Here is a 115,343-nt window from a genome sequence, read left to right as displayed (position 1 = left end):
CAGGCCAGGTAGTCGGCTGCGCGGGGAGCTGCGACAATAGTGGCGCGTGGCGAAATCTACGAAAACAAAATCGGTGCCGAAGCCGCAGCGCGCGGTCCGCGTCGCCTTCGACCAGCTCGGGACGCAGAAGGCCAAGCGTCGCCTGCTGCGCGATGCATCGCGTCCGGAAGAGCTGCGCGACCACGCGTTTCGCCGCATGATCTTCGCGATCCCTGCCGGCAAGGTGAGTACTTACGGCAAGGTTGCCGCTGCCGCCGGCTATCCGCAGTATCATCGCGCCGTAGCGCGCCTGCTTCGCACCGAACTCCCCGATCAGCTTCCCTGGCATCGCGTGCTCGGGGCGGGAGGCGAGATTAAACTCGACGGAGCCGCTGCGCTCGAGCAGCGAGCCCGCCTCCGCGCTGAAGGCGTTCGCTTCCATGGGGAACGCGTCGACATGGAGAAGCACGAACACCTTTTCCGCACCTGGGAGATTTACCCGTAGCCCCGCTCGAGCGAGCTCCATGAGAGATGCGGACCGTGCAGAAATCGCGCCTGCCAGGGCATGCGTAGATTCCCAGAGAACACGTTCCGCCAGATCCGCCATTTGCAACCAACAACGTTACAAAGAGCGCGAGAAATCAGGCGGTCTTCCCGCTCCTTAACGCGGGAAGGCGCAGCAGCCGCACAAGAATTGCGATCCCTCCGGCAAGCGCAGCCAGCCATACGGCAAGTGCCACGTGATCGACCCAGGCCGGAGCTACGCCGACGCGATGCAGCAGGAAAGGAAAGAAATTCCACGTGGTGATGTGTACGTAGTCCCATGCGTCTTCGGTCATGGCCTGCGTGTTGAGTCCCCAGGCCTGCATTCTGCCAAGCGCGAAGGCGGCGATATTCTTCATGCGCAGCGCGATGACGAAGGTGGGATGGCCGAGGGTCTCCATCTGATATATCTCGAGCGGGAGCCAGAAGGCGAGCGAGACCAGCTGCACGACGAGAGCTGCACCGACGATGAACTGCCCGGCGCGATAGATCCATGCGGCAAACGCGGTGCGATGACGCAGCAGCAACGGCACAGCGAGCAGCGAAGCGAGCTCGACAGCCGTTGAGACATAGCGATCTCCCCAGGCAAAGTCGCCGCTCCACACGGTGTAGCGTGCGTAGAAGCAGAGATAGCCGAGCAGCAGCGCGAAACCGGCAAGGAGATAAGCGCGCACGGTGCGATCGAAGCGGCGCCAGCCGATAACGATGAGCAGGAGCATCAGCACCAGCAGCGGATCGAAGAGAAAGATCGACTTCTCGGGCGCGAAGAGCGGGCCGAAGAAGCCTTCGTGAAATGGCTTCTCGAAGGGGTAGGTTACAGGGAGGCTCGGATCGCGCAGGCGCGCTTCGCGGGCAACGATGCCAACATAGGTCCCGGCGAAAGAACCGAAGCGGTAGAACTGGTAGAGGCGATCGAGCAGGCCGAAGAAAAGATAGACAGGGACAGCCATGCGGAGATAACCGAGCAGGCGCACAAAGAGCTTTCGGCCTGCGCCTTCTTTCGCAAACAGCACCAGCAGCACAAACAATCCGCAGGCCAGCAGATCGAGGCCGGTGGTGAGACGCGTGAGGAGATTGAGTCCTAACGCGGCCGCACCCAGAAGAAGATCGCGACGGCGCCCATCTTCTACCCACGCAAGCTGCCACGAGAAGCCGGCGAGCGTGAGCAGGAAGATGTAGTTGTTCTCCATCAGGTTCTGCGTGTAGTGCAGGTGCGTGGTGCAGAGCATCAGGGCCAGCGTGCCGAGCACAGCCTGTCGCGGCGTAAAACGCAACTGGCCCAGAAAGCGCAGGCAGAGCAGCGCCGTGAGCACGGCGAGCAACATGCTGGTGGAATAACTGACGACGATGTTGCGGATACTTGGATCGTCCGTGTAATTACGGAAGACGGGCAGGTGCGCGATGCCGGTGCCGACGATATCGGCAGGCAGCATGAGCAGAGACTGGCCGATGCCGTACCAGCTTTGCAGCGTGCCGTTGTGGCCATGGATGCCGAACTCGGGATACTCATTCGGAAAGACGGGCGGCTCGGAGGTCCAGAAGGCATGCGTGGACTGCAGGCGATGCATGGTGTCCGCGGTGCCGATCTCACCCGATTGCACGACGAAGGCGAGCAACGCGGCAAAGAGCGCGAGAAGAAAGGCCGGGCTGCTCCAGCACGAAGAAGAAGAGGGGATGGGGGAGGGCTGCGGCATGCGTCTCTTTCAGCATATCTGCCTATGGCTTCCTGCCTTCCCACCCAAGCCAGCTGCTGGCCTGCATAGGACATCCGGGTTTATCGCCTCCCGCCCAAGCAGAGCTTGGACGGGGCACCCGGACTCTCTCTTGATCCGTGAGAACAACGAGCCGGCTCGCGGATGCCGGCTCGCGACCAGCGGGTGCGGGAGCTGAAGGCGAAAGGCCTGGACGGCCAGTCCCGCCCTGCGCGCAGCCGTTAGTATGGAGGCGTGGCTTCCCTGCTTGAGATCGATCGTCTCTCTGTGCGTTTTGGCGCAGCCGAGGCCGTACGCAGCCTCTCTCTGCATCTCGACGAAGGCGAGGTGCTGGGGCTGGTCGGCGAATCCGGCTCGGGCAAATCAGTGACGGCACTGGCGGTCATGCAGTTGCTCGGCCCCGCCGCGCAGACCGAAGGCTCGATTCGATTCACAAGCCAGAATGCAGGCCCGGTAGACCTTCTGCAACTGCGTGCCGAACCAATGCGCCGCCTGCGCGGGCGCGAGATGGCCATGATCTTCCAGGAGCCGATGACCGCGCTGAACCCGGTGATGCCGGTGGGCGAGCAGATTGCCGAGGCGATCCGCACGCATCAGCCGGAAAAACCGCGGAGCCAGGTGCGTGAAGCGGTGCTGGAAGCGATGAGCGCTGTCGCGCTGCCCGATCCGGCGCGGCGGGCGCAGGATTATCCGCACCAGTTCTCGGGCGGACAGAGGCAGCGCATCATGATCGCCATGGCCATCGCCAACCGGCCAAGACTGCTGATCGCCGACGAACCGACGACGGCGTTGGACGTGACGGTGCAGAAGCAGATTCTCGAACTGCTGGCCAGCCTGCGCGAGCGCTTCGGGCTGGCCATGCTCTTTATTTCGCATGACCTGGCCGTGGTCTCGCAGGTTTCCGACCGCGTCGCAGTGATGCGCCATGGCCTGCTGCTCGAAGAGGCTTCGCGCGCGACGCTCTTTTCACGGCCGGCGCATCCTTACACCCGCGCGCTGCTGGGAGCGATTCCGACCATGGAGACCGATATTCATCAGCCACTGGCAACGCTTGAGCGCAGCCACGAGAGCGAAGCCCTTCCTCTGCGCGAGGTCGAAACCGGCCATATCGCCCGGATCAGCTAGAAGGTGACACCGGGAAAGATGCTTTCCATCCGCAGCGGATGGGAATAGATTGGGAGAGGTCGTCTTATCCCTATTTTTGGGCCTCGTTGCATTCATGCGCGTTCTCATCCTCTCCGATATTCACGCCAATCTCGATGCCCTGGACGCAGTCCTGGCTCTGGCACCGGCGCATGATGCGGTGTGGAACCTGGGCGATGTGGTGGGCTATGGAGCCAACCCGAACGAAGTCATCGATCGCGTGCGCGGACTGGGCAACGTCTTCGTGCGCGGCAATCATGATCGCGCCTGCAGCGGGCTCGACGGCATCGAGGATTTCAATCCTATCGCCGGACGAGCAGCCCGCTGGACCCGCATCGTTCTCTCCGCCGAGCACACGCAGTGGCTGCGCGAGATTCCCTGCGGCCCCCTTCATCCGGATGGTCCGAATGTGAGCTGCGCGCACGGTTCCCTGCTCGACGAGGACCAATACGTCACCACGGTGCGCGACGCGTGGGCTCCGCTGCATGACGCGAAGACGCGGATCAACTTCTTCGGCCACACACACCTGCAGGGCGGCTTCGCCACCAATGGGCAGGAGTGGTTCCGGCTGGCGCCGCAGTACGGCTCACGGGATAAGGCGGAAGAGTTCGAAATGCCGCTGCGCGAGAATGGCCGTTACCTCATCAATCCGGGATCGGTAGGCCAGCCGCGAGACGGCGACTGGCGCGCGGCCTTTGCTATCTACGACGATGCGCAGATGACGGTGACATACTGCCGCGTACCGTACAACGTAAAGCAGGCACAGGCTCGCATCGTCGCCGCGGGACTGCCTGACAGATTGGCCATCCGCCTGCGCGAAGGCCGCTGAACTGCTGCGCGCAGGGCGAATCTGCCTTCGGCCCCCGCTCCCTCTGGTCGCGAGCTGGAGTGTTGCGGGCTAAACAGAACCGCAGGTCCCTCCACTTCGCTGCGCTTCGGTCGGGATGACAAAGTAAGAAGGAGGCTCCGGCCGGGATGACCATGCAGTAGCAAGTTTTAATTTCTTCTGCCTCTCTATGTGGATACGGCCTAACGCGGCAGGTTTTCGACGGCCTGGCCGACACGGAAGAGCGTGCTCTCATCGAAGTGCTTGCCGAGGATCTGCAGACCGACCGGCAGACCATCGCTGGTCGTACCGCACGGAACCGACAGGCCGCAGATGCCGGCAAGGCTCGCCGTCACCGTGTAGATATCGGCAAGGTACATGGCCATCGGATCGTCGGTCTTCTCCCCCAGCTTGAAGGCAGCGGTCGGCGCGGTGGGAGTCAGGATCGCGTCCACCTGGCCGAAGGCGGTAAGGAAGTCGTCGGTGAGCAGACGGCGGACCTGCTGAGCCTTCTTGTAATAGGCGTCGTAGTATCCGGCACTGAGCACATAGGTGCCGAGCAGGATACGACGCTTGACCTCAGGACCAAAGCCGCCTTCGCGCGAGAGGCGGTACATGTCCGAGAGCGTCTTTGCATCCGCGGCACGATAGCCGTAGCGGACACCATCGAAGCGGGCGAGGTTGGAGCTGGCCTCGGCAGTCGCGATGACGTAATACGTCGGCACCGCATAGCGGGTGTGCGGCAGCGAGACCGGCACAATTTCGGCTCCGGCCGCACGCAGCTTTTCGATTGTCTCCTCGACGGGACGGCGCACCTCCGGATCCAGGCCTTCGGCGAAGTACTCGGCCGGCACACCGAGGCGCAGACCGGCAACGCCACGATCGATCGATGCGGTGTAATCCGGCACCGGCGCAGTGGACGAGGTGGCATCCATCGGATCGTGTCCGGCGATGGCGCCCAGCACCAGCGCGGCATCGCGCGTCGAAGAGGTAAAGGGGCCGATGCGATCCAGCGATGAGGCAAAGGCGATCAGTCCATAACGCGAGACGCGGCCATAGGTCGGCAGCAGCCCCACCACGCCGCAGAACGATGCCGGCTGGCGGATGGAGCCGCCGGTATCGGTGCCGAGCGTAGCCAGGGCCATGCCCGCGGCCACTGCTGCAGCCGAACCGCCGCTCGAACCGCCAGGAACGCGGTCGGTATCGTGCGGATTGCGGACCGGACCATAGGCCGAGTTCTCGTTCGACGAGCCCATGGCAAATTCGTCGCAGTTGATCTTGCCGAGCAGCACGGCGCCAGCCTCCTGGAGGCGGCGGACGGCAGTGGCCGTATAGGGCGGATGGTAGCCCTCGAGAATCTTCGAGCCGGCCGTGGCCGGCTGGCCTTCGACGGCGAGGACATCCTTGATTCCGATGGGAATGCCGGCCAGCGGTCCGGTGACTTCACCGGCATCCACACGGCGGGCCTGGGCCAGCGCGCCATCACGATCCCTGGAAAGGTAGGCATTCACCACGCCGTCCTTGGCCTCGATGGCGGACAAGCAGCGCTCGGTCAGCGCAACCGCGGTCTCGCTCCGGCCAGAGAGGCTCGCCAGGGCCTCGGAGATCTTCGGCAATCCAGCTTCAACAAGATTCTTCGACATATGCTTTCTTCGTCCTCGCGTAACGCGGGTGAGGGCACCGCATGCCCGGTGCGAGCGCGTTAGCGCTCAATAACCTTGGGGACCTTGAAGAAGACGCCATCGGAATCCGGCGCACTTTTCATGACACGATCCCGCTCAAGAGAGGGGCGGGGCTGATCGGCACGCAGGGCATCCTGCGCGGCCGACGCCTGCAGCACCTCGGCCACCTGGGCCATCGGTGGGATGTTGGCGGTATCCAGCTCATTGAGCTGCCCGACGTAATCGAGGATGGAGCTCAGATCACGCTGCATGGCCTGTTCTTCCTGCGGGGTCAGCTGCAGGTGGGCCAGGTCGGCGACCCGGCGGACTTCTTCGCCTGCTACTCGTTCCTTCACGGTCATCTCACTCCCTGTATACGAACTGCGACAGCAAAATTATAAATTGGCGCATCCCCGGCCCCGGAAGCACGCATCCCTCTTTACAAGCCGGAGAAATCAGGGAGAAAAGCAGAAGAATTTTCCCCTGATCACCATGCTCTGGTGACCGGAGAACATAATCTGTTCTCTCGCAGTTACAAAACGGTCATCTCTCGACCATACAGTTGCTTACCATGTTCCAGTACGGGTCGTCGAAGGGAAGTGCACTGTTTACTTCCGCCTGATTGACAGATACGATGAAAGGGCTCGTTCCGATCTGGCCGGATATTCAAGAGTATTTCCTAGATACCGGATTGGCCAGACAGGGTTGACCTCTATTTGCGGGACACGCGCGTGCACGTTCAACGCGGTCTCCGCTTAAGCGGATAAAGATCGAAAGCGTCCCAGAAAAAGGCGCCGATAACCCGGAAGACGAAGGGTTTTGCCACGCAAACCCGGTAAGCAGAATAGAAGCCAGCGGCCAGCACCAGAGAAGCCAGCAGCCATACCAAACTAAAGCCGTATTTCTGTTTCATTTCGGAGCAGGCATTCCTGAGGCCGCTGAGGCACCGCTCTCGAATGGCACCCCACATCGCATTTTGCCTGGAACGATCCTGTAACAGAAGCGTCCTGTCTCTCAGATAAGAGATTTTCGATACGAAGAGATCTTTCTTGATTGCCACTCGGTTACCGGAATCGAAGAGCACTTAACGAGTTCACACTCTCTCACCCGTAAGACTCGATTCACTCTTACTCATCAAGCGCATGGCGACACCAGAGCTTTTTAATTCTGAAGTTGGCTACCCCGAGGATGCGCAGCGCAGCGACGTTGTTTATCCGGAGTTTGCCGCCGTACAGCCATTGGCTGTCCCGGCCAATCTCCCGATCGCCTCTTTTGCCTATCGATTCATCAAACCAGCGATTGAGCTGACGATCATCTTTCTGACGCTGCCCATTCTGCTCCCGCTGAGCCTATTGATCGCATTTGCCATCTGCGCCACTTCGCGCGGCTCTGCGCTCTATCGGCACCGCCGCCTGGGCCAGTTCCAGAAACCGATCTACGTGTGGAAGTTTCGCACCATGTACCAGGACAGCGACCGGCTGCTCGAGCAGTATCTGAGCACGGATGCCGAGGCGCGCCGCGAATGGTCCGAATGCCATAAGCTGAAGCGCGATCCGCGTATTACGCCGATCGGACATCTCCTGCGCTCTACCAGCCTGGATGAGATCCCCCAGCTGCTGAATGTCCTGGCTGGAGAGATGAGCATCGTGGGTCCTCGTCCGATTGTGGACAAGGAGAAGAGCAAGTACGGCATGTACCTGCAGATGTTCTCCTATGCGCTTCCCGGCATCACCGGCCTATGGCAGGTCTCGGGGCGCTGCGACCTCAGCTACGAGAAGCGCGTGCAGCTCGACGTGAAATACGTGACCCGCTGGAACCTGTGGATGGAAGTGAAGATCCTGCTGAAGACGGTCTTTGTGATGATCCACCGCGAAGGCGCCTACTAGCGCGTCTTTATGCTGCAAACATTTTGGGGTGGCCCGGCCTAGCCGCGTGCCACCCCAAGTGTTTTCAGGATGCCCCGCATCTCGGCGTCCCATGCGGGCAGGCTCACTCCGAAGCGGGCCGCAAGCTTTTCATTGGACAGCACCGAGTTTGCCGGCCGCCTGGCAGGCGTGGGGTACTCCGAACCGGGGATGCCGGTCACCGTGGCCCACCCTTGCTCCCGCGACGGGCCAGCTGCGGCGAAGATTGCCTGGGCGAAGCCGGACCACGAGGTCTCTCCGGCGCAGGTCATGTGATAAACGCCGCCCTCTGTATCCTCGCCTGCGCCCTCCACCCCTGCGGAAGCGAGCACTGCCTTCGTGCCCTGGGCAATGGCGCGGGTCGATGTGGGTGCGCCGTACTGGTCGTTCACAATCCTGAGCTCATCCCGCTCGGCGCCAAGCTTCAGCATGGTGCGCAGGAAGTTTTTGCCCTCCGCGCTCACCACCCAGCTGGTACGGAAAATCAGCGCCCGCCCTCCGGCGGAGAGGATATTCCGCTCCCCTTCGAGTTTGGTTGCGCCATAGACATTCAGCGGGCTGGTTGGATCGTCTTCCACCCAGGGGCCGCGCTTGCTGCCGTCAAAGACATAATCCGTGGAGTAATGGACCAGCAGTGCTCCGCGCTTCTTTGCTTCTTCGGCGAGCACTCCCGGAGCTTCGGCATTGATGCGCGCCGCCAGCTCCGGCTCGGACTCGGCCTTATCTACGGCGGTGTACGCTGCCGCGTTAAGAATGAGCTGCGGTGCGAAGGAGGCTACGGCATTGCGCACCTGATCGAGATCGGCGAGATCGCAGCGGTCGCGGCCGAGAGCCTCGACAACGCCGTCTCCGGCGAAGACGCGTTGCAGCATCTGTCCCAGCTGCCCGTTTGCTCCCAGGATGAGAATGCGAGGGCGCTGCTCCGCACTCACGCGAAGACCTCCGCCGAAGCAAAGCGCTGACCCTGCTGATCCTTATCGGAGACGACGGCCTGCGCAGTATCGATCTGCCAGTCGATAGCCAGATCGGGATCATTCCAAAGAATGGTCCGCTCGCCCTGCGGCGCGTAATAGTCCGTGACCTTATAAGCAAAACCGGCGCGCTCGGAGAGCACGGCGAAGCCATGGCCAAAGCCTGCCGGAATCCAGAGCATCGCTGCGTTCTCGTCCGAAAGCTCTACGGCAACATGCTTGCCGAAATGCGGCGAACTCCGGCGCAGGTCAACAGCGACATCGATCACCCGGCCGAAGGCAACGCGCACGAGCTTCCCCTGCGGCTGGACCACCTGATAGTGCAGGCCGCGGACGACGCCCTGCTTCGAGACCGAGAAGTTGTCCTGCACCCAGCGCGTGGGCAGGCCAGCCTCCTGCATTACGCGCTCGTTGTATGTCTCACAAAAGGCGCCGCGCGCATCGGAGAAGACGCGCGGGGTAAAGAGCAGCACGCCCGGAAGGGCGGTTTCTGTCACAGTCATGGTGCTAAAGAGCCTCGGGAATCACAGTCGTATCGGCAGCCAGGGCCAGGAGATATTGCCCATAACCGCTCTTCCGCACCGGCGCGGCAAGGGCGGCGAGCGCTTCGCGCGTGATGTAGCCGTAGCGGTAGGCGATCTCTTCGGGGCAGGCAATCTTGAGGCCCTGCCGCTTCTCGATGGTCTGGATGAACATGCCGGCCTCGAAGAGCGAATCGTGCGTGCCGGTATCGAGCCATGCCATGCCGCGGCTCATGACCTCCACATCGAGCTTGCCGGCTTCGAGATATTTCTTGTTCACATCGGTGATCTCAAGTTCGCCGCGCGGCGAGGGCTTGAGGTCCGAGGCGATCTGCACCACGTCGTTATCGTAGAAGTAGAGACCGGTAACAGCGAAATGCGATTTCGGCTTCTCGGGTTTCTCTTCGAGACTCACCGCGCGGCCCTGCGCATCGAACTCGACCACGCCGTAACGCTCGGGATCGTGCACCTGGTAGGCGAAGACGGTAGCGCCGCTGGTCCTCTCCGCAGCGCGCTTGAGCTGGCCGGAGAGCGAATGGCCATAGAAGATGTTGTCCCCGAGAACGAGCGCGCAGGCATCGTTGCCGATGAACTCCTTGCCGATCAGAAAGGCTTGCGCGAGGCCATCCGGGCTGGGCTGCACGGCGTAGCTCAGCGAGATACCCCAGCGGCTGCCATCGCCCAGCAGCTCGGCAAAACGCGAGGTGTCCTGCGGCGTGGAGATGATGAGGATCTCGCGAATACCCGCCAGCAGCAGCGTGCTGAGCGGGTAGTAGATCATCGGCTTGTCATAGACCGGCAGGAGTTGCTTGGAGACCACGTGCGTAACGGGATAGAGACGCGTGCCCGAACCACCGGCGAGAATGATTCCCTTCATAGCGAGAGCCTTTCTGCCCCAAGCCTTTCCTTATAGTTCAGTTCGATCCATTGCTGGTACGCGCCGGAGCGGATCTCATTCACCCAATCGAGATGCTCGAGGTACCAGGTGACCGTGGCGCGAATGCCGGACTCAAAATTCTCCGACGGCTTCCAGCCGAGCTCGGTCGAAATTTTGTCGGCGTTGATCGCATAACGGCGATCATGGCCTGGACGATCCTTTACATAGGTAATCAGACCGCGCCGGCTGCCGATAGCGGCGTCCGGACGAAGCTCATCGAGCAGGTCGCAGATGGTGTGCACCACGTGGATGTTATTGCGCTCGCTGTTGCCTCCCACGTTGTAGGTCTCGCCCAGGCGGCCGCGCTCCAGTACGGTGCGAATCGCCGTGCAGTGATCTTCGACGAAGAGCCAGTCGCGAATATTGAGGCCATCCCCATAAACCGGCAACGGCTTGCCCTCAAGCGCGTTGAGGATCATCAGCGGGATGAGCTTCTCCGGGAACTGGAAGGGGCCGTAGTTGTTCGAGCAGTTGGTCGTGAGCGTGGGCAGACCATAGGTGTGGTGATAGGCGCGCACGAGATGGTCGGAACCTGCCTTTGACGCGGCATAGGGACTGTTGGGCGCGTAGGGCGTGGTCTCAGAGAAAGCAGGATCGTCAGGACCAAGCGTGCCGTAGACCTCGTCGGTAGAGACGTGGAGGAAACGGAAGCGCTCTTTATCTCCGGCAGGCAGCTTCTCCCAGTACTGCTTCGCGGCCTGGAGCAGCGTGAAGGTGCCGAAGACATTGGTCTGGACGAAGGCATCAGGACCGGTGATGGAGCGGTCGACGTGGCTTTCAGCCGCAAAGTGCAAAATGGCTCGCGGCTGGAAACGCTCGAAGAGCGAGGCGACCAGGGAAGCATCACAGATATCGCCCCGGACAAAGTTGTGCCGCGGATTGCCGTCGAGCGAAGTGAGGTTGCCACGATTGCCCGCGTAGGTCAACGCATCGAGGTTGACCACTTCGGACTCCGTGTTCGCAACCCACTGCAGCACGAAGTTAGAGCCGATAAACCCGGCTCCCCCCGTGACAATGACACAGTCGTTCATACTTCTGCCCTTCCCGGAGAGCGGGCGAAGGCCGCCCTCCGACACATTACGAGACTCTTTCGACTAAATGACCGAGATGGCCGCCGCTCCCAGGGCCAGCTGCGAGAAGAGCTGCGAGAATTCAAGGAAACCGCGCAATTTCGTTGGCCCAAAGGTCTTCTCCGGAACCACTACCGTATCCCCTGGATAGACGGGCGTGGCGTCGAAGGTGTTCCCCCACACGCTGCTGGCTGCCTGGCGGCTGATGACCGAGCCATCGGCGCGGATCAGGAAGATGTGCTTGCGATCCGCCTCGCGGTTGGGGCCACCGGCCAGGCGGAGATAATCGGCGAGCTTGCTGCCGGAATGGAAGACGTAGGAGTTCTGGTCATAGACCGAGCCGACGACGTTGATACCGGCCGGGCGCGACGGCACGATGAACGCATCCCCGTCCTCAAGCGGCAGATCGGGCAACGATGCGATGCCCGCACTATCCGGCTTGACCTGCAGCACCATACGACCGGTGGCACGGATTTGCTGCAGCTTGCTGATCAGCTCGCGTCCGGCAATCAGAGCGGCGTTGGCGCTGGCAATATCCTGCGCCGAGGCAACCGCCGAGGAGGTCTCTGCCAGAGTGCCGCGGGAGATTTCCAGCTGGATCTGGGAGATGTACTGGTCGAGGTGCTCCTGCTGGATGACGCGCGTGGATTCGCGCGTGAACTGCGAGCCATAGAGGTAGGCATCGGGCGACAGGCCACCGGCCCGCTCGACGAGCTGGCGCAGCGTCTCGCCGGGCTTCACGCTGTAGACACCGGCATGGACGAACTCTCCCTCGAGGCGAACGAACTTGGTCTGCTGCGCGAGCGGCACATGGATATCAGCCTGCGAAAAGATGCTGACGACATCTCCCGGCTCAAGCGCGAGGTTCTGGCCGGGATCGTGCTCGAGGACCAGCTTGCCCAGATCGAAAGGAATGAGCGAAGTTTTGAGATTGTCCTTGTTGAGCCGCTCGATGACTGCGTAGCTCCAGTCGATCTCAGGCGCCGACAGCTGCACCGTGGTACGGTGCTCACCGGGCAGCGCGGTCTTCTGCTGCACCAGGCCGGCTTCACGCTCTGGTACCGTGCCTTCATTCGCGGCGTGGTCCTGCGGATCGATGGGCCAGCCGAGCGCATCGGTGGGCTGCGCGCCGCTGATGGCGCCGAGTGTACCTGCATCCTGGCCGCTGCCCGGTTCAGTGGCATAGTTCAGCCACGCGGAGTTCGCGGGCACATCGCTTGTGCTGGAGTTATTGGCTTTGGCTGTCTGGGCCTTGGCGGAATTGGGATCGTAGATACAGGGGCGAGTATTGGTCGCCAGGGCGCTCTCCGCGCCGCTGCCGCTGCCCGCATTGTCCACGTAGAGGCAGTCGGGCAGCTTGCGCGCCAGCGACTGTGCGCGGAAACGCAGGTCGACGGAAGTATTTGGCTGCGACTGCGCCGTGAGATACGGCACCGGTTCGAACTCGGGAGCGGGAAGACCCAGCTGCGCGCGCTTCCACCAATAGTTGCGGGTAAGCAGCGAGTCCTTGTCCGGAATCAGATCCGCAAGATGCATGCCTTCGTGCCAGGCGAAGCGGCCAGGATTGGCGGTATTGCCGCGCAGGGTCACCGTCTTCTGATAGCTGGGCACGATGGAGAGCAGCCGCACCACATCTCCACCTTCCAGCACCGTGGAAAGACCGGTCGGATCATAGGCTACTTCCATAGCCTGCCGCTGCTGGTGATCGGCAATGCGGTCGATCGAAATACGGCTACCCGCAACAACCGTCGAGGCGCCACCTGCGGCAGAGAGTATCTCCTCGATGTTGGTATCGCCGCGCAGCTCATAAATACCAGGGCGGCGCACCGCGCCGGTAAGCGCCACCTGAGGACCGGCCGGCGGAATGTAAATCACGTCGCCCGATTCGACCTTCACATCCTTCGACTTGTCCCCCTTGACCAGCAGGTCATAGAGATCGAAGTCCGCGATCGTCTGGCCGCCGCGCTTCAGGTAGACATGACGCAGTGAACCATTGACCGAAGGACCGCCGCTGGCGAAGAGCGCATCGACCAGTGTGCTGAGCGAGCTGATGGTATAGGTGCCGGGGCGATGAGCCTGTCCCACCACATAGACCTGCACGGCGCGAATCTGGCCGATGTCCGCGGTGAGATCGAAGTTGCGGTAGACGCGGGCAACGGCCTGACGAACATGCTGATCGAGAACCTGGAAAGGCAGCCCGGCCACATGCACGGGCCCAACCTGCGGCAGGTAAATCTCTCCGGAGCGATCCACACGGACGTTGGCGGTGAAGTTCACCTGCCCCCACACCCGGATACGCAGCAGATCGCCGGGGCCGATGACGTAATCCGGAGGCACCGGGGTCTGATCCACAGGAGCGAAGGTCGAAGGCCCGTTCTGAAAGAGACTGGCTCCGAAGATAGGCAGCATCTGCCCGGTGGTGCCGGCGACGAACTTCTGGAACTCCGTCAACGGCTGCGCGGGAAGGCGCTCGCCGAGCTGCTGCTGGCGTGCCACCTGCATGCCAAGAGCGGAGGTGTCGTTGTAATTCTGAGTCTGGCCCAGGCCGTTCTGCGTGCTCCCCAAACCGGATTGGGAGGCACTCGTCCCAGTCATGCCCTGGCCATACGCTCCACTGCTTCCCTGCTGCGTGGCACTCTGGCAGGCTGCCGAGCTTGAAAGCATCGGATCGGAGCATTCGCTCTGCGAGCTATCGGTGGTCGAGGAGTAAGGATCCGTAGACGTAGAAGTTTGCGCCATCCCGAGCTGCGAGAGCACGAGGAAAAACACGCCGGAGGCCAGAACCAGTTGCCTACGCATAAGTAAAAGAGCCGGCGCGTCCATACCAGAGGGGATGCCGCGATTCCAGCGAAACATACTCCTTGCCAAAAGTGAGCTGGCAACATGCTGCCGGCTCTGATTTTAGAGCGCGCTTATACCTCTGCACATTCTACCCCTCCGGCTTTACTCGACTGTAAGCGTAAGGCTGGCGGTATGAGTTACTCCCGGCGCGCTTCCGGTAACAGTCAACGTATAGGTTCCTGAGGGCGTACTGTTACCCGACGTGGTACCACCGCCTCCCGCTCCACCCGAGCCTCCGCTTGCGCTCACCCCGCAGGCGACAGGGGCAAGAAAAAGCACAAACAATGCCAAAAGGGAGAGCATCCGTCGGGCAGCCGGAGCGGTTTTGCGGCGGCGGACCGCCAGCCACGGCAGAGCCACGGCAAGCAGCAGGGGCGAGGCGCGCGGCATCAGGGCGCGGCTCCGGCCATCCATGGCCGTATCGGCCACGCCGGTTTCCACCGTCACCGTTGCCGAGGCAGTAGCATTCGCATTCAGGGCCACAGTTGCGGGATTGATGACACAGGTGGCATTCACCGGTGCGCCGGCACAGCTCAGGGAAACGGTGCCGGTCGATCCATTGACCGGAATGACCTGGACAAGATAACTGGCCGTCTGTCCGCTGGTGATCGTAGCCGTCGAGGAGCCGCTGACCTGCAGGGAGAAATCCTCCCCGCTGCCACTGAGCGCGACCTCGAGTGGAGAAGAAAGCTCCGCCGCGGTGATGGTGAGCTGACCGCTGCGGGCCCCGGCCTGGGTCGGCGAAAAGGTCAGGCTGAGCTGGCAGGCGCTCCCCGCTCCGAGGGAACTGCCGCAGCCGCCGGAAGTAGAAGCCAGGGCGAAATCGCCGGTGACCGCATATTGCAGAGCGCTGAGCCCGATGCCTCCGTTGTTGGTGACCGTCACCGTTTGCGGCGGGCTGGTCGCGCCGATGGCATAGTTGCCAAAGCTCAGCGAGACGGGTGTGGCCGAAATGCCCGCAGGCGCCACTCCGGCTCCCGTCAGGTTGATCGTCTGCACCCGCAACGCGTCACTCACGGTGAGCGTTCCCTGCGTGGAGCCCACGGCCTGAGGCACGAACTGGACGACGATGGCGCAGCTCGCATGACCGGCGAGCGAGGTCCCGCAATTATTGATGGCCTGGAAGGCTCCGGATACCTGCGTCGCAATGAGCTGCAGCGCCAGGTCTCCGCTGTTCGTGAGGGTGACGGCCTGCCCGGCGCTGGCTGTACCGATCACCTGCGCGGCAAAGGCCAGGCTCGCAGGCGAGAGCGTATCCGTCGGCACGGACTGCCCGGTGCCGGTGAGCGCGGCGGTCTGCGTCCCGGCACTATCCACCACCGTGAGCGTGCCGGTGCGCGTGCCCGAAGCCGTCGGCGCAAAGACCAGGCTTACGGTGCAGCCGGTATTCGCTGTCAGCGTGGTGCCGCAGGTATTGGCTGCGATGGAGAAATCGCCGCTCACCGTTTCGCTCGCAAGCGCCGCCGTGGAGCCGCCGGTATTCGACACCGTCACATTGCTGGCGGGAGACGTGCTGCCGATGGTCGTCGCGGGGAAATCGACCTGCACCGGATTGAGGATGATAGAAGGCGCGGCAAGGCCGGTCCCTGAGAGCGGTACGGTCACCTGCCCGGAGGAGATATTGGCATAGAGCGTCAATACGCCACTGCGCGCGCCCGTAACAGCAGGCAGGAAATACACCTCGACCACGCAGGCGTCACCGGGCGCGATCGGGCTGGAGCAGGTATCGGACTCGGAAAAATCTCCGGTCACGGTGATCTGCGAGATATTGAGCGACAGGGAGCCGGTATTGTTCACCACCAGCTGCTGCGGCGCGCTTTGCGTAGAAACAGCCTCGGATGCGAAGTTCAGCGAGGCCGGGGTGACGGACATGGTGGTTTGCACCGTGGCCGCGCTGACCAGCGGAATCTGCCAGATGCCACGCCCATAGGTGGCCGCGCGCAGCACCGAAGTTGCACCGTAGTTATAGACCGCAAGCTGCACCGCCGGAGCGTTGGGCAAGGCGGTGCCGAAGACAGACCAGCAATTGTCGGAGGCATCCAGGCAGTCGGAAACCTCCGTGGTCACATACACCCCCATATCCGTGGCCACGTACACGATATTCGCGTTATTCGGATCGACCGCGATGCTGTTGGCCGGCGCATTGGGCAGATTGCTGGTGAGGTTCTGCCAATGGGCTCCGCCATCTACGGAGCGGTACACCTTATCGACAAACACGGCGTTGTTTCCGAAGCCCTGCACCGTCACATAGACCGTATTGCCGGTGGAGTCGTGTGCGTCGACATCGATACTCGAGATATCGAAACCGCCGGGATTAAAGACCGTACTGTTCGAGGCCGGCAGGGTCACCGGCGAGAGCGCCAGATCGGTCCACGACGTCGAGGCACCGGAGGCCGAGTTGACCGAGGCGGAAAAGAGATGGCCGGGAATCGACTCGCCACCATCGAGAAGGCCGGCCAGCCCGGCATAAACCTGCTCCGAGACACCGGCGGCATCGCTGGCGCTTCCCGAGGCCGCGAGCGAGCGAATCTCGGCGTTGCCGTTGCACATCGACCCCTGATCGCCATCCAGCATCGAGCTCAACAGATTGCTGCTGCTCCAGTCTCCGATAGACGGGCCACGCCATATGCGGCAGGTGCCAAGGATGATGTTCGACGTATTCTGCGGATCGAGAATCCACGGCGCCGGGATCAGCTGCGTCCCGCCATCGCCGCTCACATCGCTGTTCCCGATGACGATCGAGCCGAATCCGGCGGTATTGCAGCCGGAACCTTCGGTACAGCGGTTGATGCCGACCCCGAATTCCGAGGTAGCGTACCAGTTCTCCGTCGACGCAGGATCGATGGCAGCGCCCGATCCATAGCCATCGAGCACCTGAAGCCAGGCCGAGGCACCCGATTGCGGCGCGGCCGTGCCGAGGTTGCCGAGCGAAGCCATCAGGTTGGCGCTGTCGGTTTCGTCCTCGGCCATGCTCTCTACCTCGGCCAGCGAGCCGAGCCCTTCGTTCAGGTTCTGAAAGTGCGTGGCATCGTCGCTCGAGCAGGCGGCCTGCTGCTGGTTCACCAGATCGGTCGTGCGCCAAAGGCCGCCGTCATTGCCGAAATAGAGAATGCCGCTTGCCGCTGCCGTGGCGTCGATCGCATGCTGTGCCGGAGCGACACCTGCGGCCATGCAGGTCTGGTCGTTCGTCGTATTGCGCCAGGCACAGGCATTGGCGAGGCTGCATCGGAAGAGATCGTAGGCCCCGGCAAAGAGCAGTGTGTCCTGCTGCGAAGGCACGGCAGCCAGCACGAGGTCGTAGGCCGCCTGCGGAATCGTCGTATCGCCATTGCCGGCTTCGAGAGCGGTGTCCGCGATCTGCGAGCCCCACTGCACGACCGGGTTCGCGCACGCATTGGAGCTGAGGCTGCACACATCGCGCCAGAGCCCCTGGTCCTGATTCTCCTGATCGACGGTGAGCGCGAAGAGATCGCCGGTCACCGGCTGCACGGCCAGCGCGCCGCGAAAGATCGGGCAGCCGATCGAGGCATAAGTGCCGGCATTGGTCGGGCAGTTCGCCGTGGTCAGCGCAGCCCCCGGCTGGTTGGCCATGCGCGTCCAGGTCACACCGTCCGGAGACTGGTAGTAGCCGTGATAGCGCACGGCGGCAAAGAACAGCTGCCGCAGCGGGTTCCACACCACCGCCGTGGCTGCGTTGCCGCCCCCGGTGATAGCCATCTGGCTGGACTGCACGACATTGCCCGACCCATCCGTGATGGTAGCCAGCTGCCAGCTCTTCCCGGCATCGAGCGAGTAATACAAACCGAGGATGCCGGTGGCATCCGAGGGAGCGTTGACGATGATGCCTTCCGCTGACGTGCTGACAGCAGCCACCACCGTGGATGGCGAAGCGGTGCTCCATGCGAAACCGGCAAAGCTGTTGCCGAGGAAGGTGTAGTTATTGTTTCCTCCCGTTTCCAGGTCGTCCGATTCGGCGATCAACGACCAGGTGAGACCGCCGTCTCCGGAGCGCAGAATACCGGCACCGTAGTAGGAGTCCGCAGCACTGTTCGGATCGCCGGTGCCGGCCAGCACGACGCCGGTGCCTCCAGGCTGCACGCTGAGAGCACCGATGCTCAACGAGACGCTGGAGTTCGCAGAGTAGGCCGCGAGCGTATCCGTAAGCGGGGCGAAGTTGGCTGCGCCCGCGGCGGCGGTCGATTTCCATACGCCGCCTCCGGTACTGCCGACATAGAGCGTGTTGCCTGTCGCGTCCGCAGGATCGGCAGCCAGCGCGGTCACGCGGCCGGTGACCAGGCCAAAGGATGCGGTAGAAACCTGCGCCGGTCCCACCGGCTGCCAGGCAGCGGAGAGAGAGGCATCGGCGGGATGAGCAGCTGCGTCAACAGCGGAGAAGCGAGGCGACAGGGCCTGCTGGCGGCGGGCGGCAGCCAGCGTCTGGTCCGGGCTTCGTCCGCCCGGCGTGAGACCGCGCTCCACCAGAAAACGCATCGCCTGCAGCCGGGCCAGCGCGGCATTCCCGAGCACCGGCGGAAGAAGATACGGCAGAGCAGCAGGCGGTGTCGGAGCCTGCTGTGCCATCAGCATCGGCACGCCGCATAGGACAACCCATGCCAGTATCGCCAGCATGCATTGCCGCAGCACCTGCTTCTTTTTCCAGGCTTCCCAGCCGAGCGTTCCCAAGGCGCACCCGTAGCCGGAGCTCCCGGCCAGCAGCACTCAGACGAGCGATGCCGACCGGGCCGAAAACGCGCATACTGCACGAGAGAACGGGTCCGGAGATCAGTGGGCCCATTATGGGCACGCTGCATGGCAGCGCTCCAGATTACTTCCGTTTGAAATCGCGATGAGAAGAGGCAGCGCAGGCCCCTGGGGCATCCGGTCAAACCTCGAGAGCACTCACCTGCGCGATATAACGCTTCGAGTCGAACTTCTTCCCGGTGGAAGCTCCGGACATAAAACGGATGGTCCCGAAGATCGGCCGGTCAAACCAGGGACGATCATGCACCCCGCCGATAGCCCATGCGATGCCGCTGTAGCCGTTCGGATCGCGGCCGTCGAGCTCGTACTTGTCATTCAGAATGACGGCCCACTCCCAGGCGATAGCCGGATTCGGCGCCCATTCGAGAATCTTTTTCGCCCAGTACATGCGCAGATAGTTGTGCATCCAGCCTGTCTTCACCATCTGCACCTGCCCGGCGTTCCAGAGCTCATCGCAGGTCTCACCGCGCTCGAGCTCCTCAAGCGCATACCCGGGATCGCGCCGGTCCCGGCTGTGCTCCTCGAGCGTCTTTTTCGCCCATTCCGGCGCGCACTCGATCGAGTCGTAGCCGGGCACATGCTTCACAAAGTTCACCGAGAGCTCACGCCAGCCGATCAGCTCGTCCAGGTAGGAGTCCCGCGCAGCCTGCGTTGCGTGGCCCGCCGTCACCGCATCCTCGACGGCGAGTGCGATGGTCAGCGGCGAAATGTGGCCGAAGTGCAGATAGGGCGACAACTGGCTGGTGCCATCGACCTCGGGATGATTACGCTGCGTATCGTAGTGTGCGAGCTGATGCTGCACGAAATGCCTCAGGCGCTTGAGCGCTGCGTGCGTGCCACCGGTGAAGTGATCCACGGGCTTTACGGAGCGATCGAAGTCACGCCAGCCATGCGTGACGTCTTCCCGCACAGCGAAGTGCTCGAAGCCACGCGGCTTCGCCCAGCGATGCTGCGCTTTCGCGTTCTCGAGCGGATGCAGATATCTCGGCAGCTCGGCATGCAGCTTTGGCCGCATGTTGTGCAGCATGTAGAAGTGCCTGGAGAAGATCGACGAAGGCACGACAACATCGGCATCGACAGTCCAGAACGGCAGGGAGAGCCGCCGGGCGAGCACCTTGCGCCAGCGCTCCGGCTCGCGGCAGGGATTCTCGTCTCCGATGACCATGGCTGCGCCCACTTCCCCGAGCAGCGCCTCAAGAGAATTGCCCGGAGGACGACGAACGACGAAAGCGATATTCCGCTCGGCGAGATCCTCCTCGATGTCTGCGAGCCCCTGGTTGAGAAAGCAGTAGTGGCGCAGATTTGCGTGCGGAAAATTCGAGATAGCCGAGAAATACACAACAAGCGGCAAACCCAGTTCATTGGCAATAGCCACAGCGAGATCGACGGCCGGATTGTCGAAGCCGCGCTGAGCACGCTGCATCCAGTAAACGACGCATTTGCCCTCAGGCAGAGGCGCGCCGCCGCGGCGCACGGTTACGCGCGGATCGTCAGCGAGCACTTTCAGAAGGGCAGGTAGCTCTTCCTTGCTCTTTTCCGGGGTCTTATCTGCCTTCGCCGCCATGCATGCTCTCCACTTCCCTGCTCTCCACCTCTAAGACTAGAGTCTGTTATGGACTTTCCCACGGCGGCGCTGGGAGCCAATTTTTACGAGATCGAGGAGCGAGTTGCGACGGATATCGGGCCATATCCTAGCAGCGAGCGACGAAGAGGTCGGGAAAATTGGCCCCAGCCCTTCGGGTTGCGGGGAAAATCGGCCCATACTTCGTTGTCGGCCTCGCCTAGGAATCGCCTATGTCTTCGGCCTCCGTCTCGTCTGGGCCGATTTTCCCCAGCAACGCCGCTCGCGCGAAAGTCCATAACAGACTCTAGATGCATGCGCGTGGACATTTCCCCGGTGAGTCTTCGCTTCAATCCGCACGAAGAGTTGCGGGCAAACGAAAGAGGCGGCTCCAAGCCGCCTCCCCTGTGTTGCGAAAAAGAGAACTCAGCTCACCATTGTCCCCATGCGCGAGCGATGTAATCGGTCAGCGGCAGGGTGATGAGGATGAAGAAGGTGAACAGTCCGGCAGCCACGGTGAGCTTCGTCAACCGCGAGCTGCTCTTGACATGCATGAGGTAGAGCACAACCAGCACGGCCTCGATCACCGCAATGCCGATGGCAATCACCGCATTAAAAATATGGAGATTCAGAAAGGACGCTCCGACCGTGGCACCGGTGAGCAGCAAGAGCAGAACGAAAACAACGAAATGAGCCTTCGGGTCAGTACCGTGCTGGGTTGATTCGGACATGGCGAAATCCTCGGAGAAAGCGGTCACTGATGCCGGCTGATGAGATAAAGCAGTGGAAAGAGGAAATTCCACACAATATCGATGAAATGCCAGTAGAGACCGAAATTCTCGACGGTGTTGGTGTGGCCGCTGGTATATGCCCCTGCCCGGGCACGGAAGATCAGACCGGCGAGCACGCAGATGCCGATGATCATGTGCAGCGCGTGCATGCCGGTCATGGCGAAGTAGAGCGAGAAGTAGACCTGCGTCTTCTCGGCCATGTCGAGCGGCAATGCCGGCTGTCCGGGATAAGCGGGATTGACGTGGACGAAGTCGCTGACGCTGAAGTTAAGTCCCGGAACGTGGTGCTGTTCCCACTTCTCGCGATATTCACTGGCCTTGATGCCTAAGAAGACGAGGCCGAGCAGGAGCGTGATCGAGAGCCAGCGAACGAGCGCCGCTTTGCGGCCTTTCTGGGCCGCGTATACGGCCAGCGACATGGTGAGACTCGAACAGATGAGGATGACTGTATTGATGGAGCCGAGCAGAACCGAGAGCTGATGGCTGCCGGCGACAAAAGCCGGGTAATACCAGGTGCGGTAGACGAGATAGGCGACGAACATCCCGCCAAAAAACATGAATTCCGTGAGCAGGAAGAGCCACATGCCGAAGCTGGTAGCTTCGCGCTGCTGCTCGACGCTTTCGAAGTGGTGGCGCAGGAAGGGCGGGTGATCGTGCCCGGCGTGCGCGTGCTCCGGATGGGTTGCGATCGCGTGGCTATCCAACGGTGTGCACCTCGTTCCTGGTCTTATTTGCCAGCCACTCATAGTCGTAGGCCTCGTAATCTACGACCGGGGTTTCAAGGAAGTTTTCTACGACCGGCGGGGACTGGATCTGCCATTCGAGGCCGGTGGCCTGCCAGGGATTCGGGCCGGCGATCTTACCGTACTTTAGAGACCAGGTGAGATAGAGCATGGGCAGCAGATAACCGACGCCCAGCACCGTCGCTCCCGCGGTCGAGAGCACATTGAGCACCTGGAACTCCGGCGGATAGGCCGCGTAGCGGCGCGGCATGCCGAGATAGCCGAGGATGAACTGCGGGAAGAAGGTGAGAATAAACCCGATGAAGGTGACCAGGGCCGCCAGCTTCGACAGGTTTTCCGGGTACATGCGCCCGGTAATCTTCGGCCACCAGAAGTGAATGCCGGCAAGGAAGGCCATCAGCATGCCGCCGACCATCACAAAGTGGAAGTGAGCCACGATGAAGTAGGTTTCGGTCAGATGCACATCCATACCGAGCGAACCGAGGAAGACGCCCGTCAGGCCGCCGATCGTGAACAGCCCCATGAAGCCGAAGGCATAGAGCATCGGCGTCTCGAAGGTGATGGAACCTTTATAGAGCGTCGCCGCCCAGTTGAAGATCTTGATGGCCGAGGGCACCGCCACGAGCATGGTGAGCAGCGAGAAGATGAGCGCCGAGTAGCTCGATACGCCCATGATGAACATGTGGTGCTCCCAGACCAGGAAGCCGAAGACGGCAATTGCCACCGAGGAAAAAGCCACCGCCGTGTACCCGAAGACGCGCTTGCGCGAGAAGGTGCTGATCACCTCGGAAATGACGCCCATGCCAGGCAGGATCATGATGTACACGGCGGGGTGTGAGTAAAACCAGAACAGATGCTGGAAGAGCAGCGGATCGCCGCCTTTTGTCGGGTCGAAGACGCCGATGCCGATGGTGCGCTCCAGCACGACCAGCACCAGCGCAATGGCCAGCACCGGAGTACCGAGCACCATGAGGATGGACGCCGCGTAGTTCGACCAGATGAAAAGCGGCAGCCGGAACCAGGTCATCCCCGGCGCGCGCATGCGATGCACCGTGACGATGATATTGATGCCGGTGAAGATAGAACTGAAGCCGGTGACGAAGATCGCAAGGCCGGCAGTAATAACGTGGGTATTGACGTAATGCGTGCTGAGCGGCGTAGTGAAGGTCCACCCGGTATCGACGCCGCCGGAGATGAGCGCGGCCAGCACCATGATGCCGCCGATCGTGTTCAGATACCAGCTCAGCAGATTGATCTTCGGAAACGCCAGGTCTTTGGCTCCGACCATGATCGGAACCAGGAAGTTGCCGAGCGTGCCGGGCACCGATGGCACCAGGAAGAGGAAGATCATGATGATGCCGTGCATCGTAAAGACTTTGTTATAGGTATCGGCCGCGAGCAGATCCGTCTGCGGCGTTAACAACTCGAGCCGGACGAGCCCGGCCATCGCGCCGCCAATAAAGAAAAAGAAGGTGATCGTGATCAGGTAGAGGATGCCGATGCGCTTATGGTCACGGGTGAGCAGCCAGCTCTTGAGGCCGTACTCATTATTCAGATACGTATGCTTCGGCAACGTCGCGGTCGTCTGGTCGGGGAGGCTGACGATAGTACTGCTCATTGGCTCACCACCTTGGGCTGTGCTGCTGAGGCCGGATGCGCGGCAGCTTCACCGCTATGCCCCGCACCGGAAATGCCCTCCTGCACTGCATTCTGGACCTGGCTGGTATTCAGTGTCTGCTGGATGCGGAAGTTGGAGTGCAACGATTTGATGTACTCGACAATATCGATCAGCCCCTCTTCACTGATCTGCCCCTGATAGGTCGGCATGATGGGGGCGTAGCCGGCAGTCTGATGCATGGTCGGGTTGAGGATCGAATCGCGGAGGAAAGCGTCGTCCACCATCGCATAGCCGCCGCCGGAAAGGGGAAGCTTCGCGCCGTACACCTGCGCCAGATTGGGACCGCGCGCCGCGGCATCTCCCGAATGGCAGCTGTTGCAGCCGAGGCTCGCGAAGAGGCGCTCCCCGTTCTGTGCGAGCGACATGCCGCTGGTCGAGCCCGCCGTCCACGCCTCGTAATCCTGCTGGCTCATCGCCGTAATCGTTCCGATCATCTGTGAGTGCAGCGTGCCGCAGTACTGCGTGCAGAAGAGGTGATACTCACCGGGCTGTGTCGCCTCGAACCAGACCGTCGTGTAGCGGCCGGGGATGACCTCGCGCTTCACGCGGAAGGCGGGAATCGAGAAACTGTGGAAGACGTCCTGCGAAATCATGGTGAGCTGCACCGGCCGGCCTACGGGGATATGCAGCGCGTTGATCTCGTGCTGGCCACCCGGATGCTCGGCCTTCCACATCCACTGCTTGCCGACCACATAGATGTTCATGGCGTTGGTCGGCGGATTGAAGATACGGAAGTAAAGCAGCGCGCCCCATACGAAGGTGACCATGAAGAGGGCCAGCGGAATGATGGTCCACGTGGCCTCCAGCAGCGTAGAGCCTTCGATCTGCGTGGCCTCCGGGCTGCGCTCCTTGCGATAAAGAACGGAGAAGACCGTAACCAGCAGCACGACCAGGACAAAGCCGAAGATGGAAATCGCGACGAGATAGAAATAGAGCGCGTCGGTATAGGGCGCAATGCCCGACGCTTCGGGTGGGAAGATCGCGAAGTGCGTCAACCACTTGACGAGGAATTGCCAGAGAACGGGGCTGATGAAAGTGTGCATCGCGGTTATCCGAGCGCGGCTTTCCGGGTCAGCTTCCGGGCTTCGCGTACGTCGCGCCGGAAGTTGATCACCATGTAGGAGCCAAGAATCAACATCGTAAGAAGACATCCGGCCTGAACGATGCGGGCAATTAACAGGTCATGCCGGTTGAGCAGCGGGTTATAGCGGTAGCAGTAGGTGAGAATGGCATCGACCGGCGTGCCGATCTTGCCCTGCGAGGCCTCGACCAAGCCAAGCTGCAGATCGCGCGACGAGTAATCGACACCGAGGTAGTACTGGGCGAGCACACCGCCCGGCGTCACGAGCTGAATGGCCGAGGCATGCGCGAACTCCGTCATCTTTCCGTCCGGTCCCGGAACGCGTGTATAGCCGTACCCTACGGCCTTTGCCAGAGCGTCGATCTCAGGCTGTTGACCGGTGAGGAAGTGCCAACCCGCGGCGGTCTGCGGACGGCCATAGCGCTTCACGTAGTAGGCCTTGCTCTTTGCCGCATCCGCCGGAGTCTCGGCCGGATCGATGCTCACAAAGAGAACATTGAAGTCCTTGCCCGGTGAGAACTTCACCATCTCCAGCGCGCCGACCAGACCGTCGATCTCTTCCGGGCAGAGCATCTTGCAGCGGTAGTAGACGAGGCCGAGAATCGCCGGCTTCTGACCGAAGTAGTCTCCCAGCTTCACCGTCTTTCCGGCTTCGTCACGGAAGGTGAGATCGAGCGGAAGGCGGGTGTTGAGCTTCTGGGTGATGGCCACACGCTGAATCAGCGCAGGAGCCTCATCGCGGATAGGACCGGCCTGCTTCGAACCATAGTCGGAGACCTGCGCCCGGGCCGGAGCCCATGCCAGAGCAAGGATCGACACCCCGGCCAGCAGCGAGAGCATCCGCATCATGCTCGCTGCTGCCTTCCGGATTGTCTTCGCCGTCTGCATTCTGGTTCGCATTCCCGAGAGTCCTGTTTCTGCCTGCTAGTTGTTATTTGCCTTGCTGGAAGCCTGCTCGCCGGCCAGCTTCGCCGTGCTGTTTTCTTCCTGTTCAAACGCTGTCGGCGCGAAGCCGTCGGTGAGCGGCACCTGCACAACAGGCTTTGCATCCCCGGTCATCAGCGGCGCCGGATTGGCCACAGCCGGAGCGACAGGCAGGCCGCGCTGGGCGATCAACTCCATCGCCCGGTCGATGGGAATGCGCACCTTGGTGTGCGAGTCGTCGATCCAGCTGTAGTGATCGAGCAACAGGTCTTCCCTGCGATGAAGATCCGCAAGATCCTGATTGCCGTCATCCGTCTCCAGGCGCGGCGTGGGAAATTTCTGCGTGAGCTGATGGAGCTCCTGCTGTTCCTGCACCGGGGCCGGCTCCATGTTGCGCAGCTTTCCGGCCGGCTCCGCACTGGAAGCATTCCACTTGTTCACCGGGCCATCGCTTTTTTGCAGGACGTTGTTGATGACCTTGCCCATGCCGAAGCAGAAAAGGAAGAAGACACCGACAGTGACCAGCAATCCGACCAGGAAGACCAGAATTCCCTGGGCACTGACATCGGTGACCTCATAGCCCTCGCGGAGCGACTCCTGCATCTCCGGAGAGGGATGGCCGTGAGCGTTGTTTTCGGGCACGTCATGCGGATTATGCGTGGGCATGTTCGGGCTCCAGGATCTCGGCGAGATGAGGATCGTTGACGGCTACCAGCGGACGCTTCGTCAGCTGCGTGAAGTAGTACGCCATCCAGATGGCGATCATGGCCACCGGCACAGTCGCATACTCCAGCATGCCGAAGGAGAAATGCAGGTTGCGGCGGGCATCGGCGAAGTTAGGCTCGATGAGCCACCACATATCCCAGCAGCGGGCGAAGATCATGATGCAGCAGACCACCACCAGGCGACCCTTGATGCGCTTGAGATCGCGCGAGAGCAGCAGGGAGAACGGAATCAGCCAGTGGAAGATCACGTCCAGCGTGGCGATCACGCCCCAGTTGCCGCGGATACGGTCGAGATACCAGGGAATCTCTTCCGGCGAATTGCCCGACCAGATGATGAGGAAGGATGCGAACGCAAGATACATGTTCAGCATCGTGAAGGCGAAGCAGAGCTTGCCGAGATCATGCTGCTCGGTGACGCGGAAGATGGTCTTGATCGGTTCGGCGGGCGAAAGGCCAATCAGGGTAAGGATCACCAGCGCCAGCACGCCATATCCCTGGCCGACGAGGAACTGCAATCCATAAACCGTCGAATACCAGGTGGGGTCAAGCGACATGACCCAGAAGATGGAGCAGCCGGTGAGCAGGATTGCGTAAGTGACGACACCGACGCCGCTGATGTTCTCGAACTTCGTCTGCCAGTAGGGCACGCGCGGCTCAGGGTCCGCATCGCGCTGCAGGGACCACTTGTTCAGCAGGTAGTCAAAGAGGAACCAGATAGCGAATGCGACGAACGAGTAGATCCAGAAGACCTTCGGGTTCAACAGGCCGTGCTTGAAGATGATGGCATGCGCCTGCTCATTGGTGATGAGCTTCTGCTTTGCCGCTTCGGCCGCATTGGGGTATTGCGCCCACAGGTAGAGCTTCCCGTAGGTGACGCCGTAAATCGCGATCGGAATGAAATAGAGGACCGGCAGCAGCAGCGTGCGGCTCATCGCCTCAAGCGGCCGCCGCACCAGCAGGCCCCATTTGCCGCCGGAGAGATACTGCACCATCAGCAGCGCCTGTCCGCCCACGGCGAAGCCGAAGGTGATCATCAGCCCCAGCAGCCAGGCGCGGAAGAAGTGATTCCAGCCGTCGCCGCTCAGAAAGGCCAGAACGATGCCGATTGCCGCGAAGATGACGCCGATCACCAGCGCCCTCGTGCGCCATCCGGCGACGAAGGCCGGGGCGGCGAGCTCAGCAGGCAGCGTGCGGGTTTGATGTCGTTGGCTCATGCGCGTCTTCCACGATCCTCAGTGCGTTGATCCTGCGGCTGCAGGACTGGTGTTCTTCGTTCCGGCCGGGCTCGTCTCCGGGTTCATCGGCGAATGATTCTTTGAGGCTGGAGCAGCCTGATCTTCTTCCGGAGCTCCGGCGGCTACCCTTCCGGTCGGTTTCGCGGAAACAGCGGTCTCCGGCATGGCCCACGCCCCGGCATAAGCGGCCGGCAGTCCCTCCTGCTCTGCGATGCTGGAGAGGGGCTCGACCTGCGTGCCCTGGGGCACATCCGCAGTGGTCGCGTTCTGGCTGAGCTGCAGCGCGCGAATATACGCGGCAACGGCCCAGCGGTCAGCCGGAGGCAGCTGCGCCGAATAATCCGGCATGGCGCCGTAGCCGTTCGACATGACATAGAAGTAGTGGCTGAGCGGCTCGGCCAGCCGCTTCGGATCATGAAAATTGCCTGCCGGCTTGTAGCCGCGCTGCACGATCATGCCCGCGCCATTGCCAACGCGGGAATGACAGGGTGTGCAATAGACATTGAACCGTTCCTGCCCGCGCTCGAGCACGGTCATGGTCACCGGAAAAGGCATCGCATCCTGCTCTTTGCCATCCACAAGACCGGTGTAGAAATACTCGTCCTCATGCAGCTGACCACGAGCCACCGTGTGCTCGACCTGCGGACGCGCGGAGCGGCCGTCGGCGAAGAAGTCGGTGCCGCGCTGCGGGATGAACTTGGGCTGGTCGTGCATGTCCTGACGGCAGCCGACGGCCAGCAGCAGCACGGTTGCTGCGGCCAGCCTGAGCCCTGTGCTCTGTGCTCTGGTCCCTGTATTAATACTCCACCTCCACCACCGAAACCGGATCGAGCGCTTCAAGGAAGGCCCGCGAACCGGCGACTTCGAACTTCGGATCGGTCGACTCAAGGCACAGAAAGAACTTGTCACTGGTGGCGCCATTGCGGAAGTTGGGCGCGTGAAAGAGCGGGTGGTAGGGCTGCGGCAGGCCGTTCAGCGCCAGCATGCCGAAGGCTGCGGAAAGGCCGGCAAAGAGAATCGTCCACTCATAGGCCGGAACCACGAAAGCAGGCCAGGAAAAATAAGGACGGCCAGCGATATTCAACGGATAGGCGACGAGCGAAATCCAGGTCTCGAGGCTGAACATGGCCGCCACGCCCAGCAGGCCGCCGATGAGGCAGACCAGCGAGACTTCGTTCTTATGAAAACCGATGGCTTCGGCTGCTTCTTCCACCGGATACGGCGTATAGCAGTCCATGCGGCGATATCCCGAGGCATAGGCGGCCTCAGCCGCGTGCACCAGCTCGGTCGGAGTGTCGAATTCGGCCAGCAGGCCGTAAGTTCCTTCAAGCACAGGCATCAGTCACCGGCCTCCGGAAGAGGTTCGCCCTCGGCGCGCACCTTGGCCTGGGGCAGCATCATGCGAATCTCGGACATCGGAATCATGGGCAGGAAGCGCACAAAGAGCAGGAAGAGCAGCGTGAACAGTCCCAGCGTGCCGGCGAAGGTCGCATAGTCCCACTTGGTGGCGCGATAGGTGCCCCACGACGACGGCAGGTAGTCGCGGTAGAGACTAGTGACGACGATGACGAAGCGCTCGAACCACATGCCGGTGTTCACGATGAACGACATGATGAACATGGCCGGCACGCTCCTGCGCACGGCACGGAACCACATCAGCTGCGGCAGCGCAATGTTGCAGGTGATGAGCACCCAGTACGACCAGCCCATCGGCCCGAACATGCGGTTCCACATCATGAAGTATTCCCAGTGGCTGCCGGAATACCAGTACGACATGAAGACTTCCATGGCGTAGCCGTAAGCCACGATGAGACCGGTGGTCAGCATCACCTTGGCCATGTTGTCCATGTGGCGCAGGGTGATCAGGTCTTCCAGGTGATAGAACTTGCGAATCGGCACGGCCAGCGTGATGACCATGGCGAAGCCCGAGTACACGGCGCCGGCCACGAAGTAGGGCGGGAAGATGGTGGTATGCCAGCCAGGCAGCAGCGCCACGGCGAAGTCGAAGCTGATGACCGTGTGCACCGAAAGCACCAGCGGCGTCGCCAGACCGGCCAGCAGCAGCGAGGCCGTCTCATACCGTACCCAGTGACGTACCGAGCCGCGCCATCCGAGCGCCGCGAGCCCGTACACATACTGTCCGAGCTTCGATTTTGAGCGGTCGCGCAGCGTGCCCAGGTCGGGCACCATGCCGATGTACCAGAAGACGACCGAGATGGTCGCGTAGGTCGAGACCGCGAAGACGTCCCACAGCAGCGGCGAGCGGAACTGCGGCCAGACATTCATGGTGTTGGGATAGGGGAAGAGCCAATATCCCAGCCATGGGCGGCCGACGTGAATCAGCGGGAACATACCGGCGCAGACCACGGCGAAGATGGTCATGGCTTCGGCGAAGCGGTTGATGGAATTGCGCCACCCCTGCTTGAAGAGCAGCAGGATGGCGGAGATCAGCGTGCCCGCGTGGCCGATACCGATCCACCATACAAAGTTGATGATGGCAAAGCCCCAGGCGACCGGGATGGTGATAGCCCAGATACCGACGCCGCGCAGGAAGAGCCAGGTGACGGCGGTGAGCAGCATGCCCACGAAGCCGCCGGCTAGCACAAAACCGGCAAGCCAGCCGAGCGGGGTGTGCGGCGTCAATACGATGTTCGAGATCTTCTCGGTGACCGACTTGAAGGTGTGGCCTGGGGCCACCGTCACGTATTCGCCGGTGACCGGGTCGAGCATCGGATCATTCAAGGGTTCTTTTGTCGCCATGGCTCAGCCCCCTTACCCTTCACTCGAGTCGCCGGTGGACTCGCCGCGCGCCGCGGCCAGCTCCGGGTTGATGTTAAGCACCTCTGCGATATATGTGGTGCGTGGCCGGGTATTGAGGTCGGCCAGCACACCATATGTGCGCAACCCCTTTTTCAGCTTGGTCACGCGGCTGGCGCCGTCGTTGATATTGCCGAAGACAATCGCATCGGTGGGGCAGGCCTGCTGGCACGCGGTCACCACCTCGCCGTCGCGGATATCGCGGTTTTCCTTGTCCGCTTCGATCTTGGCTGCGTTGATGCGCTGCACGCAGTAGCTGCACTTCTCCATCACGCCGCGCGAACGCACGGTCACATCGGGATTACGGCCGAGCTTCAGACTCTCGGTCTCGAAATCGGAGAAGAGCAGGAAGTTGAAGCGGCGCACCTTGTAGGGGCAGTTGTTCGAGCAGTAGCGCGTGCCCACGCAGCGGTTGTAGACCATCATGTTCAGCCCTTCGGGCGTATGCACCGTCGCGCCCACAGGGCAGACCTGTTCGCAGGGAGCATTCTCGCAGTGATGGCAGGTCATGGGCTGCAGATGCGCGCGCGGCGCAGCCAGATCGCCCTCGTAATAGGTGTCGATGCGGATCCACTGCATGATGCGGCCCATCGTCACCTGGTGCTTACCGACGACCGCATTGTTGTTCTCCGCATAACAGCTCACCACGCAGGCGTTGCAGCCTACGCAGGAGTTCATGTCGATCGACATGCCCCAGGCATTTTTGTCATAGCGGTAAGCCGGGAACATACTGCTGGTGGGCTCGGGCGTTTCGTGGCCTTCGCCCTCGTGCGCGAAGCCGGGATGCGCCTTGTACTCCTCGAGCGTCGCGTAGCGGATGATGCCGCGGTCGAGCGCCTCATTGCCTTCGATCGAATGCGTACCGCTGCCGTCGCCGCCAACACTGACCGAGCGCTGATCGATGTAGTGGCTCTTGGTCACGGCGAATCCCCACACATCGCCCGTCTTGCGGACCTTACTCACCGGAGCGAAAAGCACCGCGTCCGAGGTGCGAACCTGGTAGGCGTTAAAGCCAACCCCGCCGGCCACGCGGCCCATCTTGCGGCCCTGTCCGAGATGCAGCGTGATCTGCCCGTCCGCATGACCGGGCACAGCGAGCGCGGGAGCCAGCACCTTGTAGCTGCCTACGGTGATTTCAAGCACATCGTGCTCGCTGGCGCCGATCTTCTCGAGCGTCGCATAGCTCATCAGTGCCGCGTTATCCCAGGAAAGATTCGTCACCGGGCGCGGAATCTCCTGCAACCAGCCGACGTTAGCGAAGCGGCCATCATAGACACCGTAGTCAGGGCGGAAGACGACCTCGAGCGCGTCGCCTGCGGCCTGCGCTGCGGGAGCCGGAATCGATGCCTTGCCGCTGCCGCCTTTCGGCGTGTAGGCCGTATTCGCGATGAAGCCGTCATGCAGCAGCTTGCGCCAGCCGAAATCCGCATCGCCCGGCTTGCCGGCAGCCTGCGCAGCCCAGTTGGCGCGCACTGCGTCATACGCCGATGTATCAGGATCATCGAGCAGCGACTGCACGACTTCATGCGCCGAGTGCCCGCCGTAAAGCGGACTGATGAGCGGCTGCACGATCGACGCCGTACCGTCATAAGCACGCGCATCCGACCACGACTCAAGGTAATGCGTTCCGTTGATATGCCAGTCGGTCGCGAGACCCGTCTCATCGCGGTGCAAACCGAGATGCGCGCTGGCCTTCACCCTGCCCAGCGCATTCTCGAATTCGAGATCGGCTGGAGCGGAGTAGACCGGGTTCGCATTGAGAATCACCAGCCACTCCACCTTGCCGGCATTCATGTCCGCGACCAGTGCCTTCAGCTCGTCGCCCTGGATCGTCGGCATCGGGTTGACGGTCTCGGTGTAGACAACGGTCTTGCCGACATTGCCGAGCGCATCGTTGATGGCCATGGCCGCCAGATGTACGCTCGCCGGCTGCTGCTCGCCGGGAATCACCACGCACTTGCCGGCATTCGCCTTCAGGTCTTTGGTTGCGAAGTTAAGGAACTTCTGTGCGTCATCGGACCACGCATAGCCCGCAGGCGCCGAGCCCGCGCCGAGGCCAGCCGCCAACGCTGCGGCAAATCCTGCGATATCGCTCGCACGCAGTGCGAGACGGTGCTCGGCCTTGAGCCCTGTGGTCGTGGTCATGCTTTCGACCACATAGAGGCGATTCATGCCATCATCGTTTTTTTCGAGACGGCGGCGATTCGCATAGTCCTTCGATAGACGATGGAAGCCGGGATGCGTTGCACCGGAGAGAAAGTCCGCGTCGAGCGAAAGGATCACATCCGCCGCATCGAGCTTGTACTGCGCATCGGCGTAGTCCCCGAAGGCAGCCTTCGAAGCCGCATATGCAGAGTCGCGATTCACCGGGTCATACTGCACCAGCTTCGCCTGCGGATATGCAGCCTGCGCCTTCTTCCACTGCGCAGCGAAGGTCGGCGAAGTAACCGTGCCGGTCAGGAAATAAAGTCCAGCGCCGCCGGATGATTTTCTCTCCGCCACAGCCGCGCGGAAGGTCGCAAGAAACGCAGCCCACTCGCGCGTCTCATCGCGGTAATAGACTTTCTGTGAACGGTCGGGATCGTAGAGATCGAGCAGCGTTCCCTGGGTCAGCGGATCGGAGCCGCCCTGGTTGTAAGGATGCTCGGGATTGCCATCGACCTTGATGGGACGATATGCATCGCTCTTGACCAGAAGCGGTACGGCGCCGGTCGGAAACGGAAAGGCCGTCGCGAAGTACATCGGCTTGCCAAGGACCAGATCCTCCGGCGCCTTGACGTATGGATAGATCGGCTCGTCGGGCTGCTTGGTGCAGCCGGCAAGACCGGCCAGCGCCATCGATGCGCCCATCAGCTTGAGGAAGCCGCGACGCGAGACTGGATCGATCCACTCCGAGCTGTGCTGCGGAAACTCTTCGGCCACCGCTGCGTCGAACTCCGGCGTGCCGGCAAGTTCGTCGATCGAGCGCCAGTAGCGCTTGCCCTTCTGCCCGGCGAGCTTCTGCCGCACCTCGGCCAGCGTGAGCGTTGTTGTTCCCTTCTGCATGTCAGGCCCATCCACGCCGTGATTTTTTGTCATGGCATCGTTCATCGGTGGCATACCTCGCAGCTCGACAGTTCACGCGAAGAACGGATGTTGTAGTGCTCGATGAGGAAGCCGCCAAGCGCTTCCTGGCTGGTGAACTTCGTATAGTGCAGGCTGGAGGCGGGCAGCATCGTCGCTGGAGTATCGCTCACCTGCGCCGGCATCTGAGCCTGCGCAAAGAGCGCGGGCGAAAGCTTCAACGATGCCAGCTGCGGATCGCCTCCGCTGGAGGAAGGATCGCTGGTGGTGCAGGTCACCGACTGCGCCGTCGGCGTGCCGGTCTTCTTGTCCGCGGCTGCGCACCACACGGGATTCAACTCCGATGCGCCTTTCCACGCCATGTTGTAGATCTCGCTCGTGGGGCGGATATTCTTCCCCGGATTGCGATGGCAGTTGAGGCACCACTCCATCTGCAGCGTGTTCTGCTGATACATGATGGGCATCTCGTCGACGCGGCCATGACAACTCGAACAGCCCATGCCCTTGTTCACGTGGATCTCGTGGTTGAAGTAGACGTAGTCAGGCAGATCGTGCACCTTGGTCCACACGATCGATTGACCCGTGGCCCAGCTCTGCCGCACCGGCTCGAGCAGATCGGCGTTGGTCCAGATCTGCGCATGGCAGTTCATACACGTGCGCGTCGGCGGAATGCCCGCATAACTCGACTTCTCGACGGAAACGTGACAGTACTGGCACTGCAGGCCAAGGCCCTGCACGTGATGCTTATGGCTGAATGGCACGGGCTGGTCGGCGCGCTGTCCCTGCCGCGTCACCCAGGGGGAGCGCTGCAAGGTATCGAGTGTCACGCCCAGGGCAATGATGATGAAGCCAGTAAGAACCAGACTCATGCGGGCCAGCGCGTTGGAGCTACGGTCGAAGATCTGCGCCATGAATTGCTTCCCTGCTTCCTCGAACTCCTTAAAGTGTTTCGAGTACCAGAAGCCTGCCACGCCCGCGTTGAGAGCGTTCTTCGGCACTCCGGCTGCGCTTGTCTTTCGCAGCCCGTAACGCACCGCTCAAAAATGAAGCAACACTATAGCAGGCAAATCAAGTCACTCTGCAAGAGCCAAGGACAAAGAAATGCAAAAAAGTTTTCGATACTTCTACTTAGGAAACAGCGACTGCTTCGGTCGCCAATCTGAAATACAAAACCACGCACAAGGCCGCACCCGCAGCAGACTGCTCCCCGCGATACCCTGATTTCCATGAATGACGGACGCCGTGCCCCGCGCTATGACATTGTTCAGGCCTGCCGTGAGCTGGCCGAAGCCGATCCGAAACTGGGTGAACTGATCGCCCGCGCCGGCCCGTATACGCTGCGGGTCAAGAGCCAGCATTCCCCCTTCGAGGCGCTGCTCGAGTCGATCATCTATCAACAGCTGCACGGCAAGGCCGCGGCCGCAATCCTCAAGCGGCTCATCACCTGGTTTGGCGAATATCACCCGACACCGGAACAGATACTCGCTGCGCCGGAAGAGGCCCTGCGCGGCTGCGGGCTTTCTGCGGGTAAGCTTCTCGCACTGCGCGACCTCGCGGCGAAGACCATCGACGGCACCGTGCCAACGCTCACACAAATCCGTCGTCTTTCCGATGAAGAGATCCTCGCGCGGCTCACCTCGGTACGCGGCATCGGACCATGGACGGTCGAGATGCTGCTGATCTTTCGTCTCGGGCGCTCCGATGTCTTTCCGGTCAGCGACTATGGTGTGCGCAAGGGATTCGCACTCACCTTCAAGCGCCTGCCGAAGAGCAAGCCCTTCGACGCCTCCATGCTGGCCAAGCCGGCAGAAATGCTGCGCCGCGGCGAACGCTGGCGCCCATGGCGCTCGGTGGCGAGCTGGTATTTATGGCGCGCCTGCGATCTTGCCGGATCGGCGTCTCCACCGCCGGAATAAGCGGCCATTTTGCAACTATTTCAGTTACATATTGCCTGCAACCAGGCAAACATGCAGCTTTGCAATAAACCGCGCCAGGCGCAAACAGAGCAGAAGGAGCACTCGCAGAGAAGAAATATTCGGGGAGAAATGCCCAGGCTCAGGCTTGCCGGGGAACAGGCGATAATGTCTCTGAGGAATCTCCCCTACCATGCCCGCACCCGAGCGCTATCTCTGCATTCATGGCCACTTCTATCAGCCGCCACGCGAGAACCCATGGCTCGAGACCGTCGAAACACAGGACTCGGCCGCTCCCTATCACGATTGGAATGAGCGCATCACCGCGGAGTGCTATGCGCCGAACGGCGCCGCGCGCATCGTCAATGCGGAGAACCGCATCGTCCGCATCCTGAACAACTACGGCTGGATCAGCTTCAACTTCGGGCCCACCCTGCTCTCCTGGCTCAAGGAGAATGCGCCGCGTGTCTATCGCATGATCCTCGACGCCGACCTTTACAGCCGCAGGCGCTTCTCCGGCCATGGCTCGGCGATGGCGCAGGTTTACAACCACATCATCATGCCGCTGGCCTCGCGGCGGGACAAAATCACCCAGATCCGCTGGGGTATTGCGGACTTCCAGTCCCGCTTCGGCCGCCTGCCGGAGGGCATGTGGCTGGCCGAGACCGCGGTCGACTCCGAGTCGCTCGACCTGCTGGCTGCCGAAGGGATTCGCTTTGTCGTCCTCGCACCCCGCCAGTGCGCGCGCGTGCGTCCGCTGGTCGTTGCCGCGGAAGCAGAAGCGGCCTGGTCCGAAACGCCGAATGCTTCCGTCGACACGACGCAACCCTACCGCGTGAAGCTGAAAGACGGCCGCAGCATCGCCATCTTCTTTTATGATGGCCCGCGCTCGCAGGCCATTGCATTCGAAGGCCTGCTGAACGACGGCGAGAGCTTTGCAAAGCGCCTGCTGAGCGGATTCAACGACCCCTCGCGGCCGCAGCTGGTGCATGTCGCCACCGATGGTGAGACCTATGGGCACCATCATCGCTACGGCGAGATGGCGCTGGCCTTCGCCCTGCGCTGGATCAGCACGGGCGAGCACGCCAGGATCACGAATTACGGCGAGTATCTGGAGAGGTTTCCACCCCTATCGGAAGCCCAGATCGTCGAAAACACCTCCTGGAGCTGCGCGCACGGCGTCGAGCGCTGGCGCTCGAACTGCGGCTGCAACAGCGGTCATCCTGGCTGGAATCAGCTCTGGAGACAACCGCTGCGCGAGGCGCTCGACTGGCTGCGCGATACCGTCGCCCCGCTGGTACGCACTCTGGCTGAAGGACTCTTTACCGATCTCGACCGCGCCCGCAACGCCTACATTCAGGTGGTGCTCGACCGCGAAAAGCGCGACGCCTTTCTCTCGCTGTATGCCAGGCAGGGCCTGGGTCCGAAGCAGCTGCAGCAGGCGCTGGAGCTGATGGAACTGGAACGCCATGCCCTGCTGATGTACACCAGCTGCGGCTGGTTCTTCGACGAAATCTCCGGCATTGAAACAGTGCAGATTATCGCCTATGCCGCCCGCGTGCTGCAGCTGGCCGCCAGGCTCTTTGGCGAGCCCGGCGCCGCGCTCGAAGCCGAGTTCCTCCGCCTGCTCGGCGAAGCGAAGAGCAACGTGCCGGAACGCAAGGACGGCGCAGCCATCTACGAAGAGTCAGTGAAAGACATGTGCGTGGGCCTCGAGCAGGTGGCAGCGCACTACGCCATCAGCTCCATCTTCAAGGCCTACGGAGACCAGACCGATCTCTTCTCCTACGTCATCCGGCGCAAGAGCTACGAGGTCGTGAGCTCAGGCCGCGGACGCACCGTCATGGGCCAGGCACACATCTGCTCCAACCTGACAAACGAAGAAACGACCGTCTGTTTTGCCGTGATGCACTTCGGCGACCAGAACATCACCGCAGCCGTGAAACCGTGGAACGACGCCGATGCGCCGGCCTACGAGGAGTTCGTGCAGCAGGTACGCACAGCCGTCATCCGCGCCGACTTCCCGTCTGTCGTGCGTCTCTTCGACCGCTTCTTCCCCGGCCCGTCGTACTCCATCCAGTCACTCTTCCGCGATGAGCAGCTGCGCATCGTCGACCTGATCCTGAAGAGCACGATGTCCGAGGTAGAAGACAGCCTGATCAACATCTACCGCGATCAATCGGCATTGCTGCACTTCCTGAGCCAGAGCAAGCTGCCGCGGCCTGCGGCCTTGAGCACCGCGGCGAATTTCGCCATCAACGCCGGCATCCGCCGCGCACTCGAGAGCGAACCGGTGGATGCCATCGAGATGCGCTCCTACCTTGGACTGGCGCGCGCCGACGGCGTCACGCTGGACAAGCAGTTGCTCAGCTACATTGCCGACCAGAAGATGAAGCGGGCAATGATCGAGCTGCAGGACGAGGTCGACGAAGGCACGGAGAGTACAACCGATCTCGAGAACGCATTGCTGGTGGCGCGCACCGTCTCCGAGCTGCCCTTCGAACTGAACCTCTGGCAGGCGCAGAACATCTGGTACGACATCTACCGCCGCATGGGACAGTCATGCAGTATCGACCCGACGGCCTGGTGCCGCCGCTTCTTCGAGCTCGGCAAGCTGATGCGCATCTCGGTGGACGAGCTGGTGATCGAGGAGGAGCCGCCGCATCCAGCCGCACAGGCTCACGCCTGAAGCTCGCCGTCTCAGGCCGTCAACTGCACACTGGTGCTGTCCAGCTCGAGAGTGGACGGTGTGAAATCGAGATCGCTGTCGACGATCGACACGGTGGTGTAGAGGTCGGCGGCGATCTCGGTGACCGTCTGTCCCTGCTGGTACAGATCGCGGATCTGCTGGGTCAGTGTGGGCTTCGGTTCCCCACCGCCGGAGTTCTCCGCAGCGGCGTTGTTCGAAGCCGAGCCCGACGAGGAGTCGGACAGCGAGGAGATCGGAAAGGACGGCTCTACTGCCTGGGCAGCAGAGTACAGTGACGTAACGGAAAGGCTCATGGGGCACCCTCCTGGAAGAGATCGTTTATCCCTGGGTCGGCATAGGTTCTCCACTAAGGACATCGGAACGATGGCTGCTTTTTGAGAGGGGTGTCTGAATTTGAGACACTGGCTCCAGAAGCGGCGATTCCGATATCTCAAGCCCCGCTGAGCGGAGAGTTCCATGCACCAGATCGTGCCCGGCATCGTGCGTATTGCGCGCATGGGTTCTTTGATGAACTGCTATCTCGTCGTCGAGGAAGACGGCATCACCGTCGTCGACACGTTGTTTGCAGCCGTCGTCCCGGAGATCCAGTCGGCGGCAAAGACGCTTGGCACGCCGATCCGGCGCATTCTTTTAACGCATGCGCACGGCGATCACATCGGTGGACTCGACCGGCTGGCGCGGAGCCTGCAGGGCGCGGATGTGGCGATCGGACGGCGCGAGTCGCGCATCATGGGCCGCCGCGATTTCTCGCTCGATCCGGACGAGCCGCAGACCAAGATCAAGGGCATGTACCCTCGCGTGGCCACCAGCCCGGTCACGCTGCTCGACGAAGGCGATTTTTATGGCTCACTGGAAGTGATTGCGACCCCAGGCCACACGCCGGGCCACATGTCGTATCTGCACCGGCCCACCGGCATGCTGCTCGCTGGCGATGCAGTCGTCGCTGTCCCTGCACTGCGCGCAGTTTACGATTGCCCGTGGTATTTCCCGTTCGGCAACTTCGCGACCTGGCACCGGCCCACGGCACTCGCTTCCATGCGCAAGCTGGCCTCGCTCGATCTCGACGGCGTGCTGCCGGGACACGGTGCACCGGTGCTCGCGGATGTGCCAGGCGCATTTCAGCGGGCCTTCACGCGGATCAAGGCTTAGTTCGTTTCCCTAAGACCTGTCATCCCGACCAAAGCGAAGTAGAGGAACCTGCGGTAACCCACTCAAGCCAACTTCAGGCTTGAATGGGCCACCGTATCTGCATCGCGACCAACGGAAGCGGAGGCCGAAGGCGGAGTGCAGCGCGGTTAGCGCCGCGACCAACGGGAGCGGGTGCCGAAGGCGATTCGCCCTGTGCGAAGCAGCTAGCTGCGCCAGCGCAGCGTGACCGGGCCGCTCATGGGATGGCGCTCGGGCTGGCCATCGAGCCGCGCCTGCTTGAGCGCGAAGTACCACTTCGCCGGGCGGTCGGCATCGTCGATCAGCATCAGCGACGGCTCCCAGCGCAGGCCCTCGGCCTGCTGCACCATCGTCAGGCGGTCCTGCTCGACGAAGCGCTTGCCGAAGAATTTCGCGACCGGCAGCACGAAGGGCACGTGGTAGAAGACATTCCACGCCGCATAGACATCGATGCGGCAGGCATTGGCCGTGGTCGGCGTCACCGTAGTGAGGCTGGAGAACCACTTCGGCCCGCAGCGGATCGTCTCATACCGGCGGTTGGGCAGCACAAAATCAATGGTCGTGGTGATCGGCTCACCATAAACTCCGAGCAGCTTGTAGGGCGCGCTGTTGCCGGAGGGCGCATGAGCCGACATGCGGAAGCCCTGCGGGATGGGCTCGAAATGCTTTTCCTTTTCGTGGATGGAGGCTGCGCGGCGCCACCACCAGCTCTGGTGCACGAAAGGTCCGTGCGCCGGATCCATCAGGCCAATGATGCCATGGTCGACATTGCAGGGCAGGTCGGCGGTGAGCCACGCGCTACGGAAGCGCTCGCTGAATTTCGGCAGCTCCGGCACCGGGACCAGGTCAGCACCGGCGCGCACGCGCCCCGAGCCTGGCTCCGGCACATAGACCCAGGCATAGCCGTCACGCTCTTCACAGGGGAACGCGCCGGCGAAAATCCTGTTCGGATCGAGCGTATCCTGCGAGGTCAGCGAAGGGATCGCCGTGCACTGGCCCGAACAGGGCTCGAAGGCCCATCCGTGATACTTGCAGGTCACGTTCTTCCCATCGAACCAGCCGTCGGAGAGCGGGATGCCGCGGTGCGGGCAGGCATCGCGCATGGCGAAGATCCTTCCATCCTCGCGCCGGCCCAGCACCATGGGGATGCCCATCAGCATGACGGCCTGCATCTTCTTGCCCCGCAGCAGATCGCTGCGCATCGCGGGGTACCAATCGTTGTAGATCAGCGTCGTCGCCGGAATCGAAGGAAGGGTCACCATGTTCACGCGTTGCACCTCTCTATTCTCACCCAAGTCTCGCGCAGCCGTGGTGCGGTACCTCACTGCCGGACGAGCCTTGGGTTCTCTATAATCGGGCAATGCCCACCGGGACCAGACCTGCAGGACTGGGACAATCCCCACGGGCCCGTGCGCCGCTCGCTGCGCAGAGCACGTCCTCAAAGGATAGGTCTCGATGAACAGTCTGCGAACGGCCAAGCGTTTTGTCTTCCCTCTGCTCGGTCTCTGGGTTCTGCTCTACGCTTCCTTCTCGCTGGTCAAACCGCCGCTGCTCGACGGACCTGACTCGCTGCAGGCTGAGGCAGCACGAGAGATGGCCTCCTCGGGCGACTGGATCACTCCGCACCTCGACGGCGTCCGCTCCTTCGCCGTGCCTCCGCTGCCCACGTGGCTCATCGCTGCGAGCTTCCGCGTCTTCGGCGTCACCGACTGGGCGGCGCGCCTGCCGCTGGCCTTTGCCGCGCTGGCGCTCTTCCTGCTCGCGCTCTCGCTGGCCTCGCGCATGTGCCTGACGCCGGTCGCCGGCTTCTACGGCGCGCTCATCCTGCTTACTTCGAGCGGTATCTTCCTTTTCGCGCACCTGCTTTTTCCACACCTGCTGTGCACACTGTGGATCACGGCCGCACTCTTCTATTTCTGGCGATCGCTGCGCACGCCCACACTGCGCACGGCTATCGGCTTCGCGCTGACCTGCGCGCTCGGCTCGCTCACCATGGGTATCGCAGGCGCACTGCTGCCGGTGCTTATCGCGCTGCTGTTCCTCTTTTTCACGCGCAACTTCGCCCATCTGCGGCGGTGGCATCCTGCGGTCATCATCCTGGTCTTCTGCGCGGCGGCGCTGCCCTGGCGAATCCTCGCACATTACGCCAACCCTCACCATCCTTACCTCTCGGCGATTCCGCGGCCGGCCACGACACCGCTGCTGCTCTTCTGGGACTTCCTGCTGCTGTGGCTGGCGCCCTGGACCTTCTTCTCGCTTGCCGGCCTGAGCCGCCTCTCGCGCGGCCTCTTCAACCGCACCGCGCATCTCGACTGCCGCAAACAGGGCTTGCTGCTGCTCACGCTGTGGCTGGGTGTGACCGTGGTCTGGTTCAGCATCTTTCAGCGCCATGAGTTCTCCCTGCTGCCGGCGCTCCCGCCCTTCGCCATTCTCGGCGCGACATGGCTCGCTGCCGAAGAGGCCGCGCCTTCGCGCTATGGCCGCGTGGTTGCGTGGGTGCTCTTCGTCGCCGGACTCATCAAGGCCGTCACCGCGGTGGTCCTCGCGCTGCGCGCCCCCTTTCCCGGCTTCGCAGTGGATATCGCCACGCTGCTCCACCTCCACCCTGGTCAGCATCAGCAGTTTTTCGACTACCTGAGCGATCTCACCTTCGCCTCGATGGGCGCCTTCCGCATTCCGCTGCTGATCTTCGCCGCGGCGGTAGCTGTGGGCGTAACAGCCAATCTGATCCTGCGGCTGCGGGGCAAGGCACGCCTCGCGAACTGCTTCCTCGCCGGCATGATGGCCTTTGTGCTCATCGCTGCGCATATCGCACTCAATACGTTTTCGCCGGTCTTCTCCTCGGCCATCCTCGCCCTGGCAATCCGGCCCGAGGTCGAACAAGGCGACGCGGTCATTATCGACGGGCGCTACGAAGACGCCTCAGCGCTTGGCTTCTACCTCCGGCAGCCAATCCAGATTCTTTCGACGCCCGCAGGCGATCTTGCTCCCGGCTCGCTGGCCACCGATGCGCCGCCGGTCTTCGTCGACCATGATGCCTTGGCCAAGCTATGGGACGGACCGGGCCGCGTCTTTCTCTGGACCTCGCCTGAGTCGATGCCGCAACTGCCGGGTGAAAGCTACGTCATCGCGCGCGACGGCGGCCGCGAGATCGTGAGCAACGAGCCGAATAACGGCGGAGCGACGTTCTGAAGAGCAGCAGTCAGGGATAAAGCGGGCCAGCAGTTAGGCACAAAAGCGGCCAGCGGCGATCATGCCACTGGCCGTTTTATCTCTGACCGTTCTTGCGCCTGACCGCTTCCCTACTGCCGTTCCAGCTTCCCATCCCGCAGCGTGAACTGATATCCGCGCCACGTAACAGTGTTGCTGGCAAAGCTCCATGCCCAGATCCAGAGCGCAGTGAGATCGCGCAACGGCAGCAGCCACAGGTCGCGGAGGACCTGACGATCACCGAGGATACCGACACCGATCGCCAGCGCGACGGTGACGCGCACCAGCAGCGAGAGGCTGAGCAGCGCCAGGCTGGGCAGACTCATGCCCTGCGCCACCACATTCAGAAGTGCCCACGGCAGCACGAATGTGAAGAGCAGTCCGATGTATCCCGCCTTGCGCGAATCGCGGATGCCGCGCGCCCACCGCAGCTGGTGATCCATAAAGCCGCGCAGATGGTATGCAGGGACGGAGGTTTCTACGACCTCATGGCTCAACTCCACGACATAACCAGCCTGCGCGATGCGGAAGCCCAGTTCGTAATCGTCGGCCAGACAGTCGACCAGCGGCGCGAAGCCACCCATCGCGTCGAGCGCCTCGCGCGAGACCGCAAGCGTCGAACCAAGGCCGAAGCGAATCTCGCCATCGAGCAACAACGCCGTGAGCACGCCAGGGAAAAAGTCCGTGCTGATACCAAGCGATTCGAGCTTCGAGCCCAAGGTCCCATGCGAGCGGCCGCGATACGGCGCCGTGACCATGCCCACCGTCTTGCCCTTATTCTTGCCCGTGCCCGCATGCGCAAAGCCGCTGACAATGCGCTCGAGATAGCGCGGCGACACGTGGATATCGCTGTCATTCACGAGCAGATAGTCGTACCGCGCCTGGGCCGCAATCTGCATGACATTGCTGATCTTGCCGTTCAGCCCCAGCACCTCGGGACAGAGCACCAGGCGGATCTCCCGCTCGGGGAACTCGGCTTTCAGCCGCTCGATGGCCGCCACTGCCGGATCGTCGATGCTGGCCGCGCCGAAGAGGATCTCATAGTCGCCCGCATACTGCTGGCGGCAATGGCTGGCAAAGGCCTCATACATGCCCGGGTCAAAGCCCTTCACCGGCTTGAGGATGCTGACCGGCGGCGCAAAACTCTCCGGCTTACGCCAGCGGCGCATGAAATTGCGCGCACCCCACAGCGCAACGATGGAGTAGAAGAGTCCCGCGAAGGTGAGGATGGTTGTCAGGGAAGCGAGGATGGCGGCGAGGAGCATGTAAGAACAGGGTATAGGGGATAGGGTTTAGGGTGTAGCCAGGTCCTCACCGTAGCCGGCATCCTTCGCACCGGCAAGCCCGAGCTATCCCCTACACCCTCACTCGTACCTGAGCGCCTCAATCGGATCGAGCGTCGCCGCCTTCCACGCCGGGTAAATGCCGAAGACCAGCCCGATCGCCAGCGATACGGTGAAACCGATGATCGCCCAGGTAGCCGACATCGTAGCCGGCAGCGCGGAGATCACCAGGCGGATGAGCAATGTGATAATCGCTCCTCCGATGATGCCAATCACACCGCCGATGGCACAGAGCGTTGTGGCCTCCGTCGTGAACTGCACGAGAATATTGCGCTTGGTTGCGCCCAGAGCCTTGCGCACACCGATCTCACGAGTCCGCTCGGTGACCGAAACCAGCATGATATTCATCACGCCGACACCGCCGACCATGAGACCGACACTCGAGACCGCGACCATGAAGATGGCGAGGCCGCCGGTCAGCTGATTCCACAGGCGCGCGATCGAATCCGGCGCGAAAATTTCGAAGTTATCCGGCTGCCAGACCTTTACATTGCGGCGGCGGCGCAACAGCTCGCGCAACTCGTCTTCGACGAGCGGCCGGTTCTTCGGATCGTCGTACTTCACGCTCAACCACAGGTCCTTGTCTTCCGGATGCAGCTTCTTGAAGGTGCGATAGGGGAAGATCGCCTTGTTGTCTTCCGGATTATCCCCGCCCCCGAAGACCTGCTTCTGCTTGTCGACAACACCGATCACGGTGAAGAGATCGCCTTCGATCTCCACTTCCTTACCGATGGCGTTGTCATTGTTGAAGAGCTTCTGTGCCGTATCGTGCCCGAGCACCACGACATTGGCAGCACGGTCATCCTCACCCTGCGTGAAGAGGCGGCCCTGGATGAAGGTAAGGCTCGAGACGTCCGCGATCGAGGTCGTGTCGCCTTCGAGCATGGTGCCCTGCGCCTTCTTGGTGCCATATTTCACGCCAATCACACCCACCTGGAAGATAGGGTTCACGTGCCGGACGCCGGCGTTCGAGGCCACGACATGCGGAAGGTCGCGCATGGCCATTGCGTCCTCATAGGTCATCTTCTTGCGGGCCAGCATCTCTGTCGTCGGCTGCACGCCGATCACCGGCATGTGATAAATCCACAGCACATTCGAGCCGAGCGAGTCGACCCAGCTCTGCACATTGTTGTTGAGACCGCTGATGATCGACGAGATGGTGATGACCGTCAATACGCCGATGACAATGCCGAGAATGGTGAGCCCGGAGCGCAGCTTGTTGGTGCGCACCGTCTCGAGCGCCATCCGGACCGATTCTCCCGTGCTGCCGAATCGCATAGCCATCTCTTTTTCCTCACTCTGCCTTGAAGGCTACATCTCCGACCGCAGCGCAACGATGGGGTCGAGCATCGCCGCCCGCCGCGCCGGATACACACCAAAAAATACGCCGATGCCCCCAGAGACGACGATAGCCAGCAACACCGACCAGAGCGCGACCTCGGACGGAAAACCGACCAGCAGGGTAACCAACTGGGCCACGCCCGCACCGACCGCAATGCCGATGATGCCGCCCAGCAGCGACATGGCGCCCGACTCGATGAGAAACTGCAGCAGGATGTCCTGATAGCGAGCGCCGAGCGCCTTGCGCACACCGATCTCGCGCGTCCGCTCAGTGACCGAGACCAGCATGATGTTCATGATGACGATGCCGCCAACCACCAGCGAGATCGACGCAATGCCAATGACCACAAACAGGAAGGTCGAGCTGATGCTCTTCCACAGGCCCACGAAGGTCTCGTTCGTCGAGAGCTCGAAGCTGTCCTCAGCGCCCGGCGCATCGTGGCGCCGCGAGCGCAGCAGCACGCGCGCCTCATCGGACGCAGTCTGAAGCACCGGGCCCACCGCGCCTGCCTTCACATAGATATCCACACTGTCGTTCGTGCCATAGGTGTGCTGATAGGCGGTGATGGGCACGGAGACATAGTTGTCCTGGCTCGCGCCGAGCGTCTTGCCCTGCCGCTCGCCCACGCCGATGATCGTGTACGGCTCGCCGTCGACGCGGATCTCCTTGCCCAGCGGATCGCCGTTCGGCATCAGGTTATCGATGATGTCGTAGCCGACAATGGCGACGCGGGTGCCGTAGTCCTGGTCGGCGGGAACGAAGCTGCGGCCGAGCACGATGTTGATGTTGGAAATCTGCGGCATGTTCCATGTCCAGCCGCGGATATCGGTGTTGTTGCTGGAGTGGTTGCCGTAGACCACCTTGCCGCTGTTGCTCAGCAGCGCACCCACCTGCTGGCAGCTGCGGCAGCCGGCTTCGATGGCCTTGTAATCCTCGAGGGTCAGCTTCTTGCGCTTCTGGTACTTCTGCCACTGCTCGTAGCTGAAAATGACCGGGGACTGCTTGGTCAGCGTAAAGACATCCGCACCGTAGCCATACACCTTGGTCGCGACGAACTTGTTCACCCCGTTGGTGAGGGTAATGACGGCGATGACCGACGAAACACCGATGACCACACCGATGAGCGTGAGCACCGACCGCAGCTTGTTGGCCCACAGCGACTGCAGCGCCATTTTCATCGCTTCTTTAAAATTCATCTCGCCACTCGCAGGCCTGAATCGGACATCCCGGATGCGTCATCCTGTTCTCTCCGGGTAGAAGCAGTGTAGCAACGGGCATACACCGGCTTCCGGGCACACCTTGCCCCGGCTTCTCAGAAAGGATACGCACCCGCCGTTCCGGCAGTTCCCGCCCATGATTCAATAAAAGAGAAGGAAGAATCGATGCCTCTGAACTGCGGAATTGTCGGACTGCCGAATGTCGGCAAAAGCACCATTTTCAATGCACTCACCTCGGCCAAGGCCCAGGCGGCCAACTATCCCTTCTGCACCATCGACCCAAATACCGGCGTCGTCAGCGTTCCCGATGAGCGCCTGCAGAAGATCGCCGACCTGATCGTGCCCAAGAGCCTGGTCCCCACCACGATGGAGTTCATCGACATCGCGGGTCTCGTCGCCGGAGCCTCCAAGGGTGAAGGCCTCGGCAACCAGTTCCTCGGCCACATCCGCGCCACCGACGCCATTGCGCACGTCGTGCGCTGCTTCGAGGACGATGAGGTCATCCACGTGGCCGGCGGCGTCAATCCGCTGAGCGACATGGACGTGATCAACACTGAGCTGCTGCTGGCCGACCTCGACACCGTGGAGAAGCGCCGCACCCGCACCGAGCGCGCCGCGAAATCGCAGGATGCCAAGGCCAAGGCCGAGCTCGAAGTGCTGGACAAGCTGCTCGAAGCACTGAACGCCGGCCGCCCCGCGCGCACTGTCGAACTCACGCCGGAAGAGAAGCTGATCGCCCGCGAGCTCTTTCTCATCACCGCCAAGCCGCAGCTCTACGTCGCCAACGTGGACGAAGCCGCGCTCGCGAACGGCAACGCCCACACCGCGGCCGTCGAAAAGCGGGCCAAGGAGGAAGGCGCGCAGGTAGTCCGCATCTGCGGCGCGCTGGAGAGCGAAATCGCCCTGCTCGAGCCCGAAGAGCGCCTCGAGTTCCTGGCCGACATGGGTCTGAGCGAGCCGGGACTCAACCGCCTGATCCGCGCGGCCTACACGCTGCTCGACCTCATCACTTACTTCACCGCCGGCGTGCAGGAAGTCCGCGCCTGGACCATCCGCCGCGGCACCAAGGCCCCCGGCGCCGCCGGCGTCATCCATTCCGACTTCGAGCGCGGCTTCATCAAGGCCGACTGCTACGCCTCGGACGACCTATTCGCGCTGGGCAGCGAGCAGGCTGTGAAGGAAAAGGGCCTGCTGCGCTCCGAAGGCAAGGAGTACGTGGTGAAGGACGGCGACATCCTCTTCTTCAAGTTCAACGTGTAATTCGGCACACGAGTCCAGATTACGAACGAGTCCCAAAGCTGGAGGGAAGGCGTCCGAATTCGCTTCGGACGCCTTTTTACGCGTTAGAATGACAGCAAGCCCGGAGGATCGCGTTGTGCAAACCGCTTTAACCATCATGGTCCCGACCTTGGTTGTGCTGGTGGGCATTTTGCTCAACCGCCAGGATTACTCCCGCCTGGACGCAAAGATCGAAGGACTGGACACTAAGATCGATAGCAAAATCGATAACAAAGTGGATGGTCTCAGGGCAGACCTCACCTCCCAGATCAATGAACTCCGCAACGATATCAAGGAGTTCTACCGCACGCTTGGCCGGCATGACGCACGGCTGGATGCCCTGGAGCGCCAGCGCAAGGCTTGACGCCCCGGCCGTAATCGAATGTCTACCAGCGAATCGTCACCGTTTTAGTTACATATCCGTCGCCGCCCGAGAACGGCACGCTGAGCGGATATACCCCATCTTTCTCCTCGCCGATCTTCGCATCCCCGCTTGCAGGTTTCACCTTGAGGTCATTGACGCGCAGATCGAGCTGCTGCGTGCTGCCGCTCTGCGCGGCAAGCGTCAACGTCAGCGTATGGCCGCTCCACTCCTCGTTCAGCACCTTCAACTGGCGCGTCTCGTCGCCGAAGGGCGGCAGCTCCGAGCGGATTCCGGCTTCGACGGCCGGCAGCGGCAGCATCACCGTCGCACCTGCCACCTTTGCGCCTGCAACCGGCGAGATGAGCTTCACGCCCGCCGAGCCTGAAGCCGTAACCAGCAGCGTCTGCCCACGGCGCGTGAAGCTGAGATCGACCTTCCCTTCGCCCAGCGGCAGGTTGCGCAGCGTGGCATGATCCCACGCCGCCGGCAGCTGCGGCGCGACAGAGATCGTATGATCGGCCGCGTTCCAGCCAAGACCGAACATGCCGCGGAGAATCGGTGACACAACCATCGCCGAGGACCACAACTGATGCGCGGTGCTGCGTCCAAGCACCTGGTAGAACTGCCCCGAGAGCAGCTCCGTCGTCGCGCCCAGGTCCTGCGCCCAGGTCAGGTTTGCGTTCTGCATCAGGTGCGCATAGCCGGAGAGCGGACGCCCGGCGCGGTACTCCGCCACCGATACCCAGCCCGTAAACAGAGGCCACACCGAACCCTGGTGATAGCTGATGGGATCGTAAAAGCTGGTCTTGTCGCTGAGGATGCGCGTGCCCCAGTCGGTTGAAAACTCAGCGGACGCCCAGCGGTCCAGCATCGCCTGCGGCTGCGCGAGCGCGGCATCGCCGTCCCACCACGTGACCGCGGGGAAAATGGTTGCGGTGTTATCTGTTGTGCCGTCGGCATTGTGGCTGAAGGCGTAAAACTTCTGCTCCGGCAGGTAGTATTCCTTTTCGATGGTCGCGCGAATCTTCCCTGCGCGCTCCCTGGCCTGCGCGGCCAGATCCCCGTGCCCGGTCGCCTCGGCCAGCCGCGAGAACGCAAGGCTCGCCTGCTCGTCGAGCGCGGCCATGTAAATCTCCTGCTGCGGCATCGAAGGAATCCACGACTCAACCCAGCCCGAGCCCTGGCTGTTGTTGTAGATTCCGTCAGCCGAATCGTGCGAGGTCTCGAAGCTCCACGCCTTCGCGATCTGATCCCAGTGGCTGCGGATGAACGCCGCGTCGCCACTGATGTTCAGATAATCGTCCATTGCCATGGGCAGCAGCTCGGTCGCATCCGCCGAAGCATACTCGTAGGGCAACGACTTCCAATCGACCAGCGTGGCGGTCTGCGACCACTCATGCATGATCTTGCCCTCGGGGCTCTGGCGATGAAGCAGGAACTCGATCTCGCGCTTCGTCGTATCGAAATCGCCATAGCTGTTCACCGCGTAGAGCGACCACAGCGCATCGCGCCCGAAGAACCAGCCGAAGCCCGGCCGCGCCGCATCGCCCGAACCGACAAAGCCCGCCGTCAGCGCCTCTTCCTTCCGATCCATGCTCAGCACGCGCAGCTGATCGATCGCCACTTCCGCCCAGGAGAACGCTGCATTCAGGTTCGCATCGGGTGAGTCGAGCGAAGCATGCGTATCGACAAACTTCCGGTAGTAATCCGCATTCGCGCGATAGTCAGCCGAAGCCGAAGCGTCGAGCGCCGTGAGCTTCTGCCCCAGCGCTTCCTTCGTCGCCGCATTCGCGTCGCTGGCTACCGTCATCAAGAGCGGAAAGAGCTTGCCCGCATCCTTTTTCGGATCGAAGTGCAGCACAAACTGCAGAGGCCACGCCGCAGCCCGCTCCTGGTAAGGCGGTAGAATGCCCGACTCCGCTCCGGGCATGGCCAATGCTCCGGCATACTCCGGCGTGTTTCCGTGCAGGATGTAGTAGCCCGACCCGCCCTGGGTCACCACCCATTCCGGCGAGGGCTTGTCGTCCGACATCGCCGGCCACATCCGCTGCATGATGGGCTCGAAGCTGAAGGTCAGCGTCATCGGCCGCACCGCTTCGATCTGGTAGTAGACATTCACCCCTGCGCCGTCGGTAGCCTGCTTCGGCGCGACCATGATCTGCCGCACGGTGAAGTTCGCATGGGAGTAGGTGATGATCGTCCGCTCGGGCTGGACATCGATCCATGCCGCATGATCGTTTACATCGATCGGCACAGGATAGTCCTGCATATTCGCCGTGATGCGCATGCCGCTGAAGATCTTCCAGGGAAAGATCCATGCCTCATACCTGCCGTCCTGCTCACCCAGCAGCGCGCCGCGGGGACCAAGCACGGAAAAAGGCTTGCCCGCCACGGTTTCCCGCGCAATGGAAAGCCCGCCAGCCGGGGTCGAGCTTACAAAATTGTCTGGAGCAGGGAGAGCAGAGGTCTGCCCGGAAGCGAAGGAGGAGGCAAGCGCGCCGGCAAGAAACAACGAAGGATACAGAACTGCTTTCAGCATCAGAAAATCACCCACTGCAAGCATACAAAGCAAACTGCCGGGATGGCCAAACCTCTGCTGCAGGAGGAGCCGATCCGGCTGCATGCGCGGGGCTCTGCCGCAAGCCCTCCCACGCAAAACGGCGACAGCACCTTACGTGCCGTCGCCGCTCATGGGGCCAGAGCCTGTCAGGGAGACCGCTTACCTGGGAAGCGCCTGTTGCCCGGCAATGTGGAAAGTGGACGAGATGCCCTTGCCCTCTTCCGGCTGTTGACCACCGACGAAGATGCCATACTCCCCGGCATCCACGCTGCGATTGCCCTTGTCGTCCACCTGGCTCAGCTGGCGCGGCGAAAGCTCGAACTCGACGCGGCGGCTCTCACCCGGAGCAAGGTGAATACGCTGAAACGACTCGAGCGCATGAATCGGCGAGACATCGGTCTTCGGCGGGGTCAGATAGAGCTCGGCCACTTCATCCCCCTCGCGGCTGCCGGTGTTCTTCACCTCGGCCGAGACCTTCAGCGTGTCTCCCGCGTTCAGCTTCTCCGCTGAAAGCTGCAGATCGGAATACGCAAAGTGCGTATAGCTCAGGCCATAGCCAAAGCCATACAGCGGTGTCCCGGTGAAGTAACGATAGGTACGGTTCTTCATCGCATAGTCATCGAACGGAGGCAGCTGATCGGTCGAGGCGTAGAAGGTCACCGGCAGGCGTCCCGCCGGATTGTTCTTGCCCTCCAGCGTCTCGGCAATCGCCGTGCCACCGGCTTCTCCCGGATACCAGGCCTCGAGGATCGCCCTGGCATGCTGCTGCGCCCAGTCGACTGCCAGCGCGCTGCCATTCATCAGCACCACCACGAGGGGCTTGCCCGTCGCACCCAGTGCTTCCAGCAGATCGCGCTGCTCCTTCGGCAGGTGGATATCGGTACGGTCGCCACCGGCGAAACCATCCACATGCACCTGCAGCTCTTCGCCTTCGAGATTCGAAGTGAGGCCGACAAAGGCCACCACCACATCGGACTTCTCCGCCACCTTCACCGCCTGCGCACGCAGAGCCTCGACCGGAGGCTGCCAGGTGAGCGTAAGCCCCGCGCCGAAGAGCGGCGCGCTGTGCGCGTATTCGATCTCGATCGCATGCGGTTTTGTGTCGGTGAAGTTCAGGTGAAAGTCCGGCGTGTGGCTGTCACGCGCCTCTTCCTTTTCATTGGAAGTAAAGGTTGCTACTTCTTTCCCATCTAGCTTCACCACATAATGCTCGCGATCGCCGCAGGGATAGCAGTTGGCCAGCCACACGCCGAAGGTGTAGTCGCCCGGCGTAGGCGGCGTGATGGTGCCCGTCCAGCGTGCTGAAAAGGCCTTGCCATCCAGCCCCGCGAGCGGATGGAGCGTGCCGTTCCAATCGAAATCGATCTGCGCATCGACGCGCGTCGCCACGGGCTTGCCGGTGAAATCGCTCGAAGCGAAGTACTCCGCCTTCAGGCCCTCCTCCGCCGCAGCATCGGAAGGATGAAAGAGTGTGCGCGGCGCGGGGACCGAAAGACCGGCAGCATAGCTCGAGCCCTGTGCGTAAAGGATCTTCGCGCCATGGAACTCCTCGCGCAGGCCGTCGACAGGCAGCACCGGGTGCGAAGGCACCGCGTTGTAATTGCCCTCGAGCGCGATGAGCGATGCGGCATTCGGCCCGATGACGGCGATGGTCTTTCCTTCCGGCTTCAGCGGCAGAAAGCTGTCGTCATTCTTGAGCAGCACCATGGACTCGCGTGCCGTGCGCAGCGCCAGTGCCTGGTGCGCGGCGGAGTCATCCTCCCTGAAAGGGATGCGGTTATAGGGCACATCTTCTGCCGGATCGAACATTCCCAGCTTGAAGCGCGCCGTGAAATCGCGCTTTACCGCGGTATCGATGGCCGACTCCGGCACCAGCCCGTCCTTCACTGCTTTGGTCAGCACCTCGTAGGTATTGCCGCAGTTCAGGTCCATGCCGGCCAGCAGCGCAGAGGCCGCAGCGTGCTCCGCATCCGGCGAATAGTGATGGCCGTAGGACATGAAGAAGTCATCCACCGCGCCGCAGTCCGAGGTGACGTACCCCTTGAATCCCCAGTCCTCACGCAGCGTCTGCTGGAGGAGCATCTTGTTTCCGCACGCTGGATCGCCGTCGACCTCGTTATAGGAGCACATGATCGAGGCCGCATCGGCGTCCTTCACCATGGCTCGAAACGCGGGGAAATACGTATCCGCAAGATCGTGCGCCGAGGGCTGCGCGTTGAACTTGTGCCGCGTCGATTCCGGTCCGCTGTGCACGGCAAAGTGCTTCGGCGTTGCCGCAACCTTCAGGTACTTCGGATCGTCGCCCTGCAGGCCGCGCACAAATGCGACACCGAGCCTGCCGGTGAGATACGGATCTTCGCCGTAGGTCTCCTGCCCGCGGCCCCAGCGCGGATCGCGGAAGATGTTGATGTTCGGCGACCAGATCGTCAGCCCGAAGTAGATGCTGTGCAGATCATCGTGCATCGCCTGGTTGTACTTGGCGCGCGCTTCGGTGGAGATCGTGGTTCCGATCTCGCCGAGCAGCGGCGTATCCCACGTGGCCGCCATGCCCATGGCCTGGGGAAAGACCGTCGCATACCCGGAGCGGGCTACGCCGTGCAGTCCCTCATTCCACCAGTCGTACTTCGGAATACCGAGACGCGGGATCGCGGGCGCGCCGTTCACCATCTGCCCGACCTTCTCGTCGAGCGTCATGCGCCCAACCAGATCGTCGACACGCTGCTGAATCGGCAGCTTCGTGTCCTGATAAGGGAGTGCCGACTGCCCCCACGCACCGGTACCACCAAGCACAGCAAGGCCGAGCATCACCCCGCCCCAATGCAACCATCCTGACTTCATCGCGATCCCTTCAATGTCTCTCTGTTGCGCAGGCTGCAGTGCATGCAGCCGTCTCTGCGCAGAGACGAGTCTACGCCTGCACACTTCTGCCGCGGCTCTGGCTATTAAATCGATTTTACGTTGTACGCATAAGAACCGAAGACACGACCTCAGCCGGAGCTCTAACGATCGTCGCCCGTTCGCGGCGTGGACTTGTAGCTCACCTGCTCATGAAATTGCTGATTGCCCACATCTTCATGCGTGGTCCACGTGCCCAGCAGGCGATAGTAGCCATTCTGATCGCGTGGCGTCTGCGGATCGCCACGTTCGATGGTGCCCTCGAAGGAAAACCAGCGCCCATGCACCTTCTTTGTCGAAAAGGTGATGCGGTGTCCGGAGACGGTAGCCTCCGTAAAGAAAAAGGTGACAGGCACATCCTTATCGCTGCCTTCATCCCCCATCTTCGTTACATAACCACTCACACGGCTTTTCTCGAGTGTGATCTCAACCGTTGAGCCTCGGCCATCGATCTCGAACTCCCCCGAGGCATCGTCGGGAAGCGTGGAGACGCCCACTTTCTGCTTCGCCACCGGCACCTGTCCGGCGGTGGAGTCGCGATGTTTCAGCGCAGGATCGTCTGCCGATTGCGACAGCGCAGGATGGCTGCTCACAGCCGCCATTCCCGCCGTCAACACCACCGCCCATACCATCCTGCGCTGCATCGCCGCCTCCTACTGCGCTTCGCTCGCCTTGCGCGGCCGCTCGAACTCATCGCCCGGCTGCCACTCGACGCTCTGCTTCATCGCCGAAGCCTGCCACCCGAGAATGAACCCGAAGCGCGCCAGCTTAGCATTGCCGCGGAAGTCCATCGCGTCCGTATATTCGTCGCTCGGCTGGTGATAGCGATGTTCGTTGTAGTCCTTGGCCTGAGCCTCACCCCAGGCCGCATCATGACCTTCAAAGTGCGTGCCCTGGTCGATCGAAAACGCAGGAACACCCACGCGCGCGAAGCTGAAGTGATCCGAACGGTAGTACGATCCCGCCTGCGGGAAATGATCGGGATTGATCGCGAGATCGAAAGCCTTCGCCGTCCTCTCAAGCGTCGGATAGAAGGTCGTGCGCTCCGCTCCGCCCGCCTCGATATCCAACGGCACACCGATCGGGTTGATCATGTCGTAATTCAGATCGAGCGCGATGTCCTTCGTCGGCACCGGCGGGTGCATGCCGAGGAACTGCGAGCCCAGCAGCCCCTGCTCCTCCGCCGTAACCGCAGCAAAGTACATGGCATGCGGCGGACGCACGGAAGCATTGGCATACGCCCGCGCCATCTCGAGGAGAATGCCGCAGCCCGTGCCGTTATCGCCCGCGCCGTTGAAGATGTTATCGCCCTTCATTGCCGGGTTGATGCCGAGATGATCGTAGTGCGCCGTGTAGATCACGGCCTGCTTCGGCGTAGAGTCGGCACCCGGCACCTCGGCGACCACATTGCTCGAGATGTAATGCCGCACGCGGCTCGCCACATGCGCCTTCAGCCGCACCGGCAGCTCGTATGGCGTGAAACCCGGCTTGCCCGCGGCCTCGATCTCCTGGTCCACATTCTTGCCGGCCATCGCAAACAGCTTGCGTGCCACATCGAGCTGAATCCAGCTTGCGGCGCGCAGCGTCGCCGCAGGATCGCCTGCCAGGTACGACTTCTCCACCGACTGCGAGTTCTCGACCACCTCCCAGCCATAGCTGGCGAGATCGGTGCGATGGATAATCAGCACGCCCAGCGCGCCCTTGCGCGCAGCTTCTTCGTACTTGTAGGTCCATCGACCGTAGTAGGTGAGCGCCTTGCCCTTGAAGAACTTCTCGTCGCTCGAAGGCGGCTCATTCACAATGACGAGCAGGATTTTGCCCTTCACATCGACGCCTTTGTAGTCGTCCCACTTGTACTCCGGTGCATCGATACCGTAACCGACGAAGACGATCGGCGCGTCGAGGTCTGCCGCAGCCTGCCCTGTCTGATCCTTGGTCACATAGTCGGTGCCGTAGTTCAGAGCGAGCGGCGCTCCGGATTGCGGATCGAACTCGAACTTCGTCGTGTCTTCCTCGGTATGCACCGCATAGAGCGGTACCTTCTGGAAATACGTGCCGTTATCGCCGGCAGGCTTGAGGCCATCGAGCGCAAACTCCGTGGCGATGTATTTCGCCGCGATATCGCCGCCGCGCTGCCCCGGCCCGCGGCCCTCGAGCAGATCATCGGCAAGAAAGCGCACATGCGCGCGAATCTTCTCCGGGTCAATCGAGGCCGCGGCCTGCCGCGCCGCAGCCGGGATGCCCGCAATCTCGGGCACGGACGCCTGCTGCGCCATTGCCGGTATCGTCAAAACCGCTGCACATGCTGCCAGAATCAGCTTGCTCTTCATCGCACTCCCATATTTGAATCAGTATCTGTTACAGATTTTGCGTGAGCCGCAATCTTCGGAAACGCGCCCAGTTTCTTCAGCACCTTGCGCGCCAGGCCCGTCAGAGCCACCTCATGCAGAGCGGAGACTGCGAACCAGCGCATCACCTGCTCCGTCTTCGGCAGGGCTTCATCCCCGGCGGCAGAAAAATCGTAGACCCCGACGGTGTAATTCGTCACCGTAATCGCATGCTTCACCTCGAGCACGCGCAGGCTCTGCGGAGCGGCTCCGCTCTCAAGCGACGGCAGCTCCCACATGCCCGGCATCAGCGATGCGTCCTTGGGCCTCTGTGCCAGCAACACCCGTCCACGCCTGCGCGCAAAAGCATGGGAGACGGTACGGCTCTGCATCTTCTTGCGCTCGCCCGTCAGGTGCTCGCCGCGCGTGGCGCACAGCGGCTGCACCGGGCACTGTAGACACAGCGGACCGCGCGGCACGCAGATCGTTGCGCCCAGCTCCATCATGGCCTGATTGAAATCGCCCGGCCGTGCTGCATCGAGAAACTCGGCCGCGGTTTCACGCAATCGGGTAGCGGAAGCATTCGACTCATCCCAGCCCTGCACGCGCATCAGCACGCGCTCCACGTTGCCGTCGACCGCAGCTGCCGCCTCACCAAACGCGATACTGGCCACCGCGGCGCTGGTGTATGCACCGATGCCCGGTAGATCGCGCAGCTCCTCGGCGGTTTTCGGCATCACCCCGCCCAGCTCGGCCTGCACCTTCTGCGCAGCACGATGCAGCATACGGGCGCGGCGATAGTAGCCCAGCCCGGACCACACCGCGAGCACATCTTCTTCTCGCGCAGAAGCAAGGGCATCAAGCGCAGGAAAACGCTGCATGAAGCGCGCATAGTGTTCGATGACCGCGACCACCCGCGTTTGTTGCAGCATGATCTCCGAAACCCAGATGGCATAAGGGTCACGCGTGCGCCGCCACGGCAGATCGCGCGCATGCGTATCGAACCATGCCAGCAGCATCTGCCGGAAATCGCGCCTTTGGGCGATGGAAAGCATAGAGCGATTGTACGGCGAAGACTCCCGCCGTTCCGCATCTCGATTACCTCGCGCGTAATTGCTGCGATTCTCTCCTGGCGCGAAAGTAGAGCAAAGCATGGCTGCTGCCGGCGCAGCCAACCTACCTCAAGGAGAGAGACCATGCAGACCGACACCATACAAATCGCACCCCCCGCCATGACCATGACCCGGAAAGAGGCGCCGCAGTGGCTGCTCGATTTCTGGAAAGAGATCGACAACAAGACCTTTGGCAAAGGCTTTGACTGCTTCGCCGAAGACGCCACCTGCCATCTCGGCATCGCCGCATGGAAAGGCCGCGAAGCCATCCGCGAGAACCTCCGCGCCTTCATCGACACGGGGTTCACGGCGCATCACGACGTGCTCGAATACTGGGACGGCGGCTCGTTGAAGATCTTTCGCGGCATCGTGACCATGACGCCCGACGACCCCGCGAAGCCTGTCGTGAAGCCCGTCATGACACACTTCTTCTACATGGACGAGGCGAACCCGGAGCAGGTCCGCAGCTGGATCGGCTCGGTCGGCCCCATTGCCTTTTAACCCTGAAGGCGCCGGTGCACGGGGAACCCCTGCGCCGGCGCCGCACCTCGGAAGCGGAGTCAAGCAATGCCACCGGATTCTCTCACCCTTCAACCTGAAAGAGAGCCGCTCGGCACGCTGCTGCGCTACTGGCGCGGCCAGCGCGGCCGCAGCCAGCTCGATCTCTCACTCGATGCCGGCGTCTCGCAGCGCCATATCAGCTTCATCGAGAGCGGACGCAGCGCACCGAGCCGGGATCTGCTGCTGGTGCTGGCACGCGCGCTCGACATCCCGCTGCGCGAACAGAACGAGTTGCTGCTCGCAGCCGGCTACGCTCCCGTATTTCTTGAGTCATCCTGGGATGCACCGGAGATGGCGTCGGTCCTGCGCGCAGTCGATCGCATGCTGCAACAGCATAAGCCTCACCCCGCGCTGCTGATGGACCGCTACTGGAATGTGCTGCGCACCAACGACGCTGCCCCACGCTTCTTCGGCTCCCTGACCGATCTCTCGCATTACCCGAAGCCGCGCAACCTGCTGCGGTTGATGTTCGATCCCGAGGCGCTGCGCCCGTACGTCGAAAACTGGGAGCAGGCCGCGGCAGCACTGCTCGACCGCGTGCAGCGCGAGGTCGTCGGCCATGTCGTGGATCAAAAGACCGTGGCCCTGCTCGAGAGCCTCCATGCTTATCCGGGTGTGCGCGAGTTGAAGACATTGCGCAGCCATCTGCCGGTCGTCCCCTTGACCTTCCGCAAAGGCGGCGAGCGCTGGTCTTATTTCTCGCTGATCACAATCGTCGGCGCACCGAATATCGTCCCCGCGCAGGAGCTCAAGGTGGAGTGCATGTTTCCTCTATAACCGGCGCCGCATCGCGCTACACTCGCAGCACGCATTCGCAGGCATGAATACCTGGAAGCGGGAGGTGGTGATGGACCGCAACCTTGCTTTGAAGGTCGCACTCTGTGTCTTCGGCGTGCTCTTCCTCGCGCTCGCCTACCCCATGATCCTGTTCCTGGCGCAGGAGCCGGCGCTCTCCATGATGATGAGCCTCTACGTCACGCTCGGCATCTTCCTGCTGCTCACCATCCGCAACCCGGCCGGGCATCGCAGTCTCATCGCCTTCACGGCGTGGTCGAGCCTGGCCCATGCCGTGGTCATGGGCTATCAGGCATGGCGTGGTATGGTCATGCGTGGCGAGCTGATCGGTGTGGCCGTGCTTATTCTTATCTGGGCCGTGTTGACGGCACTGGCGCCACGCCGGTCCTCGCCTGCTGGCACCACAGGCTAAGGTAGAAGCGCCGGCAGCGCCTCCATTAGCCTTCGACCGGCACGGGAAGGATCTGGCCCGCATCGCGGTCGAGCTTGAGCACAACAACCACGCTGGTCTCGTTCGCGCCGCTACGCTCAAGCTCAAGGTCGATACCGGCGACGGTCTGCCGTATGTGCACAGCCTCTCCCGTCAAGCTTGCAACGCTGGATACCTGAGCCGGAATCGGCGGCAGTTTCAGCCTGCTGATTTCCTTATTCAGTATGTGCACATAGATGTTCTCGACGCGATGCGTCGAGGCACCGTAAACCCCTGGCAGAAATGGTCCGCCACGGGTGCCGTAGATGCTCTCTCCATACTTCGTGAGCCACTGGCCGATCTCCCGCAGGCGAGCGGCATGGCTGGACACAATACTGCCGTCGGCACGGGGACCGATATTGAACAACAGATTGCCATCGCGCCCAGCCACATTCGCCAGCAACTGGATCGCTTCACGCAGCGACATCGGCTCGGTATCGCCAGCATAGCCCCAGGAGCCGGCCAGCGGATAGCAGGCCTCCCACGGCGTCTGGTTGTCAAAGTCACCGGTAATCCACTCACGGGAGAAATAATCGGGCGGCACATCGGCACCGCGGTTGTTCACAATGATCTGCGGCTGCAGCCGCCGGATCGTCTCATACGCCTTTTCGCCCTGCCAGCTGAACTGGCCGCGATAGTGTTCGCCGGGTTTGCGCTTGGCGAATTCGGCCGTGTGCATGTCATGGCCGAAGCTCAACCAGTCGGTCTCGCCGCCGTCGAACCAGAGCACATCGATCTGACCGTAGTTTGTGAGCAGGCGCTCGATCTGCCGATGGTACTGCTCACGCATCTTCACCGCATTCTCTTTGTAGAGGTCGGGAAAGAAAAAGCCGGGAAAGCGCCAATCGAGTGGCGAATAGTAAAGACCGGCGTGAAGTCCTGCCTGCCGGATGGCTTTCGTATATTCGGCAACGAAGTCACGCCGTGCCGCGGTGCTGACGCTGGTGAAGGGATTGCCCGGATCGTCGAAAAGCGCAAAGCCGTCGTGATGTCTCGCCGTCAACACCGTGTACTTCATCCCCGCATCCTTCGCCAGGGCTGCCCACGCGGCGGCATCGAACTCTGCCGGACGGAACTCTTCGGCCAGCCGCGCATACTCTTCGACCGGAATCTGCTCGTTGAACTGCACCCATTCCCCACGCCCCGGAATGGCATAAACGCCCCAGTGTATGAAGAGGCCGAAACGCGCCTCGGTCCACCAGGCCAGGCGCTCCGAGTGCGGCTGCGGCATCGGTTTCGGCATGCCCGCGGCTGCAGGCATCGTGCGTGCAGCACGCAATGAAGACGGCATCATCATGCCCCCGGAAAATGCACCCAGCCCCAGGCAGAAATTTCTGCGATCCAAGCAGCACCTCACGTTGAAAGCGGCGTATCGATTTCACCCAATGTAAAGCGTCGCCACTGCTTCCGCATAAGAAATGAAACGTCTGCATCCACAGATGCCAACAAACAAAAAGGCCGACTCTCTCGAGTCGGCCTTTTTGTTTTGCGCCGAAGGCGCGTGTCGCTGGACGCGCAGTCCTAGTCACCCATGACGGGCTCTTCGGGCTGAACCTTCGGAGCGGGCTTGATGGAGTCGAGCGAAACCAAGCCTTCGACCGGCTTCTCGCCGAGCACATGCTCGCGATACAGCTTGGCCATCTTGGCGTTCTCGGCATCCTGCTTCAGCTTCGCATCACGCGCACGGATCTTCTCTTCGCGGGCGTTCTTGGCGATACCCAGCTTGTCGAAGGTGTCGTTGGCGGCCGAGTCCACGTGCTCCTGGTTCAGGACCAGCTTGTTCTTGGCCTCGGTGCTGTTCATGCCGACCTTCTTACCACCGGCGAAGATTTCATGGCGGCCATGCTCGTCATACCACTTGGTGAGCGTGGAGGTCATGTGCATCTTCTCGATGATGTTGCGCCAGCCGACGCCCGTGTTGTACGCGCAGAAGCTGATCTCGCCTTCCTGCGTCGCGTAGGGGATGATGCACTGCTCGGTGCGGCGGAAGTCGTAGTTGAACAGATCCTGGAACCACATGCCGGCGATGAACAGGAAGTTCCAGCGGTCGGCACGGCGCTTCTCGATGTCGGCCATGGTACGGTCGCCGGTCACCTTGCCGTACTTGCGGTTCGTAGCGCCAAAGCACTTGTCGAACTTCTGCAGCAGGTCGAGGATGCGGAAGTGCGTGGGCGACTTGGTCGGATCGTAGTTGCGCAGCAGCGCGAGCGTGACACCGACGATCGAGAGGAACTTGCCACGAGCCGCATCGTTGACCTTCGCGACGTCCTTGGCCAGCTGCTCGGCGTTCAGGAAGGCAGTCACCGGGACGGCTTCCTTGGTTTCCTTGTCGATCATCAGCGCCATGCCGATGCCGCAGTTCGGGTGGCATCCGCAGGAGAGCTGACCCCAATCCTTGTCCGGTCCATGGACCAGATCGGCCCAGTCGGAGAAGGTGGACATGAAGCTGATCGGGAACCAGTCGCGGGTCGGTACGCCGAGGCCGGTCTGGTTCTTGACGTCATGCGCCATGTGCGAGAGGGTGTAGCGCTGCGCGTTACGGCGCTCGTCGCTGATCTCTTCATCGCGGCCGGTGAACGAAACCGGCTGGAAGCTCAGGAAGCTGATCGTCTTCGGGTTGTCGAGCGCGAAGTTGATGATGCGGCCGACCTGCTCGTTGTTGATGCCGTTGATGATGGTGGTCACCGGAACGATGTCCACACCGGCCTCGTGCAGGTTCTGGATGGCCTGGACGCGAACGTCGAACAGGTTACCGACCTTGCGGTGCGAGTTGGCGGCGTTGCCGATACCGTCGAACTGCAGGTAGGCGTAACGCAGACCCGCCTCAGCAGCGGCCTTGCAGAATTCCTTCGACTTTGCGAACTCGATACCGTTGGTCGCGGCCTGGACGGAGTTGTAACCGACCTTGCGGGCGTAGGCAACGGCGTCGAGGAAGTACGGCGACAGGGTCGGCTCGCCGCCCGAGAACTGCACCGACATCTGGCGGCGCGGCTTGATGCTGATGGCGTTATCCAGCATCTGCTTGATCTCTTCCCACGTCAGCTCGTGGACGAAACCAACCTGGTTGGCGTCCATGAAGCAGGGGTCGCACATCATGTTGCAGCGGTTGGTCAGGTCGATGGTCAGAACCGAGCCGCGGCCATGCGTAACGGTCGACGTCCCGTGGTTGTGCAGCTTCTCGTCATTGTGCGCCTTGATGTCACGACCGGGGAAGACCTCTTCGAGGTGCTTCATGAAGGCCGGGTCGATGGACATGACGTCCTCGAAGTGACCGTGCTTGGGGCAGTCCTTGACCATCAGGATCTTGCCGTCGCGCTCGATGATCTGCGCCTTGATCTCGCCAACCTTCTCATTCAGAAGGATCTCGTGCGGCAGCTTGCCGTCGATGATCTGCTGGCGAATCTCAGGCACGCACTTGGGACAGAGCGAGTCGGTCGTACGCGGCCAGCCGAGGGGGGGCTTTTCCTTCTGCCACGACTTGAGCAGGGGCTTATCCGACCACTTGGGCGTGAACGACGGGTTCGGCTTGATGCTGTTCAGCTTCTCGAAGATGGTCCAGGTAGCCTGGGCTGCGATCGTGACTGCCCGCTCGGCGTATTTGACGGCTTTCGACATGAAGTTAATCTCCTGTTGCTCGTCCTTACCGCCGGCCCCGGCAGGGGGAGAGGGCGGGTAAAACAAACTACAAAAACGAAAAATGGTGGAAGATGCACCCGAAAGATGCCGGCTCCCGGACGCAATTCGGCCCGGAAGACCTTTTCCATCCTTAGCATAGCCCCGGCTGAGCCCTGTCTGAACGGGATGTAAGTGAATGGGGAAAATCCACAGCCGGACGGGGATTCCGCCCTCCGAACGGCGCCGATTTCCCGGCCAACCGGTCACCAAACTGTCCCGAAGCCGTCCAAGTCCCCAGTTGTCAGTCCCCAGTCCTCGGCAACGGACAACTGGCAGCCGGGGACTAACCCAGCCGCAGCAGTTAGTATTGTTCTTTTGGAGGTCTTTCCGCACCGATGTTCCGCTTCTTCGCGCCCCGCACCCCGCTGTCCGCCGCCCGCCTGGCCCTGTTCGCACTCGCCGGAGCGGTCATGCTGGTTCCCGCCGCCAAGGCACAGAACATCCTCAAGAATTCCTCCGCCGCCGTCAGCGGATTCGCGCAGTTCACCGGGACCACCACCGGCGACGGCATCACCGACAGGCCCACCAGGTCGGCCGGCGCACAGGGCGCCTTCCGCAAGAGCTACCACTGGTGGCTGGGCTGGGAAGCCAGCTACGGCTACACCCGTTTCGCCGAGTACTACACCGGCCAGTCCTACAGCTACCAGCACAACATGCACGAGTTCGGCGGCTCGTACCTGGTCCAGGCCCCGATCGGCGTTCTCGGATTCAAGCCCTTCGCCCTGGCCGGCGTCAGCGCGGTCGTCTTCTCGCCGTCGCTCAACGGCGGACAGAATGTCTCCTGGCAGGGCCGTACTGGGGTCAACTTTGCCGGAGGCATCGACAAAGCGCTGCTGACCGACCACTTCGGCATTCGCGTCCAGTACCGCGGCGTCTTCTATAAGACGCCCGACTTCAATGAGACGGCACTGACCACCGGCACCAGCCGCCTGACCTCCGAACCGATGGCCGGCGTCTTCCTCAAGTTCTAAACGGAGTCCAGCCCGCACCAAGCCCCGCACGCGTGCGGGGCTTGGTGCTTTTCAGGATAGATATCTAGGGCGTATTCCCATATAGATGATCTGAAAATAAAGAACTTACCCTTATCGTTGTCATCCCGACCGGAGCGCAGCGGAGTGGAGGGACCTGCGGTTTTGCCTGTGCCGGAGAAAACTGCAGGTTCCTCCGCTACGTTCGCCTTACGGCTCACTCCGGTCGGAATGACAATCCGCAAGATAAGTCGCTTATTTTCTGCCTGGATATAGGTGGATACGACCTAGTTCACGTCCGGCTTGTCGATATGGGTGACCACTACCATCTCCACCGGGATGGCGATCGGCTCAAGCTTCAGGCCAAGACTCTGAAAGTCCCACTCGTCATTGGGGCCTGTATCTAGCGCAGCCATCCCCACATTCGCTACCGGCGGATTCTGGCCGAGCTTCGGCAGACTGAAGTCATAGGTACCGGTCAGGCCGGTACGATCGACAACCGGCGCCCCGACGAAACCATGCAACTGGTTTGCGAATGCAGCCATGGTGACATGCACATATTGCACCTGCGGATTCTACGTGCCACGCGCGAACGGGACGACGAATCCTCCTCCGACCATCGGCACCTTGATGGGCAAGTCCGGCATGGTGGCCGCCGCATCCTTCACTTCCTTGCGATTCAGGCCTTTCTTATCAAGTACCAGGGCATAGCCGCGAATCGTTCCCGGCTCCCTGCGAACCTGCAGCCCGCATCGCTCCACCAGCGCCGCCTGCAGCATGGACTGCAACATGGGGTTACCCCCCATCGAAGCCGGAGCTTCCTTGTAGCGGCGCCATTCCGTCACATTCTCGCCTGAGACCTTTCCTGTGAAGTCATAGCGTGTCTTCCAGACCCAGTCAGGCGCATCGACCAGCTCGCTCCTGACCTGGCGCCCAATGGGGAAATAAGCATTGAAAATAGTGGTCGCGAGCGGCGCACCCGTCGCCGAGTAGCCATCCGGCCCGAGACCCATGCTGAAACCGGCGCCGCTTCTGCTCGGCCGGATTGAAACCACATCGAAGGCCCAGTGCCTGCCTCTGGCCGAATCGGGATTCCCTTCAGACACGGCGGCAGAAGTTGCCTGAGCAAACAGCCCTAGCGGGTGCCGCAGGCCATCTCCGGGAAAACAGACCAAGGCAAACACGGATACAGCAATCACCAGGCGACTGCGCATCATCCAGCTTCTCCCCGTGAGATGCTCCGCATGCAATAACGGCCAGCATGGATTAGACGGACCAGCCATAGAAAAGCAGGCATCTGGTTTTCCATGCCGGTTATGCCCGGTCCCCGCTGGTTTTCAGAGATTTTACAGCCGCCATCCACTCAACTAGGCTTTTCTTAACAGCTCATTCGAGGTACATGCATGCCACCCTACCGCTCCAGGACAACTACGCACGGCCGCAACATGGCGGGTGCCCGCAGCCTTTGGCGCGCCACCGGAATGAAGGATGGAGATTTCGGCAAGCCGATCATCGCCGTCGCCAACAGCTTCACGCAGTTTGTCCCCGGACACGTCCACCTGAAGGACCTTGGCCAGCTGGTAGCCCGCGAGGTCGAGGCAGCCGGCGGCGTCGCCAAGGAGTTCAACACCATCGCTGTGGACGACGGCATCGCCATGGGTCACGGCGGCATGCTCTACTCGCTGCCCTCGCGCGAGCTGATCGCCGACTCGGTCGAGTACATGGCCAACGCGCACTGCGCCGATGCCCTGGTCTGCATCTCGAACTGCGACAAGATCACCCCCGGCATGCTGATGGCTGCCATGCGCCTCAACATCCCTGCCGTCTTCGTCTCCGGCGGCCCCATGGAGGCCGGCAAGGCGGTCGTCAAGGAGAAGAAGCAGGCCTTCGACCTGATCGACGCCATCGTCTCTGCCGCCGATATCCATTACTCGGATGAAGAAGTCGCCGTCATCGAGCGCTCCGCCTGCCCGACGTGCGGCTCCTGTTCCGGCATGTTCACCGCGAATTCGATGAACTGCCTTACCGAAGCACTCGGTCTCTCGCTGCCCGGCAACGGCTCGGTGCTGGCGACCCACTCCGACCGCGAGCAGCTCTTCCGCCGCGCCGGCCGCCTGATCGTCGACCTCTCCAAGCGCTGGTATGAGCAGGACGACGCCAGCGTGCTGCCCCGCAGCATCGCCACCCGCGAAGCCTTTGAAAATGCCATGAGCCTCGATATCGCCATGGGCGGCTCGACGAACACCGTGCTGCACCTGCTCGCCGCCGCCGGCGAGGGCGAGGTCGACTTCACCATGGCCGACATCGATCGCCTTTCGCGCAAGGTGCCCTGCCTGTGCAAGGTCGCGCCCGCCAAGAGCGATGTCCACATGGAAGACGTACACCGCGCCGGCGGCGTCATGGCCATCGTCGGCGAACTCGACCGTGCCGGCCTCATCGATAACACCGTGCCGACCGTCCATGCGGCGACCATCGGTGGAGCGCTCGACGGCTGGGACGTGATCCGCACCCAGGAAGAATCGGTCCACACCTTCTACCGCGCTGCGCCCGGCAACGTCCCGACGCAGCAGGCCTTCTCCCAGTCCGCACGCTGGGACGAGCTCGATACCAACCGCGAATCCGGCGTGATCCGCTCCGCCGTGCATGCCTTCAGCAAGGACGGCGGCCTCGCCGTGCTCTTCGGCAATCTCGCGCCGGAAGGCTGCATCGTAAAGACCGCGGGCGTCGATCCCTCCATCCTGGTCATGCATGGCAAGGCGATCGTCTTTGAGAGCCAGGAAGACGCCATGGAAGGCATCCTCAACGACAAGGTTGTGGCTGGCGACGTGGTCGTCGTCCGCTACGAAGGCCCGAAGGGCGGTCCCGGCATGCAGGAGATGCTCTACCCGACCAGCTATCTGAAGTCGAAGGGGCTGGGCAAAGCCTGCGCGCTGATCACCGACGGGCGCTTCTCCGGCGGCAGCTCGGGACTCTCCATCGGCCACGTCTCGCCGGAAGCGGCCGAAGGCGGACTGATCGGGCTGGTTGAAACCGGCGATCCGATCAGGATCGATATCCCCGCCCGCCTGATCCAGCTCGACCTGAGCGATGCGGTCATCGAAGAGCGCCGCAAGGCCATGGCCGCCCGCGGCCCCAACGCATGGAAGCCGGTCAACCGCGAGCGCGTCGTCTCTCCCGCGCTCCAGGCCTACGCCGCGCTCACCACCAATGCGGCACGCGGCGCCATCCGGGACGTGACACAGCTTCACGCGAAGTAGCAGCACGGCGGCGCATCGGCAGCAGAGCGATTGTCATCCCGACCTGCTGCTTTTCATCAAGCGAAGAGACGAGGATGGCCCATTCAAGCCCGCTTTTAGGGCTTGAATGGGGAAGCGCGTAACGTCCGCCATGCACCGGGATGCCCGCAAGAACGCGCCGAAGGCGCAGTCGCCTGGACGGCTAGTCCTGGCCCGGATGTGCACGCTGCCAGTGCCGCGATTTGCGGTTGTGATGGAACGCCGCGTCGCGGATATCTGGCCAGAATTCCATGAAGAGGTTGTTCGCTGCCGCGCCGGCCAGCGACGTGCCCCAGGTCTTGAAGACCACGCCCGCATTTACGCTCGCCGAGGGATAGTAGGTCATCGCCAGCGCCGAAGCCGCCAGCCGGCCGCCCAGATCCGAGTAGTTCGGAATGCGGTTGCCCTTATCGTCCTGGTCGATCACCAGCCGCTCGACCGCCCACTCGGCACGCTTCCCCGGCCTTCCGGAGCCCATGCGGAAATAACGCGGATCGGTGTGAGTCAAGGTAGGGATCAGGCTGTCGGAGAAGAATCGCATGCTCGATTCCCTGAGCGCCGCCGCTCCCAGCCGCTCGCCGAACGCCCCGGAATCGGTGCCGAACTTCGGATCGCCGCCGGTCAGCTGCCCATATCCTGCGGAAAAGAACGCAGGAACCAGGCTCACCGGGCTGACTTCCTCATGCAGCCAGAACACCATCTTCTCGCTCGGGCGCAGCGGATGATACGGCCGCCCCGGATCGACCACACCATACCACTTACTCTGCGCATAGGTGAGCTCCGGAGCCGAGGCATGAGGCGGCACGGGCGCGTCAGGCAATGGATTGGAGTTCTGAGGCTGCGTCTGCGCTGCTGCCATCAGCGGGCCCAGAAAAATCATGAAAAATACCGATAAACAACGTGCCTTCGTGAGTGTTCTGTGATTTTTTCGTTCCATCCACGTTTCATCCAGGGGATTGCTTCCATGGGCCACACGGCATTTCCCCTCCTGGAACACCACATGTTGAAAGAACCGAGGCAGCTGCATTCGGGGTTAGACAAGGAATCTCCCCGGAAAGATGTATGCCAACCACCAGAGGATGCAGGAGCATCCAATACAACCTCCGCGAGGTAACTCCTTCGGCACCATAGGCCTCGCGCGCATTGATTTCGCCGCATGCAGTTACCGATACTGTCTCTGCACCCATCCGCGGAGAGGCGGCATTGGCCATGGATGACCAGAAGAAGCGCGGCTTCGAGAACTTCGGCCGCAAGGTTGATGAAAAAGTAAATGATGCGCTGCCTCGTATCGAGGAGGAGCTGAAGCGCATCATCGCCTACCTCAACGACGAGGTAGTGCCCGACGTGCGCCGCAATTCGCTCAAGGCCATGCGCATCGCCTCCGAAAAACTCTCCGCGCTGGCCGACCGCTGGGAGCAAGGCCACGGCAATCCTCAAGGCGGTACCCGCTGAGCATGATTCATTCCTCATTGCAGAAACGGCTGGCAGCCCTCGCTGCAGCCGCCGCTACACTCTGGCTTGCCGGGTGCGGCCACCATCAGCAGGCCGTCTATGTACCGCCGCCACCGCCAGTCAGCGGCTCACAGCCGAGCTATCCGCCTGCGAATACCACCGGCATGGCCAGCGCCCCGGCATCGCCCTCGGCCACCATTCCCGAGCACCCGATCTACAGCGAAGTCGGCATGGCCAGCTGGTATGGGCCACCCTATAACAAGCGCCGCGGCGCCAACGGCGAGATCTTCGACCAGGATGCCATCACCGCCGCGCACCGCACCCTGCCCATGGGCTCGCTCATCCGGGTCACGAATGTGAGCACCGGCCAGACCGCGACCATGCGCGTCACCGACCGCGGTCCCTTCGTGCCCAACCGCGTGCTCGATCTCTCGGTCGGCGCAGCCAAGACAATCGGAGTCTGGCGCCCGGGCCTGGCGCAGGTGCGCATCGACGTCCTCGAAGCACCCAAACCGATTGCCACCGGCGGCCGCTGGTGCGTGCAGATCGGCGCATTCCAAAGCGAACATGACGCCAACAAGCTCGAAGAACATCTCCAGCACAAATACCAGACAGCCAATGTCATCGAGTTCGCCGGGCCCACCGGGCACTGGGTGCGCATCCGCCCCGCCGGCGACGACCGCCAGAAGGCCGACGAGATCCAACGCGAACTCGAGCCGAAGGAAGGCCAGGCGTACCTCGTAAGGCTGGACTAGAGCGAGTCAGCGCGGCTTCGCCGCCAGCGAGTCAGCAACAGGCAGCCAATCACAAAAACGGCCAGCTGAAAAGCGACCAGCAGTCAGGCACAAGAACGGCCAGTAGAAAAGCGGCCAGCAAAAGCAAAAACGGCCAGCAGGGGCAACACCCCCACTGACCGTTTTTGTGACTGACTGCTGGCCGCTGACTGCTGACTGCTGACCGTTCTTACGCCTGACTGCCCAGCCTTACACAGCAGCCGCAACAGCCGCGTCATTGGCCTTGACCTTGAAACGCTTGGTCGAGATGCGCAGGGTCTTCTCGATCTTGCGCAGCAGGTGTGCTTCGTCAGGAGCGGCGAAGGTCGAGGCCATACCGCGCGCCGAAGCGCGGCCGGTGCGGCCGATGCGGTGCACGAAGTCCTCGGCCTCACGCGGAATGTCGTAGTTCACCACGTGCGCCACGTCGGCCACGTCGATGCCGCGCGCGGCCACATCGGTCGCCACCAGCACGCGGTTGCGGCCGTCGGCAAAGCTGCGCAGCGCGGTGTTGCGCTGCGACTGCGAACGGTCACCGTGGATCTGCGTAGCCGAGTGCCCCTTGCGCGCCAGGCGACGGGCAACACGGTCGGCACCGTGCTTGGTGCGCACGAAGACCAGGAAGCTGCCCTCATGAGCATCCAGCAGATGCTCAAGCAGCTCCTGCTTCTTCTCGACGGGAACCTCGAAGCTCTGCAGCTCGACGTTATCGGAAGGCTTCATCGTCGAACCGATTTCGATGCGAACCGGGTTCTTGAGATAGTCGCGGACGACTTCCTTGATCGGGCCGCTCAGCGTGGCCGAGTAGCAAAGCGTCTGGCGCTCGGCTGAGAGCGCGCCGACAATGCGCTTGATGGCCGGCTTGAAGCCCATATCCAGCATGCGGTCCACTTCGTCGAGGACCAGCATCTTCACGCCCGAGAGGTTCACCAGCTTGCGCTGGAGATAGTCTTCGAGACGGCCCGGGGTGGCCACGATCAGGCGCGCGCCGCGGCGCAGAGCTTCGAGCTGCGGGCCTTCGGCCATGCCGCCGACGACCAGCGCCGCGCCCTGATTCGAACGGGTGAGCTGCTTGTAGCGCTCGAGCACCTGCATGGCCAGCTCGCGCGTGGGCAGCAGAACAAGCGCCGAAGGCGTCTTGCCGGCGGGCATCCGCTCAATGACCGGGATGAGGAAGCTCAGGGTCTTGCCGGTGCCGGTGGCCGCGGTGGCCAGAACATCATGGCCTTCGAGGGCCGGAGGAATCGCACCGGCCTGCACCGGGGTCGGGGTCACAAACTTGGCATGGGCCAGCTGCTGCTTGAGCGCGGCCGAAATGGAAAAATCGGAAAACTGAGTCAACTTGATCCTTAGCGCGCGGCGCTGTCCACATTTCATCCCGCGCCCGAATAGGCGCACACGGACGGCCGCTGCCTGCTGGCTTTCCATACGCAGGCACACACCCGCCGGAAAGCAAAAACATAGAATGCGTCGGGAAGGATAGAGCTGGTTTCCTGTTTCAAGGAACCGGCTATAGCGAAAGCGGGAGCGCTACTCTAGCGCTGGCCTCGGCGTTGTTCCGAACGCTGCGTCTTCGGCCGCAATGCCTGCAGGAACCACACACTGCATGCGACGGCCTGGCCGGAGGTCATACAAAACCGGCCATTACGCTGAGGGGCTTGGAAACGATTTGCCAGGCGATCTTGCTGGATGAGGGCGAGAACGACTCACACGCCAAACAACTGAGCGTGATCCCAGTATAACAGGATTCCCTGCTGCACTCACTGCGGCGGCTACGTCCTTTGTGTCATGCCAGAGCATTTGGCCATCGATACACGGGAAACACAGCTATTGGTTTCCTATCCGCATGAGCCAGCGAAAAACAAGCACGAAAACGCATAGCCTTTTTAGCTTGCAATGGGCGTGAGTAAGACAAGCAGAAAAGCATTTCACCACAGAGGACACAGAGAGCACAGAGGGATTCGCGCCGAATCCAGCATCCCTGTTTCAGCGGCAAGACGCAAAGAACGCCAAGTTCCGCAAAGACACTTCGGGAAAAGTAAGGACGGGTGCCCCACATCTCGTGAAGTTCGAGATGTGGGGCACCCGATTCCTCCTCCACTGCCTCATTTCCAACGCCTCCAGTTCGCGACCAACGGGAGCGCCGTGCGAAGCCCAATGCCCGCGCGGCCAGCGCCGCGACCGACGGGAGCGGAGGCCGAAGGCAAAAGACCGCACGAAGTGCCGACTAAAGGGAACGGAGGCCGAAGGCGAAACGCCTGGACGGCCAGTCCCCTGTTGATTTCCAAAAGGAGACGTGACACACTTCTTTTGGATACCAAAAGGAGACTGCGTTCGTGCCGAAACCCTCCCGATCCGCCGCTTCCCGCTCTGACGTTCAGCAGGGAACACTTGCCCTGATGGTCCTCAAAACCCTCGATGTCCTCGGCCCCCTGCATGGCTACGGCATTGCGCGGCGCATTGAGCAGATCTCGGGCGACCGCCTCGCGCTCAACCAGGGCACACTCTATCCGCTGCTGCTGCGCCTCGAGCAGGAGGGCTCCATCGCATCCGAGTGGGGCGCATCGGAAAACAACCGGCGCGCGCGTTTCTACGAAATCACCAGGGCAGGCCGCAGACAGCTCCAGGCCGAGCTCGATGGCTGGCAGCAGACCTCGGAGATTATGGCCCGCTTTGTCGCAGCAAAAGCCGGGGAGATCGCATGAGCCCTCTGCACCGCGGCTTGAAACGGCTGGGGGCACGCCTGCGCAATCTCCTGCTGCGCAGGAACACCGACGCGCGTCTGCGCGAGGAGATGGAGTCGCACCTCGCCTTTGAGACCGAGGCCAATCTGGCCTCAGGCATGTCGCCCGACGAAGCACACCGCCAGGCCCGTCTCCACTTCGGCCACGCCGAAGCTATCCGCGAGAGCTACCACGCCGAGTCTGGAGTGCCGTGGTTCGAGAACCTCCTCCGCGACCTGCGCCACGCGCTGCGCGAGCTGCGCCACGCCCCCGGATTCACCCTTGCCGCCGTGCTCACCATCGCACTCGGCATCGGCGCCACCACCGCCGTCTTCACGCTCATCGAACAGGCCCTGCTGCGGCCGCTGCCCGTGCCCCAGCCGGGCCAGCTCTGGGCCATCGGCGGCTCGGACGACTGCTGCTACTCGGCCCGCTATGCCCCGGGCGAATGGCACTTCTTTTCCGACGAGGCCTATCGGTTTTTCCGCGAGCGCAACCCTGAATTCAGCGATCTCGCCGCCTTCCAGGTGGGCATGGGCAATGCCGAGCTGGCCGTGCGCCACGCCGGTGCGCGCGAGCCCATCGAGCCGCGCAACGGCCAGTACGTCTCCGGCAACTACTTCCGCACGCTCGGGGTACAGGCATGGCGCGGACGCCTCTTCCATGACCAGGACGACAACGAGGGCGCGCCGCCCGCCGCGGTCATGAGCTATCGCACCTGGCAGCAGAAGTATGGCTACGATCCATCCGTCGTCGGCGCAGCCTTCACCATCAACGGCCACGCCTTCACCATCGTCGGCATCGCGCCGCCCGGCTTCTTCGGCACACGGTGGGAGAGCAAGATCATGCCCGACTTCTGGCTCCCGCTCTCGACCGAACCGCTGATCGCCGGTCCCACATCGCGCCTCAAGGACACGCGTACCGGCTGGCTCGATCTCATCGGACGCCTCAAGCCTGAAGTCAATCATGCGCAACTCGAAGTCCGCATCCAGGCCCAGCTCCATCAATGGCTCGGCAGCCACCTGACCGACATGACGCCTGAAGAGCGGGCGCTGCAACCGCGCCAGACCGTACACCTCATGCCCGGCGGGCGCGGCGTCTCACCCGACAGCACAGACTATCGAAGCTGGCTCATCCTGCTGTTCGCCGCCTCGGCCTGCGTGCTGCTGGTGGCCTGCGCGAACCTCGCCAACCTGCTGCTGGCTCGCGGCCTGCGCAATCGTCCGCAGACGGCCATCCGTGCCGCGCTGGGGGCCTCTCGCGCCAGCCTCGCACAGCGCGCGCTGGTCGAAAGTCTTGTCCTCAGCGCCATCGGCGCCGGAGCCGGCCTGGCCGTCGCGTGGGCCGGAGCGAAGCTTATTCTGAACCTCGCCTTTCCGGCCTCGAGCATGACACCGTTCGACCCCACACCCTCGCTCCCTGTGCTGCTTTTCGCGCTGGGCCTCTCGGTCGCCACCGGCCTGATCTTCGGCATCGCGCCGGCATGGTCGGCCTCACGCACCCAGCCGATTGAGGCCATCCGCACCGGCACGCGCACCGTTGCAGGCGGAGGCACGGGCCGCACGCAGAGAATGCTTCTGCTCGCGCAGACCGCGCTCTCGCTGGTACTGGTGAGCATGGCCGCACTGCTGGGCCAAAGCCTGCGCAACATGGAGCACCGGGACCTCGGCTTCCCCACCGCCGGCCTCTACCAGGTCTCGATGGACCCCAAGCTCTCGAACTACCCGCAGGAGCGCCTGCTCCCGCTCTTCAACGAGATTGAAGCCCGCATGCGCGCCATCCCCGGTGTAGCCGATGTCACGGCAGGCCTCGGCTTTCCGCCGGACGTCGGCTACTGGAGCCACGACATCCGCATCGCAGGCCATCCCGCGCCGCTCTCGGAAGACAGCGACACCGCCTACTGGACCCGCGTCATGCCCGGCTACTTCGCCTTCTTTCATGACCGCATCGTCTCCGGCCGCGATTTCACTGCCGACGACAATCAGGGTTCACGCCCGGTTGCCGTCATCAACGAGGCCTTCGCACGGCGTTACTTCCCGCATGAGAATCCGATAGGCCGGCACTTTGGTCCCTCCCCAGGCAACTATGCGGGGCTCTACGAGATCATCGGCGTGGCCGCCGACTTCCACACGGACCTGACCCCCGAAGGACCCTCCACCCAGCCGCGCTATTTCCTGCCCGAGGCGCAGGGCACCACGTTTGCCGAGTTCGAGCTCGAGAATCGCGAGCTGTGGTCGCACGATCTTTACGGCGTTGCCATCCTCGCGCCGCACGCATCGCCGGGACTCGAAGAGCAGCTCCGCAGTGCGCTCACGGAAGTCGATCCCGATCTCATTGTGTACTCCGTGGAATCGTTCCAGGACTCGATGGCCGAGGGCTTCGCGCAGCAACGTATGATCCTCGTCCTCTCCTCGATCTTCGGACTCGCCGCGCTCGTCCTGGCCGCAGTGGGGCTCTACGGAGTCACGGCCTACAGCGTGCAGCAGCGCACCGGCGAGATGGGCGTGCGCATGGCTCTCGGCGCCAACCGCATGCAGCTGCTGCGGCTGGTGCTGCGCTCCGCACTTGGACAGTCCGCCATCGGCATCGGCATCGGCCTGCCGCTGGCCATCCTCGCCGGACGCGCTCTCGCCGGACGGCTCTACGGCATCGTGCCGTGGAATCCGCTGATCCTGGGCGGCGCGAGCCTCGTACTGCTACTCACGGCGCTGGCCGCGGCGCTGATCCCGGCACGGCGCGCCGCCGCGGTCGATCCCATGCAGGCGCTGCGCAGCGAGTAATCCAGGCGCACAAACACTTTCCTGTGCCGGACGGGTGCCTCCTTCGGCGCGCATGGGGTGGCTTGCTGCCACCCCACTTTTTTGAGCGGCGGAGACAAACACTTAACCTGTTCAATCATCTTCCGTTTGAGAAGATTTGCGCGTGTCGACCACGATGGTTTCGGCCAGCCGGTCCTGCGCGCACATCCGGTTTTTGTCCCAGAAGTACTGTGCGAATCCGAGACCACCCTCGAGCACTGCCGCACCGTAACCGAGACCGCGCTCGATCGACTGCCAGAGACCGAGCCGCTCGCCGGTGAGCGAGACTGCGCGTGTCCGCGCCACCCATTTGCCCGGCGTGCGCCCGTTGCCGAAGTAGTTCGAGAGGCCCCAGTACAGCAGCATCACCGCGACATTGCCCTTCTCGTGAAAGTCCCAGTTCAAATCGATGTGCGGCTCATGCAGAACAAAGCGCTTCCAGCCATACTCCAGCGGAGCCCACAACAACAGGGCGATCAGCAGATCGAGCCAGAAACCCAGCGCCCGCTGCCAGAAGTGCGCCAGCGGAGCACCCTGCAGCGCATGGACCCGGCTGCTCTCATGTGCATAAAAACGTCGCCCTCGTTGCTCATTGGCGTTCATAGTGGACGCAGGATAACCCGTCCAGCACTGATTTTTGCCACGAATTGCACGGCTAGAAGGAAGAGCGAAACAGGCGAGCCGCCTCCATCCTGCGAGGACGGCTCGCCTGCATCAGCCGTGCCGCAGGCAGGCCTGGACCGCCTGGCGAAAGAAGGCCCAATACTCCGGCTTTGGCATAGTCTCCCTGAGCCGGGCTGCGCGCTCGTCATTCGGCCAATGGCTCTCGTCTTCGAACATCCGCCGCCAGCCTTCGCCGATTTCCGGGTCCCCTTGCGTGAACTCGTCGGCCAGCCGCATCCAGCGCGCCAGCAGCATCCGGCCCTCGGCGCTGTCCGGAGACGCATTGCGGTCGATCGCGCCCTGAATGTCATCGAATAACGCCTTCCAGCGCCTGCCGTTTTCCGCCATCTGTTCCGGCGTCATCGCTGCGCGCCGCTCCCGAAGCACCTCAGCGGCCTTCGGACTGTAGTACTTCTCCGTCCAATCGGTAGATTCCTGCATGTGTATCTCCTCGAGAATGGTTTGGTAGAGGAGCCATTCGGGTTCCGCAACTTCTTCCTTTGCGCGCCGCTGCGCGTGCTCAATGGCGCCGAGGACGCGATCCAGGCCATGGCGCCGCTGCCGCAGCGCCGCCTGCTGACGCCGAAGAGTGACGGCCAGCGGCTCCGGGCTTCCAGAACCATGGCCTGCCGGAGCGCTCAGCAGCGCGGCAATCTCGCGCAGCGAAAGGCCCAGGTACCGCAGCACAAGAATTCGCTCCAGACGACCGAGATCCTCGTGACAGTAAAGCCGGTAGCCGCGCTCAGAACGATGCGCCGGGGAAAGCAGCCCGAGCCGGTCGTAGTGGTGCAGGGTCCGAACCGTAACTCCGGCAAGCGTTGCGAACTGCTGGATGCGGAAGGTGCTCATGGGTCTCACCACAGACATCCTCGCCCCTGACGCAAGGGCAGGGTCAAGCCCGATGTGCAGCCGTCGCGACAAAAATCATTCTCCCGCAATCTGCGCCTCCTATGATGAAGAGGCATGCCCGGTACGGGCCTCAAGGAGAATCCCCATGGCTGCCAAAAAAATCCTCTTCCTCGTCGGCGATTTCGCCGAGGACTACGAGGTGATGGTCCCCTTCCAGACACTGCTTACCGTGGGCCACACGGTGCACGCTGTCTGCCCGGACAAAAAGGCCGGCCAGACCATCAAGACCGCCATCCATGACTTCGAGGGCGACCAGACCTACACCGAGAAGCCCGGCCACCACTTCACGTTGAACGCGACCTTCGCCGATGTCCGCGAGAGCGACTATGACGCGCTGATGATCGCCGGTGGCCGCGCTCCGGAGTACATCCGCCTGAACCCGCGGGTCATCGCCATCGTGCGCCACTTCGCCGAGGCGCACAAGCCGATCGCCGCCATCTGCCACGCGGCGCAGGTGCTGGCCGCGGCAAGCGTCATCACCGGCAAGCGCATCTCGGCCTACGCCGCCTGCGCGCCGGAGGTGCGCCTCGCCGGGGCCACCTACGTCGAAACACCGCCCGACGGCGCCATCACCGACGGCAACTTCGTCACCGGCTTCGCCTGGCCCGCGCACCCGCAGTGGCTCGCGCAGTTCCTCGCCCTGCTGGGGACGAAGATCGAACTGTAAGCGGCACGAACACGGGTGCCCCACGTCTCGCTTTTGAGACGTGGGAAGACGCAAGACTGCACGAAGTGCCGACCAAAGGGGGCAGAAGCCGAAGGCGAAAGGCCTAGACGGCCAGTCCTATGCTCCCGAAGCCAGCTTTTCCTTCGTCAGCTCATTCCACTGCAGCAACGGCTCCCACATCGGCGGAGACACCACGCCGGGAGCCACGCGATCGATCGCCTGCTGCGGCGGAATGTTGCCCTGCTCATTGCGGAAGAGCCCCTTCACCCAGGCAATCGCCGCCAGGCCCGACTTGCCCTCGAAAACCTGCTCCATGTACATCCACTTCTCGTCCCAGCACATCAGGCGCGTCGAAAGCGTGAAGGGCGCCCAGAAGCCGAGCGAGCGGCGATAGGTGATCGACACCGAGCCGACCAGCGGCGTCCAGTGCTCGCGCACCGCGGGGACCAGCAGCCCCGTGGCGGCCATCAGACGCGTGCGCCCATAATCCATGAAGGTCAGGTAGCGGGCGTTATTGAGATGGAAATTGAAGTCGATATCCTGCGGCCAGACACGCAGGCGCAGCACGTCCGCCTCGAGCACGCCCATGCGCGGATGCGGCCAGAGCTTCTGGCGAATGACCAGGCCGGGAATACGGATAAAGCTGTTGTAGTGAGACATGGATTCGATTTCAGTTTAGAGCGGAATCCAGGCAAACCTGTGCCAATGGGTACCCCCGGCAGGAATTCCAATCAGGAACGCAGCCGCCGCCAATCCTCGCCGGCAAAGAGCCGGATCGCTGCAATCCCCGCCGCGCCAGCGGCAAGGCAGGCCGGGGCATTCTCCACCGTAACGCCGCCCAGAGCCAGCACCGGCTGCGCACCGGGCGATCCCAGACCCGATCCCGGACCTGATCCTAGACCCGATCCTAGACCTGATCCTAGACCTGCAGCCTTTGCAGCGGCGGCCAACGCCTCCAGCCCGGAGCCCGGCAGCCGGCCTCCACCCTCGCGGGCGAGGCTCTTTTCAAAGACCGGGGCAAAGAGGATCAGGTCAGCCTCCGACGCGGCAACCTCCTCCGGCGCATGACAGGACCGGCCGAGAAAAGCCTGCCGCCCGGCGCGATGGAAGATCGCCCGCGCCGCCGCCGCGGCTGAACTGGGGATGGTACCAGGCAGATGAACGCCGTCGCAGCCGGCCTCGAGGGCAATCTCCGCCGGACCGTTCAGCAGCACCCGCGTTTCGCTTCCCACCGCACGCACCCCTTGCACCACCTCAGCGGCCAGCGCCAGCAATTCCCGCGGCGACAGGTCCTTTTCCCGCAGCTGGATAACATCCACTCCCCCCGCAGCCCAGCCGCGTACAGCGGCCAGCAGCGCACGGCGGCGAGCGGCCTCGTCTCCGGCGAAGATGCGGCGGTCCGTTATGGCACAGAGAAGCATTCTCCTGACTATAGAAGCCCTCCTCCATCCAATCGGAACTCAGGTTCCAACCTTTTGCGTCGATGCAAAGAACGAGGCAGTATCATGGTCACGGAGCGGACACCGATTCCCCACTCGGGCCCGACCCCGACCTGAATTCCCTTTCCTCGCCCATGCCCACGAATGGCTGGCGCGGCAGACCCGTCAGGCTGCGGAAGCATTGCCGCCTGCACCCATATGGAACAGGCGTACATGAGTTCGCGCCGCATGCGGAGAACATGGCTACTTACGATCTGCTGGTAATCGGTTCCGGCCCCTCGGGCCAGCGCGCCGCGGTGTCCGCGGTTAAAAAGGGGAAACGCGTGGCGCTCGTCGAAATGCGCAGCGTGGTGGGCGGGGTGTGCATCAACACCGGCACCATCCCCAGCAAGACCATGCGCGAGGCCGTGCTGCACCTCTCGGGCTACAACTATCGCTCCGTCTACGGCATGAATTACCGCGTGAAGGAAAAGATCACCATGAGCGATCTTGCCTTCCGCGTGCAACACGTCATCAAGACCGAGGTGGACGTCACCGAGGCGCAGCTCTCGCGCAACGGCGTCGATGTGCTCACCGGCACGGCCAGCTTCGTCGACACCACGCATGTCCGCGTCGACAGCACGAACGGCTCCACCGTTCATGAAGCCGAGCGGATCGTCATCGCTGTGGGCACCAAGCCGGCCAGCACGCCCAAGGTGCCGCTCAATGGCCGCACCATTATCAACAGCGACCAGATTCTCGACCTGCAAACGCTGCCCAAGACCATGATCGTGGTGGGCGGCGGCGTCATCGGCGTCGAATACTGCTGCATGTTCGCCGCTCTCGGCGTACGCATGACGCTGATCGAGAAGCGTCCCCGCCTGCTCGAGTTCGCCGACCAGGAGATCATCGAAGCCCTCAGCTACCATCTGCGCGACAGCCGCGTGACCATGCGCCTGCACGAAGAAGTGGAGAGCGTCGAAGAGCTGGCCGACGGTACCGTGGTCGCCAATCTCGAAAGCAAGAAGCGCATCTCCGGCGACGCCCTGCTCTACGCGGTCGGCCGCCAGGGCAATATCGACGAGCTGAACCTCTCCGCCGCCGGCATTGAAGCCGACTCGCGCGGCCGCATCCCGGTCGACAAGGACTTCCGCACCAAGGTGCCGAACATCTTTGCCGTCGGCGATGTCATCGGTTTCCCCAGCCTGGCCTCGGTTTCGATGGAACAGGGCCGCATCGCCGTCGAGCGCGCCTTCGGCGACGAGGTCGTGCAGTCGAATCCCAGCTTCTATCCGTACGGCATCTACACCATCCCGGAGATCTCCTTCATCGGCAAGACCGAGGAACAGCTCACCGAGGAGGACGTGCCCTACGAGGTGGGCGTGGCCTACTACCGTGAGATCGCCCGCGGCCAGATTCGAGGCGATACCACCGGCCGCCTCAAGCTCATCTTTCACCGCGAGAACAAGCAGATTCTGGGCGTACACATCATCGGCGAAGGCGCGGCCGAGCTGGTGCATATCGGCCAGGCGGTGATGACGCTCAATGGTACGGTGGACTACTTCATCGATACCGTGTTCAACTATCCCACTCTGGCGGAATGCTACAAGGCGGCTGCTTTCAACGGCATCAACCGGCTTGCCCGCTTCCAGGAATAACCGGGCCCTGACGTCTCCCCAGGCGCAGTTCCCGGCGCCAGGGGAGAATGCTGCTAAATCGTAGGAACTTCTTTCAGAAAGGAGCGACGATATGGCAATCAGTGTTGGCGTCACCATTACCGACCGCGTCGTCGCGGGCCTCATCGAGGACCACAAGGTTATAGGCGAGCTGCTTCGATATCCAGCTCTGACGACCGGGGCTGGCGAACACACCTTCGACGAAATGGGTGTGCTCATCGAAATGCCCGCCGATTCGCTGTGCGAGATGGTCTGCGATCACGTCGCACAGCTGGCCGGAGAACATAAGAACCTCAACGCCGTCGGCGTAGCCATGCCCGGCATCATTCGTAACGGCATCATCGAAGACTCTCCTAATCTTCCTCAGCTCAAAGGCGCGCATGTCGCCGATGCGGTGCAGGCCGGCATCGAAGCGCGCGGCATCACCGGCCCTGTCACCATCCTGAACGACGCCGACGCGGTTGCCGCCGGCCTTGCCGCCACGCGCGGGCACCTCGACCGCCATGTGCGCGTATGGACCATCGGCAACGGCATCGGCTTCGGCCGCTACCCCTACACGGAAGGCCCGTGGGAGGGCGGCCACACGGTCGTCACCCTCGATCCGAAGGAAAACTACTGCGGCTGCGGCGGCAAGGGGCACCTGGAAGGCATCATGGGCCACCGCGCCATGCGGCTGCGTTTCCTCGACCTCGAGCCGGACGAAATCTTCGCCCACGCCCGCAAGGGTGACCGCCGCTGTCAGGAATTTGTGGAGCTGTGGCACCAGGCGCTGGCCGCGGCCACGGCATCGCAGATTCACCTCGAAGGCCCGGGCCGCTTCTACTTCACCGGGCGCGACATCCAGCGCCTCGACCTGAAGCGCGTGAAAGAACACCTGTGGGACATGGTCAAGATGAGCCCGCTCCAGAGCTACACGCTCGAGGTGCTCCCCGAAGATCCTTCCCTCTCGGTGGTGGGAGCAGCCGCAGTCGCCCTGCTCGGCACCCGATGCTAGAAAAGCAGGGTATAGGGTGTAGGGGGTAGGGTATAGAAAAACCTGGCTCGGACAGAACCCCGACGGTGGCCCACTCGGGCAGGTGTTGCCTGGGAGGGGTACACAGAACCCCGCACAGAAAAAACCGGGTGCCTTGCTCAGGCAAAGCTGAGCAAGGCACCCGGTTTTTTTCTACACCCTACACCCTATACCCCACACCCTGCCTTACCGGTAGCTGCGCTGGTAGGTCCGGGTAATGCGGTCGTGCCAGGTCAGCCGGTCATCGTCGAGCACAGCCCAGAGAAAGCCCATGCCCAGCGGCAGCGCAGAGAGCAGCAGCGCCGCGATGCGGCCCCGCATCTCCTTGCGGGTCGGGTTCTCGTCCTCGAAGGTGCAGAGCGCGATCTTCGCGTACTGCATCCCCGGCGTGCCCTCGGAAAAGCTGAAAAACAGCCACTGGTAGATCACGAAAAAGACCACCAGCACACCGCCGGCTGCTGCAACGGCGGGCTTGCCCACGGGCAGATGCGGCGTCGAAGCCACAAACACCAGCACGAAGAGCAGAAAGGCAATCGAGACCAGCGCCAGGTCTACCAGCGCCGCCATGAGCCGGTCCTGCATCGGGGCAACGTGCAGGGGAAGCATCTCCATCAGGGCAGAATACGCCTGTCCGGCACGAGTCTGCGCTTCCGGAGCGGTACGCGGTTGACGGCCGAGCGGGCGCGGCTCCGCTTCCGGCTCCGGATGAGCATCGAGCTGGATGGAGTGCCACTCGGGCAGCGTCTGTTGCACGCTTTCCTGGGTCATCACCTCATGTGAGATGCTCTCCGGCTCGACCTCAAAGATGCGTAACTGGGCACCTTCGGGCTCGGCCTCTTCGCGCAGCGGCCCCTCGGCCAGCCGTGGACGCGCCTTGCGCGTCGCCACCAGTTCACGGGGAAACTCGATGAGCTTGGCCGGCAGCGGCTGCGCATCGGCCACAAAGGCCTCCGCAAAGGGATCTTCGATGTGCGTCGGATAGTCTTCCGTCCGCTGTGGACGCGAGGGCTCGACGGTGCGGTTCTGCATGCCGCGGGCAGGGCCCTGCGGCGCCTGCGGCAGCGAGCCGGGATCGATACGGTAATCGATGGGGGTGCTCACCACCGGTTCATCCAGAACGGCATGGCTCATGACCGGAGTGTGATCCACAGCGGCCGCCGGCGCGCTATAGGCCGCTTCGGGCAGCGGCATCTGAACGATCTCCGCCGGCTCAGCCGGCCACTGGAGCTCGGCATGCGAGGCTTCATACTCGGCAGGCGTGAGATCAAGCCCGGCGAGGATGGCCTGCGCGGCGGTATGTGCCTGGCGTGCAGCCTCGGCGGCAGCCTCCGCAGCACGAGCCGCGGCAGCGGCTTCGGCGGCCAGCATTTCGCTGTAGGTCGGAGCCTTGGAATAACGCTCGGCAACGCGGGCCGCTACCCGCGCCGCGCGCGAGGCCGCCGAAGTCTCCATGCCAGGCAGTGGAGGCTGATTGCTGCCCTCGTCACGGACCCGGCGCGTACGGTGTGCCTGCAAGCGTGCATTGACTTCCTGTTTCCAGTCCGGCACGGATGCCAGCACGGGCTCAGTCTGTATGGGGCTCGTGGAAGCGCTCAACGTTCCTCCTCATTTCTTTCGGTCCCGCATCCGGCTGCCTGGACCGCGACAAATCCCGGCGTAAGCACGTCTGCTGTAAGTGGCGATGCGCATCGGTAAAGAGAGGAAACGAGGCTGGAGACACGAGTACGGTTCACTGGTTGCAGTCCAATGTCGGCGAGAGAACGAAACTTCGAGCCAGAGCGGCGAACTGTTTTCGCGCTGATTTCTCCCGGCACAGCCTTTGCTATCCTTGAGAAGTCCCTCGCGATGAGAGCCCGCACTTTTTTGTGTACCATGCTGCTCCTGCTGTGTCACTCGCAGCTTTGGTCGCAGGCGTTGACGAAGCAGTTTCCCCTTGGCGGGACGGCTCTCTCCTCATCGTCCGCTTCCACGCCCTCTTCCGCCGTAAAAACCCCTGTTTCGGATAGTTCCGCGCTCCCGGAAGACGCCAGCGTCGAGAGCCAGATTCCTGAGGCCCATGTCGTTCCGCCGCCCCCGCAGGGCATACCGGTGCGCATCCAGGCGGATTCGCAGACTTACGTGAAAGCCGACAGCGGCGGCGTTTACACGCTCCTCGGCCACGTCGTCATTCATTACAAGGACTACATCATCTCCGCCGACCGGGCGACCTACAACCAGGACACTGGCGAGATCGTCGGCAACGGCCATCTGCACATCGACGGCGGCCCGGACGAGGCGCACCTGATGGCCGACCATGGCACCATCAACCCTGACGCACACACCGGCCATTTTTACGATGTCTCGGGCACGCTCGGCCACGGACGCACCTCCGAACCGAAGCTGATTACCAAATTCGTCTCCGGTTCCGGCGAAGTACAGCAGGCAAAGGTGCTGCTCGCCTCGTCCAGCCCCTTCGCCATCACCGGCAAGGAGCTGATCGAGACCGGCGAACGCCAGTATCACGTGATCGACGGCTCGATGACCTCCTGCCAGCTGCCCAATCCGGACTGGCGGCTCATCGCACAGAATTTTTTCCTGAATAACAACGTCGCCAAAGGCGCGAACAGCTGGTTTGAGTTCGATGGCCTGCCGGTCGTGCATCGTGTACCGGTCTTCTACCTGCCCTACGTCACGCACCCCATCGACAGCGACTCAAGGCAGAGCGGCTTCGTCATCCCGTCCTTCGGCAGCGATACCACCAAGGGCCTGATCCTCGGCGAGGATTACTACCAGGTGCTCGGCCGGAGCGCCGACCTCACCGTCGGCTCGCAGTACTACTCCAAACGCGGCTTTGCTCCCCGCGCGCTCTTCCGCTATCGCGGCCGCGACTACGATTTCGCAACCTTCCGCTTCGTCAGCCTGCTGGACCGCCTGCCCGGCACCGAAAACCAGGGCGGCGTCGATATGCTCTTCGACGGACGCCATGACTTCGGCCCGGAGACCCGCGCCGTCGCCGACCTCGAGTACCTGAGCTCTTACACCTATCGCCAGGAGTTCGAAGACAACTACGTGGTCGCCATCAACTCCGAGGTCAAGTCGCAGGCCTTCCTCTCCCACGCCCATAACGGACTGGCCGAAAGCGTCGCCTTCAACCGCTACGAGAGCTACGAAAGCAGCTCGACCACCAGCTCCGGCGAGCAGGAGATCAAGATCATCCACGCGCCGACGCTGGCATTTGACGGCGTCGACCAGTACCTGCCGGGCACTCCGCTGATGTGGGGCGTCACCACCACCGGCACCGGCCTCTCCCGCTCCGAACCGGGCTTCCAGACCACGCATTTCATCCCCCGCATCGATCTCGAGCCGCACCTGGCCATGCCGCTGCACTTCGACAGCTGGCACGTGCGTCCGGCCGTCGGGGTGCGCGATACCTTCTATGGCAGCAGCCAGAACCCGGCGCCAATCGGCGAGCTGCCGACCGAGCGCGACGCCTCGCTCAACCGCAAGGACTTCGAAGCGGACATCGACGTGCGTCCACCAGCCCTGGAGCGCGACTTCTCCTCACCCCTGCTGGCCAAAATCTTCGGCGCCGACCTGCGCCATACCATCGAGCCCGAGGTGGAATACCGCTACGTCGGCGGTATCGACAACTTCAGCTCGGTCATGCGCTTCGACACCGTCGACGTCGCCAGCAACACCAACGAGCTGGGCTATTACCTGCACCAGAAGATCTTTCTCCGGCCGCTCAAGCCGCATCCCTGCAAGGGTGACGAAGCCCTGGGCCCGGATGACATGTGCAGCAGCGAGACCAGCGCCTGGCTCAACTGGGAAGTCGGGCAGAAGTTCTTCTTCAACAACACCTTCGGTGGAGCCATCACAGACCGGACCCGCAATGTGCTCGACACCACGCTCGACCTGACCGGCGTCGCGTTCGTCTCACATCCCCGCGATTACTCGCCGATCATCTCCCGCCTGCGCATGCAGACCACCTCGACCACCAATCTCGAGTGGGATATGGACTACGACACCAAGACGGGCCGGCTGGACTCGAGCAACCTCTTCGGCACCTACAAGCACGGGGACTTCTCCTTTACCCTCGCCGATGCCCATCTCCACACCCTGCCGGGCGCCAGCCCCCCGAGCGACGCCAAGAGCTCCACTTCGACGCTTACCACCACGACGTCGAGCAGCGAAGAGATCAACTTCAACCAGCTGCGCCTGACCGCCGTCTACGGCAGCCCGCTGAAGACCGGCCTGAGCGTGGGCATGAATACCGGCTACGACTTCACGCTCGACCAGCTGCAGTATGCCGGCGTTCAAACCACCTACAACTGGAACTGCTGCGGGCTGAGTTTCGAGGTACGGCGCTACGCGCTGGGCACAGTGCCCGAGCACACGACCTATCTCTACAACTTCACCCTGGCGAACGTAGGCACGGCCGGAAGCCTCTCCTGGGCCGAACGCGTCTTCTAAAGAAAGTCTGTCCGGGAAGGACAGAGCCGCTTTCATGCAGCAAGCGATAGGTTGTATTCACCTATATATGCATGAAAATAAATAACTTGCTTTTATCGTTGTCATCCCGACCGCAGCGAACCGGGGTCCCCGGCGCGCCCGATGTTGGCGCACTGGGGGTGGGGAAGCGCAGTGGAGGGACCTGCGGTTTGTTGTATCCCCGCAACATGCCAGCTCGCGACCAGCGGAAGCGGAGGCCGAAGGCAGATTCGCTCTGCGCGCAGCAGAACCGCGGGTTTCTCCGCTCCGCAGGACCACAAAACGGTCCTGCTCCGGTCGAAATGACAGCCTTTTACTATCGCTATATGGGGATACGGCCTGGAAGAAGTCTTTGGAAGATTTGCCCTACAGAGCTGCAGCGAGCTGCGGACGAAGGCCCGCGTGCGTTGTTTCGTAAAGACAAAGCAGGCGCCGCTGCATGAGGTAGTAAGAAGAGGCCGCCTGCTGCAGATAAAAGGGCAGGCGTAGCGGACGGCGGTGCAGTGCCCTGTCCACGCGAATCCGGAACAACGCGCGCCGTAACAGGATCGCATCCTGGCGCATGCGCTCGGCGACGATGGCTGCCTCGACCAGGTTCCAGCGGCTGGCATAGCCAGCCAGGGCCACCATGACATCCGCATTGGCCTGCATACGGCGCAGCCCCTCGGCACCGCCAAGGAGTGACCACATCTCCGCCGGTTCCAGGCGAATCTGATTGCTTTGCGGCTCAATATGGTCCCGGGCCACCATCTCCAGCCCGCCGGCATGCAGCGGCTCGAGCAGGGCGACCAGCTCATCCCATTCCTTGCGCTGAAGACCGCCGGTACTGCGCATGGACCATACCAGCGCCACACCAGTGGCGGCGACGGTGGTCCCGGCGGTAATGAGGAAAGGCAGGCTCATGAAGATCGTCGCGTGTGCGGGCGATGAACCAACTTGCCCACATAGTAGTCGAGCTCGCGCTGCCGTTCAACAAGAATTTGGCGCATCTCCGGCGTCATTTCCCGGGTCGGCTCATCCCGCCAGAACACAAACATCCAGTACGCCTGGGCCAGCACCCCTGCCAGTGCCCCGACATAGAAGAGCGAGAAATAGACATCCCCATAGCCCCAGTAGCTATGGCAGGTCTCCACGACAAAGGTGATAAAGGCCCAGAAGGTCCAGCCCTGGGCCAGCCCCATCACATGGTTGCGCCAGCTGAGGCCATAGCGGCGGGCCGTGACCAGTACGGCCACAGAAACCATGCAGGTGAGCATGACCGCAAAGAGATCTCCGCGCAAAACCCACGCCCAGGCCGAATCCGGAGCCTGCGGCTGCGCCAGAAAGACCATGCCCAGCGCCAGCACAAAACACACCGAACTCACCGCGATCCAGAAAGCCCGGGCATCCTTGGCCCATCGCCCAAAGGGCCGGAAGACCTGGCGTGCAATTTCCACGACGACCGCAAGTTGCAGCAGGAGATCGACCACCTGTCCGCCCCAGTACAGGCCGTTATAAAGCCGCGGGCGCGTCGAGGCCAGCAGCAGAACGATGCTCTGCAGCGCATCAAAGCCCACCAGGCAGGTGAAAAACGGAAACGCCTTCACGCGCCGGCGAAAAACCATGACGCCAAATAACAGCGAGAGGGCAGCGAATCCCGCCGCCCAGATGGCCATCTGCAGCCCGGAGAACCCCACAGCTAAAGAATGTATCAATCCCGCCGAAAAAACGAGATTGCTTCAGCTGCAATCTCTGCTTTTATTTACGCAGACCGTGCGGCGTCGGCGGGGGTGCGGTGGAAAGCCCGGCATACGAGGTGGCGGCAAAGCCGGCGAGAAGGCTGGCGGCGAGGATCGCGTTGCGGACAATCTTGTTCATGGCTATCTCCTTCAGATCTCAGTCGTAGTTTGCAAATAAGTTACAGGCTTGGCCAGTTACTTGCGCAGGCCGTGCGGCGTCGGCGGAGGCGCAGTGCAGAGACCGGCATACGAGGTGGCGGCAAAGCCGGCGAGAAGGCTGGCGGCGAGGATCGCATTGCGGACAATCTTGTTCATGGCTATCTCCTTCAGATCTCAGTCGTAGTTTGCAAATAAGTTACAGGTCTCGCGAGTTACTTGCGCAGGCCGTGCGGCNACCGGCATACGAGGTGGCGGCAAAACCGGCAAGAAGGCTGGCGGCGAGGATCACGTTGCGGACAATCTTGTTCATGGCTATCTCCTTCAAATCTCAGTCGTAGTTTGCAAATAAGTTACAGGTCTCGCGAGTTACTTGCGCAGGCCGTGCGGCGTCGGCGGAGGTGCGGTGCAGAGACCGGCGTACGAGGTGGCGGCAAAGCCGGCGAGAAGGCTGGCGGCGAGGATCACGTTGCGGACAATCTTGTTCATGGCTATCTCCTTCAGGTGCGGATGTACTGCGTGAGGTAGTTTCCCCTTCCTGTGACGGATTGGGAATGTTACTTACGGAAAACGAGCGGCTGCCGCTGCGCTATGTCGCTTGCTGCGGCATGAGATGGAGCGGCAACGCCGGCAGTCGAGCCGGCAGACGGGCGGACACGGAGGACGACTCTGCGCATAGTTCTCTCCTGAACCACGCCCGCAAGCAAATCAGGAGTGGCTAGAGCTTCTCTGAGGAATCAAAAGGCAGCAGTGCGAAGACCAGGAGCTACAGGGGAAGACCTCTCCGCGCAACCGGTACAGGCGCGCCTGCTGCACGAACAAACAACAACAGCTTGCTGCAAAACATGCGCACTGCGGAGATACCCGAGCTTCAGGGAAGTTTCCGGCCTGGAGGTAACGCACCGGTGAGCCGGTCTATCCCATCCCTGAACGATCTCGTCCTATCTGACGTACTTATCGTTCATGCTGCTTACAGCAGTTGCAATCATGACACCCGGCAGGTTTTCCGGAGAAGGCATGCGCAACAGCCAGGCGGGCTTTTACGCAAGCCTGTATGCCTTCCCTGCAACTACGCTTGCTACACAGCTATGAGGGTATGCCGAGTTGTGCTATTCGACAACATGTTGTGATGTCGCTTTCGGAAAATAATTCTCAAGTTATGCGAGATGCGAGGTTCAACCATAACTTGTTGTTGATGGACTCATGTTTCCCCTGCAAAATCCACGCCCCAAGCCCCTTCCCGCACCATCCCCAGCTATTTCTCATGCCATGTGGGAGATAGACGGGAAGATAACTTGTGCCCCCGCGGCTCATGGATACGCTTACGCCTCGCCACATCCGCACCCGCGAGCGTCAGGCTCCTCATCCGGAGACCCCGAGGCTCGAATGAGATAATCGAACCATCCGAAAGGTGGCAGGTTTGCATCGCAATCGACTCCTTCTTTTCTGTCTCATGGCCCTTTCCGTGGCCGTCTGCAGGGCGCAATCGAGCCCGGCTCCTCTTGATTCGCTGACCGCCCGCAAGATCGAGGTCCTGGCCCGCACCAAGCTCAACGTCCCTACCGAGTACCAGATTTCTATCGGCGGCCGCGAGTCCAGCACCATGCCCGGTTATGACACGGTCAAGGTCACCTTCTCGCTGCCCGGCCATCCGGATCACACCCAGAGCCTCAACTTCCTTCTTTCGAAGGACGGCAACACGCTGGCCCGCCTCTCGGAATGGGACATCTCGAAGAACCCAGCCGAGATGGTGCCCTATGCCGGACGCCCGTTGCGCGGCAACCCGGACGCCAAGGTTGTGCTGGTGAACTATGACGACCTCGAGTGCCCCTACTGTGCCCGCTTGCACGCCGAGCTCTTCCCCGAGACCCTCGATCATTACAAGGGACTCATCAAGATCGTCTACCGCGATCTGCCGCTGGAGGAGATCCATCCCTGGGCGCTGCATGCCGCCATCGACGCCAACTGCCTTGCGGCCCAGAATGACAAGCCTTACTGGACCTACGTGGACTACCTGCACACCCACGGCGAGGACATTACCGGCCCGGACCGCAATCTGGACAAATCGAAGGCCCTGCTGGACAAACTGGCCATTGAGGAAGGCGCGACCGCTCATCTCGACCCGGTCAAGCTGAGCGCCTGCGTCAAGGCCCAGGATGAGACCGCGATTCGTGCCGAGATCAAGCAGGCCGAAGGACTCGGGATCGAGCAGACTCCTACTCTCTTCGTGAATGGCGAGGAGATGCAGGGCGCGCTCGATACCTCGACCCTGTGGACCATCATCGACCGCGCGCTGGTCTCCGAAGGCGTCACGCCGCCTCCTGTCCCCAAAACCACAACCCCGGCGGCTTCGCCTTCCGCGCCCGCGGCCGGAGCTAAACCCGGCGGGACGCGTTAGAGCATTTCCCTTGAAGGTGTAAAGTGAGGGCGAGATCGCAAGTGCCGTTTTCTCTCCCGGAAGACGGCATGGCCCGCTGGCGGCATTCCAGGATCAGGAGAAATACTCTCCATTCTGCCTGGAGCGGCTTTCGATATATCCTAAGAGAGCCGCGCCACCCGTATTCATGGCCGCGTTCATTACCGCGTGTGACCTTCAGCCGAGTGCTTCGTCACACCGGAACGCGCTCAAGGAGAAAACTGTTTGTTCTCGAAATCTGACGTCCGCCGTACCGCTGTTTCCTTTTCGTCTCTGAGCCAGCTTCCTGGAAAAGCCGCTTCTGTTCTCACCCTGGCCGCGCTCTGCGCGATGGCCGGCTGCCAGCGCAGTCATGGACCGGATGTGCTGGCCACCGTCAACGGCAAGCCGATCATGAAGGCCGACGTAGAGAATCTGTACCAGGACACGCTCGGTCAGTCGAACCAGCACCCCTCGCAGGCGCAGGCCGACATCATCCGCCTGAACGTAGTGCGCCAGCTGATCGATGAAGAGATCCTGATGCAGCGGGCGACCAAGCTCAACCTCGCGGCTACGGACGAAGAGGTCGAGAGCAAGATCAACGAGATCAAGGCGCCCTTCACGCAGGAAGAGTTCAACAAGCGCCTGAGCGAGAAGCACATGACGCTCGACGATCTGAAGCGCGAGATCCGCCGCGGCAAGACCGAGGAGAAGCTCTTCAACAAGGAAATCAACTCCAAGATCAACGTGACCGATAGCGACATCTCGACCTATTACAACGCCCACAAGGCCGAGTTCAACCTCATCGAGCCGCAGTACCACCTGGCGCAGATCGTGGTGACCTCGCTGCCGGCGCCCGGCCAGCAGGCCGGCAACCTGCAGAACAGCAAGGCCGGCAGCGACGCCGAGGCCAAGAAGAAGATTGAGACGCTGCACAACCGCATCGAGAGCGGCGAAGACTTCGGCATGATCGCCGCGAACTTCTCCGAGCGGCCCGACAATGCGCAGAGCGGCGGCGACATGGGCTTTGTCTCCGAGTCGCAGCTGCACTCCGATACAGACGTCTACAACGCCGTCAGCAAGCTCAAGCCTGGCCAGATCACCGATATTCTTCCCCTCTACGAGAACACGCCTGCGGGCAAGAAGGCCGTAGGCTATGCAATCTACAAGCTGGTCGACAAGCAGGCCGCCGGACAGCGCGACCTGAGCGATCCGCGCGTACAGCAGGCCATCCGCACCCAGCTGCGCGATGCCCGCTCGCAGCTGCTCAAGAACGCCTACATCGAGATGCTGCGCGATCAGGCGCGTGTCGAGAACTACCTCGCCGAAGATACCTTCAAGAACGGCGCCCAGTAGCACTCACCCGGTCACTCTATGCGAAACGCCGCCTTCGGGCGGCGTTTTTCTTGGCCATGGTTCGTGCCTTCCCACCCGAGCGGAACTGGATTGGGGTACCCTGCATCCGTCTCCACCGCGAAGATCCCGGATCGCGACCAGCGGAAGCGGAGGCCGAAGGCAAAACGCCGCGCGGTTAGCGCCGACCAGAGCGAGCGGAGGCCGAAGGCAGTACGCCCCACGCAGTGGCGACCAGGGGAAGCGGGCGCCGAAGGCGAATCGCGTATACGAAGCATTATGATGAGGCGTCATGACTCGCTACGGAATTCTCGGCTTCGGCCATCATGCAGTCCGCCGCCTCCTCAAGGGCTTTCGTGAATCGAGCCACTCGCAGCTCACCGGCCTATGGCGCCGCGATGCGGAGAAGGCCTCGGCCAATGCGCGCGAATACGCCATCCCGCTGGTCTTCGAGACGCCGGAAGCGCTCTGCGCCTCACCGGAGATCGACGCCGTCTTCATCGCCTCGCCCGATGCGCTGCATCTGCCGCATGTGCTCATGGCCGCAGCGGCGGGCAAACCGATCCTCTGCGAAAAGCCGCTCGGCATGAACGCGAACGAAGTGGCTCTGATGCTCTCCGCCGCACACGAGGCGGGCGTCCCCTTCGGCGTCGCGCAGAACTTCCGCTATAACCCGAGCGTCGAGCGCATGCACCAGTGGATCGCCGAAGGCCGCATCGGCCGCCCGCGCCTTGCGCACGCGCAGTTTGCCTATGCAGCCGACCACAGTCCGCGTCAATGGATCTACGATCCGGCTCTGGCCTGCGGCGGCCCGATCGGCGATGTCGGCGTGCATTGCATCGACGCACTGCGCTACCTGCTCTCCGATGAAGTCACCTCGGTGACCACCCTCGCGCACGGCGATACGGCCTCCGGCCACGTCGAGTCCTATGCTGCGATCGGACTGGGCTTCGCCTCCGGAGCCGTGGGCACGGTGACCGTAACCACCCGAGCCGCCTATCGCAGCCTGGTCGAAGTCACCGGCGAGAATGGCGTGATTGTCTGCGAGGACGGCCTCACCGTAGACCATCCGGTAGAGCTGGTGCTGCGCCAGAACGGCAGCATAGTCGAGTCCATCTCCATCTCCAACGAGGACGCATACAGCAGAATGCTCGATGGCTTCTCTGCTTGGATCCAGGGCAGAGGCGAGTACCGCGCACCCGGTGTCGATGGCCTGCATAATCAACGCATTCTCGATGCAGCCTACGCGAGCTGGCGCATGGGCACACGCGAAGAGGTCGATCCCACCCCGGCGGCTTAGATCGTATCCACATAGAGCGATAGTAAAAGGCTGTCATTTCGACCGGAGCAGGACCGTTTTGTGGTCCTGCGGAGTGGAGAAACCTGCGGCTCTGCTGCGCGCAGGGCGAATGTACCTTCGGCCTCCGCTTCCGTTGGTCGCGAGTTGGAGTGTTGCGGGCTAAACAAAACCGCAGGTCCCTCCACTTCGCTACGCTCCGGTCGGGATGACAACGATATGGGTAGGTTCTTTAGTTTCAGACCATCTCTATGGGGATACGGCTTAGAGCCTGTCAGCTTGCTCTGTGCTCATCAGGCAATCACTGCAAGCACTTCCCCGGCGGCCACGGTATCGCCGGGTGCAACGCTCAGCTCGGAGAGCGTGCCCGCACGCGGCGCCTTCAGTTCGTTCTGCATCTTCATTGCCTCGATGACGACGACTCCCTGCCCTGCTTCTACGGCATCGCCCTTTTGCGCCAGCACGCGCACCACGCGTCCCGGCATCGACGCGTGGATTGGCTTCGGGCCATCATGATCGACACCGCGACGTCTGCGCGCCTTGAGGGAGCGCGGATCGTCGAGCCGGTACTCATAACGACGGCCATCGAGGTGGACGGCGGTCTCGTCGCCGTTCTCCTCAAGCGCCGCACGATACGATCGGCCATCGATGAGCAGTGAGAGCACCCCAGCTTCTGCGGGCTGAGCCTCCACAGCATAGGCCCGGCCATCGATCTCGCATTGCCACTGGCCTGCTTTCTCTCCCGGCTCGAGCACGACGCGGCGCTGCTTTCCGTCTATTTCCATCTCCAGCTTCATCCGCGAAGCCCCTCCTGCCGTGCTGCGGCCTTCCATGGGCTTACGCCGGCCTGCTCTCCTCCGGAGGGAGATATCGCAGGGCGCAGGCGCTCGAAGAGCGCCGCAGCGATCCCCGCAATCTCCTCGGATTCCGCGCTATTTATCACTTGATGCGTTACATTTTCCGCAAGCAGCCGGTCCAGATAGCCGGTATCGATGTGTGCTGTCCGGAAGTCCGGATCAGCCAGAATACGCCGAAAGAAACCGAGGTTCGTCCGGATGCCGCCAATCACGTATTCCCCAAGCGCCCGCTCCATCCGCACGATAGCCATCTCTCGTGAAGGCGCGTAGGCAATGAGCTTTGAGAGCATCGGATCGTAATCCATGGGCACGGTCCAGCCCTCGTAGACGCCGCAGTCTTCACGGATACCGGGGCCTCCAGGTCGCAAGAGGCGCGTGATCCTGCCCGGAGAGGGGAAGAAGCCATTGTCCGGGTCTTCGGCATAAATGCGGCACTCGATGGCATGACCGCGCAGTTGAACCTCCTCCTGCGTAAACGGCAGCGGCTCACCAGCGGCAATACGTAACTGCAGATGAACAAGATCAAGGCCGGTGACAAGCTCGGTGACCGGATGCTCGACCTGCAGCCGCGTATTCATCTCGAGAAAGTAAAAGTTCTCCTCGTTATCCAGAAGAAATTCCACCGTGCCCGCATTGGTATACCCGGCGGACTGCGCCAGGCGCACCGCAGCCTCTCCCATGCGACGGCGCAGATCTTCACTCACGACTGACGAAGGCGCTTCCTCGATCACCTTCTGGTGCCGCCGCTGCACCGAGCATTCCCGCTCGCCGAGGTAGAGACACTTACCATGTTCATCCGCCAGGATCTGGATCTCGATATGCCGCGGCCGCTCGATCAGCTTCTCCAAATAGACTTCGCTCGAGCCAAAGGCACGCTCTGCCTCGCTCTGTGCGGCCTCAAAGGCTGCCCTGAGCTCGTCGCGATGCGTGACGGCGCGCATGCCTTTGCCGCCGCCGCCGGCCGCAGCCTTGAGCATGACCGGATAGCCGATCTCCTGCGCAACAGCATAGGCTTCATCGAGCGAGGCAAGCCCCCGCGTCGAACCTGGCGTGCGCGGCATACCGGCACGGTCGGCTGCACGGCGCGCCGAGGTCTTCGAACCCAGCTCGCGCATGGCTGCCGATGGCGGTCCGATGAACTTGATCCCCGCATGCTCACAGGCTGCAGCAAAATCCGCATTCTCCGAGAGAAAACCATAACCCGGATGAATAGCCTCGGCGCCGGTCTGCTTTGCGATCTCGAGGATGCGGTCGCCGCGCAGATAGGATTCGCGCGCCGGTGCCGGGCCAAGCCAGCAGGCCTCTTTCGCAGCCGAGACGTGCAGCGCGGCACGGTCCGCGTCCGAGTAAACAGCGACCGTGCTTACTCCCAGCTCGTCGCATGCGCGTATCAGGCGCAGAGCGATCTCTCCACGATTCGCGATCAGAACCTTTCGGAACATGCGCCTCCGCTCCGCAGCAAGTGGCCATTCTATAGGGGACAGCGTGCAGGGGATAGGGTGTAGAGGGTGTGGATGCAAAAACAAAAGCCTCCGCGATGCGGAGGCTTTTGCGTGAAGGAAATCCATCTACTGCATCTGGATGCCCTGGGGCTGCTGTTCCTTCTTCTCTTCGTTGGCCTTGCGGGTGGCCATGGCCTTTTCGCGCCACTGGTCAACCTGCACCATATCGTCCTTGACGGCCGAGGCGTTGCCGCACTCAAGATCTGCCTTACGGCGATAGGTGAGCTGCATATACGCCATCGCATCGTCGTAGGAAGGACGAATCTCGACGGCCTTGTGCAGATATTCAAGACCTTCATCCACAAGCGGGCCGTTCTGAGTCACGAGATCCTGGCAGGCCTTCTTGGGGAACTTCACGTTGCCCTGGCCGTCGTCCTGCATGCCCACGTTCTTGAGAGCCTGCACGGCGTTGCGGTAGGAGAGGCGCCAGTCGATCGAGCCGATGGTGTATGCCGCTTCCGCATCCTGCGGATCCACCTCAAGCACCTTCTTCTGCCAGTCCTTGGCTTCCTGGTACTTGTCGATGTTGTAGTAGATGCTGGCAATGCCCTTCAGACTGTTGACGTCCTTCGGGTCCTGAGCGAGAACGGCCTGGTAGTTCTGAATCGCGAGGTTCGCGTTCTTCAGATTGTCTGCACTGGTAAGGTCGGGAACCACCTGCTGCGCGTACGCAGTTGCCAGGTAAGCGCGGGCCATGGGCAGGGTCGGATCGTAGTTCACCGCTTCCTGGAAGTGATTGATGGCCTCTTCATACTTCGCGCTCTTGTACGCCTGTACTCCCTTATTCAACTGATCGCGGGCCTTGAGGCGCTGGCACCCGGTCATCAAGACCAGCAACGAAAGCGTCGCGGCGGTCATCACCGGAAAACGTGCAATTCGATTCATTCTGTATCTCGTCTCCTTCGAATCGCCAGGCAGGCCCTGACAATTGGGATGCTTCAAGGTCGCGAATGGGAGAAACTCCCCGCGCTGCTGATTGTAATTTGTTTGCGCCTTTAGGCAAGCCTTAAGGGGACAAACCAGAGTATTGCTGCGCACAACGCTTCCCGGGGAAGAAGAAGCGATGCGCTGGGTGCTGATAAAGCGGGCCTACTGGCCCGCTTCAATCTTGGGAGTGAGAAGACCGACGTGATCGATGCCCGCAGCTTTGGCGATATCGACAACTTCAGCAACCGACTCGAAGTTCAGGTTGGGATCGCCCTTCACGAACATGACCTTGTTGGCACGCGTCGAGAAGATCTGATCCAGGCGCGCTTCCAACTGTTCCTTGGCCACATCGTCCTGGTTGATCTTGTAAACGGGCACACCACCGGCCGCGCCGAGCACCTGCACCACAATGGCCGTATCGTTATTTTCCGGTTGCTGCGTCTTCGGCGGCTGGGGGACCAGCGCATCCAGACCGTGCGGCGTTACCGGGACGATGACCATGAAGATGATCAGCAGCACCAGCAGCACGTCGATCATCGGCGTTACGTTGATGTCGGAATTAAGGCCGCTGCCGCCGCCAGTTCCCATTGCCATAGGTCAGTTCCTCATCTCTTCAAAAAGATCTTTGCGATGTAAAGCTCTTCGAGATCGCCAGGACTACTGGCCACCTGTCGGAGGCTTGGTATCCGGTGTACGCTGCTCGGTCAGCAATCCGACTTCATCCACGCCCGCCGTACGGACCGCGTCGACTGCATCTTCCACGGTCCCGTAATGCGAACGGGCATCGGCGCGGAAGTACACAATCTTGGAAGTCTTGTTCTGGAGCAGGTCATTGACCTTCCCGCCGAGATCGGCCAGGGTAGTCTGATCCTTGTTCAGATAAATCTTGTTGTCGCGGGTTACGGCAACGGTGACAGCGTCTTCCTTGCTGGCGTCATCCATTGCGACCGCGTTTTTGCTTCGAGCCAGGTCGACGTTCACCTTGTTGTTCAGCATGGGCGTGATGACCATGAAGATGATCAGCAGCACCAGCATGACGTCCACCATGGGGGTGACGTTGATGTTGGAGTTTACCTTCTTGCCTTCGTCCCTTTTTACAATTGCCATGCTTGACTCCCCTGGTCTTCTGTCGTCCGCAAGCGGTTGCGACGGCTGGCTGCCAACGGGCTCTGACTACCACCCGGGCTGCCCGTTTCGCGCAGCACCCCTCGCGTCGACCCCAGGTGAAATTTTGGGCGTTGGCAGCGGAGCAGAACTCCGCTGCCAACGTGTGATTCCCGTTACTTCCCTGTTTCGTCAGGGCAGAGCGAATTAGCGGCGGCCGCTCTGCTTGATGAAGTAGTCGATCAGCTCGCTCGACGAGTTATCCATCTCGACGTCGAAAGCTTCGACCTTGTTGGTGAAGTAGTTGAAGGTCATCACGGCGGGGATAGCGACGAGAAGACCGAAGGCGGTGGTGACCAGAGCTTCCGAGATACCGCTGGCAACCGCGCCGATACCGGGGGTCTTCTGCGTGGCGATTTCCTGGAAGGCCTTAAGGATACCGGCAACCGTACCGAACAGACCGACGAAGGGAGCCGTCGAACCGATGGTGGCCAGGCCGCCGAGACCGCGCTTCAGCTTGGCATGCACGATGGCCTCGGCACGCTCGAGTGCGCGCTTGGAGGACTCGATCTGCTCGGCAGAGACGTTGCCGCCGCCACCGTAGTTGCGGAACTCCTGCAGACCGGCGGTGACAACCTCGGCGAGGTGCGACTTCTTGTTGCGGTCCGCAACCTTGATCGCTTCGTCCAGCTTGCCTTCCTTGAGGGCGCCGGCAACGCGGGGAGCGAACTCACGCGACTGCTTGCGGGCTGCCGCGAAGTACAGGTAGCGGTCGATGATCACGGCCAGCGACCAGATCGACATGACGAAGAGCACGAACACGACGCCGCGGGCCAGCCAGCCCATGTTGTTCCACAGGTCGACGGGGCTGAAGCCTACTGAAGTCTGATCCTGAAAGAAGCCGAGCGCGGCCGGATGAAACGCAAGCTGATTGAGATGAGCGAGAATCACTGAATCTTTCCTCCTAGGGAGTAACTTCTGGAATCACAAGTTCGGAATCACAAGTTCAAGAGTTAAGCGGCTGCGGATTGCTTTCCCCGGTAGTCCCGGATCGGCGTACTCCGATTGCATCAACCACCAAGGGTAAAGATCACGTTCACCTGGGTTTCTACTTCCACCGGCTCGCCGTTGAGCAGGTAGGGCTTGTAACGCCAGGTCTTCACAGCTTCGAGAGCCGCCGACTGCAGCATCGGAGGACCGCTGATCACCTTCAGACCTTCGATGGTGCCGGTCTTCGAGATCGTCGCCTGCAGTACCACCGTACCCTGGATGCGTGCAGCCTTGGCAATGGCGGGATATTGCGGGGTGGTACCGCTCAGCTTGTTACCAGCAATTACGCCGGCCGAAACCGCGATCTTCTTGGGAGCCGCAGCCTTGACGACGGGAGCAGGACCCGAGCCGATACCGCCCAAGATGCCGCCCATCACACCACCGGCGCTGCCGCCGGCCATGCCGTCCATACCCGCGACACCAGCCGTGCTCGGCGGAGGCGCATCTTCATGCACCATCTTGATTTCTTTGGGAATCGTCCGGGGAGCTGCCATCGGGTTCAGCACCTGGACGACCTTGATCGGATGCACCGGCGCCGGCGGCGGCGGTGGGGGTGGCGGGGGTGGCGGAGGAGGCGCCACCAGCAGAGTGGACATGGCCGCCTTCGGCAGAGCTTCGGGATAAATCAACGGGATAAGAACCAGGGCTGCGACAATCGAGCCATTCAGCAGAATACCCACAAAGGTGAAGTATTTGCTTTTGGTCTTGATCTTCCCGCCGGACTCCATGAGAGCGTCTTCAAACATGGCCTACCTCGATCGTGCGAATCGTTGTTACCACCTATAGACACCAACCCGGTACAGTTTTGTTCCCAAAAAAATCTATTTCGTTTCCGGGTGAAAAAAGGCGGGTTCTGCTTCTATAACACAACGACATTACAGATGAAAACCCTACAACCGACCCGGGCTATGCCCGGGTCTTCTTTGCTGCGGGAAGCACGGCGCCCTTGCCGCGCTTTGCCCGCCATTCCTGATAGGCCACAAGCATTGGAGCAGCCACTGCGATCGACGAATAGGTGCCGATCAGAATACCGATGACCAATGCGAATGAGAACCCGCGCAGCACTTCTCCACCGAAGATATACAGCGACAACACGGTGAGGAAGGTCAGACCCGAGGTCAACACCGTTCTGCTCAGGGTCTGGTTGATACTGCGATTCACCACCTCCGCCAAAGGCTCCCTCCGGCTAAGACGCAGGTTCTCGCGAATTCGGTCAAAAACCACGATGGTGTCGTTCATCGAATAACCGACGAGCGTGAGGATCGCGGCGATCACGGTGAGGGAGATCTCCTGATTCTTCAGCGAGAAAGCGCCTACGGTGATCAGCGTGTCATGGAAGACCGCGACCACGGCGGCGACACCGTAAATCAGCTCGAAGCGGAACCAGAGATAGACCAGCATGCCGGCCAGCGAATAGAGCGTCGCCAGCAGTGCCTGCTTGCGCAGCTGCGCGCCCACCTGCGGTCCGACGATCTCGACGTTACGCACGGCAAAGCCGGAGAGGAAAGAGGACTGCTTGAGATCGTTGACCACCGCCGGGGTGGCGACGCCGGAGAGGCTGTCGATGGAGGTCAGCAGGCCGCCATTCTGGTTGTCCTTGAAGTTCAGGATGGCGTCTGCCTGCTCGGTGTAGTGCGCCGTAGCCGCGTCGTTGCTCCCCAGGTGCTCGGGATCATGCTCGACGAGCCATGGCGTCAGCGCGCTCTTGCCGGCGTTATCGAGATCGAGCTTGCCCAGGTTCGCCGGACCGGTGGTTGAATAATTGCTGGTCAGCGTGCTCAGGATCGTCTCACGGCCCTTGTCGAGCGCGGCCTCGCTGGTCGCGGACTCCGCCAGGGTAATGAGCACTTCATGGCCAGCAGCGGGACCGTAGGACTGCGTGCGCACGTCCTTGAGGCCAGCCTTATCGGCTGCAGCACGAATCTTTTCCAGATCAGGCGTTTGATCGAACTTCACGCGCACGACGGTGCCGCCCTTGAAGTCGACATCGAGCGGCAGGTGATGCCAGAAGAGCAGCGACAGCACGCCGGCGATGCTGAAAATGAGTGAGAATCCGAGGAAATACCACTTCTTCCCCAGCCAGTCGATCTTCACTTCACGAAACAGTTCCACGAATGCATCCCTCAGGGGCAACGGCCCCGGGCATTTCTAACTTTTCTCCGGCAGACCTTTCAGCCTGCCGGTCATTCCATCGCTTCACGCGCCGTCAGGCGCCTGCGCCTGAACGGCGCGTTCAGATCGAGATCGCCTCACCGCGTCCCTTGCGGTTCAGGTTCGCGTCAAAGATGGTGCGCGAAACAAAGACCGCCGTGAACAGGTTGGCGAACAGACCGAACGACAGCGTCACTGCAAAGCCGCGCACCGGTCCCGTGCCAAAGATGAAGAGAATGATGGCCGAGACTATGGTCGTGACGTGCGTATCGAGAATCGTCGTCCAGGCATGCCCGAAGCCCTGCTCGACCGACGCCGACGGGCTCTTGCCTGCGCGAATCTCTTCACGGATACGCTCGAAGATCAGCACGTTCGAGTCGACGCCCATACCGATGGTCAGGATCACGCCGGCAATGCCGGGCAGCGTCAGCACCGAGTGCGTGTAGCCCATGAAGCCAAGCAGGATGACCAGGTTCAGGAACAGCGCCAGGTCGGCATTGATGCCCGCGCCGCGGTAGTAGATGAGCATGAAGATCATCACCGCGAGCATGCCCACGATCGAGGCCATGACGCCCTGGTGGATCGAGTCCGCACCGAGCGAAGGACCGACCGTGCTCTCCTGCAGGTAGTGCAGGGAGGCGGGCAGCGAACCGGTATTCAGCAGCATGGCCAGATCGTTGGCGGTCTCGTTGGTCATGTTGCCGCCACCGATGTTGCCCTGGTCCCGAATCTGGTCGTGAATCACGGCCACTTCCTGGACCTTGTTGTCCATGGTGACCGCGAGGCTCTTGCCCTTATTCGCACCGGTGTAGTCCGCGAAGTGATCGCCCGCAGCCGTGGTCAGGTAGAAGTCGACCTCGGGGGCATTGGTGTTCGGGTTCTGGCTCACGCGTGCGCTACGGATGTCGGTACCGCCTACTTCGGCGACGCGCTTGAGCTCATACCACTCGATCGAGCCGGAGGAAGAGGCGCCGGGCTTGGTCGGCAGCAAGAGCTCGTCGACCGGGACGGTGCCGCCCAGCTGCTGCAGCGCGTCCTGCTCACTCGAGTAGGGGCCACCATCGACAGCGTGAATCTCGAGACGCGCGGTGGACTGAATCACTTCCTTCACGCGGCTGAGATCATCGACACCCGGGAGCTCGACCAGAATCTGGTTGCTGCCCAGGTTGTACTCCTGGATGACCGGCTCGCTGGTGCCCAGTTCATTCACGCGCTGGGTGATCACCTGGATCGACTGGTCCATCGCGCTCTTCTTGAGCGCATCGACCACCGACGGCTTCATCGTCAGGGTGAAGGTATTGTTCGCACCGGAAGCGATGTCGTACTCGGTGCCGTATTTCGAGTCGATGGTGCTGCGCACATCGCTCGTATGATCCGCCGGGACACCGCTGATGTTGATGACATCCGTGCGGGACGTGTCAGGCGCCACCGAACCGACAGTGATGCCGGCCTGCTGGAGGTCCGTCTGGATGTGCGACGCATCGCTGTCGCGCGTGATGCCGACAGCCTCATCCACCATGACCTGGAGGATGAGATGGGTTCCACCCCGGAGATCAAGGCCAAGGCTGATCCGCTGGAGCAGCGCATCTTTGAGGGCAGCGCCGCTCAGGCCCTTCGGCACACCGATGATGCCGAAGACGAAGACCAGCAGGACGGCAATGATGAGGATGACTTTGTTGGTCAGATTCTTACGCATGGACTCGAATCAACTTCCTACGCATGGAGCTATGAACGTACCGCTGTGGATCTGGGGTGGAGAGAGAGCGCCGGTGCGACTACTTTGCCGGCTCGTCGGTGGTCACCGAGGCAATGGCGCTCTTCACCACTTCAATTTTGATATTGTCCGGTGCGACCCGCAGCGTGATGGCGTCATCTTTAATGGAGAGGATCGTTCCCCGGATGCCGCCGTTGGTCGTTACCCGGTCGCCCGACTTCAGGTTGCCCAGCATCTGCTGCCAGGTCTGCTGCCGCTTCTGGTTCGGGCGGATAAGCAGGAAATAAAAGACCACGATGATCAGGACGAAGGGCAGAAACTGGAGGACGCCAGGAGGCAACGCGACGGCCAGCAAGAGAGTCGGTGTCAACACACAATCCTTTTCAGGCCGCACCCGCATTGCGGGCCCGGACCATGGGAAACTCGGGGTGTTTCGGAGGGAAGGCCCCGGCCAGGAGGATCACCTGTCGCGGAGGCTTTGAACAGCATGTGCTGCTTCCTTCGTTTGCACTTGCCTGGGCAGCCTGCCGGTCTTTTCCGCCCCGCACGCCGGGGCTTAAAACACACGCGGAAATGACCTGGGGCGCCTAGCAATTTAGCATCGCTGACCGGATTGGCGCTGTCAAGGAGCCGTTCGCCCGTCGCTCTGCGCATTTCGCTGCGCCGGGCTTCCATTTTCTCCGAATTTTCACCCGGCGACCGGTGCCGCAGCCCCACCCGCGCGCGTAATCTCCTCCCGCACCTTGGCCATGGTCCGCAGGTAGAAAGCCAGGTTGTGCAGTGTGTTGAGCGTCGCCGCCAGGGGCTCGTGCGCCACCATCAGGTGCCGCAGATAGGCCCGCGTATAGCGGCGGCAGGTGGGGCAGTCGCATTCCGGGTCCACGGGGCCCTGATCCTCCGCAAACTGCTTATTTTTCATGTTCAGTCGGCCTTCGGAGGTAAAGAGCATGCCGTGCCGTGCCGCGCGCGTGGGCAGCACGCAGTCCATCATGTCCACGCCCATCTTGGCGTATTCCACGATCTCGTCCGGGAAGCCGACACCCATCACGTAACGCGGCTTGTCCTTGGGCAGATAGGGCAGCGTCTCGGCGATCACCTCGAGCGTCAGGTCGCGCGGCTCGCCCACGCTCAGGCCACCTATGGCATAGCCGGGAAAATCCATCTCCACCAGCCGCTCGGCCGACTCGCGGCGCAGATCCTTATACATGCCACCCTGGACGATGCCGAAGAGATTCGGCTGGAGCCCGGCAAAGCCGTCCGGCCCCTCACCGCGCAGCCCGGTGCCGGAGTGGTCCATCCCGCGCAGCTCCGTCCCCGCAATGTGCAGATCCCAGGGGCGCTCATGGCGGTGGGCATCGAAGTAGGTCTTGCTGCGCTCCGCCCAGCGCAGGGTCGTGTCCAGCGACTTCCGCGCCCGCGCATAGTCCGCCGGGTACTCCGTGCACTCATCGAAGGCCATGCAGATGTCGGCGCCGAGAGCAATCTGCACCGCCATGGAATGCTCGGGCGAGAAGAAGTGCTTCGAGCCGTCGAGGTGCGAGCGAAACTCGACACCATCGTCCGTCACCTTGCGTAACTCATTGAGACTAAAGACCTGAAAACCGCCGGAATCGGTCAGCATCGCCCGGTCCCAGCTCATGAAGCGGTGCAGGCCGCCCATCCGCTGCACCAACTCGTGGCCGGGGCGCAGGTAAAGGTGGTAGGTGTTGCCGAGGATGATCCGCGCATCCAGCTCTTCGAGAAAGTGCTGGGGCAGCGCCTTGACCGAGGCCACGGTACCGACCGGCATGAAGACCGGCGTTTCGACGGCGGCGTGCGGCAGGCGCATGGTCGCCCGGCGAGCCTCGCCGGCGGCGTGGAGAATCTGAAAATCGAGAGACACTCTGGAGATTTTAGCCGGTCACTGCTCCGCGCAGGGCGAATCGCCTTCGGCTGCTCCGCGCAGGGCGGATCGCCTTCGGCACGGGCTCCCGCTGGTCGCCTTCGGGTTCATCCCTCCACCCGGCCAGGGTTCTTGTGAGCCCCACCCCTGACAAACGACACGTCATGGGTGGGGCACCCGGATTCAGAACACCATGATCGACGAGACGCGGTTGTTCCAGGTATGGCCGCCGCGGAAGGGCACCGAGCGGAGGTCCGGGACCGTGCCGCGGAGGGTTACGCTGCCGTTGCGGAAGTTCCGGTCGTTGAAGAGCCGCACCTGCGCGCCTCCAAAGGTCTGCACCGAGGAGATATTGCCGCCAAAATTGCCGGGCAGCGCAGGCAGCCTGTCACCGGCGCGCACACAGAAGCGGTTTCCGCGGAAAGGAGCGGTGGTGAAGAAGCAGGCTCCGCGGCGCGGGTTCGGACGCTGATTCCAATCCGGCCGCCAGACATTGTTATTCGGCCCATAAGCCCAGGGATCGCCCTGCGGCCCTGGCGGCGGGCCCGGCGGGTAATTCTGTGCGACGGCAGCAACGGCAAAGAACAGAGCGAGGACAGCGAAGAGACGCTTCATCGTTTTCTCCTGTGACTGCGGCGAGACTGTGTGAGCGCGGCGGTGAGCCCGCTCGGCCAACGTCGCCATACTAACCGGGATTCCATGGGGCGTCCAAGGCCATACCGACAAAATGGCAGCGCTGACGCACCCGATATCCGCAGCCCCAGACGATACACTCTTCAGGAATCCTCTCCCCGGAAGTCGCGTCCCTCATGATCCAGCCGCAATCTCAGCCTGTCACCCCCGGCCGCATGGAAGTCATTACCGGCCCCATGTTCTCCGGCAAGTCCGAGGAGCTTATCCGCCGCCTGCGCCGCGCCCGCATTGCCCGGCTGCGCGTGCAGTGCTTCAAACCCGATCTCGATGTGCGTTATCACCGCACCGCCATCGCCTCGCACAGCGCGCAAACCCTCGACGCCTCGACGGTGGCCAACGTGGATGCGCTGCGCGATACGCTCTATCCCTCGCTCGATGAGGTCGACGTGATCGGCATCGACGAATCGCAGTTCTTCGACGCTTCGCTCGTCCCGCTGGCCCTGGATCTGGTACATCGCGGCAAACGCGTCGTTCTTGCGGGTCTTGACACGACCTTTGCCGGCGAGCCGTTTCCGCCCGTTCCCGACCTGATGGCCGTGGCCGATGAGGTTACCAAGCTCTCCGCCGTCTGCATGGTCTGCGGCGCGCCGGCCATCCACACGCAGCGACTCGGGGAGAGCCAGTCGCTGGTGCTGGTTGGAGCAGCCGGCATGTATGAGGCCCGCTGCCGCCACTGCTTCCGCCCCTACCAGGAAGAACTGGCGGCACGCCAGATGGAGCTCTGCTCCGCGCAGGGCGATTCGCCTTCGGCCTCCGCTCCCTTCGGTCGCGATCCGGCACGGTAGCCCACTCATGCTGACTTTGGCTTGAATGGGGCGCGGGTTTCGTTTCCGAATCTGGATACCGGCCCCAGGGACGCATCCACATGTAGCCACGAGAAAGGGTTGTCATTTCGACCGGAGCAGGACCGTTTTGTGGTCCTGCGTAGCGGAGAAACCTGCAGTTCGCCTGGGCCGGAGAAAACTGCAGGCTCCTCCGCTACGTTCGCCTTGCGGCTCACTCCGGTCGGAATGACAATGCGCAATATAAGTCGCTTATTTTCTGTCTGGATATCTGGGGATACGGCCGGGTGCCCCACATCTCGTTCTGTTCGAGATGTGGGTCGCGCAGGATGCCGGAATAGGCCAGAGTGGCTTGTACCTTCCCTTCCGGGTCAGTAGCTGCCGGTCACGACATTCTCGAGCGGTTCCCCTTTCAGGTAACGCCGGACCTGGGCCGCGGCCAGGTCCATCGCCCGGCTCATCGAGAGCGGACTCGAGCCGGCAATATGCGGCGTGAGCAGCAGATTCGGCGCCGTCCATAGCGGATGCCCCTCGGGCAGCGGCTCAGGATCGGTGACATCCAGCGCGGCGCGCATGCGCCCAGCCTCAAGCGCGGCCACCAGCGCATCGGTCTTCACCACCGGGCCGCGTGCCGCATTGACCAGCAGCGCCCCCTGCCGCATCAGCGCCAGCTCCGCTTCGCCAATCAACCCTCGCGTCTCGTCGGTCAGAGGCACGATCAACACGACGACGTCGACCTCCGGCAGCACGGCGTGCAGCCGGTTGATCGGCTCCACGCCCTCGCGCTCCGAGCGCGCCATGCGCACGATCTCTACCCCGAAGGGCAACAGCCGCTCCTCGATCGAGCGGCCGATCGATCCGTAGCCCACGATCAGTACCCGCTTGCCGGAAAGCTCCTCCTGCAGCACCTTGAACTTTGAAAGCTCCTGGCCACGGTGCAGGTTCCGGTAGATGCCATCCGCCTCGGAGACGCGCTGCCACTGCTGCGAGTGCTGCAGGTCCCGGTAAAAAGGGAAGAACTTGAGCGAAGAGAGAATCGCCGTCACGGTCCACTCGGCGGTAGGCGTATTGTGCAGCCCCATGCCGTCGCACAACACAGCGCCCTCGGGGACAAGCGGCCGCAGCCAGTCCACACCGGCCATCATCGACTGCACGACCTTCACGCCACGGATATGAGGCAGTATCTCGCGCACCGCCTTGGCCGAGGTCGGCGCGACCCAGAACTCTACTTCGATCTCCTGCTCCGGCTTGCTTGGAATGCGCTCGAGCGCGATCCCTTCGGGAAACTTCCCCAGCAGGTGCTCATCGATCCACGCCGGAACTCCGACCTTCAGCATCTCGCTCTCCTCCTGAACCCTCTTCGCCCATGATGGCAGAATCTTCGCTCCAGAAGCTGGCAGAGCTGGGGCTGAAGCCCCGTGTTTCATGCTCTTGAACGTCCCGGCCGAAGACGGGCTCCGATACTTTTCCTGGCTTGCAGCCTGTGGCTGAGGTTCGTTGCCTCCCATGTCTCAAAAACGAGACATGGGGCACCCGGCTAGAGCGGACTATAGAGATTCCCGCCTCCTGCCCAAGCGGAGCCTGGACGGGGCACCCTGGCTTTCGGCGATGCAAACAGGAAACAAGTCATGAAACGAATCAAGGCTCGCGACCAACGGGAGCGAAGGCTAAAGGCCCCGGACGGCCAGTCCGCGCCCATGCGGCCTGCAGCCGCGCCAGGCGCGCGGACGGTCAGTCCTTCTGGTGGAAGATGTGGTCGTTGATGTCCGGCCAGAATTCCTTAAAGACGAAGGTCATGCCGTCGAGACCGACGCTGGTGGCCCAGCGCTGGCCAACTTTGGTCCAGGTGCGATCCGCGCCCGGATAGTAGAGCGCCGAGATGCCGGCGGCGGCGCCAGCGCCCACCACTTCCGAGTAATTGAAGTTGCTCGAACCGTCATCCTGACGCGTGATCGCGATGCGCGAAAAGGAGTAGCCGATGCGCTTGAAGAAGCCGCCCCGCTCGAGCGTGTAATAGCGCGGGTCCTGATGCAGCGCAACGGGAAAGAAAAACTCGACCATGTAGTTCTCGTCCGTCTGGTCGGCAAAGGTGTGCCAGTAGTAGCGCGCGTATCCCGCCGCACCCTGATGAAACTGCGGATAAGAGTTCTCAAGCTGAGCCTCGCCCGCGAGCAGGCCGGCAAAGATAAAGGACGAATAGTCGAAGCTGTCTTCCGTGGCTCCGATGAACTTGTCCTTCACCGACATCGGCGGCAGCTTCGCATCCACCGATACCGAGCGGAAATTCGGAATAATGCCGAGAATGCGCTTGGTCTGCTTGCCTTCGGCGGCGCTATCGCTGTTTTGCGGCGCAGCAGCGGCGGTAGCACCGCCCTGTTGCGGCATGCCCGGGGCGTCAGGCAGCTCTTCCACCGAAGAGGAATCGTCGCTATGCGCAGCCGGAACGGTCACCGCATCCGTCTCCACAGCCTGCTGGGCATACGCGGGAACGAACGCCAGCGGCAGACCGAGCAACACAGCCGCGAGACGCTTAAAAGATAGAGAGGAATTCGAGCGCATGAAAGAGATGTTTTCTTCTCCGGCCCGGCCGGGTATCAAGGACTGCAGACCGGGGATACGTCCATTGGACGCGCAAAAACGAAAGATCGACGCCAAATAACGCAGGCCGCACAGCCAAGATGAACAAAACTTCATGCTTGACTGTGCGAGCAGCGGCTACTTCTTGATTCCGAAGGCCTTGAGAGCTTCCAGACCTGCCGTAATCGCCTCCATGGTCATGGCATAGCCAAAGCGCACGAAGCCCTCGCCCTGGGCACCGAAGACAACGCCGGGAATGGTGGCCACATGCGCCTTGTCGAGCAGAGTGGCCGCAGCCTTGCGGCTGTCCTTGTGAATCTTCTTCGCGTCCGCAAAGACGTAAAAGGCTCCGGCCGGCGTCTCGCAGGCCAGTCCTACTTCGTTCAGTCCCGCCACCAGCAGATCGCGCCGCTCACGGTACTGTTCCAGACGGCAGTCGAGATAGCTCTGCGGCAGCCTCAGTGCTTCGAGCGCCGCCCACTGCGTCGGCGTGGAGACACCGTTGACCGAGTACAGCACCATCTTCTTCAGCCCGGTCATGAACGGCTCCTGCGCCACGGCATAGCCGACGCGCCAGCCCGTCATGCCATAGCTTTTGGAAAGCGTGTACGTGGTTATCGTGCGCTCGGCCATGCCCGGCAACGAGGCAATGGATACATGTTCGCCGTCGTAGACCAGATCCTCGTAGGCCTCGTCGGCGATCACGATCAGATCGTGCTTCTTTGCAAAAGCCGCGACTTCTTCGGCCTCGGCACGCGTGAAGACAGTGCCGGACGGATTCTGCGGCGTGTTGTAGTAGATAGCCCGCGTGTTCGGCGTCGAGAATTGCTCCAGGGTCTGCGTGATGCCGTTGCGCCGCGCCGTCGTCGTCGGCACAAAGAGGGCACGGGCCTCGGAGCCGGTGATCATATCCTTGATCGGTGTCCAATAAGGCGAAAAGAGCAGCACGTCATCGCCAGGATTCAGTACCGTCTGGAATGCCGCATAGAGCGCATGCGCACCACCCGCGGTCACGATCACGTGCTCGGCCGTTGTTTTGATATGGTTCTTTGCCTGCAACTTGCGCGCAATCGCCTCGCGCAGCGGCTCAATGCCCGATGACGGCGCGTAGCGCGTGCGGTTCTCGACCAGCGCCTTCATCATCGCGTACTTCACAGCTTCCGGTGTTTCGAAAAACGGCTCACCGCCGTGAAAGGCATGCACGGCCTGCCCGGCAGCGCGGAGATCAAGAACCTTGTTGCGGATCTGGACAATATCGGAAAAGCCGACTTCATCGAGCCGGCGCGCAAGATGGTGCGATTTCTTCTTTGAAGTCATGAGGGCATCCTGGTCAGCCGGCCTCGTGCAACAGAGCTCTGGGCCGGGCGACCCATTAGCTTAGCTCATTTCGGCAACCCCGGTGCTATGATGCGGGCAAATGCGCCGCTCGACGATCTGGTTTCTGATTGCAGCACTGTGGCTGGTGAATGCAGGCATCGCTTTCGGCAGCCGGGTACCGAAACGCGCCATCCTCCCTGCCGGGATCGCTCTGGCCTTCGCCGCTACAGGCGTCCTGCAGCGCAGGCGCGAAGAGGCGGCGATGCGCCGCCCCCGGATTCCTGAACAGGTAAAGTAACCTGGCTATGTTGCCAGAAGGCCGGTGTAGACCGCCATCCCCGCAACCGCATCCACACCGATGCGATCGAGCGCGTCGATCTCCGCCTGCTCACGGATGCCTCCGGCCACGATCAGCCGCCGCGTCGTGAGGCCGTGCAGCGTCTCCGCCCGCTCGACAGGAAAACCGCGGAGAGTGCCCTCGGTATCGACATGCGTGTAGAGGTATGCGCCGCAATAGGGATCGAGTTGCGCGATGGCCTCTTCCGGCGTGAGCGAGACCTGTTCCTTCCAGCCCTTGACCGCGACCTTGCCGCCTTTTGTATCAATGCTGGCTACAAATTGATCGGCGCCGATGGCGCTGGAGAAGGCAGCGGCAACTTCGGTATCGACCGAGTCATGCCGGAAGAGCACCGATCCGACGATGACGCGGTGCGCTCCGGCGCCCAGCAGCTCCTGCGCGCGCTCCGGCGTGCGGATACCGCCGCCCACCTGGCAGGGCAGGCGGCTGGCGATCTTCTCGATCAGCACGGTGTTGTCACCCTGCCGCATCGCGGCATCGAGATCGATGAGCTGTACGGTCGAGTAGCCGGAGAAGCGGTCGATCCAGTATTCGAAGTCATCGAAGGCGAGTTTGAGTTTTTCACCCTGCACGAGCTGCACAATGCGCCCGCCCATCAGGTCAATCGAAGGAATCAGCATGGAAGCCTCATGGGAACGTCAGCCCGCGCGACTTCTTCTTTGAGCGCACGCGCATCGGCGATACCGAAGTGAAAGATACTCGCGGCGAGCGCGGCATCGGCCTTGCCCTCGAGAAATACCTGGGAGAAGTGTGCCGCCGAGCCTGCACCGCCGGAGGCGATGACGGGAATCTGCACGGCCTGGCTGACGGCAGCGGTCAATGCGCAATCGAATCCGTTACGCATGCCGTCGGAGTCCATCGAGGTGAGAAGAATCTCGCCCGCGCCGCGCTGCTCGGCCTCGCGCGCCCACTCCACAGCGTTGCGGCCGGTGGGTTTGCGTCCACCGGCGACGAAGACCTCCGCCTCCTCAGGCGACTTATCACCACGGCGCGCGTCGATGGCGACGATCACCGCCTGTGCACCGAAGCGCGAGCCGATCTCGTCGATCAGCTCCGGACGCGTCAGTGCCGCAGAGTTCACGCTGACCTTATCCGCACCGGCGTCGAAGACCGCCGTCGCATCATCGAGCGTGCGGATGCCTCCGCCCACCGTAAACGGGATGAAGAGCCGGCGCGCGGTGCGGCGCACGGTTTCAATCAACGTGCCACGGCCTTCGTGCGTAGCAGTGATGTCGAGCAGCACGATCTCGTCCGCGCCCGCGAGCGCATGGCGCGCCGCCAGTTCCGCCGGATCGCCCGCGTCCACCAGATCGACGAACTGCACGCCTTTAACGACGCGCCCATCCTTCACATCGAGACATGCAATCACACGCCGCGTCAGCATGGTATCTCCACAAAGTTGCGCAGGATGCGGAGGCCGGTCACGCCCGACTTCTCCGGATGAAACTGCACGCCCATTACGTGATCGCGCTCCGCTGCCGCGGTGAAGGCACCACCGTATTCCGTAGTACCGACGGTCTCCGCAGTGACCGGTGCACGGAAGGAGTGGGTGAAGTAGACGAAGCTGCCATCGGGCACGCTCGCAAGCAGCCGCGAGCCTTCTTTTACCGCAATCGCATTCCATCCAACATGCGGCACCTTGCCACCGCCTTCGAAGCGCGAGCACATGGCGGGGAAGAATCCGAAGCCTGGGGCGTCGGGAGCCTCGGTGCTGCCCTGATAAAGCCACTGCAAGCCTACGCAGATACCGAGCAGCGGCACGCCTTCGGCCACGCGCTCGGCAATTGCCTGCTTCAATCCGTGCTGCTCAAGAAATGCCGTGCCACTGAAGTGCCCGACGCCAGGCAGCACAATCTTCGAAGCACGCCGCACGACCTCTGGGTCCTCGGTGACCTGGGGATGCGCTTCAACCGCGCGCAACGCCTTGATCACCGAGGTGAGGTTGCCGGCCTTGTAATCGATGACGGCGATCACAGCAGCCCCTTGGTCGATGGCAGCATCTCGCCGAGCTGCTTGTCGCGCGAGCAGGCCACACGGAGTGCACGGGCAAAGGCCTTGAAGAGCGCTTCTATCTTGTGGTGATTCGAGCGGCCGTACATGGTCTTGATGTGCACGTTGGCGCGCGCGCCGCGGGCAAAACCATCGAAGAAGTCATCGACCAGTTCGGACTGCAGATCGCCAACCAGGCGCGTCTTCACCTTGGTCTTGATCACCGACTCGACGCGGCCGCTGAGGTCGACGGCCGCGAGACCGAGCGTCTCATCCATGGTCATGACGAAGTAGCCTGCACGCCAGATGCCGCGCTTGTCGCCGAGCGCCTTGTCGAAGGCCTCACCGAGCGCGATGCCTACATCTTCGACGGTGTGGTGCTGATCGACATCGAGATCGCCGGTGCACTTCAGGTCGAGGTCGAAGGCGCCGTGACGCGTGAAGAGCTCGAGCATGTGATCGAAGAAGCGGATGCCGGTGGAGATGTTGTACTTGCCTTCGCCTTCGATGGTGAGCTTCAGCTGGATCTGCGTCTCGGCAGTCTTGCGGTCGATGACGCCGATGCGCTTGGCCGCGCTCGCTTCTACTGCAATGGCCGACTTCTTGGTGGTCTTTGCTGCTGCTTTCTTCGCCATCAGGCTCTTTCTCCTGTCCATTCGATTTCGTTGAGTACCGCTTCCATCGCGGCAATGCCGGCGGCCGTGTGTTCGCGCGTGCCAATGGTGATGCGCACGCAGCCATCGCAGCCAGGATCGCTCGAGCGGTCGCGCACCAGCACACCGCGCGCATGCATGGCCTTCGAGAAGGCTGCGTGCTTCGCACCAATGTTCGTCAGCACAAAATTTGCCTGCGACGGCCACCAGCGCACGCCCATGCGAGTGAGCGCAACGGTGAATTTTTCGCGCGCCTGCCTCACTTCGTTCACGTACCAGTCGAGATAGGCATCGTCTTCGAGCGCGGGAGGCAGGCAGGCCAGCGCCAGCGCATTCACGCTGTAAGGCGAGATCACACGGCGCAACCACTGCATGGCCGACTCGTCGGCAGCCAGCAGGCCAAGACGCAGGCCAGCCAGCCCATAGACCTTCGAAAAGGTGCGCGCGACGATGACATTTGGCACCCGGCCGACGAGATCCATCACCGACTGGCCGTAGAAGTGGTAGTAAGCCTCATCGATGAGCACCATGGCGTGCGGCACCGCGGCGACGACCTTGAGGATGTCTTCGCGCGAGATCACCTGCCCGGTGGGGCTGTTGGGATTGGCGATGGCGATGAGCTTGGTCTTCGGCGTGATGCGCGCGAGCAGGGCCTCGAGCGGAAACTGGAAGTCTTCGCCCGCGGGCACTTCGACGAGCCTGCCTTCGGTGGCCGACGCATACACGCCATACATGGTGTAGGTGGGCACGGGCAGCAGCAGCTCGTCGTCCTTGTCGAGATAGGCTTGGCAGAGCACGTGGATGGCTTCATCGACGCCGTTGGTGAGCAGCGCCTGCGAAGGCTGAATGCCGAGCTTTGCTGCGACGATGGCCTCGACCGGCGTGCGCTCGGGATACCTCGTCAAATCGCCACGAGTGACGCGCTGCAACGCATCGAGCACCTTCGGCGAGCAGGCAAAGGTGTTCTCGTTGAAGTCGAGGCGGATGCCGCTGCGATCGCCGAGCGGCGGGTGGTATTCCTTGATTTTCTTTACGAGCGCACGCGGCTCGGGCGCAGCAACGGAGCTTACGATTTCGCTCATGCGTTCTTCCCTTCTGCCAGGGCTTTCAGGCGCACTTCGATGGCATCCGCGTGGCCTGTCAGTCCTTCGGCCTTTGCCAGCGAGACGCCTGCAGGACCGAGCTTCGCGAGACCTTTCGCGGTGTACGACTGCACGGTGATGAGCTTGACGAAGTCCATCACACTGAGACCGCCGCGCACGCGGGCGAGGCCGCCGGTGGGCAGTGTGTGATTGGGCCCGGAAACATAATCGCCCAGCGGCTGCGCGGAGTGTTCACCGATGAAGACCGAGCCTGCATTCTCGACCCAGGCGAGGTCTTCTTCGCTGTCGATAGTGAGATGCTCGGGCGCGAGGGCATTGGTCAGATCACGCGCTTCTTCCTGCGATTTCGTCACGAAAATGAGGCCGTTGCGCTGGATGGCTTCGCGCGCGGTGGCATTCGACTTCACACGCTGCTTCACTTCGGCAGAGACTACGGATGCGAGATCGGCGCGCGTGGTGAGGAAGATGGCGAGCGCGTCGGGATCGTGCTCGGCCTGCGCGACAAGATCGGAGGCGATGCCAGCAGGCGTGCCGGCATCGCTGGTCACGACAATCTCCGTCGGCCCGGCGAGCATGTCGATGGCGCAGTCAAAAGAGACGAGCTTCTTCGCAGCAGTGACATAAGCATTGCCGGGGCCGACGATCTTGTCGACCTTCGCAAGTGTCTCCGTGCCATAGGCCAGCGCAGCAATCGCGTGCGCTCCACCAAGGCGATAGAACTCGGTGATGCCGAGCAGGTGCGCAGCGGCTAGGGTCTCGAGCGCGGGCTTCGGCGAAACAGCCACGATGCGCGGCACGCCTGCGACCTGCGCGGGGATTGCGGTCATCAACAGCGTAGAGGGCAGCGGATAGCGTCCGCTCGGAACATAGCATCCCACCGCACCCAAGGGACGTACACGCTGGCCGGTGGTCACTCCCGGCACCGGCGCGAAGTCCCAATCTTTCGGTTTCTGCTTCTGCGCGAAGGCGCGGATGTTCTTCGCCGCCGTCTCAAGGGTGCGCCGCATCTCGACAGGAGTGGCCTCCCATGCGGCTTTCAGCTCATCGGCAGAAATTTGTAACGGCGACTGTGACGGAAGCTTGTCGAGCTGCGAGGCATAACGGCGCAGGACGCGATCTCCCCCCTTGCGCACGCCGTCGACAATGCGTTTCGCTGCCGGCGTCACGCGCTCCCAGGTATCGCTGCGCCGGGTGAGCAGTTCGCCGATGCGCCGCTTTGCGGCGGCGCTCCGGGTTGTCATGACCTTCATAGCTACAGCACCACCTTGTTCAGCGGATACTCGACGATGCCGGTTGCGCCCGCGGCCTTGAGCCTGGGCACCACTTCACGCACCACGCCTTCTTCGAGGATGGTATTCACCGCGCACCAGGTGGAGTTGCTGAGCTGCGAGACGGTCGGTGAGTTCAGCGCGGGCAGAATGCCGAGGATCGCATCGAGGTTGCTCTTCTCGACGTTGAGCATCAGGCCCACCTGGCCCTGCGCATCGATGGCCGCGTTGAGCATCAGCGCAAGGCTGTCGATCTTATTCTTCTTCCACGAGTCCGCATAAGCGCCCTTGTTGGCGATGAGGCGCGTCTCGCTCTCCATGATGGTGTCAATGATGCGCAGGCGGTTGGCGCGCAGCGAGCTGCCGGTCTCGGTGACTTCGACGATGGCGTCGGCGAGCATGGGCGGTTTCACTTCGGTTGCGCCCCAGCTGAACTCGACCTTCACAGGCACGTTCTTTCCGGCGAAGTACTTCTTGGCGACCTCTACGAGTTCAGTCGCGATGACCTTGCCCGCGAGATCTTCAGCCTTCTGGTAGGGCGAGTCCTCGGGCACGGCGAGCACCCACTTTACGCGCTGGCGGCTCTGCTTCGAATAAACAAGGCTGGTGACGCTCTCGACCTCGAGACCGCTCTCGACGACCCAGTCGATGCCGGTGAGGCCGGCGTCGAGCACACCCTTCTCAACGTAGCGGGCCATCTCCTGCGCGCGGATGAGCATGCATTCGATTTCCTTGTCGTCGATGGTGGGGAAGTAGGAGCGGCCGTTGGCGTAGATGTTCCAGCCGGCGCGCTGAAAGAGGGCGATGGTGGCATCCTGCAGGCTGCCTTTGGGAATTCCGAGACGAAGCTTATGGGTCGACATGATTACTTGGCCTCCTTGGCGGCAGCGGCGGGCAGGGTGATGGGACGGGTGAAGCAGCTGACGGTGCCTTCGTGGCAAACCAGGCCGTCGCCTTCCACTTCAACGCGAAAGAGCAGGGTGTCGTTGTCGCAGTCGGTTGCAGCCTCAACCACGCGCAGACGGTTGCCGCTGGTCTCGCCCTTCATCCACAGCTTCTGCCGGGTGCGGCTCCAGAAGGTCACGAAGCCAGTCTCAAGCGTCTTCTCGTAGCTGGTGCGGTTCAGGAATCCCACCATCAGCACCTCGCCGGTCTTCGCATCCTGCACGATGCCCGGCACCAGGCCTTCCATCTTTTCAAAATCAATCGTCGTTTCGCTCATCGTCTCGCTCACCTAAATTCGCGTTTCCTGCATTTCCTCAGAGGTT

At 62.2% G+C, this 115,343-nt stretch carries 95 protein-coding genes and 1 pseudogene; 28 read left to right on the top strand and 68 right to left on the bottom strand.

Going from position 1 to position 115,343, the window contains the following annotated elements:
• The first annotated feature begins 73 nt into the window (after positions 1-73).
• A complete protein-coding gene (locus ESZ00_RS09120; protein ID WP_229741067.1) occupies positions 74-484 on the top strand; it encodes an MGMT family protein in 411 nt (136 codons plus the stop codon).
• Between the two features lie 136 nt (positions 485-620).
• On the opposite strand, the gene ESZ00_RS09115 is transcribed toward ESZ00_RS09120, so the two are convergent.
• On the bottom strand, positions 621-2,216 hold the full coding sequence (locus tag ESZ00_RS09115; protein ID WP_129207768.1) for a hypothetical protein: 1,596 nt from the start codon (positions 2,214-2,216) through the stop codon (positions 621-623).
• A gap of 252 nt (positions 2,217-2,468) precedes the next feature.
• On the opposite strand from ESZ00_RS09115, the gene ESZ00_RS09110 reads away from it, so the two are divergent.
• Together ESZ00_RS09110 and ESZ00_RS09105 are read left to right on the top strand one after the other, a co-directional pair.
• Positions 2,469-3,359, top strand: a complete 891-nt coding sequence (locus tag ESZ00_RS09110) for an ABC transporter ATP-binding protein (RefSeq protein ID WP_129207767.1) — start codon at positions 2,469-2,471, stop codon at positions 3,357-3,359.
• Positions 3,360-3,453: 94 nt separating this feature from the next.
• The gene (locus ESZ00_RS09105; RefSeq protein ID WP_129207766.1) at positions 3,454-4,206 is read left to right on the top strand and encodes a metallophosphoesterase family protein; all 753 of its coding nucleotides are present in this window, start codon (positions 3,454-3,456) and stop codon (positions 4,204-4,206) included.
• Positions 4,207-4,406: 200 nt separating this feature from the next.
• Here ESZ00_RS09105 and gatA read toward each other — a convergent pair whose 3' ends face one another.
• From gatA to ESZ00_RS09090, 3 genes are all read right to left on the bottom strand, one after another.
• A complete protein-coding gene (gene gatA, locus ESZ00_RS09100) occupies positions 4,407-5,846 on the bottom strand; it encodes an Asp-tRNA(Asn)/Glu-tRNA(Gln) amidotransferase subunit GatA (RefSeq protein ID WP_129207765.1) in 1,440 nt (479 codons plus the stop codon).
• 59 nt (positions 5,847-5,905) lie between these two features.
• The gene (gene gatC, locus ESZ00_RS09095; protein WP_129207764.1) at positions 5,906-6,226 is read right to left on the bottom strand and encodes an Asp-tRNA(Asn)/Glu-tRNA(Gln) amidotransferase subunit GatC; all 321 of its coding nucleotides are present in this window, start codon (positions 6,224-6,226) and stop codon (positions 5,906-5,908) included.
• A gap of 377 nt (positions 6,227-6,603) precedes the next feature.
• The gene (locus tag ESZ00_RS09090; protein WP_129207763.1) at positions 6,604-6,924 is read right to left on the bottom strand and encodes a hypothetical protein; all 321 of its coding nucleotides are present in this window, start codon (positions 6,922-6,924) and stop codon (positions 6,604-6,606) included.
• An 82-nt stretch (positions 6,925-7,006) separates the two neighbouring features.
• On the opposite strand from ESZ00_RS09090, the gene ESZ00_RS09085 reads away from it, so the two are divergent.
• Positions 7,007-7,750 carry a sugar transferase gene (locus ESZ00_RS09085; protein WP_129207762.1) on the top strand — a complete coding sequence of 248 codons (744 nt, stop codon included), beginning with the start codon at positions 7,007-7,009 and terminating at the stop codon, positions 7,748-7,750.
• A gap of 38 nt (positions 7,751-7,788) precedes the next feature.
• On the opposite strand, the gene rfbD is transcribed toward ESZ00_RS09085, so the two are convergent.
• From rfbD to ESZ00_RS08990, 19 genes are all read right to left on the bottom strand, one after another.
• On the bottom strand, positions 7,789-8,700 hold the full coding sequence (rfbD, locus tag ESZ00_RS09080) for a dTDP-4-dehydrorhamnose reductase (protein ID WP_129207761.1): 912 nt from the start codon (positions 8,698-8,700) through the stop codon (positions 7,789-7,791).
• Positions 8,697-9,242: a dTDP-4-dehydrorhamnose 3,5-epimerase gene (rfbC, locus tag ESZ00_RS09075; RefSeq protein ID WP_129207760.1), complete on the bottom strand. Its 546-nt coding sequence runs from the start codon at positions 9,240-9,242 to the stop codon at positions 8,697-8,699. The genes rfbD and rfbC overlap by 4 nt, the downstream gene beginning before the upstream one ends.
• Before the next feature lie 4 nt (positions 9,243-9,246).
• Positions 9,247-10,137 (bottom strand): glucose-1-phosphate thymidylyltransferase RfbA, encoded by an 891-nt coding sequence (gene rfbA / locus ESZ00_RS09070; protein ID WP_129207759.1) that lies wholly within the window; start codon positions 10,135-10,137, stop codon positions 9,247-9,249.
• A complete protein-coding gene (rfbB, locus tag ESZ00_RS09065) occupies positions 10,134-11,228 on the bottom strand; it encodes a dTDP-glucose 4,6-dehydratase (RefSeq protein WP_129207758.1) in 1,095 nt (364 codons plus the stop codon). The genes rfbA and rfbB overlap by 4 nt, the downstream gene beginning before the upstream one ends.
• Positions 11,229-11,291: 63 nt before the next feature.
• Complete coding sequence (locus tag ESZ00_RS09060) at positions 11,292-14,006, bottom strand: SLBB domain-containing protein (protein WP_164981414.1); 2,715 nt, start codon at positions 14,004-14,006, stop codon at positions 11,292-11,294.
• Positions 14,007-14,210: 204 nt separating this feature from the next.
• Positions 14,211-18,737, bottom strand: coding sequence for a choice-of-anchor D domain-containing protein (locus tag ESZ00_RS09055; RefSeq protein WP_229741066.1), 4,527 nt, complete (start codon positions 18,735-18,737; stop codon positions 14,211-14,213).
• Positions 18,738-18,990: 253 nt separating this feature from the next.
• Positions 18,991-20,433, bottom strand: coding sequence for a deoxyribodipyrimidine photo-lyase (locus tag ESZ00_RS09050; RefSeq protein WP_129207756.1), 1,443 nt, complete (start codon positions 20,431-20,433; stop codon positions 18,991-18,993).
• A gap of 428 nt (positions 20,434-20,861) precedes the next feature.
• A complete protein-coding gene (locus ESZ00_RS09045; RefSeq protein ID WP_129207755.1) occupies positions 20,862-21,161 on the bottom strand; it encodes a cytochrome C oxidase subunit IV family protein in 300 nt (99 codons plus the stop codon).
• Positions 21,162-21,184: 23 nt separating this feature from the next.
• The gene (locus tag ESZ00_RS09040) at positions 21,185-21,925 is read right to left on the bottom strand and encodes a cytochrome c oxidase subunit 3 family protein (RefSeq protein ID WP_229741065.1); all 741 of its coding nucleotides are present in this window, start codon (positions 21,923-21,925) and stop codon (positions 21,185-21,187) included.
• On the bottom strand, positions 21,918-23,582 hold the full coding sequence (gene ctaD / locus ESZ00_RS09035) for a cytochrome c oxidase subunit I (protein ID WP_129207753.1): 1,665 nt from the start codon (positions 23,580-23,582) through the stop codon (positions 21,918-21,920). Before ctaD ends, ESZ00_RS09040 begins: the two co-directional genes overlap by 8 nt.
• Positions 23,579-24,685, bottom strand: coding sequence for a cytochrome c oxidase subunit II (coxB, locus tag ESZ00_RS09030; RefSeq protein WP_129207752.1), 1,107 nt, complete (start codon positions 24,683-24,685; stop codon positions 23,579-23,581). The genes ctaD and coxB overlap by 4 nt, the downstream gene beginning before the upstream one ends.
• Positions 24,686-24,690: 5 nt before the next feature.
• A complete protein-coding gene (locus tag ESZ00_RS09025) occupies positions 24,691-25,623 on the bottom strand; it encodes an SCO family protein (RefSeq protein WP_229741064.1) in 933 nt (310 codons plus the stop codon).
• Between the two features lie 24 nt (positions 25,624-25,647).
• Positions 25,648-26,313, bottom strand: coding sequence for a hypothetical protein (locus ESZ00_RS09020; RefSeq protein ID WP_129207751.1), 666 nt, complete (start codon positions 26,311-26,313; stop codon positions 25,648-25,650).
• Positions 26,300-27,586 (bottom strand): hypothetical protein, encoded by a 1,287-nt coding sequence (locus ESZ00_RS09015; protein ID WP_129207750.1) that lies wholly within the window; start codon positions 27,584-27,586, stop codon positions 26,300-26,302. Before ESZ00_RS09015 ends, ESZ00_RS09020 begins: the two co-directional genes overlap by 14 nt.
• 18 nt (positions 27,587-27,604) lie before the next feature.
• Positions 27,605-28,354, bottom strand: coding sequence for a c-type cytochrome (locus ESZ00_RS09010; protein ID WP_229741063.1), 750 nt, complete (start codon positions 28,352-28,354; stop codon positions 27,605-27,607).
• Between the two features lie 49 nt (positions 28,355-28,403).
• On the bottom strand, positions 28,404-28,946 hold the full coding sequence (locus ESZ00_RS09005; RefSeq protein WP_129207749.1) for a DUF3341 domain-containing protein: 543 nt from the start codon (positions 28,944-28,946) through the stop codon (positions 28,404-28,406).
• A complete protein-coding gene (gene nrfD, locus ESZ00_RS09000) occupies positions 28,946-30,367 on the bottom strand; it encodes an NrfD/PsrC family molybdoenzyme membrane anchor subunit (protein WP_129207748.1) in 1,422 nt (473 codons plus the stop codon). The genes ESZ00_RS09005 and nrfD overlap by 1 nt, the downstream gene beginning before the upstream one ends.
• A 12-nt stretch (positions 30,368-30,379) precedes the next feature.
• Positions 30,380-33,502 carry a TAT-variant-translocated molybdopterin oxidoreductase gene (locus ESZ00_RS08995; RefSeq protein WP_229741062.1) on the bottom strand — a complete coding sequence of 1,041 codons (3,123 nt, stop codon included), beginning with the start codon at positions 33,500-33,502 and terminating at the stop codon, positions 30,380-30,382.
• Positions 33,503-33,510: 8 nt separating this feature from the next.
• On the bottom strand, positions 33,511-34,398 hold the full coding sequence (locus ESZ00_RS08990; RefSeq protein WP_129208027.1) for a cytochrome c3 family protein: 888 nt from the start codon (positions 34,396-34,398) through the stop codon (positions 33,511-33,513).
• A gap of 315 nt (positions 34,399-34,713) precedes the next feature.
• Here ESZ00_RS08990 and ESZ00_RS08985 point away from each other — a divergent pair, with 315 nt between their 5' ends.
• Positions 34,714-35,403: a DNA-3-methyladenine glycosylase family protein gene (locus tag ESZ00_RS08985; RefSeq protein WP_129207747.1), complete on the top strand. Its 690-nt coding sequence runs from the start codon at positions 34,714-34,716 to the stop codon at positions 35,401-35,403.
• 190 nt (positions 35,404-35,593) lie between these two features.
• Complete coding sequence (locus tag ESZ00_RS08980; protein ID WP_129207746.1) at positions 35,594-38,089, top strand: DUF3536 domain-containing protein; 2,496 nt, start codon at positions 35,594-35,596, stop codon at positions 38,087-38,089.
• A gap of 11 nt (positions 38,090-38,100) precedes the next feature.
• On the opposite strand, the gene ESZ00_RS08975 is transcribed toward ESZ00_RS08980, so the two are convergent.
• Positions 38,101-38,403, bottom strand: coding sequence for a helix-turn-helix domain-containing protein (locus ESZ00_RS08975; protein WP_129207745.1), 303 nt, complete (start codon positions 38,401-38,403; stop codon positions 38,101-38,103).
• 163 nt (positions 38,404-38,566) lie between these two features.
• Here ESZ00_RS08975 and ESZ00_RS08970 point away from each other — a divergent pair, with 163 nt between their 5' ends.
• Positions 38,567-39,259, top strand: coding sequence for an MBL fold metallo-hydrolase (locus ESZ00_RS08970; RefSeq protein ID WP_129207744.1), 693 nt, complete (start codon positions 38,567-38,569; stop codon positions 39,257-39,259).
• Between the two features lie 203 nt (positions 39,260-39,462).
• Here ESZ00_RS08970 and ESZ00_RS08965 read toward each other — a convergent pair whose 3' ends face one another.
• Positions 39,463-40,539 carry a Rieske 2Fe-2S domain-containing protein gene (locus ESZ00_RS08965; RefSeq protein WP_129207743.1) on the bottom strand — a complete coding sequence of 359 codons (1,077 nt, stop codon included), beginning with the start codon at positions 40,537-40,539 and terminating at the stop codon, positions 39,463-39,465.
• Between the two features lie 193 nt (positions 40,540-40,732).
• Here ESZ00_RS08965 and ESZ00_RS08960 point away from each other — a divergent pair, with 193 nt between their 5' ends.
• On the top strand, positions 40,733-42,469 hold the full coding sequence (locus ESZ00_RS08960) for a glycosyltransferase family 39 protein (RefSeq protein ID WP_129207742.1): 1,737 nt from the start codon (positions 40,733-40,735) through the stop codon (positions 42,467-42,469).
• Positions 42,470-42,579: 110 nt separating this feature from the next.
• Here ESZ00_RS08960 and hpnI read toward each other — a convergent pair whose 3' ends face one another.
• The 3 genes from hpnI to ESZ00_RS08945 all read right to left on the bottom strand — a co-directional run bounded on the left by hpnI (position 42,580) and on the right by ESZ00_RS08945 (position 46,368).
• Positions 42,580-43,752 (bottom strand): bacteriohopanetetrol glucosamine biosynthesis glycosyltransferase HpnI, encoded by a 1,173-nt coding sequence (gene hpnI / locus ESZ00_RS08955; protein ID WP_129207741.1) that lies wholly within the window; start codon positions 43,750-43,752, stop codon positions 42,580-42,582.
• 99 nt (positions 43,753-43,851) lie between these two features.
• Complete coding sequence (locus tag ESZ00_RS08950; RefSeq protein WP_229741061.1) at positions 43,852-45,114, bottom strand: ABC transporter permease; 1,263 nt, start codon at positions 45,112-45,114, stop codon at positions 43,852-43,854.
• Between the two features lie 27 nt (positions 45,115-45,141).
• Positions 45,142-46,368 (bottom strand): ABC transporter permease, encoded by a 1,227-nt coding sequence (locus ESZ00_RS08945; protein ID WP_129207740.1) that lies wholly within the window; start codon positions 46,366-46,368, stop codon positions 45,142-45,144.
• Between the two features lie 186 nt (positions 46,369-46,554).
• Here ESZ00_RS08945 and ychF point away from each other — a divergent pair, with 186 nt between their 5' ends.
• Entirely contained in the window at positions 46,555-47,649 is a 1,095-nt protein-coding gene (gene ychF / locus ESZ00_RS08940) for a redox-regulated ATPase YchF (protein ID WP_129207739.1), read from the top strand.
• Positions 47,650-47,764: 115 nt separating this feature from the next.
• Positions 47,765-48,031: a hypothetical protein gene (locus tag ESZ00_RS08935; protein WP_129207738.1), complete on the top strand. Its 267-nt coding sequence runs from the start codon at positions 47,765-47,767 to the stop codon at positions 48,029-48,031.
• A gap of 22 nt (positions 48,032-48,053) precedes the next feature.
• Here ESZ00_RS08935 and ESZ00_RS08930 read toward each other — a convergent pair whose 3' ends face one another.
• The 5 genes from ESZ00_RS08930 to ESZ00_RS08910 form a co-directional block, all read right to left on the bottom strand.
• Positions 48,054-50,570 (bottom strand): amylo-alpha-1,6-glucosidase, encoded by a 2,517-nt coding sequence (locus tag ESZ00_RS08930; RefSeq protein ID WP_129207737.1) that lies wholly within the window; start codon positions 50,568-50,570, stop codon positions 48,054-48,056.
• 180 nt (positions 50,571-50,750) lie between these two features.
• Positions 50,751-53,429: a glycoside hydrolase family 3 C-terminal domain-containing protein gene (locus ESZ00_RS08925; RefSeq protein ID WP_229741060.1), complete on the bottom strand. Its 2,679-nt coding sequence runs from the start codon at positions 53,427-53,429 to the stop codon at positions 50,751-50,753.
• A 161-nt stretch (positions 53,430-53,590) separates the two neighbouring features.
• Positions 53,591-54,130, bottom strand: coding sequence for a hypothetical protein (locus ESZ00_RS08920; RefSeq protein WP_129207736.1), 540 nt, complete (start codon positions 54,128-54,130; stop codon positions 53,591-53,593).
• A gap of 9 nt (positions 54,131-54,139) precedes the next feature.
• On the bottom strand, positions 54,140-55,816 hold the full coding sequence (locus ESZ00_RS08915) for a M28 family peptidase (RefSeq protein ID WP_129207735.1): 1,677 nt from the start codon (positions 55,814-55,816) through the stop codon (positions 54,140-54,142).
• A complete protein-coding gene (locus ESZ00_RS08910) occupies positions 55,813-56,868 on the bottom strand; it encodes an A/G-specific adenine glycosylase (protein WP_129207734.1) in 1,056 nt (351 codons plus the stop codon). The genes ESZ00_RS08915 and ESZ00_RS08910 overlap by 4 nt, the downstream gene beginning before the upstream one ends.
• Before the next feature lie 141 nt (positions 56,869-57,009).
• On the opposite strand from ESZ00_RS08910, the gene ESZ00_RS08905 reads away from it, so the two are divergent.
• The 3 genes from ESZ00_RS08905 to ESZ00_RS08895 all read left to right on the top strand — a co-directional run bounded on the left by ESZ00_RS08905 (position 57,010) and on the right by ESZ00_RS08895 (position 58,693).
• On the top strand, positions 57,010-57,426 hold the full coding sequence (locus ESZ00_RS08905; protein WP_229741059.1) for a nuclear transport factor 2 family protein: 417 nt from the start codon (positions 57,010-57,012) through the stop codon (positions 57,424-57,426).
• Between the two features lie 66 nt (positions 57,427-57,492).
• A complete protein-coding gene (locus ESZ00_RS08900) occupies positions 57,493-58,263 on the top strand; it encodes a helix-turn-helix domain-containing protein (protein WP_129207733.1) in 771 nt (256 codons plus the stop codon).
• A gap of 43 nt (positions 58,264-58,306) precedes the next feature.
• Complete coding sequence (locus ESZ00_RS08895) at positions 58,307-58,693, top strand: DUF6632 domain-containing protein (protein WP_129207732.1); 387 nt, start codon at positions 58,307-58,309, stop codon at positions 58,691-58,693.
• Positions 58,694-58,718: 25 nt separating this feature from the next.
• Here ESZ00_RS08895 and ESZ00_RS08890 read toward each other — a convergent pair whose 3' ends face one another.
• Both ESZ00_RS08890 and ESZ00_RS08885 read right to left on the bottom strand, forming a co-directional pair.
• Positions 58,719-60,095: an alpha-L-fucosidase gene (locus ESZ00_RS08890; protein ID WP_129207731.1), complete on the bottom strand. Its 1,377-nt coding sequence runs from the start codon at positions 60,093-60,095 to the stop codon at positions 58,719-58,721.
• Between the two features lie 176 nt (positions 60,096-60,271).
• Positions 60,272-62,365 (bottom strand): radical SAM protein, encoded by a 2,094-nt coding sequence (locus ESZ00_RS08885; RefSeq protein ID WP_129207730.1) that lies wholly within the window; start codon positions 62,363-62,365, stop codon positions 60,272-60,274.
• A 395-nt stretch (positions 62,366-62,760) separates the two neighbouring features.
• Here ESZ00_RS08885 and ESZ00_RS08880 point away from each other — a divergent pair, with 395 nt between their 5' ends.
• Entirely contained in the window at positions 62,761-63,396 is a 636-nt protein-coding gene (locus ESZ00_RS08880) for an outer membrane beta-barrel protein (protein ID WP_129207729.1), read from the top strand.
• A 284-nt stretch (positions 63,397-63,680) separates the two neighbouring features.
• On the opposite strand, the pseudogene ESZ00_RS20300 reads toward ESZ00_RS08880, so the two are convergent.
• Positions 63,681-64,607 (bottom strand): annotated as a pseudogene (locus tag ESZ00_RS20300) (TIGR03435 family protein).
• 189 nt (positions 64,608-64,796) lie between these two features.
• Between ESZ00_RS20300 and ilvD the strand changes: the two are divergent.
• Positions 64,797-66,650: a dihydroxy-acid dehydratase gene (gene ilvD / locus ESZ00_RS08865; RefSeq protein ID WP_129207726.1), complete on the top strand. Its 1,854-nt coding sequence runs from the start codon at positions 64,797-64,799 to the stop codon at positions 66,648-66,650.
• Positions 66,651-66,831: 181 nt separating this feature from the next.
• Here the strand turns inward: ilvD and ESZ00_RS08860 are convergent, their stop codons facing one another.
• Positions 66,832-67,548, bottom strand: coding sequence for a hypothetical protein (locus ESZ00_RS08860; protein ID WP_129207725.1), 717 nt, complete (start codon positions 67,546-67,548; stop codon positions 66,832-66,834).
• Between the two features lie 329 nt (positions 67,549-67,877).
• Between ESZ00_RS08860 and ESZ00_RS08855 the strand changes: the two genes are divergently transcribed.
• Positions 67,878-68,120, top strand: coding sequence for a hypothetical protein (locus ESZ00_RS08855; RefSeq protein WP_129207724.1), 243 nt, complete (start codon positions 67,878-67,880; stop codon positions 68,118-68,120).
• 2 nt (positions 68,121-68,122) lie between these two features.
• Positions 68,123-68,875: a septal ring lytic transglycosylase RlpA family protein gene (locus ESZ00_RS08850; RefSeq protein WP_129207723.1), complete on the top strand. Its 753-nt coding sequence runs from the start codon at positions 68,123-68,125 to the stop codon at positions 68,873-68,875.
• A 228-nt stretch (positions 68,876-69,103) separates the two neighbouring features.
• Here ESZ00_RS08850 and ESZ00_RS08845 read toward each other — a convergent pair whose 3' ends face one another.
• Positions 69,104-70,234, bottom strand: a complete 1,131-nt coding sequence (locus ESZ00_RS08845) for a DEAD/DEAH box helicase (protein WP_229741058.1) — start codon at positions 70,232-70,234, stop codon at positions 69,104-69,106.
• Positions 70,235-71,292: 1,058 nt separating this feature from the next.
• Here ESZ00_RS08845 and ESZ00_RS08840 point away from each other — a divergent pair.
• Both ESZ00_RS08840 and ESZ00_RS08835 read left to right on the top strand, forming a co-directional pair.
• Positions 71,293-71,598 carry a PadR family transcriptional regulator gene (locus ESZ00_RS08840; protein WP_129208023.1) on the top strand — a complete coding sequence of 102 codons (306 nt, stop codon included), beginning with the start codon at positions 71,293-71,295 and terminating at the stop codon, positions 71,596-71,598.
• Positions 71,595-74,396 carry an ABC transporter permease gene (locus ESZ00_RS08835; RefSeq protein ID WP_229741057.1) on the top strand — a complete coding sequence of 934 codons (2,802 nt, stop codon included), beginning with the start codon at positions 71,595-71,597 and terminating at the stop codon, positions 74,394-74,396. Before ESZ00_RS08840 ends, ESZ00_RS08835 begins: the two co-directional genes overlap by 4 nt.
• Positions 74,397-74,507: 111 nt before the next feature.
• On the opposite strand, the gene ESZ00_RS08830 is transcribed toward ESZ00_RS08835, so the two are convergent.
• Together ESZ00_RS08830 and ESZ00_RS08825 are read right to left on the bottom strand one after the other, a co-directional pair.
• Complete coding sequence (locus ESZ00_RS08830) at positions 74,508-75,017, bottom strand: RDD family protein (RefSeq protein ID WP_129207721.1); 510 nt, start codon at positions 75,015-75,017, stop codon at positions 74,508-74,510.
• Between the two features lie 111 nt (positions 75,018-75,128).
• Positions 75,129-75,926: a MerR family transcriptional regulator gene (locus ESZ00_RS08825; protein WP_164981412.1), complete on the bottom strand. Its 798-nt coding sequence runs from the start codon at positions 75,924-75,926 to the stop codon at positions 75,129-75,131.
• 145 nt (positions 75,927-76,071) lie between these two features.
• On the opposite strand from ESZ00_RS08825, the gene ESZ00_RS08820 reads away from it, so the two are divergent.
• Positions 76,072-76,653, top strand: a complete 582-nt coding sequence (locus ESZ00_RS08820) for a DJ-1/PfpI family protein (protein WP_129207719.1) — start codon at positions 76,072-76,074, stop codon at positions 76,651-76,653.
• A gap of 117 nt (positions 76,654-76,770) precedes the next feature.
• Here ESZ00_RS08820 and ESZ00_RS08815 read toward each other — a convergent pair whose 3' ends face one another.
• Positions 76,771-77,313, bottom strand: a complete 543-nt coding sequence (locus ESZ00_RS08815; RefSeq protein WP_129207718.1) for an acyl-CoA thioesterase — start codon at positions 77,311-77,313, stop codon at positions 76,771-76,773.
• A gap of 71 nt (positions 77,314-77,384) precedes the next feature.
• Positions 77,385-78,074 (bottom strand): thiamine phosphate synthase, encoded by a 690-nt coding sequence (locus ESZ00_RS08810; RefSeq protein WP_129207717.1) that lies wholly within the window; start codon positions 78,072-78,074, stop codon positions 77,385-77,387.
• 257 nt (positions 78,075-78,331) lie between these two features.
• Here ESZ00_RS08810 and sthA point away from each other — a divergent pair, with 257 nt between their 5' ends.
• A complete protein-coding gene (sthA, locus tag ESZ00_RS08805) occupies positions 78,332-79,729 on the top strand; it encodes a Si-specific NAD(P)(+) transhydrogenase (protein WP_129207716.1) in 1,398 nt (465 codons plus the stop codon).
• 91 nt (positions 79,730-79,820) lie between these two features.
• Positions 79,821-80,741 (top strand): ROK family protein, encoded by a 921-nt coding sequence (locus tag ESZ00_RS08800; protein ID WP_129207715.1) that lies wholly within the window; start codon positions 79,821-79,823, stop codon positions 80,739-80,741.
• A 204-nt stretch (positions 80,742-80,945) separates the two neighbouring features.
• Here the strand turns inward: ESZ00_RS08800 and ESZ00_RS08795 are convergent, their stop codons facing one another.
• Positions 80,946-82,355: an RDD family protein gene (locus tag ESZ00_RS08795; RefSeq protein WP_129207714.1), complete on the bottom strand. Its 1,410-nt coding sequence runs from the start codon at positions 82,353-82,355 to the stop codon at positions 80,946-80,948.
• A 249-nt stretch (positions 82,356-82,604) separates the two neighbouring features.
• On the opposite strand from ESZ00_RS08795, the gene ESZ00_RS08790 reads away from it, so the two are divergent.
• Complete coding sequence (locus ESZ00_RS08790; RefSeq protein WP_164981411.1) at positions 82,605-85,211, top strand: LPS-assembly protein LptD; 2,607 nt, start codon at positions 82,605-82,607, stop codon at positions 85,209-85,211.
• Between the two features lie 384 nt (positions 85,212-85,595).
• Here ESZ00_RS08790 and ESZ00_RS08785 read toward each other — a convergent pair whose 3' ends face one another.
• Entirely contained in the window at positions 85,596-86,132 is a 537-nt protein-coding gene (locus ESZ00_RS08785; RefSeq protein ID WP_229741056.1) for a hypothetical protein, read from the bottom strand.
• On the bottom strand, positions 86,129-86,833 hold the full coding sequence (locus ESZ00_RS08780) for a hypothetical protein (protein WP_129207712.1): 705 nt from the start codon (positions 86,831-86,833) through the stop codon (positions 86,129-86,131). Before ESZ00_RS08780 ends, ESZ00_RS08785 begins: the two co-directional genes overlap by 4 nt.
• Positions 86,834-88,568: 1,735 nt before the next feature.
• On the opposite strand from ESZ00_RS08780, the gene ESZ00_RS08775 reads away from it, so the two are divergent.
• The 3 genes from ESZ00_RS08775 to ESZ00_RS08765 all read left to right on the top strand — a co-directional run bounded on the left by ESZ00_RS08775 (position 88,569) and on the right by ESZ00_RS08765 (position 92,151).
• Positions 88,569-89,501: a DsbA family protein gene (locus ESZ00_RS08775; protein ID WP_229741055.1), complete on the top strand. Its 933-nt coding sequence runs from the start codon at positions 88,569-88,571 to the stop codon at positions 89,499-89,501.
• 243 nt (positions 89,502-89,744) lie between these two features.
• Entirely contained in the window at positions 89,745-90,854 is a 1,110-nt protein-coding gene (locus ESZ00_RS08770) for a SurA N-terminal domain-containing protein (RefSeq protein WP_229741054.1), read from the top strand.
• Between the two features lie 289 nt (positions 90,855-91,143).
• On the top strand, positions 91,144-92,151 hold the full coding sequence (locus ESZ00_RS08765; RefSeq protein ID WP_129207710.1) for a Gfo/Idh/MocA family protein: 1,008 nt from the start codon (positions 91,144-91,146) through the stop codon (positions 92,149-92,151).
• Between the two features lie 290 nt (positions 92,152-92,441).
• Here ESZ00_RS08765 and ESZ00_RS08760 read toward each other — a convergent pair whose 3' ends face one another.
• The 12 genes from ESZ00_RS08760 to ESZ00_RS08705 form a co-directional block, all read right to left on the bottom strand.
• Positions 92,442-92,945, bottom strand: coding sequence for an acyl-CoA carboxylase biotin carboxyl carrier protein subunit (locus tag ESZ00_RS08760; protein ID WP_164981410.1), 504 nt, complete (start codon positions 92,943-92,945; stop codon positions 92,442-92,444).
• Entirely contained in the window at positions 92,942-94,447 is a 1,506-nt protein-coding gene (gene accC / locus ESZ00_RS08755; protein ID WP_129207708.1) for an acetyl-CoA carboxylase biotin carboxylase subunit, read from the bottom strand. The genes ESZ00_RS08760 and accC overlap by 4 nt, the downstream gene beginning before the upstream one ends.
• A 126-nt stretch (positions 94,448-94,573) precedes the next feature.
• Positions 94,574-95,392: a tetratricopeptide repeat protein gene (locus ESZ00_RS08750; protein WP_129207707.1), complete on the bottom strand. Its 819-nt coding sequence runs from the start codon at positions 95,390-95,392 to the stop codon at positions 94,574-94,576.
• 204 nt (positions 95,393-95,596) lie between these two features.
• Positions 95,597-96,028, bottom strand: coding sequence for an ExbD/TolR family protein (locus ESZ00_RS08745; RefSeq protein WP_129207706.1), 432 nt, complete (start codon positions 96,026-96,028; stop codon positions 95,597-95,599).
• Positions 96,029-96,091: 63 nt separating this feature from the next.
• Entirely contained in the window at positions 96,092-96,541 is a 450-nt protein-coding gene (locus ESZ00_RS08740) for an ExbD/TolR family protein (RefSeq protein WP_129207705.1), read from the bottom strand.
• A 204-nt stretch (positions 96,542-96,745) separates the two neighbouring features.
• On the bottom strand, positions 96,746-97,489 hold the full coding sequence (locus ESZ00_RS08735; protein ID WP_129207704.1) for a MotA/TolQ/ExbB proton channel family protein: 744 nt from the start codon (positions 97,487-97,489) through the stop codon (positions 96,746-96,748).
• A 119-nt stretch (positions 97,490-97,608) separates the two neighbouring features.
• Positions 97,609-98,334 (bottom strand): energy transducer TonB, encoded by a 726-nt coding sequence (locus ESZ00_RS08730; protein WP_129207703.1) that lies wholly within the window; start codon positions 98,332-98,334, stop codon positions 97,609-97,611.
• Positions 98,335-98,494: 160 nt separating this feature from the next.
• A complete protein-coding gene (gene secF / locus ESZ00_RS08725) occupies positions 98,495-99,700 on the bottom strand; it encodes a protein translocase subunit SecF (RefSeq protein WP_129207702.1) in 1,206 nt (401 codons plus the stop codon).
• 121 nt (positions 99,701-99,821) lie between these two features.
• The gene (gene secD / locus ESZ00_RS08720; RefSeq protein WP_129207701.1) at positions 99,822-101,435 is read right to left on the bottom strand and encodes a protein translocase subunit SecD; all 1,614 of its coding nucleotides are present in this window, start codon (positions 101,433-101,435) and stop codon (positions 99,822-99,824) included.
• A 79-nt stretch (positions 101,436-101,514) separates the two neighbouring features.
• On the bottom strand, positions 101,515-101,823 hold the full coding sequence (yajC, locus tag ESZ00_RS08715) for a preprotein translocase subunit YajC (RefSeq protein WP_229741053.1): 309 nt from the start codon (positions 101,821-101,823) through the stop codon (positions 101,515-101,517).
• A 318-nt stretch (positions 101,824-102,141) separates the two neighbouring features.
• Complete coding sequence (locus ESZ00_RS08710; RefSeq protein ID WP_129207699.1) at positions 102,142-103,335, bottom strand: tRNA guanosine(34) transglycosylase Tgt; 1,194 nt, start codon at positions 103,333-103,335, stop codon at positions 102,142-102,144.
• Between the two features lie 183 nt (positions 103,336-103,518).
• Complete coding sequence (locus ESZ00_RS08705; protein ID WP_129207698.1) at positions 103,519-103,950, bottom strand: peptidase inhibitor family I36 protein; 432 nt, start codon at positions 103,948-103,950, stop codon at positions 103,519-103,521.
• A gap of 194 nt (positions 103,951-104,144) precedes the next feature.
• Here ESZ00_RS08705 and ESZ00_RS08700 point away from each other — a divergent pair, with 194 nt between their 5' ends.
• The gene (locus ESZ00_RS08700) at positions 104,145-104,813 is read left to right on the top strand and encodes a thymidine kinase (protein ID WP_129207697.1); all 669 of its coding nucleotides are present in this window, start codon (positions 104,145-104,147) and stop codon (positions 104,811-104,813) included.
• Positions 104,814-105,181: 368 nt separating this feature from the next.
• On the opposite strand, the gene ESZ00_RS08695 is transcribed toward ESZ00_RS08700, so the two are convergent.
• The 3 genes from ESZ00_RS08695 to ESZ00_RS08685 form a co-directional block, all read right to left on the bottom strand.
• A complete protein-coding gene (locus tag ESZ00_RS08695; protein WP_188590839.1) occupies positions 105,182-106,147 on the bottom strand; it encodes a 2-hydroxyacid dehydrogenase in 966 nt (321 codons plus the stop codon).
• Between the two features lie 394 nt (positions 106,148-106,541).
• The gene (locus tag ESZ00_RS08690) at positions 106,542-107,369 is read right to left on the bottom strand and encodes a hypothetical protein (protein ID WP_129207696.1); all 828 of its coding nucleotides are present in this window, start codon (positions 107,367-107,369) and stop codon (positions 106,542-106,544) included.
• 156 nt (positions 107,370-107,525) lie between these two features.
• Positions 107,526-108,704, bottom strand: a complete 1,179-nt coding sequence (locus tag ESZ00_RS08685) for a pyridoxal phosphate-dependent aminotransferase (protein WP_129207695.1) — start codon at positions 108,702-108,704, stop codon at positions 107,526-107,528.
• Between the two features lie 100 nt (positions 108,705-108,804).
• Here ESZ00_RS08685 and ESZ00_RS08680 point away from each other — a divergent pair, with 100 nt between their 5' ends.
• Positions 108,805-109,002: a hypothetical protein gene (locus ESZ00_RS08680; protein ID WP_129207694.1), complete on the top strand. Its 198-nt coding sequence runs from the start codon at positions 108,805-108,807 to the stop codon at positions 109,000-109,002.
• A 5-nt stretch (positions 109,003-109,007) separates the two neighbouring features.
• Here the strand turns inward: ESZ00_RS08680 and ESZ00_RS08675 are convergent, their stop codons facing one another.
• From ESZ00_RS08675 to hisI, 8 genes are read right to left on the bottom strand one after another with little or no spacing between them, the layout of a single operon-like run.
• Positions 109,008-109,682 carry a 1-(5-phosphoribosyl)-5-[(5-phosphoribosylamino)methylideneamino]imidazole-4-carboxamide isomerase gene (locus ESZ00_RS08675; protein WP_129207693.1) on the bottom strand — a complete coding sequence of 225 codons (675 nt, stop codon included), beginning with the start codon at positions 109,680-109,682 and terminating at the stop codon, positions 109,008-109,010.
• Positions 109,676-110,446, bottom strand: coding sequence for an imidazole glycerol phosphate synthase subunit HisF (hisF, locus tag ESZ00_RS08670; protein ID WP_129207692.1), 771 nt, complete (start codon positions 110,444-110,446; stop codon positions 109,676-109,678). The genes ESZ00_RS08675 and hisF overlap by 7 nt, the downstream gene beginning before the upstream one ends.
• The gene (hisH, locus tag ESZ00_RS08665; RefSeq protein WP_129207691.1) at positions 110,440-111,036 is read right to left on the bottom strand and encodes an imidazole glycerol phosphate synthase subunit HisH; all 597 of its coding nucleotides are present in this window, start codon (positions 111,034-111,036) and stop codon (positions 110,440-110,442) included. The genes hisF and hisH overlap by 7 nt, the downstream gene beginning before the upstream one ends.
• On the bottom strand, positions 111,033-111,686 hold the full coding sequence (gene hisB, locus ESZ00_RS08660; protein ID WP_129207690.1) for an imidazoleglycerol-phosphate dehydratase HisB: 654 nt from the start codon (positions 111,684-111,686) through the stop codon (positions 111,033-111,035). The genes hisH and hisB overlap by 4 nt, the downstream gene beginning before the upstream one ends.
• Positions 111,686-112,786 carry a histidinol-phosphate transaminase gene (gene hisC, locus ESZ00_RS08655; RefSeq protein ID WP_129207689.1) on the bottom strand — a complete coding sequence of 367 codons (1,101 nt, stop codon included), beginning with the start codon at positions 112,784-112,786 and terminating at the stop codon, positions 111,686-111,688. The genes hisB and hisC overlap by 1 nt, the downstream gene beginning before the upstream one ends.
• The gene (hisD, locus tag ESZ00_RS08650; RefSeq protein ID WP_308419048.1) at positions 112,783-114,048 is read right to left on the bottom strand and encodes a histidinol dehydrogenase; all 1,266 of its coding nucleotides are present in this window, start codon (positions 114,046-114,048) and stop codon (positions 112,783-112,785) included. The genes hisC and hisD overlap by 4 nt, the downstream gene beginning before the upstream one ends.
• A gap of 11 nt (positions 114,049-114,059) precedes the next feature.
• A complete protein-coding gene (gene hisG, locus ESZ00_RS08645; RefSeq protein ID WP_129207687.1) occupies positions 114,060-114,938 on the bottom strand; it encodes an ATP phosphoribosyltransferase in 879 nt (292 codons plus the stop codon).
• Positions 114,939-114,940: 2 nt separating this feature from the next.
• Positions 114,941-115,297, bottom strand: a complete 357-nt coding sequence (gene hisI, locus ESZ00_RS08640; protein WP_129208018.1) for a phosphoribosyl-AMP cyclohydrolase — start codon at positions 115,295-115,297, stop codon at positions 114,941-114,943.
• Positions 115,298-115,343: the final 46 nt, after the last annotated feature.

It is taken from the genome of Silvibacterium dinghuense (assembly GCF_004123295.1).
GTDB classification, from domain to species: Bacteria; Acidobacteriota; Terriglobia; order Terriglobales; family Acidobacteriaceae; genus Silvibacterium; species Silvibacterium dinghuense.
Note: the sequence above shows the minus strand (reverse complement) of the source record. Positions and strands in the feature narration are given on the sequence as shown.

Bases quoted from the DNA above. Each gene is read 5' to 3' on its own strand.
- ESZ00_RS09115 (WP_129207768.1), bottom strand. From the start codon at position 2,216: ATGCCGCAGCCCTCCCCCATCCCCTCTTCTTCTTCGTGCTGGAGCAGC.
- ESZ00_RS09105 (WP_129207766.1), top strand. From the start codon at position 3,454: ATGCGCGTTCTCATCCTCTCCGATATTCACGCCAATCTCGATGCCCTG.
- gatA (WP_129207765.1), bottom strand. From the start codon at position 5,846: ATGTCGAAGAATCTTGTTGAAGCTGGATTGCCGAAGATCTCCGAGGCC.
- gatC (WP_129207764.1), bottom strand. From the start codon at position 6,226: ATGACCGTGAAGGAACGAGTAGCAGGCGAAGAAGTCCGCCGGGTCGCC.
- ESZ00_RS09085 (WP_129207762.1), top strand. From the start codon at position 7,007: ATGGCGACACCAGAGCTTTTTAATTCTGAAGTTGGCTACCCCGAGGAT.
- rfbC (WP_129207760.1), bottom strand. From the start codon at position 9,242: ATGACTGTGACAGAAACCGCCCTTCCGGGCGTGCTGCTCTTTACCCCG.
- rfbA (WP_129207759.1), bottom strand. From the start codon at position 10,137: ATGAAGGGAATCATTCTCGCCGGTGGTTCGGGCACGCGTCTCTATCCC.
- rfbB (WP_129207758.1), bottom strand. From the start codon at position 11,228: ATGAACGACTGTGTCATTGTCACGGGGGGAGCCGGGTTTATCGGCTCT.
- ESZ00_RS09060 (WP_164981414.1), bottom strand. From the start codon at position 14,006: ATGGCGCAAACTTCTACGTCTACGGATCCTTACTCCTCGACCACCGAT.
- ESZ00_RS09055 (WP_229741066.1), bottom strand. From the start codon at position 18,737: ATGCTGGCGATACTGGCATGGGTTGTCCTATGCGGCGTGCCGATGCTG.
- ESZ00_RS09050 (WP_129207756.1), bottom strand. From the start codon at position 20,433: ATGGCGGCGAAGGCAGATAAGACCCCGGAAAAGAGCAAGGAAGAGCTA.
- ESZ00_RS09045 (WP_129207755.1), bottom strand. From the start codon at position 21,161: ATGTCCGAATCAACCCAGCACGGTACTGACCCGAAGGCTCATTTCGTT.
- ctaD (WP_129207753.1), bottom strand. From the start codon at position 23,582: ATGAGCAGTACTATCGTCAGCCTCCCCGACCAGACGACCGCGACGTTG.
- coxB (WP_129207752.1), bottom strand. From the start codon at position 24,685: ATGCACACTTTCATCAGCCCCGTTCTCTGGCAATTCCTCGTCAAGTGG.
- ESZ00_RS09025 (WP_229741064.1), bottom strand. From the start codon at position 25,623: ATGCGAACCAGAATGCAGACGGCGAAGACAATCCGGAAGGCAGCAGCG.
- ESZ00_RS09020 (WP_129207751.1), bottom strand. From the start codon at position 26,313: ATGCCCACGCATAATCCGCATGACGTGCCCGAAAACAACGCTCACGGC.
- ESZ00_RS09015 (WP_129207750.1), bottom strand. From the start codon at position 27,586: ATGAGCCAACGACATCAAACCCGCACGCTGCCTGCTGAGCTCGCCGCC.
- ESZ00_RS09005 (WP_129207749.1), bottom strand. From the start codon at position 28,946: ATGCCTGTGCTTGAAGGAACTTACGGCCTGCTGGCCGAATTCGACACT.
- nrfD (WP_129207748.1), bottom strand. From the start codon at position 30,367: ATGGCGACAAAAGAACCCTTGAATGATCCGATGCTCGACCCGGTCACC.
- ESZ00_RS08995 (WP_229741062.1), bottom strand. From the start codon at position 33,502: ATGACAAAAAATCACGGCGTGGATGGGCCTGACATGCAGAAGGGAACA.
- ESZ00_RS08990 (WP_129208027.1), bottom strand. From the start codon at position 34,398: ATGGCGCAGATCTTCGACCGTAGCTCCAACGCGCTGGCCCGCATGAGT.
- ESZ00_RS08985 (WP_129207747.1), top strand. From the start codon at position 34,714: ATGAATGACGGACGCCGTGCCCCGCGCTATGACATTGTTCAGGCCTGC.
- ESZ00_RS08980 (WP_129207746.1), top strand. From the start codon at position 35,594: ATGCCCGCACCCGAGCGCTATCTCTGCATTCATGGCCACTTCTATCAG.
- ESZ00_RS08975 (WP_129207745.1), bottom strand. From the start codon at position 38,403: ATGAGCCTTTCCGTTACGTCACTGTACTCTGCTGCCCAGGCAGTAGAG.
- ESZ00_RS08970 (WP_129207744.1), top strand. From the start codon at position 38,567: ATGCACCAGATCGTGCCCGGCATCGTGCGTATTGCGCGCATGGGTTCT.
- ESZ00_RS08965 (WP_129207743.1), bottom strand. From the start codon at position 40,539: ATGGTGACCCTTCCTTCGATTCCGGCGACGACGCTGATCTACAACGAT.
- ESZ00_RS08960 (WP_129207742.1), top strand. From the start codon at position 40,733: ATGAACAGTCTGCGAACGGCCAAGCGTTTTGTCTTCCCTCTGCTCGGT.
- hpnI (WP_129207741.1), bottom strand. From the start codon at position 43,752: ATGCTCCTCGCCGCCATCCTCGCTTCCCTGACAACCATCCTCACCTTC.
- ESZ00_RS08950 (WP_229741061.1), bottom strand. From the start codon at position 45,114: ATGGCTATGCGATTCGGCAGCACGGGAGAATCGGTCCGGATGGCGCTC.
- ESZ00_RS08945 (WP_129207740.1), bottom strand. From the start codon at position 46,368: ATGAATTTTAAAGAAGCGATGAAAATGGCGCTGCAGTCGCTGTGGGCC.
- ychF (WP_129207739.1), top strand. From the start codon at position 46,555: ATGCCTCTGAACTGCGGAATTGTCGGACTGCCGAATGTCGGCAAAAGC.
- ESZ00_RS08930 (WP_129207737.1), bottom strand. From the start codon at position 50,570: ATGCTGAAAGCAGTTCTGTATCCTTCGTTGTTTCTTGCCGGCGCGCTT.
- ESZ00_RS08925 (WP_229741060.1), bottom strand. From the start codon at position 53,429: ATGAAGTCAGGATGGTTGCATTGGGGCGGGGTGATGCTCGGCCTTGCT.
- ESZ00_RS08920 (WP_129207736.1), bottom strand. From the start codon at position 54,130: ATGCAGCGCAGGATGGTATGGGCGGTGGTGTTGACGGCGGGAATGGCG.
- ESZ00_RS08915 (WP_129207735.1), bottom strand. From the start codon at position 55,816: ATGAAGAGCAAGCTGATTCTGGCAGCATGTGCAGCGGTTTTGACGATA.
- ESZ00_RS08910 (WP_129207734.1), bottom strand. From the start codon at position 56,868: ATGCTTTCCATCGCCCAAAGGCGCGATTTCCGGCAGATGCTGCTGGCA.
- ESZ00_RS08905 (WP_229741059.1), top strand. From the start codon at position 57,010: ATGCAGACCGACACCATACAAATCGCACCCCCCGCCATGACCATGACC.
- ESZ00_RS08900 (WP_129207733.1), top strand. From the start codon at position 57,493: ATGCCACCGGATTCTCTCACCCTTCAACCTGAAAGAGAGCCGCTCGGC.
- ESZ00_RS08895 (WP_129207732.1), top strand. From the start codon at position 58,307: ATGAATACCTGGAAGCGGGAGGTGGTGATGGACCGCAACCTTGCTTTG.
- ESZ00_RS08885 (WP_129207730.1), bottom strand. From the start codon at position 62,365: ATGTCGAAAGCCGTCAAATACGCCGAGCGGGCAGTCACGATCGCAGCC.
- ESZ00_RS08880 (WP_129207729.1), top strand. From the start codon at position 62,761: ATGTTCCGCTTCTTCGCGCCCCGCACCCCGCTGTCCGCCGCCCGCCTG.
- ilvD (WP_129207726.1), top strand. From the start codon at position 64,797: ATGCCACCCTACCGCTCCAGGACAACTACGCACGGCCGCAACATGGCG.
- ESZ00_RS08860 (WP_129207725.1), bottom strand. From the start codon at position 67,548: ATGATTTTTCTGGGCCCGCTGATGGCAGCAGCGCAGACGCAGCCTCAG.
- ESZ00_RS08855 (WP_129207724.1), top strand. From the start codon at position 67,878: ATGGATGACCAGAAGAAGCGCGGCTTCGAGAACTTCGGCCGCAAGGTT.
- ESZ00_RS08850 (WP_129207723.1), top strand. From the start codon at position 68,123: ATGATTCATTCCTCATTGCAGAAACGGCTGGCAGCCCTCGCTGCAGCC.
- ESZ00_RS08840 (WP_129208023.1), top strand. From the start codon at position 71,293: ATGGTCCTCAAAACCCTCGATGTCCTCGGCCCCCTGCATGGCTACGGC.
- ESZ00_RS08835 (WP_229741057.1), top strand. From the start codon at position 71,595: ATGAGCCCTCTGCACCGCGGCTTGAAACGGCTGGGGGCACGCCTGCGC.
- ESZ00_RS08830 (WP_129207721.1), bottom strand. From the start codon at position 75,017: ATGAACGCCAATGAGCAACGAGGGCGACGTTTTTATGCACATGAGAGC.
- ESZ00_RS08825 (WP_164981412.1), bottom strand. From the start codon at position 75,926: ATGAGCACCTTCCGCATCCAGCAGTTCGCAACGCTTGCCGGAGTTACG.
- ESZ00_RS08820 (WP_129207719.1), top strand. From the start codon at position 76,072: ATGGCTGCCAAAAAAATCCTCTTCCTCGTCGGCGATTTCGCCGAGGAC.
- ESZ00_RS08815 (WP_129207718.1), bottom strand. From the start codon at position 77,313: ATGTCTCACTACAACAGCTTTATCCGTATTCCCGGCCTGGTCATTCGC.
- ESZ00_RS08810 (WP_129207717.1), bottom strand. From the start codon at position 78,074: ATGCTTCTCTGTGCCATAACGGACCGCCGCATCTTCGCCGGAGACGAG.
- sthA (WP_129207716.1), top strand. From the start codon at position 78,332: ATGGCTACTTACGATCTGCTGGTAATCGGTTCCGGCCCCTCGGGCCAG.
- ESZ00_RS08800 (WP_129207715.1), top strand. From the start codon at position 79,821: ATGGCAATCAGTGTTGGCGTCACCATTACCGACCGCGTCGTCGCGGGC.
- ESZ00_RS08790 (WP_164981411.1), top strand. From the start codon at position 82,605: ATGAGAGCCCGCACTTTTTTGTGTACCATGCTGCTCCTGCTGTGTCAC.
- ESZ00_RS08785 (WP_229741056.1), bottom strand. From the start codon at position 86,132: ATGAGCCTGCCTTTCCTCATTACCGCCGGGACCACCGTCGCCGCCACT.
- ESZ00_RS08780 (WP_129207712.1), bottom strand. From the start codon at position 86,833: ATGGTTTTTCGCCGGCGCGTGAAGGCGTTTCCGTTTTTCACCTGCCTG.
- ESZ00_RS08765 (WP_129207710.1), top strand. From the start codon at position 91,144: ATGACTCGCTACGGAATTCTCGGCTTCGGCCATCATGCAGTCCGCCGC.
- ESZ00_RS08760 (WP_164981410.1), bottom strand. From the start codon at position 92,945: ATGAAGCTGGAGATGGAAATAGACGGAAAGCAGCGCCGCGTCGTGCTC.
- accC (WP_129207708.1), bottom strand. From the start codon at position 94,447: ATGTTCCGAAAGGTTCTGATCGCGAATCGTGGAGAGATCGCTCTGCGC.
- ESZ00_RS08750 (WP_129207707.1), bottom strand. From the start codon at position 95,392: ATGAATCGAATTGCACGTTTTCCGGTGATGACCGCCGCGACGCTTTCG.
- ESZ00_RS08745 (WP_129207706.1), bottom strand. From the start codon at position 96,028: ATGGCAATGGGAACTGGCGGCGGCAGCGGCCTTAATTCCGACATCAAC.
- ESZ00_RS08740 (WP_129207705.1), bottom strand. From the start codon at position 96,541: ATGGCAATTGTAAAAAGGGACGAAGGCAAGAAGGTAAACTCCAACATC.
- ESZ00_RS08730 (WP_129207703.1), bottom strand. From the start codon at position 98,334: ATGTTTGAAGACGCTCTCATGGAGTCCGGCGGGAAGATCAAGACCAAA.
- secD (WP_129207701.1), bottom strand. From the start codon at position 101,435: ATGCGTAAGAATCTGACCAACAAAGTCATCCTCATCATTGCCGTCCTG.
- ESZ00_RS08705 (WP_129207698.1), bottom strand. From the start codon at position 103,950: ATGAAGCGTCTCTTCGCTGTCCTCGCTCTGTTCTTTGCCGTTGCTGCC.
- ESZ00_RS08700 (WP_129207697.1), top strand. From the start codon at position 104,145: ATGATCCAGCCGCAATCTCAGCCTGTCACCCCCGGCCGCATGGAAGTC.
- ESZ00_RS08695 (WP_188590839.1), bottom strand. From the start codon at position 106,147: ATGCTGAAGGTCGGAGTTCCGGCGTGGATCGATGAGCACCTGCTGGGG.
- ESZ00_RS08690 (WP_129207696.1), bottom strand. From the start codon at position 107,369: ATGCGCTCGAATTCCTCTCTATCTTTTAAGCGTCTCGCGGCTGTGTTG.
- ESZ00_RS08685 (WP_129207695.1), bottom strand. From the start codon at position 108,704: ATGACTTCAAAGAAGAAATCGCACCATCTTGCGCGCCGGCTCGATGAA.
- ESZ00_RS08680 (WP_129207694.1), top strand. From the start codon at position 108,805: ATGCGCCGCTCGACGATCTGGTTTCTGATTGCAGCACTGTGGCTGGTG.
- ESZ00_RS08675 (WP_129207693.1), bottom strand. From the start codon at position 109,682: ATGCTGATTCCTTCGATTGACCTGATGGGCGGGCGCATTGTGCAGCTC.
- hisF (WP_129207692.1), bottom strand. From the start codon at position 110,446: ATGCTGACGCGGCGTGTGATTGCATGTCTCGATGTGAAGGATGGGCGC.
- hisB (WP_129207690.1), bottom strand. From the start codon at position 111,686: ATGGCGAAGAAAGCAGCAGCAAAGACCACCAAGAAGTCGGCCATTGCA.
- hisC (WP_129207689.1), bottom strand. From the start codon at position 112,786: ATGAGCGAAATCGTAAGCTCCGTTGCTGCGCCCGAGCCGCGTGCGCTC.
- hisD (WP_308419048.1), bottom strand. From the start codon at position 114,048: ATGACAACCCGGAGCGCCGCCGCAAAGCGGCGCATCGGCGAACTGCTC.
- hisG (WP_129207687.1), bottom strand. From the start codon at position 114,938: ATGTCGACCCATAAGCTTCGTCTCGGAATTCCCAAAGGCAGCCTGCAG.
- hisI (WP_129208018.1), bottom strand. From the start codon at position 115,297: ATGAGCGAAACGACGATTGATTTTGAAAAGATGGAAGGCCTGGTGCCG.